General features: G+C 44.4%; 106 protein-coding genes, 2 tRNA genes and 1 pseudogene (1 of these 109 only partly in view). 96 read left to right on the plus strand and 13 right to left on the minus strand.

The window, feature by feature from the left end; translation table 11 throughout:
• Window positions 1-91 precede the first annotated feature (91 nt).
• The 14 genes from AC4G47_RS05335 to AC4G47_RS05400 all read left to right on the plus strand — a co-directional run bounded on the left by AC4G47_RS05335 (window position 92) and on the right by AC4G47_RS05400 (window position 8,905).
• Window positions 92-553, plus strand: coding sequence for a hypothetical protein (locus AC4G47_RS05335; protein WP_491105126.1), 462 nt, complete (start codon window positions 92-94; stop codon window positions 551-553).
• Window positions 554-701: 148 nt separating this feature from the next.
• A complete protein-coding gene (locus tag AC4G47_RS05340; RefSeq protein ID WP_491105127.1) occupies window positions 702-1,232 on the plus strand; it encodes an MltR family transcriptional regulator in 531 nt (176 codons plus the stop codon).
• 245 nt (window positions 1,233-1,477) lie between these two features.
• Window positions 1,478-2,203: a stalk domain-containing protein gene (locus tag AC4G47_RS05345; protein ID WP_491105129.1), complete on the plus strand. Its 726-nt coding sequence runs from the start codon at window positions 1,478-1,480 to the stop codon at window positions 2,201-2,203.
• Between the two features lie 294 nt (window positions 2,204-2,497).
• Window positions 2,498-2,959 carry a hypothetical protein gene (locus tag AC4G47_RS05350; RefSeq protein ID WP_491105131.1) on the plus strand — a complete coding sequence of 154 codons (462 nt, stop codon included), beginning with the start codon at window positions 2,498-2,500 and terminating at the stop codon, window positions 2,957-2,959.
• Window positions 2,960-3,071: 112 nt separating this feature from the next.
• Complete coding sequence (locus AC4G47_RS05355) at window positions 3,072-3,257, plus strand: hypothetical protein (RefSeq protein ID WP_491105133.1); 186 nt, start codon at window positions 3,072-3,074, stop codon at window positions 3,255-3,257.
• A 318-nt stretch (window positions 3,258-3,575) separates the two neighbouring features.
• Complete coding sequence (locus AC4G47_RS05360; protein ID WP_491105134.1) at window positions 3,576-3,968, plus strand: hypothetical protein; 393 nt, start codon at window positions 3,576-3,578, stop codon at window positions 3,966-3,968.
• A gap of 41 nt (window positions 3,969-4,009) precedes the next feature.
• A complete protein-coding gene (locus AC4G47_RS05365) occupies window positions 4,010-4,387 on the plus strand; it encodes a hypothetical protein (protein WP_491105136.1) in 378 nt (125 codons plus the stop codon).
• Window positions 4,388-4,411: 24 nt separating this feature from the next.
• On the plus strand, window positions 4,412-4,693 hold the full coding sequence (locus tag AC4G47_RS05370; protein WP_491105137.1) for a hypothetical protein: 282 nt from the start codon (window positions 4,412-4,414) through the stop codon (window positions 4,691-4,693).
• A 274-nt stretch (window positions 4,694-4,967) separates the two neighbouring features.
• On the plus strand, window positions 4,968-5,639 hold the full coding sequence (locus AC4G47_RS05375; RefSeq protein WP_491105138.1) for a DUF8453 domain-containing protein: 672 nt from the start codon (window positions 4,968-4,970) through the stop codon (window positions 5,637-5,639).
• Between the two features lie 45 nt (window positions 5,640-5,684).
• A complete protein-coding gene (locus tag AC4G47_RS05380) occupies window positions 5,685-5,945 on the plus strand; it encodes a hypothetical protein (protein WP_491105140.1) in 261 nt (86 codons plus the stop codon).
• A gap of 44 nt (window positions 5,946-5,989) precedes the next feature.
• The gene (locus tag AC4G47_RS05385) at window positions 5,990-6,352 is read left to right on the plus strand and encodes a cyclic-phosphate processing receiver domain-containing protein (protein ID WP_491105141.1); all 363 of its coding nucleotides are present in this window, start codon (window positions 5,990-5,992) and stop codon (window positions 6,350-6,352) included.
• 38 nt (window positions 6,353-6,390) lie between these two features.
• Window positions 6,391-7,032, plus strand: coding sequence for a hypothetical protein (locus tag AC4G47_RS05390; protein ID WP_433752305.1), 642 nt, complete (start codon window positions 6,391-6,393; stop codon window positions 7,030-7,032).
• Window positions 7,033-7,169: 137 nt separating this feature from the next.
• The gene (locus tag AC4G47_RS05395; protein WP_491105143.1) at window positions 7,170-7,589 is read left to right on the plus strand and encodes a hypothetical protein; all 420 of its coding nucleotides are present in this window, start codon (window positions 7,170-7,172) and stop codon (window positions 7,587-7,589) included.
• A 143-nt stretch (window positions 7,590-7,732) separates the two neighbouring features.
• Window positions 7,733-8,905, plus strand: coding sequence for a hypothetical protein (locus AC4G47_RS05400; RefSeq protein WP_491105145.1), 1,173 nt, complete (start codon window positions 7,733-7,735; stop codon window positions 8,903-8,905).
• A gap of 200 nt (window positions 8,906-9,105) precedes the next feature.
• On the opposite strand, the gene AC4G47_RS05405 is transcribed toward AC4G47_RS05400, so the two are convergent.
• The gene (locus AC4G47_RS05405) at window positions 9,106-9,291 is read right to left on the minus strand and encodes a hypothetical protein (RefSeq protein WP_491105146.1); all 186 of its coding nucleotides are present in this window, start codon (window positions 9,289-9,291) and stop codon (window positions 9,106-9,108) included.
• Window positions 9,292-10,000: 709 nt separating this feature from the next.
• Here AC4G47_RS05405 and AC4G47_RS05410 point away from each other — a divergent pair.
• Window positions 10,001-10,630: a recombinase family protein gene (locus tag AC4G47_RS05410; RefSeq protein ID WP_491105148.1), complete on the plus strand. Its 630-nt coding sequence runs from the start codon at window positions 10,001-10,003 to the stop codon at window positions 10,628-10,630.
• Window positions 10,631-10,696: 66 nt separating this feature from the next.
• Here the strand turns inward: AC4G47_RS05410 and AC4G47_RS05415 are convergent, their stop codons facing one another.
• From AC4G47_RS05415 to AC4G47_RS05425, 3 genes are all read right to left on the minus strand, one after another.
• Window positions 10,697-11,569 (minus strand): hypothetical protein, encoded by an 873-nt coding sequence (locus AC4G47_RS05415; RefSeq protein WP_491105149.1) that lies wholly within the window; start codon window positions 11,567-11,569, stop codon window positions 10,697-10,699.
• A gap of 416 nt (window positions 11,570-11,985) precedes the next feature.
• On the minus strand, window positions 11,986-13,977 hold the full coding sequence (locus AC4G47_RS05420) for a recombinase family protein (protein ID WP_491105151.1): 1,992 nt from the start codon (window positions 13,975-13,977) through the stop codon (window positions 11,986-11,988).
• A 6-nt stretch (window positions 13,978-13,983) separates the two neighbouring features.
• On the minus strand, window positions 13,984-14,154 hold the full coding sequence (locus AC4G47_RS05425) for a hypothetical protein (RefSeq protein WP_491105153.1): 171 nt from the start codon (window positions 14,152-14,154) through the stop codon (window positions 13,984-13,986).
• Window positions 14,155-14,447: 293 nt separating this feature from the next.
• Between AC4G47_RS05425 and AC4G47_RS05430 the strand changes: the two genes are divergently transcribed.
• Both AC4G47_RS05430 and AC4G47_RS05435 read left to right on the plus strand, forming a co-directional pair.
• Entirely contained in the window at window positions 14,448-15,128 is a 681-nt protein-coding gene (locus AC4G47_RS05430; RefSeq protein ID WP_491105154.1) for a hypothetical protein, read from the plus strand.
• Window positions 15,129-15,183: 55 nt separating this feature from the next.
• Window positions 15,184-15,501 (plus strand): helix-turn-helix domain-containing protein, encoded by a 318-nt coding sequence (locus tag AC4G47_RS05435; protein WP_491105155.1) that lies wholly within the window; start codon window positions 15,184-15,186, stop codon window positions 15,499-15,501.
• A 515-nt stretch (window positions 15,502-16,016) separates the two neighbouring features.
• Here AC4G47_RS05435 and AC4G47_RS05440 read toward each other — a convergent pair.
• Complete coding sequence (locus tag AC4G47_RS05440; protein WP_491106650.1) at window positions 16,017-17,546, minus strand: DEAD/DEAH box helicase family protein; 1,530 nt, start codon at window positions 17,544-17,546, stop codon at window positions 16,017-16,019.
• A 52-nt stretch (window positions 17,547-17,598) separates the two neighbouring features.
• On the opposite strand from AC4G47_RS05440, the gene AC4G47_RS05445 reads away from it, so the two are divergent.
• From AC4G47_RS05445 to AC4G47_RS05540, 20 genes and pseudogenes are all read left to right on the plus strand, one after another.
• Window positions 17,599-18,123: a hypothetical protein gene (locus AC4G47_RS05445; protein WP_491105157.1), complete on the plus strand. Its 525-nt coding sequence runs from the start codon at window positions 17,599-17,601 to the stop codon at window positions 18,121-18,123.
• Between the two features lie 370 nt (window positions 18,124-18,493).
• Window positions 18,494-18,742, plus strand: coding sequence for a hypothetical protein (locus tag AC4G47_RS05450; RefSeq protein ID WP_491105158.1), 249 nt, complete (start codon window positions 18,494-18,496; stop codon window positions 18,740-18,742).
• On the plus strand, window positions 18,739-19,743 hold the full coding sequence (locus AC4G47_RS05455) for a hypothetical protein (RefSeq protein WP_491105160.1): 1,005 nt from the start codon (window positions 18,739-18,741) through the stop codon (window positions 19,741-19,743). Before AC4G47_RS05450 ends, AC4G47_RS05455 begins: the two co-directional genes overlap by 4 nt.
• A 30-nt stretch (window positions 19,744-19,773) precedes the next feature.
• Window positions 19,774-20,112, plus strand: coding sequence for a hypothetical protein (locus AC4G47_RS05460; protein WP_491105161.1), 339 nt, complete (start codon window positions 19,774-19,776; stop codon window positions 20,110-20,112).
• Between the two features lie 80 nt (window positions 20,113-20,192).
• Window positions 20,193-20,960, plus strand: coding sequence for a stalk domain-containing protein (locus AC4G47_RS05465; protein WP_491105162.1), 768 nt, complete (start codon window positions 20,193-20,195; stop codon window positions 20,958-20,960).
• A gap of 327 nt (window positions 20,961-21,287) precedes the next feature.
• Window positions 21,288-22,043 carry a zeta toxin family protein gene (locus AC4G47_RS05470; protein ID WP_301245414.1) on the plus strand — a complete coding sequence of 252 codons (756 nt, stop codon included), beginning with the start codon at window positions 21,288-21,290 and terminating at the stop codon, window positions 22,041-22,043.
• Window positions 22,044-22,096: 53 nt separating this feature from the next.
• Window positions 22,097-22,240 (plus strand): hypothetical protein, encoded by a 144-nt coding sequence (locus AC4G47_RS05475; protein WP_301245416.1) that lies wholly within the window; start codon window positions 22,097-22,099, stop codon window positions 22,238-22,240.
• Window positions 22,241-22,618: 378 nt separating this feature from the next.
• Window positions 22,619-23,302 (plus strand): BRO-N domain-containing protein, encoded by a 684-nt coding sequence (locus AC4G47_RS05480; protein ID WP_491105163.1) that lies wholly within the window; start codon window positions 22,619-22,621, stop codon window positions 23,300-23,302.
• A gap of 363 nt (window positions 23,303-23,665) precedes the next feature.
• On the plus strand, window positions 23,666-23,875 hold the full coding sequence (locus AC4G47_RS05485; protein ID WP_491105164.1) for a hypothetical protein: 210 nt from the start codon (window positions 23,666-23,668) through the stop codon (window positions 23,873-23,875).
• 83 nt (window positions 23,876-23,958) lie between these two features.
• Window positions 23,959-24,489, plus strand: a complete 531-nt coding sequence (locus AC4G47_RS05490) for a type II toxin-antitoxin system PemK/MazF family toxin (RefSeq protein WP_491105165.1) — start codon at window positions 23,959-23,961, stop codon at window positions 24,487-24,489.
• A gap of 265 nt (window positions 24,490-24,754) precedes the next feature.
• Window positions 24,755-25,123, plus strand: a complete 369-nt coding sequence (locus AC4G47_RS05495; protein ID WP_491105166.1) for a type II toxin-antitoxin system PemK/MazF family toxin — start codon at window positions 24,755-24,757, stop codon at window positions 25,121-25,123.
• A gap of 142 nt (window positions 25,124-25,265) precedes the next feature.
• Entirely contained in the window at window positions 25,266-25,499 is a 234-nt protein-coding gene (locus tag AC4G47_RS05500; RefSeq protein WP_491105167.1) for a hypothetical protein, read from the plus strand.
• Between the two features lie 95 nt (window positions 25,500-25,594).
• Window positions 25,595-26,398 (plus strand): hypothetical protein, encoded by an 804-nt coding sequence (locus AC4G47_RS05505; RefSeq protein WP_491105168.1) that lies wholly within the window; start codon window positions 25,595-25,597, stop codon window positions 26,396-26,398.
• A 283-nt stretch (window positions 26,399-26,681) separates the two neighbouring features.
• Window positions 26,682-26,855, plus strand: a complete 174-nt coding sequence (locus AC4G47_RS05510) for a hypothetical protein (protein WP_491105169.1) — start codon at window positions 26,682-26,684, stop codon at window positions 26,853-26,855.
• A 13-nt stretch (window positions 26,856-26,868) separates the two neighbouring features.
• Complete coding sequence (locus tag AC4G47_RS05515) at window positions 26,869-28,416, plus strand: recombinase family protein (RefSeq protein ID WP_491105170.1); 1,548 nt, start codon at window positions 26,869-26,871, stop codon at window positions 28,414-28,416.
• A gap of 7 nt (window positions 28,417-28,423) precedes the next feature.
• Window positions 28,424-28,525: pseudogene (locus tag AC4G47_RS05520) on the plus strand (LuxR C-terminal-related transcriptional regulator); the annotation flags it as partial.
• A gap of 301 nt (window positions 28,526-28,826) precedes the next feature.
• Window positions 28,827-29,690, plus strand: coding sequence for a MurR/RpiR family transcriptional regulator (locus tag AC4G47_RS05525; RefSeq protein WP_491105171.1), 864 nt, complete (start codon window positions 28,827-28,829; stop codon window positions 29,688-29,690).
• A 3-nt stretch (window positions 29,691-29,693) separates the two neighbouring features.
• Complete coding sequence (gene nagB, locus AC4G47_RS05530; RefSeq protein ID WP_491105172.1) at window positions 29,694-30,422, plus strand: glucosamine-6-phosphate deaminase; 729 nt, start codon at window positions 29,694-29,696, stop codon at window positions 30,420-30,422.
• Window positions 30,419-31,636: an N-acetylglucosamine-6-phosphate deacetylase gene (gene nagA, locus AC4G47_RS05535; protein WP_491105173.1), complete on the plus strand. Its 1,218-nt coding sequence runs from the start codon at window positions 30,419-30,421 to the stop codon at window positions 31,634-31,636. The genes nagB and nagA overlap by 4 nt, the downstream gene beginning before the upstream one ends.
• Window positions 31,637-31,865: 229 nt before the next feature.
• Window positions 31,866-32,237, plus strand: a complete 372-nt coding sequence (locus tag AC4G47_RS05540; protein WP_458123883.1) for a hypothetical protein — start codon at window positions 31,866-31,868, stop codon at window positions 32,235-32,237.
• Window positions 32,238-32,869: 632 nt separating this feature from the next.
• Here the strand turns inward: AC4G47_RS05540 and AC4G47_RS05545 are convergent.
• Entirely contained in the window at window positions 32,870-34,225 is a 1,356-nt protein-coding gene (locus AC4G47_RS05545; protein WP_491105174.1) for a dipeptidase, read from the minus strand.
• Window positions 34,226-34,467: 242 nt separating this feature from the next.
• On the opposite strand from AC4G47_RS05545, the gene AC4G47_RS05550 reads away from it, so the two are divergent.
• The 21 genes from AC4G47_RS05550 to AC4G47_RS05650 all read left to right on the plus strand — a co-directional run bounded on the left by AC4G47_RS05550 (window position 34,468) and on the right by AC4G47_RS05650 (window position 62,294).
• Window positions 34,468-36,846 (plus strand): AraC family transcriptional regulator, encoded by a 2,379-nt coding sequence (locus AC4G47_RS05550; RefSeq protein WP_491105175.1) that lies wholly within the window; start codon window positions 34,468-34,470, stop codon window positions 36,844-36,846.
• A gap of 274 nt (window positions 36,847-37,120) precedes the next feature.
• Window positions 37,121-38,107, plus strand: coding sequence for an ABC transporter permease (locus AC4G47_RS05555; RefSeq protein ID WP_491105176.1), 987 nt, complete (start codon window positions 37,121-37,123; stop codon window positions 38,105-38,107).
• A 12-nt stretch (window positions 38,108-38,119) separates the two neighbouring features.
• On the plus strand, window positions 38,120-39,007 hold the full coding sequence (locus AC4G47_RS05560; RefSeq protein WP_491105177.1) for a carbohydrate ABC transporter permease: 888 nt from the start codon (window positions 38,120-38,122) through the stop codon (window positions 39,005-39,007).
• An 18-nt stretch (window positions 39,008-39,025) separates the two neighbouring features.
• Window positions 39,026-40,531, plus strand: coding sequence for an extracellular solute-binding protein (locus AC4G47_RS05565; RefSeq protein ID WP_491105179.1), 1,506 nt, complete (start codon window positions 39,026-39,028; stop codon window positions 40,529-40,531).
• Between the two features lie 238 nt (window positions 40,532-40,769).
• Entirely contained in the window at window positions 40,770-44,066 is a 3,297-nt protein-coding gene (locus AC4G47_RS05570) for a glycosyl hydrolase (protein ID WP_491105180.1), read from the plus strand.
• A gap of 12 nt (window positions 44,067-44,078) precedes the next feature.
• Window positions 44,079-45,695 (plus strand): glycoside hydrolase family 43 protein, encoded by a 1,617-nt coding sequence (locus AC4G47_RS05575; RefSeq protein ID WP_491105181.1) that lies wholly within the window; start codon window positions 44,079-44,081, stop codon window positions 45,693-45,695.
• 31 nt (window positions 45,696-45,726) lie between these two features.
• Complete coding sequence (locus AC4G47_RS05580; protein ID WP_491105182.1) at window positions 45,727-46,548, plus strand: polysaccharide deacetylase family protein; 822 nt, start codon at window positions 45,727-45,729, stop codon at window positions 46,546-46,548.
• A 57-nt stretch (window positions 46,549-46,605) separates the two neighbouring features.
• Entirely contained in the window at window positions 46,606-48,771 is a 2,166-nt protein-coding gene (locus tag AC4G47_RS05585; protein ID WP_491105183.1) for a glycoside hydrolase family 88/105 protein, read from the plus strand.
• Window positions 48,772-48,975: 204 nt separating this feature from the next.
• Window positions 48,976-49,194, plus strand: coding sequence for an RHS repeat domain-containing protein (locus AC4G47_RS05590; protein WP_491105184.1), 219 nt, complete (start codon window positions 48,976-48,978; stop codon window positions 49,192-49,194).
• A 107-nt stretch (window positions 49,195-49,301) separates the two neighbouring features.
• Complete coding sequence (locus AC4G47_RS05595) at window positions 49,302-54,167, plus strand: RHS repeat-associated core domain-containing protein (protein ID WP_491105185.1); 4,866 nt, start codon at window positions 49,302-49,304, stop codon at window positions 54,165-54,167.
• A 13-nt stretch (window positions 54,168-54,180) separates the two neighbouring features.
• The gene (locus tag AC4G47_RS05600) at window positions 54,181-54,423 is read left to right on the plus strand and encodes a DUF8617 domain-containing protein (RefSeq protein WP_491105186.1); all 243 of its coding nucleotides are present in this window, start codon (window positions 54,181-54,183) and stop codon (window positions 54,421-54,423) included.
• A gap of 125 nt (window positions 54,424-54,548) precedes the next feature.
• On the plus strand, window positions 54,549-55,598 hold the full coding sequence (locus AC4G47_RS05605; protein WP_491105187.1) for a hypothetical protein: 1,050 nt from the start codon (window positions 54,549-54,551) through the stop codon (window positions 55,596-55,598).
• A 225-nt stretch (window positions 55,599-55,823) separates the two neighbouring features.
• The gene (locus AC4G47_RS05610; protein WP_491106651.1) at window positions 55,824-56,054 is read left to right on the plus strand and encodes a DUF8617 domain-containing protein; all 231 of its coding nucleotides are present in this window, start codon (window positions 55,824-55,826) and stop codon (window positions 56,052-56,054) included.
• 135 nt (window positions 56,055-56,189) lie between these two features.
• The gene (locus tag AC4G47_RS05615; protein ID WP_491105188.1) at window positions 56,190-57,542 is read left to right on the plus strand and encodes an RHS repeat domain-containing protein; all 1,353 of its coding nucleotides are present in this window, start codon (window positions 56,190-56,192) and stop codon (window positions 57,540-57,542) included.
• Window positions 57,539-58,060, plus strand: coding sequence for a hypothetical protein (locus AC4G47_RS05620; RefSeq protein ID WP_491105189.1), 522 nt, complete (start codon window positions 57,539-57,541; stop codon window positions 58,058-58,060). The genes AC4G47_RS05615 and AC4G47_RS05620 overlap by 4 nt, the downstream gene beginning before the upstream one ends.
• A gap of 48 nt (window positions 58,061-58,108) precedes the next feature.
• On the plus strand, window positions 58,109-58,642 hold the full coding sequence (locus AC4G47_RS05625) for a hypothetical protein (protein ID WP_491105190.1): 534 nt from the start codon (window positions 58,109-58,111) through the stop codon (window positions 58,640-58,642).
• A gap of 138 nt (window positions 58,643-58,780) precedes the next feature.
• Window positions 58,781-59,122: an RHS repeat-associated core domain-containing protein gene (locus tag AC4G47_RS05630; RefSeq protein WP_491105192.1), complete on the plus strand. Its 342-nt coding sequence runs from the start codon at window positions 58,781-58,783 to the stop codon at window positions 59,120-59,122.
• Window positions 59,089-59,526: a hypothetical protein gene (locus AC4G47_RS05635; RefSeq protein WP_491105194.1), complete on the plus strand. Its 438-nt coding sequence runs from the start codon at window positions 59,089-59,091 to the stop codon at window positions 59,524-59,526. The genes AC4G47_RS05630 and AC4G47_RS05635 overlap by 34 nt, the downstream gene beginning before the upstream one ends.
• A complete protein-coding gene (locus tag AC4G47_RS05640; RefSeq protein WP_491105195.1) occupies window positions 59,501-59,884 on the plus strand; it encodes a hypothetical protein in 384 nt (127 codons plus the stop codon). The genes AC4G47_RS05635 and AC4G47_RS05640 overlap by 26 nt, the downstream gene beginning before the upstream one ends.
• A 239-nt stretch (window positions 59,885-60,123) precedes the next feature.
• On the plus strand, window positions 60,124-61,962 hold the full coding sequence (locus AC4G47_RS05645) for an RHS repeat-associated core domain-containing protein (protein ID WP_491105196.1): 1,839 nt from the start codon (window positions 60,124-60,126) through the stop codon (window positions 61,960-61,962).
• Between the two features lie 5 nt (window positions 61,963-61,967).
• Window positions 61,968-62,294: a hypothetical protein gene (locus AC4G47_RS05650; RefSeq protein ID WP_491105198.1), complete on the plus strand. Its 327-nt coding sequence runs from the start codon at window positions 61,968-61,970 to the stop codon at window positions 62,292-62,294.
• 160 nt (window positions 62,295-62,454) lie between these two features.
• On the opposite strand, the gene AC4G47_RS05655 is transcribed toward AC4G47_RS05650, so the two are convergent.
• On the minus strand, window positions 62,455-63,330 hold the full coding sequence (locus AC4G47_RS05655; protein ID WP_491105200.1) for a DUF72 domain-containing protein: 876 nt from the start codon (window positions 63,328-63,330) through the stop codon (window positions 62,455-62,457).
• A 225-nt stretch (window positions 63,331-63,555) separates the two neighbouring features.
• Here AC4G47_RS05655 and AC4G47_RS05660 point away from each other — a divergent pair, with 225 nt between their 5' ends.
• The 5 genes from AC4G47_RS05660 to AC4G47_RS05680 all read left to right on the plus strand — a co-directional run bounded on the left by AC4G47_RS05660 (window position 63,556) and on the right by AC4G47_RS05680 (window position 67,817).
• The gene (locus tag AC4G47_RS05660; protein ID WP_491105201.1) at window positions 63,556-64,296 is read left to right on the plus strand and encodes a class I SAM-dependent methyltransferase; all 741 of its coding nucleotides are present in this window, start codon (window positions 63,556-63,558) and stop codon (window positions 64,294-64,296) included.
• Window positions 64,297-64,321: 25 nt separating this feature from the next.
• On the plus strand, window positions 64,322-65,305 hold the full coding sequence (locus tag AC4G47_RS05665; RefSeq protein WP_491105203.1) for an MBL fold metallo-hydrolase: 984 nt from the start codon (window positions 64,322-64,324) through the stop codon (window positions 65,303-65,305).
• Between the two features lie 368 nt (window positions 65,306-65,673).
• A complete protein-coding gene (locus AC4G47_RS05670; RefSeq protein ID WP_491105204.1) occupies window positions 65,674-66,090 on the plus strand; it encodes a hypothetical protein in 417 nt (138 codons plus the stop codon).
• A complete protein-coding gene (locus tag AC4G47_RS05675) occupies window positions 66,087-67,127 on the plus strand; it encodes an FAD:protein FMN transferase (RefSeq protein ID WP_491105206.1) in 1,041 nt (346 codons plus the stop codon). Before AC4G47_RS05670 ends, AC4G47_RS05675 begins: the two co-directional genes overlap by 4 nt.
• Window positions 67,128-67,163: 36 nt before the next feature.
• Complete coding sequence (locus tag AC4G47_RS05680; RefSeq protein WP_491105208.1) at window positions 67,164-67,817, plus strand: ferric reductase-like transmembrane domain-containing protein; 654 nt, start codon at window positions 67,164-67,166, stop codon at window positions 67,815-67,817.
• A 160-nt stretch (window positions 67,818-67,977) separates the two neighbouring features.
• Here the strand turns inward: AC4G47_RS05680 and AC4G47_RS05685 are convergent, their stop codons facing one another.
• Window positions 67,978-68,544: a phosphatidylglycerophosphatase A family protein gene (locus tag AC4G47_RS05685; protein WP_458123868.1), complete on the minus strand. Its 567-nt coding sequence runs from the start codon at window positions 68,542-68,544 to the stop codon at window positions 67,978-67,980.
• A gap of 273 nt (window positions 68,545-68,817) precedes the next feature.
• Between AC4G47_RS05685 and AC4G47_RS05690 the strand changes: the two genes are divergently transcribed.
• The 8 genes from AC4G47_RS05690 to AC4G47_RS05725 all read left to right on the plus strand — a co-directional run bounded on the left by AC4G47_RS05690 (window position 68,818) and on the right by AC4G47_RS05725 (window position 76,879).
• Window positions 68,818-69,873, plus strand: a complete 1,056-nt coding sequence (locus AC4G47_RS05690) for a GerMN domain-containing protein (protein WP_491105209.1) — start codon at window positions 68,818-68,820, stop codon at window positions 69,871-69,873.
• Between the two features lie 118 nt (window positions 69,874-69,991).
• A complete protein-coding gene (gene rph / locus AC4G47_RS05695) occupies window positions 69,992-70,747 on the plus strand; it encodes a ribonuclease PH (RefSeq protein WP_491105211.1) in 756 nt (251 codons plus the stop codon).
• A 1-nt stretch (window position 70,748) separates the two neighbouring features.
• On the plus strand, window positions 70,749-71,372 hold the full coding sequence (locus tag AC4G47_RS05700) for an XTP/dITP diphosphatase (RefSeq protein WP_491105213.1): 624 nt from the start codon (window positions 70,749-70,751) through the stop codon (window positions 71,370-71,372).
• Window positions 71,373-71,721: 349 nt separating this feature from the next.
• Window positions 71,722-72,567, plus strand: coding sequence for an STM4015 family protein (locus AC4G47_RS05705; RefSeq protein ID WP_491105214.1), 846 nt, complete (start codon window positions 71,722-71,724; stop codon window positions 72,565-72,567).
• Between the two features lie 21 nt (window positions 72,568-72,588).
• Complete coding sequence (locus AC4G47_RS05710; protein ID WP_491105216.1) at window positions 72,589-73,836, plus strand: STM4014 family protein; 1,248 nt, start codon at window positions 72,589-72,591, stop codon at window positions 73,834-73,836.
• On the plus strand, window positions 73,829-74,614 hold the full coding sequence (locus AC4G47_RS05715) for an STM4013/SEN3800 family hydrolase (protein WP_491105217.1): 786 nt from the start codon (window positions 73,829-73,831) through the stop codon (window positions 74,612-74,614). The genes AC4G47_RS05710 and AC4G47_RS05715 overlap by 8 nt, the downstream gene beginning before the upstream one ends.
• Before the next feature lie 16 nt (window positions 74,615-74,630).
• The gene (locus AC4G47_RS05720) at window positions 74,631-76,019 is read left to right on the plus strand and encodes an STM4012 family radical SAM protein (protein ID WP_491105219.1); all 1,389 of its coding nucleotides are present in this window, start codon (window positions 74,631-74,633) and stop codon (window positions 76,017-76,019) included.
• Window positions 76,016-76,879 carry an STM4011 family radical SAM protein gene (locus tag AC4G47_RS05725; RefSeq protein ID WP_491105220.1) on the plus strand — a complete coding sequence of 288 codons (864 nt, stop codon included), beginning with the start codon at window positions 76,016-76,018 and terminating at the stop codon, window positions 76,877-76,879. The genes AC4G47_RS05720 and AC4G47_RS05725 overlap by 4 nt, the downstream gene beginning before the upstream one ends.
• Before the next feature lie 189 nt (window positions 76,880-77,068).
• Here the strand turns inward: AC4G47_RS05725 and asnB are convergent, their stop codons facing one another.
• The gene (gene asnB, locus AC4G47_RS05730) at window positions 77,069-78,913 is read right to left on the minus strand and encodes an asparagine synthase (glutamine-hydrolyzing) (RefSeq protein WP_458123860.1); all 1,845 of its coding nucleotides are present in this window, start codon (window positions 78,911-78,913) and stop codon (window positions 77,069-77,071) included.
• Between the two features lie 193 nt (window positions 78,914-79,106).
• Here asnB and AC4G47_RS05735 point away from each other — a divergent pair, with 193 nt between their 5' ends.
• Together AC4G47_RS05735 and AC4G47_RS05740 are read left to right on the plus strand one after the other, a co-directional pair.
• Complete coding sequence (locus tag AC4G47_RS05735) at window positions 79,107-79,406, plus strand: hypothetical protein (protein WP_491105221.1); 300 nt, start codon at window positions 79,107-79,109, stop codon at window positions 79,404-79,406.
• A gap of 30 nt (window positions 79,407-79,436) precedes the next feature.
• Complete coding sequence (locus AC4G47_RS05740) at window positions 79,437-79,793, plus strand: hypothetical protein (RefSeq protein WP_491105223.1); 357 nt, start codon at window positions 79,437-79,439, stop codon at window positions 79,791-79,793.
• A 163-nt stretch (window positions 79,794-79,956) separates the two neighbouring features.
• Here the strand turns inward: AC4G47_RS05740 and AC4G47_RS05745 are convergent, their stop codons facing one another.
• Entirely contained in the window at window positions 79,957-80,250 is a 294-nt protein-coding gene (locus tag AC4G47_RS05745) for a magnetosome magnetite crystal formation protein family (protein ID WP_062837822.1), read from the minus strand.
• A 281-nt stretch (window positions 80,251-80,531) separates the two neighbouring features.
• On the opposite strand from AC4G47_RS05745, the gene AC4G47_RS05750 reads away from it, so the two are divergent.
• Window positions 80,532-80,605: transfer RNA gene (locus AC4G47_RS05750), tRNA-Arg, on the plus strand.
• A 196-nt stretch (window positions 80,606-80,801) separates the two neighbouring features.
• On the opposite strand, the gene AC4G47_RS05755 is transcribed toward AC4G47_RS05750, so the two are convergent.
• Window positions 80,802-82,820 (minus strand): methyl-accepting chemotaxis protein, encoded by a 2,019-nt coding sequence (locus tag AC4G47_RS05755; protein ID WP_491105225.1) that lies wholly within the window; start codon window positions 82,818-82,820, stop codon window positions 80,802-80,804.
• 340 nt (window positions 82,821-83,160) lie between these two features.
• On the opposite strand from AC4G47_RS05755, the gene AC4G47_RS05760 reads away from it, so the two are divergent.
• The 3 genes from AC4G47_RS05760 to AC4G47_RS05770 all read left to right on the plus strand — a co-directional run bounded on the left by AC4G47_RS05760 (window position 83,161) and on the right by AC4G47_RS05770 (window position 89,960).
• A complete protein-coding gene (locus AC4G47_RS05760; RefSeq protein ID WP_491105226.1) occupies window positions 83,161-84,636 on the plus strand; it encodes a RidA family protein in 1,476 nt (491 codons plus the stop codon).
• Between the two features lie 157 nt (window positions 84,637-84,793).
• Window positions 84,794-85,567, plus strand: coding sequence for a class I SAM-dependent methyltransferase (locus AC4G47_RS05765; protein WP_491105228.1), 774 nt, complete (start codon window positions 84,794-84,796; stop codon window positions 85,565-85,567).
• Between the two features lie 379 nt (window positions 85,568-85,946).
• A complete protein-coding gene (locus AC4G47_RS05770) occupies window positions 85,947-89,960 on the plus strand; it encodes a S8 family serine peptidase (RefSeq protein WP_491105230.1) in 4,014 nt (1,337 codons plus the stop codon).
• Window positions 89,961-90,097: 137 nt separating this feature from the next.
• Here the strand turns inward: AC4G47_RS05770 and AC4G47_RS05775 are convergent, their stop codons facing one another.
• Together AC4G47_RS05775 and AC4G47_RS05780 are read right to left on the minus strand one after the other, a co-directional pair.
• The gene (locus AC4G47_RS05775; protein WP_458123853.1) at window positions 90,098-91,327 is read right to left on the minus strand and encodes a CynX/NimT family MFS transporter; all 1,230 of its coding nucleotides are present in this window, start codon (window positions 91,325-91,327) and stop codon (window positions 90,098-90,100) included.
• A 333-nt stretch (window positions 91,328-91,660) separates the two neighbouring features.
• Window positions 91,661-91,734: transfer RNA gene (locus AC4G47_RS05780), tRNA-Arg, on the minus strand.
• Window positions 91,735-91,921: 187 nt separating this feature from the next.
• Here AC4G47_RS05780 and AC4G47_RS05785 point away from each other — a divergent pair.
• From AC4G47_RS05785 to AC4G47_RS05875, 19 genes are all read left to right on the plus strand, one after another.
• Window positions 91,922-92,902, plus strand: coding sequence for a hypothetical protein (locus AC4G47_RS05785; RefSeq protein ID WP_458123852.1), 981 nt, complete (start codon window positions 91,922-91,924; stop codon window positions 92,900-92,902).
• 135 nt (window positions 92,903-93,037) lie between these two features.
• The gene (gene tig / locus AC4G47_RS05790) at window positions 93,038-94,378 is read left to right on the plus strand and encodes a trigger factor (protein ID WP_336765434.1); all 1,341 of its coding nucleotides are present in this window, start codon (window positions 93,038-93,040) and stop codon (window positions 94,376-94,378) included.
• 378 nt (window positions 94,379-94,756) lie between these two features.
• Window positions 94,757-95,347 carry an ATP-dependent Clp endopeptidase proteolytic subunit ClpP gene (gene clpP / locus AC4G47_RS05795; RefSeq protein WP_491105232.1) on the plus strand — a complete coding sequence of 197 codons (591 nt, stop codon included), beginning with the start codon at window positions 94,757-94,759 and terminating at the stop codon, window positions 95,345-95,347.
• Window positions 95,348-95,359: 12 nt separating this feature from the next.
• Window positions 95,360-96,613 carry an ATP-dependent protease ATP-binding subunit ClpX gene (gene clpX, locus AC4G47_RS05800; protein WP_458123850.1) on the plus strand — a complete coding sequence of 418 codons (1,254 nt, stop codon included), beginning with the start codon at window positions 95,360-95,362 and terminating at the stop codon, window positions 96,611-96,613.
• Window positions 96,614-96,733: 120 nt separating this feature from the next.
• On the plus strand, window positions 96,734-97,831 hold the full coding sequence (ispG, locus tag AC4G47_RS05805; protein ID WP_145325252.1) for a flavodoxin-dependent (E)-4-hydroxy-3-methylbut-2-enyl-diphosphate synthase: 1,098 nt from the start codon (window positions 96,734-96,736) through the stop codon (window positions 97,829-97,831).
• Between the two features lie 168 nt (window positions 97,832-97,999).
• Window positions 98,000-99,754, plus strand: a complete 1,755-nt coding sequence (lonB, locus tag AC4G47_RS05810; RefSeq protein ID WP_491105234.1) for an ATP-dependent protease LonB — start codon at window positions 98,000-98,002, stop codon at window positions 99,752-99,754.
• A gap of 86 nt (window positions 99,755-99,840) precedes the next feature.
• Window positions 99,841-102,180, plus strand: coding sequence for an endopeptidase La (gene lon / locus AC4G47_RS05815; protein ID WP_458123848.1), 2,340 nt, complete (start codon window positions 99,841-99,843; stop codon window positions 102,178-102,180).
• A gap of 156 nt (window positions 102,181-102,336) precedes the next feature.
• On the plus strand, window positions 102,337-102,990 hold the full coding sequence (gene yihA, locus AC4G47_RS05820; protein WP_458123847.1) for a ribosome biogenesis GTP-binding protein YihA/YsxC: 654 nt from the start codon (window positions 102,337-102,339) through the stop codon (window positions 102,988-102,990).
• 275 nt (window positions 102,991-103,265) lie between these two features.
• Window positions 103,266-103,853 (plus strand): non-ribosomal peptide synthetase module, encoded by a 588-nt coding sequence (locus AC4G47_RS05825; protein ID WP_458123846.1) that lies wholly within the window; start codon window positions 103,266-103,268, stop codon window positions 103,851-103,853.
• 314 nt (window positions 103,854-104,167) lie between these two features.
• On the plus strand, window positions 104,168-104,569 hold the full coding sequence (gene speD / locus AC4G47_RS05830; protein ID WP_458123845.1) for an adenosylmethionine decarboxylase: 402 nt from the start codon (window positions 104,168-104,170) through the stop codon (window positions 104,567-104,569).
• Between the two features lie 341 nt (window positions 104,570-104,910).
• Window positions 104,911-106,296, plus strand: coding sequence for a glutamyl-tRNA reductase (gene hemA / locus AC4G47_RS05835; protein ID WP_145325258.1), 1,386 nt, complete (start codon window positions 104,911-104,913; stop codon window positions 106,294-106,296).
• A gap of 14 nt (window positions 106,297-106,310) precedes the next feature.
• Window positions 106,311-107,138 carry a cytochrome c biogenesis protein CcsA gene (gene ccsA / locus AC4G47_RS05840; RefSeq protein ID WP_458123843.1) on the plus strand — a complete coding sequence of 276 codons (828 nt, stop codon included), beginning with the start codon at window positions 106,311-106,313 and terminating at the stop codon, window positions 107,136-107,138.
• A gap of 5 nt (window positions 107,139-107,143) precedes the next feature.
• The gene (locus AC4G47_RS05845; RefSeq protein ID WP_458123842.1) at window positions 107,144-107,794 is read left to right on the plus strand and encodes a precorrin-2 dehydrogenase/sirohydrochlorin ferrochelatase family protein; all 651 of its coding nucleotides are present in this window, start codon (window positions 107,144-107,146) and stop codon (window positions 107,792-107,794) included.
• A gap of 2 nt (window positions 107,795-107,796) precedes the next feature.
• Window positions 107,797-108,753 carry a hydroxymethylbilane synthase gene (gene hemC, locus AC4G47_RS05850; RefSeq protein ID WP_076216941.1) on the plus strand — a complete coding sequence of 319 codons (957 nt, stop codon included), beginning with the start codon at window positions 107,797-107,799 and terminating at the stop codon, window positions 108,751-108,753.
• Window positions 108,754-108,757: 4 nt separating this feature from the next.
• Entirely contained in the window at window positions 108,758-110,320 is a 1,563-nt protein-coding gene (gene cobA, locus AC4G47_RS05855; RefSeq protein ID WP_491105237.1) for a uroporphyrinogen-III C-methyltransferase, read from the plus strand.
• A 101-nt stretch (window positions 110,321-110,421) separates the two neighbouring features.
• A complete protein-coding gene (gene hemB, locus AC4G47_RS05860; protein WP_491105238.1) occupies window positions 110,422-111,423 on the plus strand; it encodes a porphobilinogen synthase in 1,002 nt (333 codons plus the stop codon).
• Window positions 111,424-111,449: 26 nt separating this feature from the next.
• Complete coding sequence (gene hemL, locus AC4G47_RS05865) at window positions 111,450-112,754, plus strand: glutamate-1-semialdehyde 2,1-aminomutase (protein ID WP_491105240.1); 1,305 nt, start codon at window positions 111,450-111,452, stop codon at window positions 112,752-112,754.
• Complete coding sequence (locus tag AC4G47_RS05870) at window positions 112,751-113,656, plus strand: RluA family pseudouridine synthase (protein ID WP_491105241.1); 906 nt, start codon at window positions 112,751-112,753, stop codon at window positions 113,654-113,656. The genes hemL and AC4G47_RS05870 overlap by 4 nt, the downstream gene beginning before the upstream one ends.
• Before the next feature lie 368 nt (window positions 113,657-114,024).
• Window positions 114,025-115,343, plus strand: partial view of a LysM peptidoglycan-binding domain-containing protein gene (locus AC4G47_RS05875; protein WP_491105243.1) — the 5' portion only. 268 nt of this gene lie beyond the right edge of the window; 1,319 of the gene's 1,587 nt are visible here — the first part of the coding sequence; its start codon is at window positions 114,025-114,027; the stop codon falls past the right edge of the window.

Here is a 115,343-nt window from a genome sequence, read left to right on the forward strand (position 1 = left end):
CTTCTAACACAGTTATTTCGACATAAAGAGAGGTGAACCCTTCCTGCATGTCGAATTATACTTGTTAAAACAATAGCTAGGAGTGAACAAGATGAGTGATAAATTATCTAGCATCATTGAAAAGATGGGAGTAGAAAAGGTTAACATCGAAAAATTAAAAAATGAACAAATTGGTGCCCTTAAACAATTGTATAGCAGTGTAAGAAGTTGGTTTGAAAACAACGAAAGTAAGAGCGTTAAAATTACTGAGGAAGAGACGTTTGATATTACAACAGGATATACTGAACTTGAAATTCAATTTACTGAAGTTCATCGAGTGACTATTCGACCTCATGTCAGTTATCCCGAAGGCAAGTTCTTTGTTCATGTGAATTACTATAAAGAATACACAGGACTGTCTGATCTTACAACTTCCCCAGCGAACACAACTAAGCTGATCTATTCTTCAGGAGAATGGGAAATACAACCGAGTGTTAGTTTTGGGCAACAGAATAATAAGTTTACTGAAGATTCTTTCATGGAGGATCTTGAACGGAAAATGTTTAGGAATTAAGCATCCTTATGGGTGCTTTTTTTATGTTGACAGTGTAGATTGAGTAGTAGTCGAACTGACCACCACTGAGCAGATTCTTCCTTGAAACAAAGGTATAATTATAAATGGCATTGTATAATCATGGCAATACTTTAAATGGAGGATAGATATGATGACTGATGAGGAGTTTGAACAAAAAGCAATTAAGCAGGCAGAAAAGATAATCCTATTTAGTATGGGGTTAAAAGAAGAGTCAGATAGAGGAAGTGTACTAATGTCTGCTGCTTTTTTGGATGAGTACTTGAGTAGTTTATTGAAAGCTAACTTTATTGATGATGAAAAAACATTTACCGATCTTTGCAATGGTACAGGTGGACTTGCTACTTTTTCAGCTAAAATTGAACTGTGTTACTTATTAGGTTTAATTTCACTTGAGACTCGAAGAGATTTAAATATTATAAGAAGAATACGAAATGAATTTGCACACTCAATGGAGACTATTTCATTTGAAACAGAGAGTGTAGCAAATAGATGTAGAAGCTTAAATGGAAATTACTTTCGAGATATTCCTGCTACTGCAAGAAACTATTTTTCATCAGCTTCCTTTGGAATTGCTCGTCTTCTTTCAAGAAAACAGTATTCGTCAAAAAAACCTGAAGTACTAAACGATTATAGTAATGGTAATCGATACAATCGATAGAAACACTAAAGGATTGCACTCATTATTCAAAAAATACTTCCCTTCCAATTTTATTGTTGTTACCAATTCCACGACTCGACTGTATTTATGATGATGAAAATGTGTATCGTAAATCAGTCATGCCGTTGAGAAAAATTATTCCACTTTGTAATCTCTTTAGATGGCGTACTGATGATATAATAATGCAGTCTACATAACTGAGTGAGAACCGTAACCGATACGGATATAAACAAGGGGATACGAGAATGAAGAAGAAGATTGTAACACTAGTAATGGCAAGTATGTTATTTGCAGGGGCTGTAAGCGCTGCTAGTGTATGGGGGACTTACAAGGGAAATCAGATTATTAGAATTACTTCTAATGGAGTGGCATTGAAAACTCCAGATGTACCCGCAATAATTTACAATGGTCGAACTATGATTCCGATCAATATGTTGGGACAACTTGGAGTAGGGTACTCTTGGGATGCTAAAAATCAAACGGTTGATGTTAAAACAGCTTCGACTGGCACCACAAGAACGAGTTTAGACGCAGTTAAAAGCAACATACGATATGCAGATTACTTCCATTCACTGGAGACATTTGGAGATATGATGGTCGGTTTATCATCTAGGTATTCCACAGCTTATAATTTTGCGAGTATAAACAGCCATCAAACGGCTAATGTCCTTTCTGATATTAATAAAACATTGAATGAATTGATAGAAACTTACAATCAATTAAATAGTTTTTCCACTGGATATATCAGTGATCCAAATGTTAAATCTATACTAGATGGTTATTACTCTGCGATTGAACAGTACAAAAAGACAGCAGACGCGTTAACAATATACAGTGTTACTAAAAGTAGTACTTCTTTTAAAGAATATACCAACAGTAGCAATAAAGCGTTCAGTTTATCAAGTGACGCTCGATATTTAGCGAGCATAACCTACACCGCTTATATAAACGCAGCTTTGAATTCTAAATAGTCTCACTTACAAGTATCAACAGCATCCTTCAGGGTGCTTTTTTATTATTTAGACAATATGAATAGCCAACATTGAAATTTCAAGGGTTGAATCAGTAGTAGTGAAACTGACCACCGCTTAACACAGTTACATTCAGAAAACATAGGTAGAGAGACACTTGTTGTTGTATAATTGTGGTAGCAAAGTTAAATGTACTGTGAGAGGCAAGTGTAGTATGTACAAATACGTCATTATTATAAATTGCGACAATATTCTTAGTGAAATAATACTTTTACATAGAAGGGAAAGAGGGCTATGGATTCTGCTTGGATAGCAGTTTTTGGTACACTTGGTGGCTCTGCGTTAGCTACAGTGGGAACGGTGGTATCCACAAAACTTAAGGAACGTAGCGACAATAAGATAAGGAATTGGAACCTTGAAGACATAGAATTGAAAAGCCTCCAAGTCAAGAAGGAGGAGGAGTTTAGAGTATATAATGAAGTCCTTAAAGCTGATGGTGAGCACATTATTACTTCAATAAATGATCATGGTTTAGGAGAATTAAATGGCGAAAACTATAAACAACATGTAAGGCCAATTTTATATCGAAACCTTCACATACTCCCTTCAAATTTGAGAAGTAAAACTAGAAAATTAGACTCACTGTTGGTTCCTGAAGAGTCTTATAACTACAACACTTTGCAAGAATGGCAAGATGAACAGTATGGAGCATATCAGAATATTATAAGCACCATAGAAGCAAGATATAGTGAATGAACAAAGTTATCATCAACACATTCTTTTAATAGAATTAGTACCAATATTCTTGAGAGATAATGGATTTTTTGCGATATTTTTTTAATTCTACTATTGGAAGGATGGAATAAAGATGAAAATCATATATACGGCAAGTGAACTTATGGAGCGCGGACTTTGGCATAAATACTGTTCTATCACAGATTACGATCATTATTTAGTGCTTAATGGTCTTTCCCCCGGCGATGAAGAAATCACCTTATCAGAGGAATTATTAGATTCACTTGGTCTTTACGTTTCCACCACAAAATCCGAATAGTTAACTTAATTGCAATAATTTTATGGGCGGGGTCGAGAAATGCCAATCTCCAAAAGAAAACCTTGATTTATTTGAAACAGAAAGCAGTATTTATTTCCGCAAAGGGGAAGTATTTCACGTAAATCATTATGTCCCGCCCTATCGACTAAGACTCAGACTAAAAATTAATGCGTTGTTGTGAAAATATTAATCGAGGTTCAGCAGATTGTTGGCAGTTTAGATAAATTAATCATTATTTTCGATGATCGAATAATTAGATGTACAGGATTTTTTTAGATATATCAGTTGATATGAGTCTTTCATAAGGAGTGGAAAATAATGTTGACCGAAAAAGCAAAAGGTCTCATACATATCATTGATGAATTGGTAAATACGAAAGCAGACATTCTTGTAAATGGCGAAGTTACTTACAACCTTTCTAAACAATTGGCATATGAAGATGTCTTGATCTTGCAATCAATTATGTACATTGGGCAACAAGAGCAAAAGCCAGATCCCCAAGATTTCAGTAATTATTATGCCTATGAAGAAGAATTAAAGAGGTATAGACCTGAAAGGTTGCTGGAAGACTACATGAAAAACCTAGGGGCTCATTATGAGGCGCCGTCAGTAAGGCTTTATAGTATGTTGTCAAAAAGACCGGTTAGAGAATATCTTCAAAAAGGTCTCAATATTTTAGGGATTCGACATGAAATAAAGCAGATAACATAAATTTAGCATTTTCATTAGGTAAACAGAAAGGGTAGATATAAATGTTTAATGGAGAATATCCTGAAATAGTTAGTATGTACTGTAGATCTTGTGGAATTGTATTCAACGAAGAATATAGCCCCACTGGATTTAAATGCTCTAATTGCGATAAAGATTTAGCGCTTCATGTAATGGCTGATGATGGATTGAAAGAGGGTCATATGGCTTTTGTTGTTCCATCACATGAAATTATGGACTACAGGGGTAAAACTGTTCTTTTTAATGGATCAATCAATCATCAGATAATTAATGTTAACAGTATTCAAGGTGAAAAGGTGAGGGTTGCAGTTAAAAATCATACAACAATAAACTGCGATAAAGACTCATTTTGGATTGTTATTCATGGAGGTTGGCACAAAGATTGGCCTGAGAACTTATAAATTTCTTTAAAGGAGTTATTTTAAATGGAAAATAACAACCAGGATGCACTTAAATTATTGATGGAAGAGGAAAGGATAAAATTTCAACAAGAAGAGAAGGAAGTCAAACCAATTCTTGATGAACTAAGCGGGATTTACATGGCGAAAATTACCTATAATCACATAACTGAGACGGACTATTGGTTTGATATATACCTTCCTGACTTTTTTACACCAATTCCTTTACGAGTTGATAAAAAGACTGGCGATCTGTATGAGGATGGTGATCAATTATATTGCAGATTAGAATGTTTTGGTGGAAAGTGAGTTTCATTCTTTTGAAGGAAGGTTGGATGGTAGATCGCTTAACAGACAGGAATGATAACGTTGTGGAAAATTTGTACCTTGAACTCTTATGTAAATGTCAATACATTTTGGCTACCCCACGACTAAATAACAGAAGTATGCTTGCTTAATATCGATATAGTTTTACTTAATAAGGAAGCAAGTTATCACCTGAAGACAATCTTAAAAAAGTTCATTAAGAATTACATGAAAACAATCAAATAAAAGCTTACTTGCTCAAGTAGAGGGGAGAAGTATGGATTTTAATCAGTGGTATAATCAAAACAGTACTCTGGTAAGCTTTATTAATATTGCAGCCACAGTCTTGTTAACTGCACTTAATGTATGGTTTGCAAGAAAATCGCAAAAGTATAGTGCGGAGACTGTGAGACATAACGAGGAAATAAGACTTGAGAATAATACACCTAACATAATAGGGTTTATAGATTTAAATAATGCAGGACTGTGTTTTTTCAACCTCTCTAATCATGGATCTCTCGCAGCCAAAAATATTAAAGTTGAATTGAATGGAGTGAACGGAAGTTTAGTTCCTGACCCTTTTATTAAAACACATATGTACAGAAATGTGATTTCTTTTTTAGCACCTAATCAATCCCTGAGAGCGGTTATGTCATATGACAACTTATTCTCTCGAGGAATTGATAATCTGCCTTCATATCAATTAATTTTGAATTATGAGGATATTGATAATAGACATTATACCAGAGAGTATGTTCTGGACTTAAATATGTATAACTATCAGTTTGAAGTAAGAAGAGACATGCATGATCTCAATAAGGAAATACAAAAAGTTGAGAAGCATTTAAAGAAAGTTGCTGACATAAAGACTGCTGAAATCAGGATGGAGCAAGCTCTTAAAATCAAATCTTCTGACCGAGTTCATCGTAGAATTAAAAGATTTAAATGAAAGGGGCTTTTTCTTTTAGAACATAAAGCGTTAAGGAGGCAGCATATGTGGGAATACTCGCCTATACCCGAAGAACACTCTTCTGAGTTTAAAAGTGAAGCAAGGTTTTATTATGTCGTTACATTCGATGTACCCTCAAAGGAATATGAAGGGGGGATCATGGTTCCCTCAGATGAAGAATTAACAGAAGACGAGATATTTAACAAATCACAAGTTTATCTTACCAAGCACTTTAAAGAGAAGTTTGGTAAATTTCAGGAACATGTTAATGTATCAATTTCTGAATTCTATGATGCAACTTTGTAGATTAAACTATGATAGATGTGTTTCACAAGGAAGGATGTGCGACCATGACAGATAAGATTAACCTCTACGTAGACGACCTCAGAGACTGTCCTGAAGGCTTTGTGGTCGCTCGTACATACTATGAAGCAATACATATCCTTGAGAGTAGAGAGGTGGCTATTCTTACATTAGACCATGATCTGGGTGAAGATGTAGATGGTGTAGAATTACCTAATGGATATGAATTGGTGAAGTACTTCTGCGAACATGGATTAAGGGCAGATAAGATATACATACACACCGATAACCCAGTTGGGAGACAGAACATGTATGAGACTCTGTTAGCAGCTCAACGAAGAGAGTTCATTAGTGAGGATATTGAGATATATCATTATCCTATAACGGTGAATAGGTATTCTGGTGATTGACGCAAGTTATCTTATAAAACTCTTTGGGAGTGATCGGAATGTTGATCATGGGATTGGCCGAAAATGGAGTAGATTCATTTAAGGCTGCTTTTCTCACAATGCAAAAGATCAAGATGCTAGAGGATGGAAAAGTACACAATTTAAAAGATGCTGTAATGTCGTTAAATCATGGAATAGAAATACTATTTAAGCTGTTTTTAAAGGATTACGATGAATATCTTATATTTACAGATCTCGATAAATATATGACGGCAAGAAAGATAATGTTATCAAAAGGACTATCTAATGTTTTCGAGGCAAACCCACTTCTCAAAACTATTACATTGAATGAGGGAATCAGAAGAGCCAAATACTTATGCGGCTATGATATATCAGAAGATTTTGAGACAGTTGTTCAGTATTTAAACAAAATAAGAAATCAATTTATGCATTACGAAATTAGTCTCACCAGTGAGGAAGTACAGGAACTTCTGTTAAAATTACAGATTGGTTATGAATTATCTTATGATTTTTTTGTTGAATACAATGAAGACCTCAGAGATATGTTTGAGGATGCAAGATATGAAATAACCATAGATGATTATTCCGACGAAATTGCTGAGATGCATCGTAGTTTGATTGAGGAAGATCTTGCTGAGCAGGCATACGATAGATACTTAGAAGAAAAGTATGGGATATAGATTTGTTAAAAGGCATGTTTTAGCAGAAGAGGTTAATATTCTACACTGATCATTTTAACTATTCTGTTATCAGCCGCTTTAGTAGTTATAAGTGGCGCTGTGTTTGCTTATTATTATGACGGATGGAGTGAATTAATTTGCTTCAAATCAGCTCGGGAAAATTTTTTTATGACAGTGATCTACATGTTACCAAGAGGACTATTGTACTTTATTCCAATTTAAAGCATAATTCAGCGATCGAAACTAAAGTGGGTAGACTAGAGCCTACTTTTATTGGGAGCGATGAACAAGTTGAAACGTATTTGTTTACATTTGAAAATAAAATGCCAAAGGGAGGCATTTTGGTTGCTACTGGTGAAGAGGAAATAATTGAACAATTTATTTACTATTGTAGTATTAAATTTAAATCCATTTTCTCAAGAGATCTGGACGTAATAAAAAAATATTGCAATAATTCACCGAAAGACGAGACTTTAAGCAATAGTCCTCTTTCACTTGTTTCTCATTTTTTTAACAAAAAAATTATACCACTGATACAACTGTTGAAGATTTTATAGTTTCAATTGAGAAATTAATTGGCTTGCCGCGTAAGGTCTATTTAGGTGTAATGGCATGTTACCGCAATACATATCATTCGTTGTTACATTTAAGTACAAATGTCGACCTTGCGTACTCACAACTTGTATATTGTTTAGAGTCATTGGCGCAAAACTTTGATGGCTTTGTTCCAACCTGGAATGACTATGATCAAAATATTAGGCCAAAGTTAGACGTTTTACTTTCTGCAATTGAAAACGAAGAGTTGTCTGAAGAAATTAGAACTATTTTGCTCAAATCGTCAAATTTAAAAAATCAGTCGCGGTTTATAAATTTTATTCTGCAAAATACCAATGATAGTTTCTTTCAAATTGAAGCTTTCGAATCGAAATTTGCTATAAAGAAGCTTGACTTAAGTGTCGCTCTAGGTAATACGTATGGTCAACGCTCCAGCTTTGTTCATGCCTTACAATCGATGAAAAAGGAAGCTAAAATGCCAACAGTGACAAATGGTGAGGTTTTTCTTGAAGAGGGGGCCCCATTCTTAACTTATAGGGGATTAATAAGATTAACTCTTCACGTTTTAACAAATGTTACTAACGCTCAACCATTCTTAGAAAAAGAGGATTATAATTGGCATGATGACTTACCAGGTGTGGTAAAAATGAACTTAGCTCCCCAGTATTGGCTAGGCAACACTACGAACTTTAAGCCTGAATATGCCACTAAAAAGCTAGAAGGATTCGTCATTGCTTTTACATCAATGCTACAAAACAAGGAAAAAGTTTTGAAGTTCGATTTGCGTCCACTACTGGAACTATATGAAAAGTTGCTTCCGAATTCGAAAGAATTTGACAAGCTAAACATGTATGCTCTTTATATATTCTACCATGAATTGGTTGCCGAGGAATTGAAGCTTCCCAATTACTTAGCAACGATTGACAAGTATAAGGATTTATTAGCTAAATGTTCTATTGAGGCAATGTTGCTAGAACTTTTCTTGGAGGATTTGAGTGGAAATTGGGACGCAAATACAAGAGAACTTACTTTTATGCAGTATAAAAAGCAGAGTTACAAAATCAAAAAATTATCGTTGCCGAATTCAATTGAAGTAACCATAATCCTTGCAATAGCAAATGAATTTCTGGAAGAAAATAATGAATATAAATTTAAAGAATTGATAAATGTTGCACTCAATCAACTTTCTGGATCGATAAAACTACAAGAAAAATTATCAGAATATTTAAACAAGGATTGTGAATTTATATCTTTGGATTTTATATTAATGCCAGAAAATAATGACACAGATTTAAACATCGTTAAACATCGAATATAATATTTAGCACAGAAGAAAGACAATTTTCAATAAAATGTAGATATCCATAAAAAGGGCACTCAGACGAATTAATCTGGATGCCTTTTTGTGACTCATTTTTTATTGGTTTTGAGGTACATCAAGAGAGTTTGAACTGAAATAGCAAACAGACAATTTAATCTGTAATCAATTCCTTGAACTTACGCTTTTAAAAGTACTCATTATGGAGAACTTTTTACAAAGAAGTTTTTCAGTGCTTCGTGCGATCTTTTATGATCTTCTGAATCACCTGAGAATTTGATGGTCATTTTGATTCCTCGTTTGTTTTTATCAATAGACAAGAGTTTAGAGCCGTCAGGATTCTCCTGGTAGTCGTAAATATCCCCTAAGAAAGAGACTTTTTCCATGTAAACTAAACCTCCTATGAATACTATTGTTATTTAATATATTCAAATTGCTTGGAGATTATACTAGTTATTTATAACTTTCAAATGGTATTGTGATTTAGTCATCCAGATATATAGTTATCAAAGTCCTTGATTTTAATCTTGAAAAAATCAAAATATTGCTTAAATAAGTCATCATTTTAAGTAATCCTGTTACTATACGATTGAACTTTTGGAAAAAGCCGAAATTCCTTGTCCTGCCTACGTATTTTGATATTCCAATCGTAAAATTACAAAATTTTCTAAATTGTTAAAATTGTTGCTACGACTAGCTTTATAGGGTGTTGATGTTCATTCTACGATTGCGTTTACGATATAGGATAAATTGACCTGACAAATAAGCTGAAACGTTGATTTAACTGCATATATGGTCAGTTGTTGTATCGTACACGATTGGAACCATGATCTATGAGAATTAATCTGTCGATTCAGTTACAGAGACGGATTTCTAAGACAGGCTCACATTGTCCCAAGGGACTTCGTAATTTTCCGATGTTGTTCCAGTACCATATTGGTACGTGCCTACGATTGAAAGGGTATGGCTAAAAGTATACTTTTTGAAACACTCTCTTGGGGTATGTCAAAAGTGGTTATGGTATGTTTCGAATAGTTTGTAAATATATATGAAACATTTCAAAAGTGTATGTATACATTTTGACATTGAATTGTTATGGGAGAGATTAGACATCATGGATACATAAGAGTTTCAACTAAGGATCAGAATGAAGCGAGACAATTAGAAGCAATGAAGAACTTAGGGATATCGGAGCGAGATTTCTACATAGATAAGCAGAGCGGAAAGAACTTCGACAGACCAAATTATCAAGCCATGAAGAATGCTATTCGTAAAGATGATATATTGTTTGTGAAGGAATTGGATCGTTTAGGACGTAACGCACAGGAGATTAAGAAGGAATGGGAAGATATTACCCAGAACATAGGTGCTCACATTGTTATATTGGATATGCAAATCCTAGATACTAGACAGTACAAGAATGGATTAGAGAAAGTCATATCAAGTATCGTTCTTGAGTTACTGTCATATATGGCTGAGCGTGAACGTGAGAAGATAAACGGAAGACAGGCTGAGGGAATAGCGGCTGCTAAGAATAACAATGTAGTGTTCGGTAGACCAAAGCAAGCGATTAACGAGGAGTTTAAGCAAGCATACACGGAATGGAAACAAGGTGATATCACAGCCGTTGAAGCTATGAGAAGGGCAGAGATGAAACCTAATTCTTGGTATCGTAGAGTAAAGGAATATGAACAACAAAAAGCCAAAGCACATGGCCTAAGGTAATAATTGTTCGGGAATAGATCCTAAGCATGATCAAGTTTATGAACGGTTAAACCAAAGAATAAGGACTCATTTCGAGTCCTTTTTTTGTTCATTTGCTTTCTTTAATTCCGAAAGCATATCTTTGCTAACTTCTAATAGTTCTTTAGTATCTGCTGCTTGATCCTGTTGCGATTCAATACTTATATTCTGATTCTGTTCCATTACTGCATTGTGTCGTTTTTGCTCTTCTAGATCTTGTTTGGATATTTCAACCAATTCATCAGTGGGATTCGGTATCAAAAGATATGGGCCATAAAGATGAAGTATCAATATAATGGCATAAAAAAATAACTTAATGCTAGACTCAGTAAGCCCACTCTTGCTAAAATCTAGCTTTGCCCCAACCTGAGACGACAAAACTTCTCCCATACTATCTAGTATAGGTTGAAATTTAGCTTGAGTGTCGGTATCATTTTCTAATTCCTGTTCAAAATCATTAATATCAGAATAGAAATCATCAGGGATGGAATCTATGAGTGACTGTAAAGATTGAGTACCCATACTTGAAAAGGCATTGCTCATTGCTTTATATGAAGGCGAATCATAGAATGTTTGCATTGCATCTAACTTAATACCTGATAAGGATCTTATCTCATCAATAGCACCAATGAATGATGGAGAAGAGGTAGACCCCAGCAATGATCGGGAGAGTTCTTTTATTGGCAAGTTGTTCCAGTTATTAGATATCTGCAACAGAGAGTTGGGAAAACCTCTAATTGAAGTCATAGATGCCGAATTGTTATAAAGCTTAGCGTCAAAACCTACCTGTTCAACTAAACTAAAAATTCGCGGCTTAGTCATAGACTTTGCCACTTTAGAGATTGCGCTAAATTGGTCTTCCTGTAATGCAGAAATGCTACCTCTTAGCATTAATGAAATTTCAGACTCCTTATCTGTCATATAACACCTTCCTTATCATATTCGTCGTATATTACAGTATACCACATACATTCCTAAAGAAATAAGCCTAACAGATACAATGTCCGGTATCAGATGTAAACAAGATTATGTACATAGGGGGTATATTTACACCCAGAAAGTAATAATTTCTGGAAAATAATCCGCTAGCACTTGTCAATTGATCACTAAGTTGTTGCATTGACGATACATGTGACACATGGGGGGATATTTTAAATTTAAAATAGTATCCATTTTACAGAATATGCCCCTAGCACATCTGCTTCGACACGAGAGTTGAATTTTAACGAGTGAAATTCTATTGAATAAACCGAAACCATAATGCCATCCCATCTACACCCTCCATAGAGGAGGGGGGAATACACTATTTATTCTAGAGGACACAGAGGGGTAATTTTTCAATTTATTATCTTGTTCATATTTTCTTCAAGTACCTGTCTACAATATGGTGGACTTAATTCATAATCTTTATAAATCTTTGTAAGGGACAACCCTTCAACATAGTGTAGATTATAAATCTTCTCAAAGTCACGAGCTCGTCTTTTCATGCCCCTTTCTTTTGTTGAAAGTAGCTCTGCCCCCTTAGCTTTGAACATTTGCTTAATCGACCACCAATCCGTTTCAGTAGCTTCAGCAATCTGTTTAAAGCTAAGTAAGTCTTCATTGTACATTTTCAACATGCGGGGATACATGTGTTCAATCTCCTTCCATTTAGGAGCTGATGATTCAAGTACCCACTTAAGCTTATCGAAGTTGATTGAATCATAAACGTCGTTATAACTCAGAATCAAATCACTTTCAGCGGTGAATTTGTAGAATATCTCAATACGTTTATTATCATGTAAGACTATTTTATCGACGAGGATGCTCATTAATTTTCTTGCATCTTTCATCTGTAATTCGTTATTAATGATATTTTGATATTTTTTTAGCAATGGCCCCCCTGGTGAAGTATTCTTATTTTGTCTTTTGTTCAGCTCTAAATTGTCTGTGATTAAGCTCAGCTCTATGTTTAGTTCGCTAATTTCAGTATCTGCTCGTTCCAATTTAATAGAAAGATCTTCTTTGGATTTAATGATACATTCAGCGTATAGGTCAATGTATCTTGCCTTAGAAGATTCCTTATCTTTAATCAATTTTCCAATGTCATCTCTGTTTCTCTCCAGTTCTTTTACTTTGGATACATCAGAAATTCTTTCTAGCATCTTATCTATTATCGTTTTAGGATTGTCTATCAACCTCAATACTTCACTCCAGATTAAAGAGTCTACCATATCTACTCGCCAATTTTCTCCCAAGCAAATCTTGTTTGGCTCTCCTGTTTCAACGCTGTAGGATTTTCTTGTTTTTCTTGTGCAACTATAATATTTCAACAATCCATTTTGTGTCCTAGATGTGATACCCGATGAAACTGCTGCTCCACATCTTCCGCATCTAGCAATCCCTTTTAACAGGTAATCTTCAGATGGACGACCACCATTTTTTATATTACCGTCTAAGCACTTCTGTAAGCGTCCAAATGTAATCTCATCAATATAAGCAGGTATAGTTATCTTTTGCCATTGATCTCTAGGACGTGGTACTTGTCTTCTTTTCCCGTTCTGTTGTTCTACCTCAGTTTTACCATAGTAGTACGTTCCCATATAAGACTCATTTCTGAGTATTCTACTGATGGTCGCTTGATACCACTTGTCTCCCTTTGGTGCAGGATGTTTCTTTTTAGCCAAGTATGAAGCAACCTCAGAGCCAGTTGAACCTTCTAGTATCATATTAACCATTGTCAGATATCGCTCTTTTTCATATTCATTCTCAACAAGGGTGTTCAGGTCTTTATCATAAGTATATCCATAAATGCGATTCATTCCGGGTATCTTATTGTTAAATACCATGGTACTTCTTCCACGCTTAGTGTTCGCGAGAATCTTTGCCTTATTGTATTGAGCAATGGAGCCTTGGATATTGTAATTTAGCATTGACTCCGCATTGCCTTTTTGTAAGTCAAACTCAACAAAATGTAAATCGCATCCAAGTTCCCAAATTTGATGGGTAATTTGTTGTTGTAGGTGGAGATGTCTACTCAATCTATCTGGATGTAGGAAGATAACTTTAGTTCCCAGCCCTTTTTGTAGTAAAAAGAGGATATAGTTCAGCATTGGACGATTGGGGTTATCTCCCGATTCGGCCTCTTCTCGTAGAACAATAATCTCCTCCTCACTAATATCAAACTTATCTTTTGCATCTTTTACACATATGTCAATTTGAGACTCTAGTGAATAGTTATCAATTTGAATGTCAGATGATACACGAGTATAAACAATAGCCCTGATCTTACCGATCAAGGCTGTAATTTCACTTCTATCTAACTGTTCATGATCTTTGAGTACTCTCATCGAAAATCAATCCTCCGAATTTTGTTTATTTTCTATCTTTTTTTCACCGGAATAATTCAGAAGAGCAAATTCCATCCAATTGAGTAGTTGCTCTTCAATGAGCTTTTCTGGAACTGCACCTTCTTCGTCTGGGTAACGAGAAATAATCTTATATTCATACCATTTCTTATATCTCATAATGACCACCTCATAAGAATCAATTACTACTTGATTTTATTATCACCCAATTATTACATTCTATTCTTTTGAAGGAATTGAAAGAGTGAGGGAAGTAGAAGCTTGAGCATAAATAATATGATGGAAATCAGAGTCTGACGAATATTATTTCGCATTATTAGGGCGATGTAGATGATCATGTACTAGAAAATCTGTAGATTCTTAGAGGTGCGGTTATTTCATACGAATAACCTGTCATCTATACTACCCTTATTCTTCATACTATAATGTGGATATACCAAAGAGTAGGGGATATGATGAATGTAATAGTAGATGAGCAGCAACAACTTAAAGCACTTATTAGACAGTACATAGAGGACGAGAGCAAAGTGGAAAAGCTGGTGGATTACTTATCCAGGCATGAGGTAGTTGGATTAGAAGTGTTTGCATATTTGGGATTCGATAAAATGAATAAGTATTTGTTTCAACCAGTAAATAAGGAAGTATTTATTCGGAGAATTCCGTTCTATTTTCACAAGTCACAGAAAAGAAGCTTAGATAATCTTGGTACAGTTTATGACTTTGTTAGTCGTGTGCTTGAGTATTCTCGTAACAATTATGAAGAAGAACTAGAGCGTTTTTACACTACATTAGAAAAGCTATATTATGACTACAAGCTTGATACAGTTACTATCTTTAACTACACCATTAGGCAAACTGGATATGTGGGGGAGTTCGAATCTATTTACACTTGGCTACATTATCTTGAATTGGCTCAGAAACTTGGTGTGGAAGAGAAAACGCCAAAGCATCTTATCGTGGACTATAACATAGTCAGAGAAAAGGCTGGATTGAAACCGGTTATTTATCAGATTAATGATATGTACATTGGAGATTACATTGAAAGACACGGTAACATATTAAAAATGTCGGGGATATTTCCATGTGATCGCAATAATCAACCGATACTTAAATGGATTGGTGTGAGACATTAAGAATGCCAAGAGGATATGGGTAGATGTTAATGATCGACAAAAAGGATTCCTATATGTGGAGATTACACCTACAACAAAGGTGTGGGGACTTAATGTATATGGGGAAGAAGATGGGTCAGATATTTGGTATGACCTTTACACTGGCCCATTGCTGATGGAGTTTGATTACGCAGTGATCAGAAACAAAAGAGCAGAAAATGGAATGACACAGAAACAAGTTGCTGAAGCAATAGGTGCATCATCTAGAACATATCAGAAGTGGGAACGCGGAGAAACGACACCTGATGGTCACTTTCTGCTCAGGCTGATGAATATATTGGACATTAAGGAATTGAGTGAAGTTACGAAGATATATGATGTGGATGATGAATAATTAAGTGAAACTCAAATGACAGACACAACGGTTTATGTTGTGGATGAAGGTGAAGCGACAGCCATGGAGTGAAACGGAATGGATCTCGCCACCCATTATTAAGTGTGAGATGAGAAATTTATCACTTCAACTTCCTATAGTATTAACATTAACCTTGTAGGAAGTTAAAGTGACAAATTTAAAATTTGACTATTGTTATCTGTACTGTAGAAGTAGTAATCAGGAACGATACCATCCTAATTAAATCACTTCGCTACGCTCGTAAACGAATTAATTAGCCTATCGCGTTCCTCTTGGCTACGCCAATTCACCTTCCGATTCAGTTTGTTACATTCAAATTTATCCAAGTAATATATGCAGTTGAAATTGAAAACCTTAACGTATCAACGTTTTTTCACTGTTTTTAGTACTATGATATATCTTATATATATAAGTATTATTCCAGCCTATTTATGCAACAACAGCCGAAAACACTTGATAACGCTGACATTTTTGTGTTTTTCTCGAATTTAATTTTATTTATTGTGATCATACTTAGCCAGTACCCAATAAGTCTTGGTATAGTTTGGATTTGGTTCATTGTTTTCAAGTTTTCGTTTGTTGTCTTTCAATTTATCTTTGACGCTGTAATGAAGTTCATTTTCTGTGAAATATTCATTAAATTGTCTGCATCCACGTTGCAATCTATTTCTTCCATCTCTCAAATTGATCATTTTAATAAATTCCTCTTGCTTGTCTTTGTATAAGCGTTTCCCAATAATACTATCCAGGTAATCTGAGAGGGTAGCTTTTTCATGTGTTTCATCTAACATAGTGTAACTCTCCTTTTGAAGTTTATTTTTTATGTATTCGACATATCCATTTGTGGTTTCTTGTAGGAGTTTGAGATTCTTTATGTCGGCGCATTCTTTAAACAGTCTTAATTCATTCACAAAGAACTCTGGATTAGTCCGATCCTTGTTTGGTTCAACGTAGATTATGGGATTGTTATGATTCCGTTTATATTTGTCCATATAAGCAATTGATCCATTTTCAAGTAAATAAGTTGCTGGATTTATGATTCTGTTCTTATTTCTAATTCTTTGTCCAATTTCTTTATCAGTTATATTTCTTATAATCACTGTAACTTTGTCTGTATTATCTATAATCCTCTTTCTACCTAAACACTGTATGAGAACGTCCATATCTTGAATGTCACAGACTATGTACTTGATCTTCTTGTTTAGAAGATTGATACCATTGTCTAATGTTGATGTCGTAAATAGAAACATTTCTTCAAACGTTTCCTTTTCAAGCATTTGTTTAACTCGATCCTTGTTGACATACTTCTTGTAGTCAGAATTTCCTTCTGCACAAACAAACATAGAGTCCTCAAATCTTTTATGTAATTCATATGCTTTTGTTGCTTGAGTGAAGAATGCGATTACTTTTTGACCTTTCCTAACCTTACTAAGATACTTCTCCAATACTTTCTCATTCCTATAGAATAACAATTCTTTGATGTGGCTGTAGTCATGGGGAACGCTGTAGCTAATGAAATCTATCTGCTTAAATTTGAAAAAGTCGATAGTGATATCTGCTGTAGCAGACATAAATATTCTTGTCTTATCGGAATGTGCCATGATTAGCTTAAAAGAATTTTCTGTATTGGAATTGTACAATGACTCAGTTAAAAAATAATGAAACTCATCACAGACAATATATTCATACTCATCTTTAAATGTAGCATTCTTTTCTCTTCCCAATTTGCTCTCAATCTTCTGATACAGAAAGATTTCAATTGTGTCACCTTTATTGTCCTGTTCAATTTCACGTTGGAACTGATCCTTTAACCTAGTGCGATTAACTAAGAACAATATCTTAGTTCCTTCACGTTTAGCCTTCTCATACAATGTGTTCTTGACGAAGAATGACTTACCTACACCTGTACCAGCCTCAATTGTAATAATCTCACCTTGCTGCCATTGTTCAGCTTCATTGCCTATGATGTCTGTTACTGTTAGCTTCTTTTTGCGAGTGATATTGTGTGTCCTCCTTTTGATGATATTTAATTACACTAAAATAATATTTATTTAATATTATCACGCAGTGTTGGTTATGTCTAGTGTAATTTTGATAACCTCCCGGAAAATTTTCCGGAAGCAAATAGTAGAGGTTCCAGTTGAAATCATTGATGTAGATGAATGGCAAGCTGAATACATGTTGATTGCTGAGAATACAGAGCGTAGGGGAGAAGCTGAAAGTGATCCGGTTAAGAAAGGAAGACAGGCAGTATTCTTGAAGGAGTATTGGAAGGCAGGACATGGGGGAAATCGATCAACGGGACAATACGGCCTGTTGAAAAATGTTGCTGATGCTATAGGAGAATCAGAAAGGACGACTAAAAGACTGATTAAACTTAATGACCTGATTCCTGAAATTCAATCACTAGTATCTGATGGTTCAATAGGAGTGAGAGCAGCAGAGCAACTTGCCTATCTAACAGTACAGGAACAATCTATTCTATTTCAACAAAAAGGACACTCGCTTGGAGATATGATTAATTACAATGGAAATGAGCACTCACCTTTATGGGGGTCACTTTATACCAACGAGGACGGTTGTGTTCAAATTCCCTATTAATTAATCAAGGATATGAGGAAGAGAATCGATTATGAGGTGTCACCATAGTAGAAGAGAAAAGAATTTCTTAATTACACAAAAATAATACTTTACAAAATTAATTATTTGGCATTATATTAAGTACACAAGGTTAACGAATTCCAAGACAAACCCTTGGAACCTGTGAACACATATGAACGGGGGGATGAGATACGAGGAAGGTCAGATACGCATGGTATAGGTTAATGTGTTGGCTGGGTTTGGCTGGAAAGTGATTCAAGGTGACTAGCAAGGGCAATATGGATGAAGAAGAGTAGTAAACGAGTTTGATTAGTTTAACTAGGAGAATATTCATAGACGAAAATAATACATAGTGAATGGGGAATTGAATATGAGCAAGTTTGATGTTGTTGTTAAGTTAAAAGATGGTTTTGAATTTCGATTAGATGGATTGGATGGGAAGATTCTGAAGATTGAGGAAGCGAAACCTGTCTTGAACCAAATTTGTGCTAATTTTATCACTGGACTAACAAACAATAATCCAATTACTGTGAATGATGAAGATGGTAATACACGTCAATACAAGTATGATGATTTGGCATCCATCACAATAACTTTGTTGGGGAGGGAGAGTAAATGAGTGTTTGTAATATTGTGTTTATTAATGGTGGAGAAAAAGCATATATCTCTGCTGATTCTAGGGTATGTGTTATACGTGGATCAGACCCGGAGCGCTATCAATTACATGATGACGCTCAAAAATTACAGTTTTACTCTGGCGGCTTTGCGGCTTACATTAGTGGGAGCATGGATATCGCTGATACAGTAAGTAGAATTCTTCAAGAAACAGGAGAAAATGATATTGAAAAGATTGTAAATTTAACGAAAGATGTTTACGGTACATTTTTAGAAAATAGACCCTACCTTAAAGATTCTAAGTACAACATTCAGGTTGTAATTCCGGGCATTCGTGAAGACGGTACGTGGGGGATAGTTTACTTTGATGAGGTTGATAATTTTAATCCTGTAGATATTTCTGCTCATCCTGGTGAAGATTTGGTTATTGGATATGGAAAGGGACATTGGATTACTGACCCTGTAATTGAACGTTATCTGGGGAAAGAGGATATTGGGAGAGTATTGCTAAAAGCATATGCTGCTGCGGCAAATGAGCAATGTGGAGGTACTCTTACATATTTTGAGTTGGATAAAGAAAACACACAAATGTACACTGCGAAGATTCCAGATACAAAAAAATTGAAACGATATAAAGACTACTTCCCTGATGCTATTAAACATGGCGAAGGTGATGGAATGACTGCAACAAGCGGTAAGTATCAGGAAGTAAAATATAACGGAGGTCTATCTCAAACATACTATCAAAGCAATACAGGTCGAGAGAGAAGTGTACTTCTTGATGATTCAGGGATCATAACAACAGCGGATCAAGGAAAATATACTGCTAGAAGTAAAGAATTTCAATTCATTGCCACTGAGAACGGTACATATAGATTGAGTCTTTCTAATGGTTCAACTTTTGAATTAACAACTTCAGGTCTTGGGATCGACATTCAAGGTGATATCAATATTAAGGCCACAGGAAACATTAAAATGAACGGTAGTCGTATCGATCTGAACTAATCAATTAAACTTTTAGAGGAGAATATACATATGAATAAACGATTTGAGCTAGAGAAGAAACTGATGGAAGAACTACAAGAAACGAGAGACATGTACGAAACAACTATGGATGAGTACGATATTTTGATGAATTTTGTTATGCAACACAATCTTACAAAGATTCTGGATTCATACGTTCATCAACAATTAAAGGAGTGTAAAGATGAATACCTTATTAATCGCTATCTAAGGTTGGTTACAAATCCTCTAGAGGAGAATATCGAGAAAGAAACAAGCGTAAGTTTGGAAGCGTCAGGCACTCAGCCATTCTTTTTTATTAATGGGCAGGCCGTTGATGTCTCTAAAATTTTCGTAGAGAATTCTAAGTGATAGCATCAATGTAACCGATAATCCTATGGTATAGTCCTCCATACGGGCTATACCATATCACTCTATCGGAGGTAAATAATATGAAAAAAATACTGTCTAAGCTGCCAACTTTCATGTTGGGAGCAATTGTTGGCATTACAGTTACAGCAGGAACAGCAGTAGGAGCAGCTACATACCTCAAAGCAACACAAAGTAACGTGAAAATTGTGGTTGACGGTACTCAAGCAAAATTATCTGACACCCCACTTAATGTAAATGGAAAGCTATATCTTCCAGTCAGAGATACAGCAAATGCCATGGGTTACTCTGTTGAGTCTGTAACTAGTACTCAAGTGTCATTGAAAGAAGGAGTATCGGCAAGCAACACAACAACAAACAATGGTTCAACTGGAAATAGCGTTAACAATCCAAGCAATTCGAACAATATTACAACCACTAATAATACAGGAGGACAATACGTGCAAGGACTTCATGAAAAGTATTCCACTGATGGGAAACTTGATGCAGCAAAAGTTAAAGAAGCAATTACAACTAAAAAGATTACTGTGAACACACAAGATAAAGATACAGGAAACAGTCTGATGCATTATGTTGTATTGGAAAATAATTACTCGTTGTTTCTAACAATTAAACGTAATGCATTGGATGTCAATTTACTAAACAACCAGAAACAAACGCCGTTACATCTAGCGGTAATTAATAAAAACTCATTCTACTATGGGGAACTTGAACAATTAAATGCAAATCCCAAAATTGAGGATAAAAATGGTCTATTGCCTATCGACTATGCTGAAAAAAATTCCGTGTTTGATATTGGATTAGATGCTTACATGCGTTTTTATAAGTAATGATTAACTTACTTTAAAAACATTCAAACTCCAACAGAAAAAGGACAAAATAAAAACCAACTACTGCAAAGTCAACAACATCCCGCTAATACGCATTCCCTACTGGGACTTCAAAAACATCGACTCAATACTCACCGAGCGATTGACTGAATTGGGTGTCCTCTCCCCTGCTTTGGTTGAGGTTTAGGTTACAAAAGTTTAAATAATAACTAACGAATAGCGTTCACTCTCTATTAAATGAAGAAAATATTGTGGTCAAACTTGCTACTTTGGTATAATCTAGTAATAGGTACAAATTTACCTCAATTATCTTCGGGAGTGAGTACAATGACACAAACAACTCGTGAAATGCATACTCGTAATGGTGAATACGATGATCACAGGATCAAAGAGCATGACGGTATTATTGAAAAACTGCTTTGTGGTGCAGAGGGTAACGAAACGCCAAACTCTATCTTGCTTGGTGGAGGTTCAGCTTCTGGGAAAAGTCGCTCGTCTCGTATCTTGCTGAGACTTGATTCTATTGACAACGATGAACAAGAGCTAACGGTTGTCGACTGCGATTCAATTAAACTGATGATACCGGAATATTCTTATTACGAAGAAAACTTTAAGGATGACTGGGCCTTTTATCTGCATGATGAAAGTAGTGACATTGCCGACAAAGCTATTCAGCGCTGCATCGAAACAAGAAGAGACTTTATTTTTGATGGGACAATGAAGAACATTGAGAAGTATGAAACATTGATTCGTCAACTTCATACGGAGAGATACAAAGTAAATGCAATGGTCTTTGATGTTCCGATCCAAACGGCAATCGAAAGAAATAAAAAGCGTCAACTTCTTGAGGGAAGACTCGTGCCAGAGGATATTCTAATCCAAACCCACGTAGATGTTTCAAAAGCATTTTTACGGCTTAAAGATTTAGTAGACACCTATGTTCTATACGACAACAGTCTTGAATATCCTGATATTATCTCAATTCGGATTGATGGAGAAGAGAAAATATTAAACAAAAAAAGACTGGAGATATTCCTTGAGAAAAGTAGTGTCATTCTCAAAGAAACCGGAACATTTTTGTAACATCTTCAAACATGAATCCAATTTGTGTTATACTGTATTTGGAGGCGATTAATATGTTGGATTTCAAACAATTGATCGGTGAATTCGAAAAGAAGAAAAAAGAGCTTTACATAAGTGAAAATGAGCGTGAACAAAAGATTATTGAAGAAAAGAAAAAAGAATTAAAAAACAAAGAACTTCGTTTGGTCACTAAATAATTCACTTAACACCATGTTCAAGCTACTGATGGAGTAAACCCACTGTAGTCGTATGCAAGTATTGAGCATATAAATTAGATGTGTTCTGGTTGCTACACTGGTTTCCATCAAAATGAAGTCACCTTCTTATGAGGGTGGCTTTTTATTATATGTTCATGTTTTCTTTTCCATCAGTCTTAACGATTTGCCCCCTCTTGAATTATACTGTATATGAGAGGAGGAATTGAATATCAATAGTAAGACATAGCCTACACTATACATAACCAGATGAGTTGAGCTAGTTGAGTTGATGTAAGGATGGAATACTGCCTGTTAACAGGTTGAAAGTGGACTGTCGCTTGCGCATAAAATATAAACTAGAAGAGGATGATTTGATTAGTGATTAATAGTTCCTTGTTCAAATTTAATGAGAAAGATGTAAGAGTGATCTTTGTAGAAAGTGAACCATGGTTTGTATTAAGAGATGTATGTGGTGTACTTGGGGATCTGGCTCCACGTGCAGCAAAACAGCGTCTTTCAAAGGATGTATGTTCAACATACCCCCTTCAAACATCTGGTGGAATTCAAAATAGCACTATTATAAATGAGGATGGTCTATATGATGTAATCTTCGACAGTAAAAAGCCAGAAGCAAAGCTGTTCCGTAAATGGGTGACGGGCGAAGTACTGCCTACTATTCGTAGAGATGGAATGTACATATCAGATGAGGCTACACATGAGCAAGTTAAGTTTAATGTTTCAAACTTCATGGCTAATTTGGATGATTACAATATCACTAAGCTATATAGTCTTATCGAAGAGTTCTTAGCATTTCACAGACAGCATAAATCACGCTTACCATATAAACGGAAGAATTCTAGGCACCACGGAAACAAGAAATTGAAAGACCATATTGAAAGTATGGAAGATATTCGTAACGAGTTGGTAAGTTTTCTAGATATCAAGATACAACAGTTTAACGATTACCATCAAGCAGGTCTAGCTCAAGAATACGTAAGGATCAAAGGTATGGTCGAATGGAAAGTTGAGAATATGCGTTATAGAACAGCAGCTTGTAAATAATACATAGAATATCATAGTAAGGGGCTGCCTCATGTTAGAGGTGGCTTTTTATATACCATGAAAGCATACTTTTACCTAGTAGCGCATGGAATTCAACATTGTATGTGTTGTTGGACACACAATTTGTATGAGATCTCAAACACATTATATGTGAGTTCAATCGCACATTCTGTTGCATATACATTGTATATGTTATATGAAAATGGTATCATTTATGTTACCAGTACTTTATTCAGCTTTAGCAATTTGATTATATCCACTATTCTGTTGGGCGATGTGTATATTCTAAAATTTAGGGTATATACTTTAACAACTAAGGATTACGTGGAGGAGTGTAAAATGTGTGAGCCAAAGGAGGATGAGATGGAAATGAGTAACTTAGTTCATTTTCCCGCCAATCCAATCAATAAAAAAATTAAAAGTAAGAATTTAGATATTTTCTCTGACTTGTCAGATATCTTAGGGATAGATATGAAAAAAGTAATGGTTGATAAAGATACAAGCGAAATTAAAAGTATGCAGAAGAAACTACAAAAAGAAACATTAAGAATTCGATCAGAATTTGACAAATAATCTCGCATTATCTCCCTTCTCACATAAAAATGTGATACTATTAGACTAAAATTGGTCTAATTTTCCTAGAGAGAGGGATAAGCTTGTCAAATACTTTTATCAAGGGTCAAGTGTACACTGTCTATTTTCCGAAGCCTAAGTATGATCCAGAGGTTGAGAATCACGTCAATTTAATGCCAAAACCTCACACAGTCATATATGGGAAACATAAAGCAATTGTGCTTGCAAACCCTGATTCGACTGGTAAGGTTCTATCTGCAAACCATGTGCATGTGGTTGCAATTTCATCTGCTAGGTCTGCTGTGGAAAATGGGAATTTACTTGCCACCCACGTCCCATTGAAAAAAGAACTACATTCTTTTTTAGATCATGATAGTTTTGCTCTAGCATTTCAAATAATCACTGTCCCTTCTCACTGGTTGACCAATGATAACTATGTTGGTGAGATTGAATCTAAGACAATGAGTGCCATCACCATTGCAACACTATTGTCTACTGGAAGTTGGGAATATGTTCAAGCGATGGTTGACAAACTTAGTGAGCAGAAGTTTGCCCAGTTCCTTGAAGAGTATGAAGATGCAAGCACTTTTGACGATGCATCGGCAGACGAGTAAGGGTGCTTTAGTTAACAATTTGATATCGTTACATATTTAATAAATTGGATTGGGCAAAAAGCCCGATCCTTTCTTTATGAAATACCAAATTTACATAGAAATCAACTTTGAAGAAGCCTTAGAAGTAGGGTTTCTTTTTTTATTTTATGAAGAATGGATATTAAGAGTCTATTTTTTACGCCAATTACACTAAAATAATACTTGTTTAATAATAAAATAGGATATATAATACAACTATAAAGAAAACGACAAACGGAGTGATGAAATGTTGACTGCTGAAAAGACGGAATATAAACGGTACGAGCTTTGGTTTGCAAATTTACCAGCCGCAAGTGGTAGCATTCAGAGGGGAAAGCGACCTGTGTTGATTGTATCCAATGATATGGGAAATCGTCACAGCCCGACTGTACAGGTAGCTAGTGTGACATCTGTTAATAAGAAGGATATGCCTACACATGTTAAACTGAACGCTTCTGAATGCGGATTACGAAATGACTCAACTGTGCTGTTCGAACAGATGAGTACCATTCAAAAAGATCAATTGTTATGGAGAATTGGTAGTGCCAATACGTACGTACCTCAACTGGATCGTGCTCTCTTGGTTCAGGTTGGTTGTATCAATGCATGGGAGTAACCTACATACGATTTAAGCTGTGTATTATATAGATAGACACCATTGGATGTACATGTACAATAGAGGTGGTGATGCAAATTGACTTGATTAATGTTACCTGTCAATGTGTCTATCAAATATAAAAACATGGAGGAAAGTGTATATGCAGCCTGAATTGAGAGAAGTAAGTGAGAATGAAGAATTTGATTTTATTGAATTGATAAGCGGGGAAACGAAGGATCTTACAGTTGGAAAACAGTATAAAATTTTGGTCGATGACGGTTCAATTTTCACTGAAGATGAAAAATATGTGATCGATGATACATATACAGCCAACACAGAATTCTTCTATAATCCCAAACTACAACTGAAATATTTCAAGAAAGTTAGCGAGTAGCAATTATACAGATACGGGGGTCGGCTACATATCCGACTTCTGATTTTATTAAAAAGACTAAAATAACACTTTATTATAGAAAGGTTGGGTTATCGTTGTCAGATAAAAAGAGGGGTAGACCATACAAGGTGCACCCATCAGAGATAAACAGTTGGATTGAAAAATATGGAGACAATACATACTTACCAAGAGGAATTCTATGCACACAGACTTTAATTGAGAACGAGATAATTGATGAAGAGCACGAATTTGCCTGTTATCTACTATTCAAATCAATAGAATCGCGTATCCATAGTTGTCGCTATGAACAAGGTGTCTATAAGGGAGTTTATTGTGCTTGGAGTGATCCAATTAGTGGAGTAATGGAAATTATCAAATACAAATCAGACATGTGGTTACAGTGGATTGAGCAGACAAAAATTTTCCTAGAGAAAGATCAACAGCAATCTTACCGTCCCACAGTTGACCGTACTGAGACTAATCCAGATGTAGGATACAGGTTATCTAATATTGCCATGCTACCGTTCGGTAAAAATTCTTATAAGGCACAGGCCAAGCCAGTTTATGCATTTGAGATGGGGAACAATCAATCCAATAGCTTAGCTACATTTAAAAGGTATGAAACAATTACAGATGCAAAAAAAGATATGGGCTTACCTAATTTAGAAAGCGACACTGGAGTTTTTACAAGTACACCTGATGGAAAAACGTTTATTTTGCAGTCAAGCGCCACAACGGTAGGAGAGCAATCAGTTGAATTAGATAGTAATGAGAGTGAACAGAAAGTATATACGGGTTACATACCGATAGGCCAGATTATGATTGATGGACAGCTATATACCATTAATCAACCATTCACCTTTGAACAGATGCAAATAAAACTGAAAAATCAACCCTAAATACATAACAGAAGACCAATCAAACTGTCTAGAATACCATTCTGAGTCTACTAGCCGTTACACCCTTGTAAGTTGTAAGTAAGTGAAACATACGGGAAAATGCTTAGAGTTGATTCTGGACAGCCTAGTATGGTCTCTTGGGGTGACAACAGGTGTCACCTTGGACAGACAGGTAGGGAGGTGAGTAAATATTCAAAGTACAGCGAAGACATTGTCTGTCATTCGTCCAAGCAGTATCCGCATAAAGTATCCGTATGACACTAATACGGGTGGTGTGCAACGAATGAAGGAGACAAATAAGAGAAAACAATCATTCAACTTTATTTTTATAGATGATAACCGTAGCGTAGAAGAAGAAAGAGAAGCAATTCAATTTGTAGTTGATACGATAGTACATAAAGCAATCAAAAATTTCCCTGCTTCAGAATATGACATCCATATTAAAACGGCAGAATAAAGGGGAAAGTTACATGAGATATGATGATGCAGCGATATACGTTAGGGTATCCACGACAAAGGAGTCCCAAAAATTTAGTCCAGAACATCAAAGGATGGATTGTGAAGAGAAAGCAAGGCAGTTAAGTTTAAAGGTTCGTGAAGAGTACATATATGTGGACAGGGATAGCGGAACTTCTATTGTTGGGAGACCATCCATCCAGACGTTGATTGAGGATGCGACTAAGGGTTGCTTTAAGACCATCCTCTTTTCTTCTTTATCCAGATTTTCTCGTGATACCTACGATTCACTTGGATTGAAGAGAATTCTAGTAGATAAACTTGGGTTGAGAGTTGTGTCATTGGACGAGAACTATGATTCAGAAGTTGATAAAGAAGAGTTTAAATTTCAAATATTCTCAGCAGTGAACCAAAAGTTGAGTGAGCAAATTAGCATCTCATCACGAAGAGGAATTAGACAATCTGGAATGAAGGGCAATTTTTTGGGCACGATTGCTCCACTGGGCTACGATAAAATCAAAATTGATGATAGGAAAACCATTATACCTAATGAACGTGCCAGCCTTGTACAACTCATATTTGATTTGTATGTCAACCAGAAGATGGGTGAAAAGGCCATAACTAAGTATCTGAATAAAGAGGAGATACCTTCTTACAGGGGTGGAAAATGGGGGATTACCTCAGTTGAACGAATATTGACAAATGAAATATACACTGGTAGGAATGTGTTCAATAAATTCACAGTGGTGAAAGTATATAACGATATTAACAACATGTCTGATCGATCTAAGAAATTAGTTAAGCGTGATAAGGAGTTATGGGAAGAGAGTGGTAAGCAGACTCATGAGGCAATTATTAGTGAGGAGCTATTCCAAAAAGCACAGGAGGTTCGCTTAAAGCGTGGAGGTGGGAAGCGTGGAGGGGTAAGAAATAAGGTTAATGTATTCGCTGGCATAATCAAATGCAAGCATTGCGAATCATCATTGAACATTGTGACCTCCAATGGAAAGAAGAACACCTATCGTTACTTAGTGTGTAGTAAGAGGAGAAGGCAGGGTGAAACTGGATGTGGCAATCATAACAGAATTCCGTATGATGACTTCAAAGATGCTCTTATTCAAAGTCTAAGTGAGAAACTAAGAGCCAAGATTAAATCAGGTAAAGCGATAACCATCACGAAAAAAGCAAGGGAAGACACCGGGAAATTAATTGTAAAATTAGAAAAGCAGATACAAAATGCACGTAAATTGCTTTTTGAAATACGAAAGCAAAAGTTAAACGATGAGATGGATGATGAGCAATATGAATTTGAGAAGGAGCAGTATGAGCAAGAGATCAAAAAGAAGCAAGAACAGTTATCCAAGATGAAAACTGATTTAGAAAGAGATATGAATGACAATGAACAATATAATGAAATAATCATTTCACTTGATGAACTATCGAATCTGAGTCAATTTACTGAAGTGGATCAAGTAAACCTGATTCTGCGAAAGTTAGTTTCAAATATCACTGTTGATAAAGCAAACAATGTTGAGATCCATTCCGTATTGGGTAGGCTATAGTTTTTTTTGTGTTTCAAACCATATTTCGAATGTGATGCAGAAACTCAATGTTAAGGGTCGTTCGCAGGCAGTTGTCGAGCTGATTAAGCTTGGAGAACTGAAGATCTGATGCGAATTACAGTTAGGATTAAGTAGCAGCATGAAAGCCTTTCTCTATTCTTTGTCATGAAGAATGGGGCAAGGCTTTTTTGCTGTTGATATATAGTTAATTAACCTCTGATTATGCGTTGTTCCGGGATTGAGTCACCAAACCATGTGGCCAGGGATCATTTTACACCGTTCCTTCACTTGAAAGTTGTGTGAAAATCCTCTTGATTTGCAGGATCGTCTTGATTAAAATGAAGTTATAAAAATGATTTTCTTATTTAATTGAAAATAAATAAAAATAATTTTCATGAAGTGAGGTCCTCATGGCAGCCATATTACGTGCGTTGCAGCAAGAACTGAATAACCTTCCGTCTCAGGAGCGACGTATTGCCGAAGTCATTATGCAATCTCCATCGGATATTCCCGGCTGGACGATTAGCCATCTGGCAGAGCAGAGTGGAACAAGTGCGGCGACAGTAACCCGCTTTTGCAAGTCGTTTCATTTCAAAGGTTTTCCCGATTTCAAAATGAAGCTCGCCGCAGAGTTATCACACGCTTCGGATGAAACGGCATATCAGGATATCGTCGCTGGCAACCCGCTCTCCAAAATTGTTGAAGCCATTGAAGCCAATCACCTTGCATCTATTGCAGATACTACTCGTTTACTGGATTTGGGCAGATTGGAGCATGCGGTTCAATTATTGTGCCAGGCTCGCCGCATCGATCTGTACGGTGTGGCTACCTCGTCGATTGTTACGCAGGATTTCTATCAGAAACTGGTGCGGATCGGAAAAAGCTGTACGGCTTTCTCCGACTCACACATGCAGATTACATCCGCATCTTCGCTCGCTGAGGGAGATGTGGCGATGGCCGTATCCTATTCAGGCGAAACACCAGAGACTATCGATGCCCTGCATTGTGCCAAAGAGGCTGGAGCTTCTACGATTTCACTGACTTCTTACGGCACGAACACACTTGCAGCTGTATCCGATATTCCACTATTCACGTCCTCTCTGGAAGAAGGCATGAGGCGTGGAGATATGGCTTCACGTATTGCACTTCTGCATGTGGTCGATATTTTGTTCACAGGCATGGTAAGTGCCGACTTTGACCGTTTTATCCCCAGACTGGAACAATCCTATCACAATGTGCAGTCTTATCGAGTACAACACAACGGAGGTGCTTGACAGATGAATATTCGCATTTTTGAAAATGAAGAAGATTTGAACGCCACGGGTGCTGGCCTCATTGCCAGTTTGTTGCAGACCAAACCACGGGCTGTATTGGGACTTGCGACAGGAAGTTCTCCTGTAGGCATATATAAACAGCTTATCACGTTGTATCAGAAGGGGCTTGTCAGCTTCTCACAGGCTTCTTCTTTTAATCTCGATGAGTATGTCGGACTTCCAACAGAGCATCGTGAAAGTTATCGCAGTTTTATGAATGAACAATTATTCAATCATATCGATATAGATCTGGCTAGAACCCATGTGCCTGATGGTCAGGCTGCCGATCTGGAACAGGTATGTAATTCCTATGAACAGCGCCTGGAAGAGCGTGGACCGGTAGACCTGCAATTGCTCGGCATCGGACATAATGGTCATATTGGCTTCAATGAACCGGGAACGGTGCTGACTGGGCGGACACATGTTGTGGATCTGAAAGAAGAGACCAGAAAGGCAAACGCACGCTTCTTTGCCAGCATTGATGAAGTTCCGGCTCAGGCGATTACGATGGGTGTCGGTACCATTTTGAAAGCCAAACAGATCCTGCTCATTGCCCGTGGAGAGGGAAAAGCGGAGATTATCCGCGAAGCGTTCATGGGCCCAATTACAACGGCTTGTCCTGCATCGCTTTTACAATGTCATCCGAATGTGGTGGTATTACTGGATCGTGCCGCAGGGAGGCTGGTAAGATGATTGCATCCAGTAACCATGTTGACGGAAGTGATCGAGAAAAAAACATATCGCTTCTTCGAGGCCAGCTGCTCCTTGCAGATGAAATGTTGGAAGACGGTGTACTAGCCTGGAGGGATGGGAAAATCCTCTATGCAGGGATAGCGGAAGGTCTGTCTGAACAGATTAGGAAAGAGGCCTTGCCTATACCTGTACCCGAACGTGGTCTCATTGTGCCTGGATTCATTGATATCCATGTGCATGGTGGGAACGGAGAAGACTTTATGGACGCAAGCCCGGAGGTATTGGACAAGATCACTTCTTTCCATAGTACACAGGGAACAACAGCAATGCTTGCGACTTCCATGACGGCTCCAAAAGAGCAACTGGAAAGCGTACTTGCGGAAGTCAACCGCTACCGCCGTTCTGGTTCAATGCCATATGCGCAGCTTGAGGGCGTACATCTGGAAGGTCCGTTTTTCAGTCCAAAATGGCCTGGTGCGCAAAATCCGGAACATATCATTCTGCCTGATGTATCTTGGCTCGAAGCATGGGAAAAGCAATATCCCGGTCTGATCCGTCAAGTAACGTTGGCACCGGAACGTGAAGGCGCACTGGAGGTTATCTCATGGCTGCGAGAACAGCGGATTACAGCGGCAATCGGGCACACGGATGCGACCTATGAAGAGGTGGAGCGGGCAGTCGAGGCAGGACTGCATCATGCAGTACACACGTTCAATGCCATGACACCGTTGCATCACCGTCTACCTGGGGCTGCGGGAGCCGTGCTGAGTGATCCACGCATCAGTGCCGAGGTAATTGCTGATGGCATTCACGTGCACCCTGCAGCGATATCAATCCTGGCTCAATTGAAGCAACATAACGATCAACTCGTGTTGATCACAGATGCCATGTCTGCTGCGGGTTTGGATGACGGAGAATACAAAATTGGCGACCTGCCCGTGATCGTGAAGCATGGAGAGGCCAGACTGAAGGACGGCGGCGCGCTGGCTGGAAGCACACTGACGATGATTCGCGGTTTCCGTTATCTGGTGCAGGGAGTGGGCTTGAGTCTGAAGGCAGCTTCACGGGCAGCAAGTCTAACCCCTGCACGTCTGCTCGGCATTGATCACCGGACAGGTTCCTTGGCTCAAGGAAAACAGGCAGATATCGTTTTGCTAAATGCGGAGCTGGGTATTGAGGGTGTGTGGGTGAAGGGCAGACGGATTGGTGAGTAAGATAATTTGTAGGGAGATGTGAGGAATGAGGACAGCGTAGTTGAAATCCATCTTCTTTGTTCGAGCTTAGCTTCTACAATACGAATGGTACTGAACGGTAACAACCTGAATATTGAAAGAGTAAGTCGAACTAGCAAGGACTGCCAAAGAGGAAATGGTATGGATAATATGCTAAAATAGATCTCAAAAAGACGGGATCTGCGGATCACGCATAACGGAGGCGTGAAACATGGAACGTAACGCTATGCTCGAACATGATCCGTTCATCACAGTGCTGGCGAAGAAGTTGCACATACACGGATACTATGCCTTTTATGGCGAGCATTACAATGAGACCGATATGGAGCAGTATCGCAGGCATCTGTTCACATCATTCAGCAACATCGTATGGGTAGAGCTGGATGCACGCAAAAAGTATATGATTGTGGATCATCGTGGACGTAACACGGTCATGAAACTGATCGAAGGTATGCTGAACACGCGCAGAACGCTGCGAGCGAACCAGGCTATGGCGGGCACGGATACCTCAGGAGTCCAGCAGGAGATTGCACACTTATCCCGGCTTGTGCACATGCTGAAGTTCACAACATTCCGCACATAATTGGAGGGAATGAGGGGAGTAGAATCTGGAGGATGTCCCGAAAGTGGGTTTCTCCTTCTAGTCACAGGGCTAATGAACGTCAGCCACGTTATTCCGGTAGAAAATTGATGAATGACATGCAAAACGAGGAAATAAAGCGTCTACGATTCGTTATTTCGTCAAAACTGCGGATTTTCGTCGAATAGCAAGTGCCCGGTTCGTTTAAAGTAAATAAACGAATATATCTAGATCTACCAATTACAAAAGGGGTGTACCGTCATGAAGTTGGACGGCACACCCCTTTTATATACTTATATACCTACACTACCCTTCATTTGTAAAGTAGGCTCAATCTTAAAATCAGTCATATGAGAAGCTGCATCGTAGTGAAGGGGACGAAATCGATTCAAACAAAAACGATGACCTGTAGGCCAGCGTTTTTGTAATATCTATCTGCCCCTACTCTATGAAGTTGAATAAATAATTTACACGTTAACGGAGTGGGGAGAAAAAAGCTGAGGAAGCAAAGCGTTCGCCTTTATCACCCGAATTTCTCCCTTTAGAAAAGGGAATCAAAGAAATCGGGGGATAACAGCGATCGGAAGCTTATTCTCCCCGCGTAGTGACCTCCGTGTAAGAGTATTTTTCAACTTTTACAAACTCTTCAAAAACTGAACAATCGTCAACAACCCTTTATCAAAGTTCTCCAGGTTGAAGTGCTCGTTCGGTGCATGCAGATTCTCATCCGGCAAGCCGAAGCCCATCATGACAGCAGGGATTTCGAGAACGCGTGAGAGCTTCTCAACAATCGGAATGGAGCCGCCATCTTTGGTAAAGAGGGCACGAACGCCATATACGTGCTCATATGCATCTGCCGCTTTTTGCAGAATTGGATTGGAAGGATCAGTATTGAAAGCAAAAGCTTTCTCGATCTGTTTCACATGCAGCGTTGCACCCGGTTGAACGTGAGCGCGCAGATGTGCTTCGATACGATCCAATACATGTTGTGGATTTTGGTCCGCAACGAGGCGGCATGTAATTTTGGCATGAGCTTCCTTCGGAATAACCGTTTTGCTGCCTTCACCCTGGAAACCACCCCATACGCCGTTCAGTTCCAATGTTGGACGAGCGCCAACACGTTCCACGAATGAGTAACCTTCTTCGCCGTACAATTGCTCCAGCCCGAGGTCTTGACGAAGCTGTTCCTCATTGAATCCCTGTTTCACAAATTCTTCTCTCATCTCAGGAGACAGTGGCAGAACGCCATCGTAGAAACCGTCTACGCTCACACGGCCCTGCTCATCATGCAACGAAGCGAGTAGGGACACGAGTGCATGCAGTGCGTTGGGTACACCGCCACCAAATGAACCGGAGTGCAAGTCGGTATTGGCTGTGTTCAGATCTACGTGAAGCGAACAGAGGCCACGCAGGCCAGTGGAGATCGCCGGTTTTCCTTTTTCAAGCAGGGACGTATCCGAGATCAGTATCATGTCTGCACGCAGCTTGTCCGTATGCTCATTCAGATAGATGGGCAAGTTCGGGCTGGAGATTTCCTCTTCGCCTTCGATGCAGAACTTGACGTTAACCGGCAGTTCTTTGTTTTCGGCCAGAATGGCTTCTACTGCCTTGATATGTAGGAAAATCTGTCCTTTGTCATCCGTCGCACCACGGGCAAACAGCTTGCCATCACGAACGGTAGGTTCGAAAGGAGGCGTCTCCCACAGGTGAAGCGGATCAACAGGTTGTACATCATAGTGTCCATAGATCAGAGCTGTCGGTTTGCCGGGTGCATGCAGGTGATCTGCATAGACAATCGGATGTCCAGCCGTTTGAATGATCTCTACGTTTTCCATACCTGCACGTGTGAGTGCATCTGCTGCCCATTGTGCTGCACGATTAACATCCTCTTTATGCTCGGAAATGGCGGAAATACTCGGAATGGATAACCATTCATTCAGTTCTGCCAGGTGTTTTTCTCTATTTTGTTCAAAATAAATCTGTTCTTTCATTAAAAAGGCCTCCTTCATGTTTGCTTTATCTCATTGTAATCCATTTTGTCAGGTTAATAAAACATTGGTTAAAAAAATGATCGGTTACATATCGTTTCATTGACCTGATGATTATGCGTATAATACAAGAAAAGGATTTCATCCATATATTCTCAGGGGAGTTGAGGAAGTTTCCATGACAGTCAGACCCGATGCGAGCAGGCAGGTGAGTACCGATGGAACCGACTAGGAGCGATCGAATATTGGGCAGGTTCAAACGGTTATCCGGATTAAAGGCAGGAAGACACAAAGGGCGATTTTATCGAAACAGCCTCATGCTTATTTTACTCATTGCCAGTATTCCCGGGCTAATCACAGGTATCGTCATGTATCAACAGGTTGTTGGCCGGATGGAGACCGAATTCAATCAGATGCATCAGAACCAGATTGAGAACCGGGCACGTAATGTGGATGACCAGCTGGCTTATCTGGAGATGAACTTATCTCATTGGGCTTTTGAGCCGAGGTTTGGCAATGCACTGCGAACGCTGGATTTTGTGTATTATTTTAATGAAACGCAGGAGATTGTGACTACCTTATATGTATTACAAGGTTCCCACCCACTGATCAAGTCAGCACAGCTGTATTTGCAGGAACCGAAGCCAATCTTGTTTAATCGGGATTATACCGAATTGAAAGATGAAGCCAAGATACAGGCATATGATCGTTACCTCTCCATGGGTAACCATGTGTACTGGACAGACTGGGTTTCCAACAACAACAGAGATACCGCACTTTTGACAAACGATAGTCTACTGCATACAGATGCAGGCAATGCACTGGTTCTTGTACATAAGATCCCGGGGGAGAGCATTAATCCATTTGGTGCACTGATTATTACGTTGGATAACGAGAAAGTCGCCAGTTTGTTGAAAACGCTTACTCCCTATGACGAAGGGTTAACGTTCCTTATGGATCAGGAAGGGAACACACTGGTTACCGGTAATCCGGGAACGGCGGGAGAGGATTCTGCTTTTGAGCAGCAGCTAAAAGAAGAAGTGGCCCTGCATGCAGACAGCCGCTCATTTCTGTTCCGATATGAGGATCAGACCTATTCCGTCTCGTATGGGTCATTGAGTCGGATCGATTCGGACTGGACTTATGTCTCCGCGGCACCTTTGACATCAGTCACTTCGCCGGTCAAGCTGGTATCCAAAATCATCGTTATTGCCAGTGCAGGCAGTCTAATCCTTGGGTTACTGTTATCCTGGTTTGCTTCACGCCGAATCTATTCGCCCGTAGCTCGGATGCTGCATCTGCTTACGCCTGGTAGAAACGAAACAACACCAACGGATGCAAAGCTGGACGAGTTTGAGCTGCTGGAGCAACAGTGGAACGAACTGACCTCCCGCAGTGTCACGGCACATCGCCAATTGCAGGAGCAGCTTCCCCATCTGCGTGACAGTTTTGTCTTACAACTTGTACAGGGGCATCTATATGCCTATAACGAGCAGGATCTCCAGCAGCGGATGCATAATCTCGGATTTGAACTGGAGAGCCAGCAGTATTTGCTGGTGCAGATGTATTTTACGGGATATGAGCAGTTGGAAGGCCGATTTGGAAGCCAGGACACAGGACTGGTTACTTTTGCGGCTGTGAATATCACCCAAGAAGTCGCCAAAAATTATTTCAGGCAGATCAGTGTCATGAACTTCCACGACCTGTCTTCGGCCATGCTTGTGATCGCTCCTCAGGACGAACCTGTGAAGTCACAGGCGCTCTCATGGGGACAGGAACTGGTGGAGGTCATTGGGCGAACGCTCAAAATGAAGGTGACTCTGATGGTCAGCCGTCCAGCGGCTTCATTACAGGAACTGCCCGGACGATTCGTCGAGATGGAACAGGCCGTGGCTTATCGCAGTGTGGAGGAAGGAAGCCAGATTCTCGATCTCGATGATGAGGAGTGTTTCCGCAGAAACGAAGCAGCTTCCTATCCATTGGGGCTGGAACGTGAGTTGATCCAGGCGATCAGGCTGGGCAAGCAAGCCGAAGCGGAACGTGTGCTGGAGCAATTCATGAGTGAGATTACGCAGACGGACAGTACCGAATTCCAGGTGCAACAGATGATGCTTCAATTACTGGGGAGTGTTCAACACATGATGCTGCAAACGGGGGTAACACCTTATAAGCTGTTTGGAGGTCGCAACATGTATGAGCAATTATCCGGTATTCGTGAAGCTACGCAGATGAGACACTGGATGGCTAATGAGGTATTCATGCCGTATGTACAAGAGATCGAGGAACGGTCCCAGGAACCGCTGAAGCTGGTGGTGGAACGTACGATGTTGTATATCGATAAGCATTACCAGAATGATATTTCGCTGGAGAACTGTGCGGATACAGAGCAGATGACACCCTATGCCCTAAGTAAGGCATTCAAACAGGTATCGGGCATTAATTTTATTGATTATTTGACACGTGTGAGAATGGATGCGGCGAAGCAATTGCTACGTGAGACAACGATGAAGATTAATGATGTTGCGGCGGCTGTGGGATATCAGCACAGTTATTTTAATCGGATTTTCAAGAAACAGGAGGGAGTTACGCCGAGTCAGTATCGCGATCAATGGTTCGGACAATAACCGTTTGTACGGCTGTCTTTTCTGACCGGAATCCGGAATTAGCGGATACCGGTTTTTTCTTTTTTACCGTGATACAAAGAAAGATAAACCTGCAAAAATGTACAATTATCCCTGCTACGATATATTCAATAACATGTGAAAATGGCGTTATAGCGGGCTTCTTGGTCATAGTACCAGAGGTATGCAAAAAATGAAGGTTGCCGGAAAAAGATCGGCTGTATAGTCTGAGTATCAGGTTAATTGATAACGCTTACATCGTTGAGGGAGGGGAGACATGATGAACGGGAAGACGGACTGGAATACCAATGCCACTGCAACTGTTCAAGCGGATCTGGCTACAAGACCCTTAAAACAGGAGTCCAATTGGAAAAGGCAGATCAAACGAAACAAATGGTTATATGTGCTTGTGCTTCCCGGTTTTTTGTACTTTGTGATCTTTAAATACTTGCCTATGTGGGGGATCGTCATTGCCTTTCAGGACTATCAGCCTTTCTTGGGTATCCGTGAGAGTAATTGGGTGGGGCTGGAGAACTTTACGAACTTCTTCTCCAATCCGGACTTCTTCCGACTGTTACGTAATACGCTGGTCCTTGCCCTTTATGATCTCATCTTCTTTTTCCCGGCACCGATCATTATCGCCTTATTATTAAATGAAATTCGGGTCGCTTTCTTCAAAAGAACGATTCAAACGCTGGTCTATGTACCCCATTTTGTATCCATGGTTATTATCGCCAGTATCACGTATGTGTTCCTGACCCCGCAAGGCGGGGTGTTATACGACCTGATCGCCTGGATTACAGGCAAGCCTATTGATGTGCTCTCCAGTCCGGGTTCGTTCCGTCCGCTCATTATTGTCCAGATGATGTGGAAAGAGATGGGTTGGGGAACAATCATTTTCCTGGCAGCCCTTGCGGGTGTAGATACGGAGCAGTATGAAGCTTCCATTGTGGATGGCGCAGGACGATTACGGCGGATGTGGCATATCACACTTCCCGCGATTCGCACGACCATAGTCATTTTGCTCATTCTCCGATTGGGGAACTTCCTCGATACCGGGTTTGAACAGATCTATCTGATGACCAACTCCCTCAACCGGGATGTCGCAGATGTGTTTGATACGTATGTGTACACGGTGGGGATCACGCAAGGTGCATTCAGTTACAGTACCGCTGTTGGACTATTCAAGTCTGTGGTAGGGATTATCCTGGTGCTTGGCAGTAATAAACTTGCGAAAAAATTCGGTCATCCCGGAATTTATTAAGGAGGAGCGCCCATGAACAGCCGTCTATACAACAGCCCTGCCGGCAAGGTATTTGATATCTTCAATTACGTCATGCTGGGGATTCTGGGCATATTAACCGTCCTTCCTTTCCTGTATATTATAGGGAATTCTTTCGCAACGGAAGCCGAGATCACCGAACGCAGTTTTTTCCTCATTCCGAAGGTGTTTTCCTTCAGTGCATATGAGTATATTTTTTCCTCGTCCACGATCTTTCGCAGCATTGGTGTTTCCATTTTCATCACGGTGGCAGGTACACTGGTCAATCTGTTCTTCACACTAACGATGGCTTATCCACTATCCAGAAGTGACTTCTGGGGGCGTAATGTCATGATGAACATGGTGATCTTCTCGATGTTATTCGGCGGTGGCATGATCCCGACGTATCTCGTCATTCGTGGACTGGGACTGCTTGATACTTACTGGGCCCTTATGCTTCCTGGCGCGATCAGCGCTTTTAACTTAATTGTTGTCAAAAACTTTTTTCAGCAAATGCCGCCCGGGCTGGAGGAAGCGGCCCGCATCGACGGCTGTTCGGATCTCGGGGTGCTGTGGCGAATCGTTCTGCCTTTATCGAAGCCGGTCATTGCCACGTTTGCCTTGTTCTACGCCGTAGGACACTGGAATAACTTTTTCTCGGCACTGCTGTACATTTCGGACAGTGACAAATGGCCGCTGCAAGTCATGTTGAGACAGATCGTATTACTCTCGCAGGCCAGTGTCGGAGATATGGCGAACATGGACCCCAATTTTGTACAGCCACCAGAGCAGTCGATCAAAATGGCGGTGATCGTTGTGGGTACCATTCCGATTTTGCTGGTGTATCCGTTTTTGCAGAAGCATTTTGCCAAAGGTGTCATGTTAGGTTCAATCAAAGGCTAAAGCCAAGGGGGAGAACGTATGGGACAAAAAACAGGATTCAAAAAAGGTGCACTGCTACTCTCTGCGTCACTGGTATTAAGTACAATCCTGGGAGCATGCTCCACCGACAAAGAAGGTTCAGGAACCGCTACGGGTGGCACCGATCAGATTACAATTATGCTGCCGAACTTTGAAGCCGAGAATCCGCCGGAGAATAGCCCAGTCATCCAGAAGCTTGAAGAATTGACCAAGGTGGATGTGAACCTGCAATGGGTGCCGAGCAGCTCGTACGAAGACAAATTCAACATTACACTGGCCTCGGGAAAACTGCCTCAGATTATGGTGGTGTTAGGGAAGTCCCCAAGTTTCATTAATGCGGCACGAACCGGAGCATTCTGGGAGCTTGGTCCATATCTGAAAGACTATCCGAATCTGAGCCAGATGAATGAAATCATCACCAACAATGCGTCAATCGATGGCAAAACCTATGGGATCTACCGGGCACGCGCCCTAGGACGTAATGGGGTCACAATCCGCAAAGATTGGCTGGAGAATCTGGGTCTGGAAGAGCCGAAGACGATTGACGAATTTTACAATGTATTGAAAGCGTTCACGAAGGATGATCCGGACGGTAACGGCAAGGCTGATACGTACGGTCTGGTTGCAAGCAAATTCACGGGCCCGTGGGATAACATGCAGGTATGGTTCGGTGCACCCAACAAATGGGGAGATGATGGTAGCGGAGGCCTGATCCCGGCGCATGAGACACCAGAATACATGGAAGCCCTGAAATTTTTCCGTCAAATCTATAGCGAAGGTCTGGTAAACAAGGATTTTGCCGTGATGGATGCGACGAAACTGCCAGATCCATTTGTAAACGGTCAAGCAGGTGTCATGGTGGATGTAGCAGATAATGCGCAGCGCATGGATCAGAAAATACTCGATAAAGACCCAAATGCGACAGGACGCGTAGATGTGCTGCAAGCGATGGAAGGTCCAAAGGGATTGCGCGATATGCCAACGTCCGGCTACTCCGGCCTGATTGCCATTTCCAAAAGCAGTGTCAAAACGGAAGAAGACTTGAAGAAGGTACTGAGCTTTCTGGATCAGCTGAATGAACCGGAACTGCAGGCATTGTTGTACAACGGATTGGAAGGTAAGCAATACGAGAAAAAAGAAGACTACATCGTACCGAGCACTGACAAGCTTGCACTCCGCGACCTGCAGGGCTTAAATCAGATTTTGATGTTTGTGCCGGAAGACAGAACGCTTCGTGTACAACAGACACCTGTCCGTGAAAAGGTTGCACAGGTGCAGAAAGCCAACGAAGAGATTGTCATCGCCAATCCTGGCGAACCGCTGATCTCTGATGTATACGCTCAGAAAGGACCGCAGCTGGATAATATCATTAACGATGCACGGATCAAATATATCGTAGGTCAGATTGATGAGAAAGGATTCGAAGATGCTGTTGCCCTGTGGAAGAACAACGGCGGAGACGATTATGTGAAAGAAGTCAATGAACTGTACGCTGCACTGAAGTAGTCGTATAAGCCAAAGCCTGGCAGCCGTGCTTTCAGCGTAACGGAGACAGCCGGGCTTTTTCTTATTGCTGTAGTGGCTTGATAAGTGAACAAAAATTTCATCCAACTTTCTGGAAATTATGACTTCCTGAATATGGTTTTTGATGTATAATCAAAGCGAAACAAACCTATTTGAACTTAAATGAACGCTATTGGTAAAGATTAACGACCACTCTTGAACATGCAGGGAGGAAGGCAACATGTGGAACAGGGATGCATTTGAAAATCCCGAGGCGCAGTACAGGGTCCATCCCTTTTGGTTCTGGAACGGGGATATGGAAGAAGAGCAGATTAAGCGGCAGGTGGCTGAGATGGCCACGCAAGGTGTAGGCGGATTCTTCATCTGTCCGCGTCAGGGACTACAGATTCCCTATCTCTCTGAAGCATGGTTCGATAAGGTGCGGGTTGCAGTGCAGGCAGCAGCCGACCATGGCATGCAGGTATGGTTATATGACGAATATCCATATCCAAGCGGGATGGCTGGCGGAGAAGTGACCCTTGATTTTCCTGAAGCGAAGCAGCGACAGCTCGTGCATCATCAGCTGGTGGTTCAGGGCGGAGAAGCTGTGGATCTGGAGTTGCCATGGGGACGAGTATTAGTTGCCAAGGCGGTTCCCAAGGATGCACAGGGCAAACGGGTATGGCATAAGTCCATCGATCTGCGCAGCAAAATTGGGAATATCCAGACTGATCAGGTCTATCAGGAGACCGGACTCACCTCGTATAATCGCAAGCGGTTTTTCACCTACCGAACAGCGTTCCGTCTATTGTGGGATGTTCCCGCGGGTGATTGGGAGCTTGTTGTTTTTCAGGAAAAGGAGATGGATGATTTCAAATATTACGGCAACTTCGTTGATCCTTGCCACAAGGAAGCGATGAGTCGATTTATTGAACTGACACATGAGCGTTATAAGTCAGCGGTTGGAGAACAATTTGAAAGCGTAATCAAAGGCATGTTCTCAGATGAGATCGCACCGCTGGGCCGTATCCCCTGGTCACCACAGCTTCCCCGTTATTTCAGTGAGCGTTGTGGTTATAGTCTGATCGATTCGCTACCGGCCCTGCTATATGGTGATGTTCCGGACGCGCATCGAATTCGGTATGACTATTACCAGTCACTCCACCTGCTTCTCAGGGAGTCCTATCACAAACAGGTGCATGATTGGTGTGAAGAAGCAGGAATCCAATATGCGGCTGAAGTGCCTGGCGTACGGATGACGACCCAGTTGTTCAGCCATATGCCAGGTGGTGATTCGGCACATGAGAAAATCGGACGGTCCTTATCGTGGATTCTGGAACGATACGGCCAAAAGATGCGTGACAATCCCAAGATGGTCAGTTCGCTTGCCCGGCAGCTTGGACGAAGCCGCAATCTGATTGAATGTTTTCACAGTGTAGGCTGGTCCATGACACTGCAGGATGCCAAGTGGATGATTGATCGAATGGCCGCCATGGGCACCAATTTTTATAACTTTCACGCCTTTTTCTATACGATTGGCGGGCTTGCGAAGCACGATGCACCACCATCTCAATTTTTGCAGAATCCCTACTGGAAGTATTTCCGGCAGTTGGGGGATTACACCGGACGTTTGAGCTATCTCATGAGCACCGGAGCAGCAGACATTCGTATTGCTGTGCTTGACCCAACGACGACATTCTGGAGTCTGATGGGTAATCCGCTGCATGGATTTGAGTATAGCGGCGAAGACGAAGCAGAACGGGTACAACTGGATCGTCTGACGAAGGACTGGATGAGGATCACGACACATCTGCTCGAAAACAGGCGGGATTATGATCACCTTGATCCCGAATTGTTGGCTGAAGCTGACTTGACAGATGGCATCATTCAGATCGGTATAGCGCGTTATGAGGTGTTGATCCTGCCACCGATGCTGAATCTGGAGGCCGCGGCATGGGAACAGGTGAAGAGATTCGTTCAGCAGGGAGGGACCGTCATTTCTGTTGGTATGCCTCCGCATATTGCGATCCAGCCGGGAAGTCCGGAGGGAGATGAAGCTGCCCAGTTCTTTGGTGCGGGCGAGCAGCCGCAAGAGGTGTACTGGGGCCGTGGCGGGATAACAGATCATGATAACCGTGAAATCATGTGGCATCAGGGTGAGGGGAATGCCTATTTTCTACCCGCAGGAACGGGGCAGGGAGATGACTTTTCGCTGGAGCTAATCTCTCTCCTGCTCGATCAGGTATTGCCGGAACCCATCTGCTGGATCATGGAGGAAGAAAGTGCATCCCTGCTGATGCACACCCGTCAATTGTCCGATGGGGAGCATATGGTTTTTTTGACCAATCAGGAGGGTCAGGATCTGAAGGGCCAATTAAAGCTGGTCGCCAGACAGCTGTGGGATGGGACGGAGCTCACAGAGAACACTTGTCTCGTGGCAGAACGACTCGATCTGGAGACAGGGCAGCTTAAGGCATTACCGTATACGAGCAGTGGCGGGGAATGGTGCATTTCACTAACGCTGGCGCCTTATGAAGCGCATGCTGTTCGTCTTACTTTACAAGCTGCGGGGGCAGAGGTATTAACAACAGGAGTGCAACAAGCCAGTAAGATCAGAATTCCTGCGGAAGGGCCATGGCGACTCGAAACGGTACAGCCTAACATCTTGCGAATGGGACAATTCCATCTTCAGGCTTCCAATGCTAACGGTGTAATTCTGGAAAGCCGGCATGTAGCTGTGAAACCATTTATTGATCAGGCGGCAGAATTATCGGAGCAGCAGCATCTGCCAGTCCAGTTTAATCAGGTATTTGGCACACCGAAGAAAGTATCCTTAGCCTATCCCATCGAATGCCGATATACGACCACATTCGAGCTGAGAACGGCATTGCCTGCATGTCTGTTATTCATGGACAGAGCGGCGATCTCGGGAACTTGGTCCATGGAGATTAATGGTCAACCGCTTGGGAAGGAACAATTCAATCCAATCGAAATAACCGACCACAATAACATCGCTTGTGATATCACGGCGTTGCTGCGCAGTGGTCTCAATGAAATGACAGTGATTGTTGAGGTAACGAAAGATGAGGATGGCATCGTGGATCCCTTGTATCTACAGGGAAGATTCGGCGTGGAGTTCCATCATGGAGGCATGGCTTCGCTCGTGCGGGAGTCGGACACGGCCCTTCGCATCGGACCTGAACCTCAGCCGCTGTATCCCTATTTTGCCGGGGAAATGAGTTATAAACGCACGTTCTGGCTGGATGAACCAGAAGAAGCCACCATCTTCGAACTGGAATTTAGCGATTGGCGTGTGCAGGATGTGGTGGAAGTGCGGGTGAACGGACACAGTCTTGGTGTACGATGCTGGTCTCCGTATTGCTGGAAGGGGGATATCTCATGGTTGCGTCCGGGAGACAACGACATTGAAGTGCGTGTTACCAACACGTTGATTGGCCTGTTGGAAGGCACTTATTTTGATTCGGAACATCATCGATTGCAGGATGCAGGTCATGTGCCTGCTGAAGAATTCAGATGAAGGAGTGGAAGTATGAATACAACCCAATTTGACCAACAAAGACTGGGCTCGGTCTGGGTCGCAGATCAGGGTGACGGTACATACCGCAATCCGATTCTGCATGCGGATTATTCGGACCCGGATGTGATTCGTGTAGGAGATGACTTTTATATGACGGCCTCCAGTTTCTCCCATACTCCGGGGCTACCGATTTTACATTCGAAAGACCTGGTGAACTGGAAGCTTGTAAGATATGCCATTGAACGGCTGGATCTGCCAGGATATGATGTGCCTCTTCATGGCAAAGGCGTATGGGCACCCAGCATTCGGTATCATGACGGGAAGTACTGGATTTTCTTCAGCACACCGGATGAGGGCATCTTCATGACCACAGCGGATCACCCTGAAGGCGAGTGGTCGCCGCTGCATCTGGTTCATGAAGTGAAGGGCTGGATCGACCCTTGTCCTTTATGGGATGAGGACGGGCAAGCATACCTTGTACATGCTTTTGCCCATAGTCGCAGTGGAATCAAGAGCAAAATCAAAGTGTGCCGGATGGCTACGAATGGCAGGAAGCTTCTGGACGAAGGCATGATCGTCTTTGATGGGACCGAACATCATCCGACCATTGAAGGGCCCAAGTTCTACAAGCGCGATGGGTATTATTATATCTTTGCTCCGGCTGGTGGTGTGAAGCCGGGGTGGCAGACCGTTTTGCGCTCTCAACAGGTATTTGGGCCATATGAGGACCGGATTGTGATGCATCAGGGATCTTCCTCTGTGAATGGGCCTCATCAGGGAGGATATGTGGAGCTGGAATCGGGGCAGTCCTGGTTTATTCATTTTCAGGATCGGGATGCATATGGCCGCATTGTTCATCTACAGCCGATGACGTGGATGGAAGACGGCTGGCCTGTCATTGGAATTGACCGCGAAGGAAATGGAACGGGTGAACCAGTGGATGTGCACATCAAACCAGATGTAGGAGCCTCCTATCCGATCACTGTACCTGAGGTATCCGATAATTTTCAGGCTGATCGTCTGGGGCTGCAGTGGCAATGGCAGGCGAACTCCCGTCCTGATTGGGCTGAGGCAGGTACAGAAAGAGGGATCGTATTGCCTGCTCATCCATATCCGGAGGGTGTTCAGTCTTTGTTTGGTACACCTCATCTTCTCTTGCAGAAGCTGCCTGCCTCTGAATTTGAAGCGACAACCCGGCTCATGTTCCTGCCTGGACAGGAAGGGGACCAGTCAGGTCTCATTATGTTTGGTGATTCGTATGCAAGCCTGTGCCTGTTACAGACAGAAGACGGAACCATTCGGTTATCCTTGATTCGCGGAGCCAAACGCGCAGACAGCCATCTGCATGCAGAAGAATGGGAGGAAACGGGATTAAACTGGGAGGGCCAGGGTTCTCAGGCAACCGGCTGGACCATTCATCTTCGGCTTACTCTGACAGAACCTGCTTTGTGCCAGTTTAGCTGGAGTGAGGACGGAGCGGAGTTTCAGCCGATCGGTACACCGTTTAACGCCACAACAGCACTCTGGGTAGGCGCGAAGATGGGCATCTATGCCGTAAACACACGGTTCGCGAATCGTGGAGGTCAGGGTGTTTTTCGCTATTTTAACGTGAAGGAAATTCAGAAATAGGGAGCAGGAAAAGAAGCAGAGGAGGAACAAGATGGGACATCGTATTCAGTTTGACCGCTATCCAGGTGGCGTGATGAAAGCGTTAACGCTCAGCTATGATGATGGAGTGGTGCATGATCGCAGACTGGTGGATATCTGTAATCGGTATGGACTGCGGGGAACATTTAATCTGAACTCTGGTACCTTGGGCAATCCAGGGCGCATCGAGCCGGGGGAAGTCGCGGAACTGTACGCCGGACATGAAGTAGCTGTTCACACCGTTACTCACCCTACGCTGCCTTATGTTCCGAATGAACTATTGACCGAAGAGATTATTGAGGACCGAAAAGCGCTGGAGAAGCTTGTCGGTTATCCGGTACGAGGTATGGCCTATCCCAACGGAGGTTATGACCGTGCGTTAAGTACGAAGCTGGAGTGGCTCGGCATCGATTATGCCCGTACCGTTGAATCACATGGCAGATACACGTTGCCAGACCGCCCCCTTGAATGGCATCCGACCTGTCATCATAACCATGATCTGGCGGCACATGCCGAACGTTTTATCCAACATTCCAAAACAGGTACACCCCTATTGCTGTACGTCTGGGGTCACAGTTATGAGTTCAATGACAATAACAACTGGGAGATTATTGAGCAGTTTGGTCAGCAGATTGGCGGTAGGGACGACATCTGGTATGCCACGAACATCGAAGTGATCGCCTATTGGAAAGCGGTGCAACGACTGGAGTGTTCGGCCGATCGCTCCATCATCCATAATCCGTCTGCCATTCCGGTTTGGTTAACGGCAGATCAGCAGGTTGTTGAAGTGCAGGGCGGAGAGACATTACGGCTAAGCGAACGAATCAAGGTATAAGGAAGGGAGCTGACGATCATTCGTTATTTTCATGAGAACGAGGCGATTGCGGGCAAGGTGTACGATTCAATTCCGGATATATTGACAACGGTGGCTCAGCGTTATATTGGCGATCATCCGAAACATTCATTTTTGTTCAGAGCCTATCATCAGGGAGGTTTTCGTAGACTTGGCGATTATCGCTATGACCTGAATCTGAATGAAAAATGCGTAGAGGCGCATGCAGGGCAGTACGTGTATGTATGGGGCAAGTTATGGAGCGAGCAGAATGCAACGTTAAGTACGGGCCTGAACTGTTATAGTCCGGTGACGATCCATGTGAACGGCGAAGAGGTATTCAAGTCTGAGTTGTTGCAGGAATTATTTCCCGAGCGAAGAACCCAGATTCCGATTTCCGTGAACTATGGCTGGAATGATGTGTTGCTGTGTTTTGTCAAAACAGAAGTGGGATTCGGCGGTATTTACGGAACAGCCTCTTTCAAAAATTTCCCGCTGCACTTCCTCACACCTGGGACAGATCGTCAAGGACAGGAGGGCTGGTTATATTCGGAACCCGTCGATGAACCTGTATTATCTCTTCCTCGTGACGGCATGACGGAAGAAGAAACGGGCCTTTCCTGGTATCCACGCAAGGCGTGGACAGACGAGGAGCGGAGCATAGGTTCTTTTGCCCGAATCTTTGGTACAGAACAGCCGGCTGTGGCCTACGCATGGTCCAAACTGGATGTAACCTTGCCAGGATCAACGCCAGTTATTTTAAAAGGCCGTCATGATGGTGCGTTGACCTTGTATGTGGATGGCACAGAAATATACTCTGCTGGAAGTAGCAATGACTTCCATGTTGAGCTCCCACGCCGCTACGGTTCCTCGGATTTGGTCGCAAAAGGTGAAGTTCGAGCACCTGGTGGCTCCTGGGGATTCACATTGGCAGATGCAGAGCGTTCGGGTTCCACAGGCTGGAGACTGAAAGCTCCTCATCCGGTTGCGGGATGCTCTGACCCCTGGCTGTACACAGGTGTGTTTGCTCCCGGAGCTGAGCCATCCCACGCCGACATCGTGCGAACAGATACCGTATTTGATGATGGCGCACAAGGTGTGTATTGGCGAGTAGATCTTCCCGATACGCATGTTCGTCCCTATCTGGAGAACACACATTACGGAAAGTGGAATTATCCGCTCGGCGTCACCCTGCTTGGACTGCTCCAGACGGGACAGGAATTGGGACGAGACGATTACATTCAGTACGTGCGGGAACATATTGAACTGAGTACTTCATTTGATCGCTATGGTCTATGGGATCGGGAAGGGTACGGTGCGGCAGGAATCAATAATCAGCTGTCTGCCATCGACAGTCTGGATGATTGCGGTTCGTTCGGATCTACGTTGCTTGCTGCGATGGAATTCGGCGATATTCGTGGGGGAAGAGATACCGCGGATCGGATTGCAGACTATATTACGGATGAGCAGGAACGTCTGGAGGATGGAGCCTTTTACCGGGTACGAGGCAGTGGGGAGATGCGTCAGGAGACGATGTGGTGTGATGACTTATATATGAGTACGCCTTTTCTTATGCGTTATGGTCAGTTGACAGAAGATGCAACGTACTGGGACGATGCGGTCAATCAGTTCCTGATGTTCCGTAAGTATCTCTACCTTCCCGAACAACAGATCATGTCCCATGTGTATGATTTTGTGCGTGGGCGCGCGACAGGCATTCCGTGGGGACGCGGGAACGGCTGGGTGCTCTTCTCCTTAACCGAACTGTTATCCATCCTGCCGCGTGATCATGTGAAACGGCCGGAACTGCTAACTTTCTACCGTGATTTAAGTCAGGGTTATCTGGCGCTGCAAGGGGAAAATGGACTTTGGCATCAGGTGTTAAACCGCCCGGATTCGTATGAAGAGACCTCCTGTACATCGATGTTCATCTACGCCTATGCCCGTGGAATTCGGGAAGGGTGGCTGGAACAACCGGAGCCTTATCTGGAGGCCGTACGTAAAGGATGGGAAGGCATGACGCGCTTGTCGATTGACTATAAAGGCAATATATACGGGGTATGTCGCGGTTCCGGGTACTCGTTTACCGCCTTGTATTATCGCGATGATCTGGGGTGGAATCTGAACGATACCCATGGGATCGGCATTGTGCTCTTGGCTGGCATTGAAGCACATAAGATGAATCAGCAGCTCCGTCAGAGGCATAAATGTGAAGTGCATAATTAATTCGAAGCAGAAGGCTTGATGAAGTCCTTTGAAGTAAAAGAAGACGATTTAGGCAATAAGGTGGCCTAAATCGTCTTCTTTTTGTTCTATTGCCACAATTATTATGGATATTTTGGATCAAACGACATATTTTGATAGAAAGTTACAAAATGATTTTATTATAATGGGGAAGATCCAATTATTCTGTAATGAGGAGGAATTGAATTGCAAAACAAAGGGAAATGGAAAAGGTGGACTGGAGCATGTGTACTAGGTCTAGGGATATTATGCATGGCTTCGTCCGTAGAGGCGGCAGGCAAAACGACCTATGTATATGATGCCAACAATCGATTAATATCTGTGACGACCGCCAATGGAAAGGTATATACATATCAGTATGATACCAACGGAAATCTATTAAAAATCGTTCAGCGTGCATCTTAGCGATAGGGAAGCTTGAAACTTTAAATTATCGTAGGGGAAATTACGCAAGAATGGTTCGCGTTCGTCCAACCTGGAAGTACAATTCCATACGAGGAGAGATTGATCATATGAAAAGAAGGCTATCCATTCTGCTCATTATCACTTTTTTGGCATCCATGTTATTCCCGCCAGAACTGGGGATACAACGTGCCGCAGCTTCTCCATCCTATGACACACCCTATACCGTGAGTGTGACAGAAGATGTATACGGCGATGATTCAATGAACCCAGCGTTGGGAGGCGCTGTGGATTCGAATGATCTTATCACCATTACGACCGTATCTGAGCGTTTTCAAGTGGAACGGGATTGGGTCATTTTTGAACTGGGAAAGGGCTACGCGTTAAATGAAATCTATCAGGCGTTGCTTACTCAGGAACAAGGGGGTTCATATGAGGCATACATACAAGAGAGATATCCAGACGCCTTAAATCAGTCATTTACGGCTAGTCCTGAATCGATTACCTTTGAAAATGAACCTGGTTCATTGGGACGGGTGGATGAGCCTTCGGTGACAGAGGCTACATACAACGATGAATATGTGTCCTCTTCTGTGACAGACGAGGTGTATTCATCGCCTCATTCATTCGCTCTCGCTGCCAACGGTTATGATGACATCGCCTTACAGCGTCAATCGATCAAGTTTGATAAGGCCCCTTATGGAGTTGGATCAGTGAATGATAGTATCTCCACGAGTGATGGCTCGCTAAATATAAGTGTGGTGGATCTGGTCATGCCCGGATCGAATGGTCTTGATTTTACCTTGCGACGCAAGTATGACAGTTCAATGGGAAAAGACCGGATTGATGCGAGAGTAAATCCCGATTTTAGAAATATAACTGAATCGACAACAGAGGAACAAAAATTTCCAATTGGTAAAGGCTGGACCTGGGATCTGCCTTATGTGAAACATGAAGGCGGTGGGACGTATGTTCATATCCCGGGAGTCGGTACATTTGCCGATTCTGAAAGAGGCGGGTTAGCGGGATATCCATGGGAGAATCTGGACTTTGGGCTTGTGCACTCCGATCTCTATGTTTCAGGAGAAAAAGCTCACTATGTTTTAAAAGATTACAATACCGGTATTGTTCAATATTTTGATCAGGCGGGCAACATTCTGCAAATTCGTAATCAGTATAATAACACCATTGAATTTTATTACACCACCAACGTAAATTACGGCACCGTTCTGAGTTTTGTTATGACTCGGGCTGGCAAGGGACAGCCAGTGCAGACGATGGATTTTTCATACAGCGCGAATGAGGTCAAAGCTTCCTTTAATGATCGGGTGGTCACCTATAAAACACGAAATGTGACGAGCAACAATCGTACTCAGCGCTTACTCGATCACGTCATTGATACAGAAGGAAGAGTAACGAAGTATGGGTATCTTCGATGGAATGGCTTACTTTTCAACCTGATTGATTTCTATAAGGATTACACGGGAGAAAATCAGCAGGTCTATTGGGGATGGAATGACTGGCTCGTTTTGGCCTCCATTGAGCATCCGACTAAAGCGATGACGCAATATACTTTTGGTGGAACCGTACTGCGAAAACTGGGACCGACTGGCGCGGAGACCCAGCCTCGATATGGTCAGCGCAGAGTGTACTACAGCACAGCAGGACAGGAAGTATCCAACCAAATCAATGTGAGTTATAGCGGCGATATTGGTGCAGTTTACGGACAAAACAATACCTTTACGACCACGGTAGAGGATGGGCTAACCCGAACCGAGTACAGTTTCAAGAAACAATTTGTTGCACATAACAAACCGGATGTGGTCTATAATACGCAAATCAGTAACGGGGCAATTCAAGGGAATCAGCGGCGGGTTACAGCCTATTCTTACAATGAGGCTGCTTATCGCAATGTTCCGACCCGGATTGAAGAACGTTCGTATGATACAGGTGGAGCTTCCAGTGCAGCGGTCACGACCCTGCAGTACAACAATTGGGGGCAGGTGATTGCCCAGACGAATCCACTGGGTGCAACGATCAAGCCCACATATGAGATGAAGTTTTTCAGCGGATACGACTTGTCACCAGTGATAGCCCTTACCCAAAGCACGGAAACGGGCGGTAGTAGCCAACAGGCAACCACCAGTTACAGCTATGATTCGGTTACCGGATCATTAACACAGTCAGTCATACGGGACAGTCAAGGCAATCTTCTCGGTCAGACCAATTATCAATATGATGGATACGGAAACCCGATTGTGCTCCAACTGAAGGGAGAGACGGCAGATACCATCGTTCGTCAGCAGTTTGGTTACAAGTCCATGCGGCCTACCCGGCAGGAAGTCAATGTAACGGATGCAGCAGGGAAGAGTTCCGCGGTCATCCTTCAAGCAGGGTATAACGCCACCGGAGAGATGAACAGCTATACGGACGGTAATCAGAATATAACAACGACGACCTATGACAAGCTTGGGCGTGTTATTTCCGAGAAGAATCCGGACGGAAGTATTACTACTCTGGCCTATGATGACGTGAATAATACGTTGACGGTAACGACACCTGATCTGAGCCAAACGGTATACCGTTTTGACCCGTTAGGCAGGTTGTCCAGTGAAACGAATGTGCGGGGCAGCAAGACGTATACGTATGATGCGTATGATCGAATGACCGCTCAGACGGATGCGACAGGACAAACAATCACCTACAGCTATGATGCGTTCAACCGGGTCCTTCGCCAGCAGGATGGAACGTCCACCACCCAAATGGCATATGATGATGCGGCGCGTACCCTGACGATCACCGATGGGGAAAACAACCGTATTCGGGAGACCTACAATGTCATGGGCCAAGTGACCAAAAAGGAAGAACTCAAGGCCAGCGGCAACGTGGTTTTGGCCACCTACACGTATGACAGCGTGGGCAACGTCATCTCCGTCACCGACGGAAACGGCAACCTAACCTCGAATAGCTATGATGCCTTGTCTCGTCTCACCTCGGTGACCGATGCCGAGAATAAAAAGACAAGTTATACGTACAATCTCGGTGGTGACCTAACCAAAGTAACCTATGCAGACGGAAAAACCGTCCAGAAACGTTATGATGAGATTGGACGTTTACTCGTCCAGACTGATCCCCTGGGACAAGTCACGACATATACGTATGATGCGAATGACAATGTGACAAAAGTGCTGGATCGCAAAGGGCAGGAACGCACCTACGTATACAACAGCCGCAACTTCCTGCTGGAAAACCGGGCCAGTGATGGCACGATCTCATACACCTATGATGCTATGGGCCGGAGAACCAGTATGGGCGATCCTACTGGGAGCACCCAATATGCCTATACACCCGTTGGTGAGCTGGAGAGCATCACCTACCCGGATGGGGCTACATTAACGCTGGGTTACGATGCCCGAGGTGCACGTACTCGTCAGACCTTCCAGCAAGGCAGTTACACGCTCAACCTGGGCATGACGTACAAGGGAGCTTCTGTACTTCCAGCATCGCTGAACTTAACCAATGGGAGTGGAACGACGCTCGGCAGCTTCGCCTACACCTACCGTGCCAACAATAGTCTGGCACAACAAAGTGCAGGGTCCGAATGGAAAGAAACCTACACCTACGATGGCCTAAACCTGAACGGGCTCACGCATACGTTTAATGGTACAAACGGTCCGAGTTACAGCTATGCTTATGATAACAACCGGAACATCACGAGCAAAACGGATCAAGGAACAGCCTACCAATTCACATATGACAAGCTGAACCGAATCCAAACGTCCAGCCAGTATCAGGAAACCTATACCTACGATGTACGGGATAACCGGAGCAGTCTGGAGAGTGACAGGGAGTGGAGCCCGCCCGTCGCAGCATCCTATACCTATGATGCCCGCAACCAACTGACAGGTGCCACGGTAAAAGACCAGACGGTGAGATACCGTTACAATGGTGACGGGCTGATGACTGAACGAAGCACGGGAGGTCAAACGACTCGGTACTATTATGATGACCGTGGACTACTGGTGGCCGAAGGCACGGTAAGCAGCACGGGAACGGTGCAAATCACAGTAGGCTATGTACACGATGCCCCCGGAAAACTGACCGCCCGACAGATGGTCGGAGAAAGTCAACTCCAGTCCTATGTGACGAACGGACACGGGGATGTAACGGAAATCCGGGATGCATCAGGTAACGTATTGAACCGATACACGTACGACATCTGGGGCAATCCGGAAAGGACAGAGGAGACCGTCCCGAACGTCCTGCGCTATGCCGGAGAGTATTGGGATGAAGTGACGGGACTACAGTATCTAAGAGCTCGCTGGTACGATCCGTCCACGGCTCGTTTTATCAACGAGGATACGGTGGAAGGGGAACTCACGAATCCATTGAGTTTGAACCTGTATACGTATGTGGAAAACAATCCATTGATCTATGTCGACTCCAGCGGAGAGTCCAAAAGACCGGCAAAGAACTCTTTAGAGGGGTTGGGGGCAGGGAGTGGAAGTGCCAGTGCTGGCGCAGGTAGATCATCTGGAGGAAGTTTCGGTGGGGGCGGAAGTAGAGGAGGTTCCTCTGGTAGTAAGCCGTCAACTTCCGGTAAGGTTAGTGGTTCCTTGAATGGTTTAACCAATGCAGAAAAGAAAGTTGTAAATGATTTGATTAGCAAAGGCAAAAATGTTGAAATTATTCCGAAAGATCCATATTCAAAAGTTAAAACACCTGATTTTAAAGTGAATGGAGTTAAAACAGAACTTAAGACATTAGAAAATGCTAACATTAACACTGGCATAACAAGGATACAAAAAGGATTGAAACAAGGAGCAGAAACAGTGATAATTGACGCTAGGGCCGCAGGATTAACTGTCGACCAAGCAAAGGAGATTATTAAGCGAGCTACTGGAACATACTCTAACAAAACAATTCCTGGCAAGGTTGAAATTTGGACAATCGAGGGGAACATAATCTATCCGTGAGAGGAGTGCTTTTATGGCAAGGTTACAATGCAAATGTGGTGCAACATTATCTAACTCGAAAGCACCTAATGACGTTGAATTAAGAGTATATACCGACAAAGAGTGGGATAATATTATTAATTTAGGGAACGCAATTGACCCAGTAACAATACCATTTCCTCGATATGATGTATGGAGATGTTTAAACTGTGAGAGAATTTATGTTTTTGATGAGGATACTGTAATAAAGACATATTTGTTGGAGAGCAACGATTAGAATAGTCGGGATACCTCTTTACTGAATAAGATATATACCTTAACGACCATCTGCTCAAAGCAGGTGGTCGTTTAATTAATGTAACCTTTGCAGATGGAATAACTGTCCAGAAGCGTTATGATGAGATGGGACGATTGCTCGTCCAGACTGATCCCTTGGGACAAGTCACGACATATACGTATGATGCGAATGACAATGTGACAAAAGTGCTGGATCGCAAAGGGCAAGAACGCAGCTACGTATACAACAGCCGCAACTTTCTGCTGGAAAACCAGGCCAGTGATGGGACGATTACGTTCACTTATGATGCCATGGGCCGGAGAACCGGCATGGTCGACTCCACTGGTAGCACCCAATATGGGTATACACCAGTCGATGAGCTGGAGAGTATCGCTTATCCCGATGGGGCAACGCTAACGCTGGGTTACGATGCCCGTGGCGTGCGGACCCGTCAGACCTTCCAGCAGGGTAGTTATACGCTTAACCTGGGCATGTCGTACAAGGGAGCTTCGGCCCTTCCAGAATCCCTGAGCTTGACGAGTGGTAGCGGAACGGCCCTGGGCAGCTTCGCGTACACCTACCGTGCCAACAATAGTCTGGCACAACAAAGTGCAGGGTCCGAATGGAAAGAAACCTACACCTACGATGGCCTAAACCTGAACGGGCTCACGCATACGTTTAATGGTACAAACGGTCCGAGTTACAGCTATGCTTATGATAACAACCGGAACATCACGAGCAAAACGGATCAAGGAACAGCCTACCAATTCACATATGACAAGCTGAACCGAATCCAAACGTCCAGCCAGTATCAGGAAACCTATACCTACGATGTACGGGATAACCGGAGCAGTCTGGAGAGTGACAGGGAGTGGAGCCCGCCCGTCGCAGCATCCTATACCTATGATGCTCGCAACCAACTGACAGGTGCCACGGTAAACGCCCAGGCGGTGAGCTACCGTTACAATGGAGACGGTCTGATGACCGAGCGAAGTACGGGAGGTCAAACGACTCGTTACTATTATGATGATCGTGGGTTGCTGATGGCCGAAGGCACGGTAAGCAGCACGGGAACAGTGCAGATTACGGTAGGTTACGTCTACGATGCCACTGGCAAACTGACCGCCCGGCAGATGGCCGGAGAGAGTCAACTCCAGTCCTATGTGACGCGGTAAATTCTTAGAATGTATAGGGATAGGGAATAACATACTAGATTTAAGCCGAATTGGTGTCAGGTACAATAAAGAGGATTATGTATATATACTCCCGGATTATCCTGGTATTTGTTTTGAGCTTGAGGATATTGACGAATGGAATGAACTCACTGCGCCAATAGAGTTTATTTCAATATTTAATGCTTAGTAAAGAATGATATTGATATTTTAAGATACAAAGCATATATAGGTAAATGTGGTGCAACATTATCTAACTCAAAAGCACCTAATGACGTTGAATTAAGAGTATATACCGATAAAGAGTGGGATGATATTATAAATTTAGGGAACGCAATTGACCCAGTAACAATACCATTTCCTCGATATGACGTATGGAGATGTTTAAATTGTGAGAGAATTTATGTTTTTGATGAGGATACTGTAATAAAGACATATTTGTTGGAGAGCAACGATTAGAATAGTGGGAATTCCTCTGTACTGAATAACATATACACCTTAAACGACCATCTGCTCAAAGCAGGTGGTCGTTTAACTAAAGTAACCTATGCAGACGGAAAAACCGTCCAAAAGCGTTACGATGAGTTGGGCCGTTTGCTCGTCCAGACTGATCCCTTGGGACAAGTCACGAAATATACGTATGATGCGAATGGTAATGTGACGAAGGCGCTGGATCGCAAAGGGCAGGAACGCACCTACGTATACAACAGCCGCAACTTCCTGCTGGAAAACCGGGCCAGTGACGGCACGATCTCATACACCTATGATGCTATGGGCCGGAGAACCGTTATGGGCGACGCTACCGGGAGCACCCAATATGCCTATACACCCGTTGGTGAACCGGAGAGCATCACGTATCCAGACGGAGCCACATTAACGCTGGGCTACGATGCCCGAGGAACACTTACTCGTCAGACCTTCCAGCAAGGCAGTTACGCGCTCAATCTGGGTATGTCGTACAAGGGAGCTTCTGTACTTCCAGCATCGCTGAACTTAACCAATGGGAGTGGAACGACGCTCGGCAGCTTCGCCTACACCTATCGGGGCAACAACAGTCTGGCTGAGCAAAGTGCCGGGTCTGGCTGGAAAGAGACCTACACGTACAACGGACTGAACCTGTCCGGGCTCACCCATACGTTCCAGGGAACAAACGGCCCGAGCTACAGCTATGCCTATGATAACAATCGAAATATTACGAGCAAAACAGATCAGGGAATCGCTTCCCAATACACCTATGACAAGCTAAATCGAATTAAAACGTCCAGCCCGTATCAGGAGACGTATACGTACGATGTGCGGGATAATCGGAGTAGTCTGGAAAGTGACCGGGAGTGGAACCCGCCTGTGCCAGCTTCTTACTCCTACGATGCTCGCAATCAACTAACAGGTGCTACGGTTAACGAACAGAATGTGAGCTACCGTTACAATGGGGACGGTCTAATGACCGAGAGAAGAACAGGAGGTCAGACGACTCGTTACTACTATGATGATCGTGGACTACTGGTGGCCGAAGGCACGGTAAGTAGCACGGGAGCAGTGCAGATCACGGTAGGTTACGTCTACGATGCCACCGGCAAACTGACCGCCCGGCAGATCGCTGGAGAAAATCAGCTCCAGTCCTATGTGACGAACGGACATGGGGATGTAACGGAAATCCGGGATGCATCAGGCAACGTATTGAACCGATACACGTATGACATCTGGGGCAACCCGGAAACAACAGAGGAGACCGTTCCGAACGTTCTGCGTTATGCCGGAGAGTACTGGGATGAAGTGACAGGGCTTCAGTATCTGAGAACACGTTGGTATGATCCGTCCACGGCACGGTTTATTAGTCAAGATACGTACGAGGGTGAACTGGCAAACCCGCTGAGCCTGAACCTGTACACGTATGTGGAAAATAACCCATTGAAGATCCTAGCGGAGAAGCCAAAAGAGGTGAAATGAACGCCTTAGAGGGATTAGGGCAAGGCAGTGGAAGTGCCAGTGGCAGTGCCGGTATGGGCAGATCGTCTGGTGGAGGCTTTGGCGGAGGTGGCGGTGGAGTAAAGGATGGAAGCTCTGGTAGTAAGCCGCCTACTTCCACAAGTAACGCAGGATGGTTGTCAGGAAAAAATGGAGTTGTAAACTGGAAAAGTAAGCCAAACCTTGGTCATACCTTCGATACTCATGGTGCAGGTAAAAAGAATCTAGAATCACTAAAGGGAAGAGCTAGAACAGTAAATGAGTCCGGAAAGATGTCAGAACAAGGCCAATGGCTCGATAATGAAAAGGCTGCAAAGTTCTTGAATTCATATGGCAAAGTCGATAAACCCACGATAGTAGATATACCAGAGGGTTTAGGTCAAATAATAAAACCTTCTTGGGATATAGTCTCAGCTAAAAGAGCTGTTATAATTCCCAATTTGAAAATAGGCACAATAAGAACGGCTTACCCAGTAAGTGATGCATTTGTACTAAAATGATTTTTGTTCAAATAATAACTAGTTGATAGATAAGAAGGAGGATTTAAATTGTTCAAGATGTATTTAGAGAATACAATCGATATTAAGAAAGTTGAGATTAATGATTTAAAATACGATGATGAGTTAGATAATCAAACTAGTGTTATCTTTGATATATGTAGTTGTTTTCAAAAAACTAATAGTGTAAATTTTGTAGTTGAAGGTTTTGGGAGCGGGAGGTGGCCTGTTGACTGTGAGTTTGATCTCCCTTCTATTATTGAAGAAATACCTGGAATTATAGAAAAATTTAACGAAAAAGATTATAACCATACTTTAGGGTTTTATGAGCAAGGTGTAATGAGAGAATTAATTATCAGGGAGACAGAGGATGGAAAGTTAATGTTAGAATGCAAAAGTTTAATAGAGGGATGGTCACCTTTGCCATCGAATATTGTAATAGAAAAGCTGAGTTGTATGCGAATATTTGAAGAAATGTATAAGAAGTTTATATCTCTCGGTGAAATTGTATGCCCAGAGTTATTGAGAGAGAAGATTTTTATAGATTGGATAAATAATTATAATATTTCGTATATATTAAAATAGTTTACTTTTTTAGAAACCCTGATTGTTAAACGACAGTCAGGGTTTCCTTTTTATGTTTTTAGCGATCTATACTTATGGATTAAATTTTAATTTGCTTAATTATAGAAAAAAATGTTTAATTCATAAATTATTGGAACTATGTGGGGAAATCCACGAGTGATGGAAGAGCAGACACCGAATGTGCTCCGCTATGCAGGAGAATATTGGGACGAGGAAACCGGGCTGCAATATCTACGATCCCGCTGGTATGACCCGAATCTGGAACGTTTTATCAACGAAGATATCTATGAAGGGGATAAAGCAGAACGGAACAGCCTGAACCTGTACACGTATGTGGAAAATAACCCATTGATCTACACCGATCCTAGCGGAGAAGCCAAACGAGGAGAGAAGAAGGCCTTGGAGGGCTTGGCTCAGGAAGCGGTAGCGCCAGTGGTGGTGCCGGTATGGGCAGATCCTCTGGCGGAGGCGGTGGAGTAAAGGGTGGAAGCTCTGGTAGTAAGCCGTCGACTAAAGGGACGGGTAAAGCTAATGTTCCAAGTACAAATACTAAAGTTAATGCAACCCCGGAAGTTAAAGCAACAACAACTATTAAATCTAGTGATGTTACAAAACGTTGGGAAGAATACCTTGGGAAGAACACCACGAATATTAACCCCAGAACTGGAAAAGTTGACTTTGACAGAATTTTTTCCGCAGATGGTACACGAAGTGTTCGATTTAGTGAGCATGAAATGACTAGTTCGGGGACGCCGAAGTATCATTATCATGAGGAAACATGGACTTATAATTCTGTCAATGACATAATGACAGTAACTAATATCTGCAACGGATTAGATGATTGGAGGAATTTCAGAATTGAAAATCAGAGTGGAAAAAGTTGATTTTAACGGAATTAACCAAAAGATTAACTTTTCAACAGAATACGGGCGTGCTGTGGCTAGTTGGGATGGAGATTTGCCAGAAGAAGGCAAGGAGTACTTTGTTGAAATAGAGATTAGCGAGTCATTGACACTTGGACGTAACTTGAAGATATGTGAAGAAGATAAGTTCGCTATTGGAATGGAGCAGGGCTCAATATTTTTAATTGGTTCTCTAGGGTCAATTGAAGAAGATGGTTATGCAGAATTAAGGATTGGAGAATCCATCGTCTCCTTAGTGCTTGCAGGGTCAGTTCCTACTAAAGGTACTTTTGTAAAGGTTGTACCAGATAAGCTCACCTTGTTCGATGCAAATTATTAATTAACAATTACTGGGATAGACCTTGATTGGCTTCGTGCCTTTCAAGGTTTTCTTCTTTGGTGTAGGCTACCCAGTGACAAATGAACTCATCATACAACCAAAACACAAATAACTCTTGTAATACCCGTATGAAGATTTCACCATTTTGATTGTAAGCACATTAATGCTTTAAGTTTATACCTTAAGAGGGTACAACCGCCAGACGGCAATGAGCTTGGACTCTCGTACAGACAGCCCCCTTGGGGCAACTCACGACCTATACGTATGATGCGAATGACAATGTGACGAAAGTGCTGGATCGCAAAGGGCAGGAACGCACCTACGTATACAACAGCCGCAACTTCCTGCTGGAAAACCGGGCCAGTGACGGCACGATCTCATACACCTATGATGCTATGGGCCGGAGAACCAGTATGGGCGATCCTACTGGGAGCACCCAATATGCCTATACACCCGTTGGTGAGCTGGAGAGCATCACCTACCCGGATGGGGCTACATTAACATTTGTTTACGACGCAAGAGGGGCACGTACTCGTCAGACCTTCCAGAAAGGAAGTTACACGCTCAATCTGGGCATGACGTACAAGGGAGCCTCCGCACTTCCTGCATCCCTGAGCTTGACCAATGGTAGCGGAACGACCCTAGATAGCTTCAGTTATACGTATCGCGGCAACAACAGTCTGGCCCAACAAAGTGCCGGGTCTGGCTGGAAAGAGACCTACACGTACAACGGACTGAATCTGACCGGGCTCTCCCATACGTTCCAGGGAACAAACGGCCCGAGCTACAGCTATGCCTATGATAACAACCGAAATATCACGAGCAAAACAGATCAGGGAATCGCTTCCCAATACACTTACGACAAGCTAAATCGAATTAAAACGTCCAGCCCGTATCAGGAGACGTATACCTACGATGTGCGAGATAACCGGAGCGGTCTGGAAAGTGACCGGGAGTGGAACCCGCCTGTGCCAGCTTCTTACACTTACGATGCTCGCAATCAACTAACAATTGCTGCGGTTAACGAGCAGAATGTGAGCTACCGTTACAATGGAGACGGTCTAATGACCGAACGAAGTACGGGAGGTCAAACAACTCGTTACTACTACGATGACCGTGGACTACTGGTGGCCGAAGGCACGGTAAGTAGCACGGGAGCAGTGCAGATCACGGTAGGTTACGTCTACGATGCCACCGGCAAACTGACCGCCCGGCAGATCGCTGGAGAAAATCAGCTCCAGTCCTATGTGACCAATGGTCACGGGGATGTAACGGAAATCCGGGATGCATCAGGCAACGTATTGAACCAATACACCTATGACATCTGGGGTAACGCGGAAACAACAGAGGAGACCGTCCCGAATGTCTTGCGTTATGCCGGAGAGTATTGGGATGAGGTCACGGGACTACAGTATTTAAGAGCTCGCTGGTATGACCCGTCCACGGCCCGTTTCATTAATGAAGATACGTATGAGGGACAACTCACGAATCCATTGAGTTTGAATTTATATACGTATGTGGAAAATAATCCATTGATCTATGTAGACTCCAGCGGAGAGTCCAAAAGACCGGCAAAGAACTCTTTAGAGGGATTGGGGGCAGGGAGTGGAAGTGCCAGTGCTGGCGCAGGTAGATCATCTGGAGGAAGTTTTGGTGGGGGCGGAAGTAAAGGTGGATCCTCTGGTAGTAAGCCGTCTACTTCGAGTAATGGTCAGTCTTCTGCTAAGGGGACGGGAAATGGTGGTCAGTCTACGAAACCTACTAATAATGGTCTAGTCAAAGATACTGGTAGTATTTCTAAGAACACTGCAAACCTGAGAAAATGGGCGCAAGCAAAAGGTTGGGTACAACAAAATACTTCAGGAGGCGTCGAACAATGGGGAATAAAAGGTAAGGATGGAGTATTTAGTTGGAGGCTGAAAATTAAATCTGAAGCAAGTACAAGAGAAGGCTTACAAGCAGGAAGTAATCAACCTCGTTTTGATGCAAGATTAGATGATAAGGGATCATATATCAATCCTTTTACTGGTGAAATGGGTGGTCGAAGCATAGGTACACATATTCCCCTTGGGAGCTGATAAGTATGAATAAAAAGATTCTAATGGAAATCTTGTTAGATCCTAAAACAAGTGATGCAGAGAAAGATGATGCAGTAATTGATTTGGGAATTAATTTTCAAGATGATGAGACAATTGATTTTCTAATTAATGTTTCAAACGATAATTGCTATGATGAAATGGTAGTGGCAAGTTGTGGTGAGTCTTTAGCACACATTTGGATTAAGAACGAACAAATTAATTATAAAAAATTATTAGAGCTAAAAGGTGTTGCATTAGCTGAAGCAATCTCATTAATTCAAGCACAACGTCCTGATTGGTATAGAATTTATTTAGATATGGATCAAATTTAGGTATGTGAAGCCCTGAAGGTTCACCTTTAGGGCTTTTTTGAACGTAGTCAATTTATTTGTGTTTTTTATATATCTTTTACTATTGAGAGTAGAGAAACTAAAGTAATTTGTAAGCGCTGATGTTTGTGATACCACGCTAATAAACGTTGTACATAAGGTGTTAAAATAGCTCTAGCTGCTTCGGTCCTTCTTCCTTCTCCGGTTCAGTACGGTCAGGAAAAGGCTTTACTGGCTGGTCCAGCAGTTCCATCATCATCTGGGCATTCGCCGCTGCATCGCCACCGGAGTTGTTGTTGAAAATAACATAGACATCCTTGCTCTGCTCCTGCAATTGCTCCAGATACCCTTTCCACTCCAACAGCTCTTCCTTGTTGTAACGATACAAATAACGGGTCTCGCGCCAATTGGGCGCACCATTCTGATGCCAGCCGGACACGTTGCGCCCATGCATGCGAACCAGCGTCATCTCCGAATCCGTGGCCTGCGGCACGATGGGAATGGAACCTGGACCCGCCTGGGGTTCGTCACAGACACTGTGAATCCAGCCTTGTTCCTTCATAAACGCAAGCGTCCGCTCGCGCATGCCATCTTCATACCAGCTGCGATGGCGGAATTCGAGGGCGCATGGAATACCCTCCATTCTAAGCTTCACTTCTCGAAGCTCTTTCACGTTATCCTTATTACACTCAAACCAAGGTGGATATTGAAACAAGGCTGTCTGCATCTTGCCAGCTTCAATGACGGGTTCCAGTGATTCTCGAAAAGCCTTATACATCTCCGACGTGCTCGTGAAGTAGGGTTTGCCTCGCAGATGTCCGGTCATTCCCTGATAGGCTTTGATGATAAAAGCAAAGGATTCGGGCGTCTCTGCAGCCCACCGTGCCATTCGATCCCGCGGTTGAACGGCGTAGAAGGAACTATCCACCTCCACAGTGGAGAAGTATTGACCGTATAGGCTGAGCTTGTCTTTGGCTTTGGTACGGTTCGGATAGAGATCTTCCTGATCCCCCCATCCGGTAAGTCCGATGCGAATCATAAGAACACCTCCTGTTGCTTATAGTTAACCGATTCGCAGGGGTATGCGCATGTTAAACATTATATCGTGTACATTTTTGGTCTTCAATGCGGCTGATTTACTGGAATTTTTTGAGTTTGCAGAATAAAGACGTTACAATAACTTAAAGCTTAGGGGAAATGATCAGGCCTGTACAACAGCGTACTATAGACAGAGGGCCAGTGACCATGTGGAGGGCGAGAATTAATGGAATGGTATGAAAAGAGTTTTGGAGAAGATTATCTGCTCGTATACAAGCACCGGGATGTACAGGGTGCCTATCAGGAAGTACATAAAATGATCAAGTGGTTGAAGCTTGAGCCGAGCTCTGAAGTATTGGATCTATGCTGCGGTATGGGACGGCACTCATTGGCACTTGCGGACGCAGGATTGCGAGTGACCGGGGTCGATCTTTCCGATGTGCTTTTGCGTGAAGCCCGCCTAATGGATGACGAACATCGAGTAACGTGGTGCCATGCAGACATGCGTGAACTCCCCCTGAAAGGCGGCTTCGATGCCGTAGTCAATCTGTTCACATCGTTTGGTTATTTCCTTGAGGACGGAGAACAACTGAAAGTATTACGCGCCATTCACCGTATGCTTCGGCCGGGTGGCAGCTATATTATTGATTTTATGAATACGGCTTATGTGACTCGTCATCTGGTTCCGCACTCGGTTCGAGAGGATGAAGGGCAGCGGATTGAGGAGTTCCGCAAGATTCATGATGGATTTGTGCAAAAGGAAATACGCATTACGGATACCGCATCCGGACATGAACCGCGGGTATATCAGGAACGTGTGAAGCTGTATACCCGGGAGCAACTGAGTGAGCTGTTAAGTGAAGCTGGACTTCAGGTAGATCAGGTCCATGGCGGCTATGATGAAGAGAAATATGACGAGCAGGATTCTCCGCGTATGATTTTTGTGGGTCATCGTCCTGTGGAGTGAACAGACGTCTGGAAGGGGAAAACGTATGAAGCGAACAGAAGAGATGTCCATGACAGAGGGCATACATCGGGTCAAGATTACCATGTCTTTTCCTCTGCGATGGGTGAACAGTTATGTGTTGTCTGAACCGGATGGAACGGTCACTATCATAGATCCGGGACCACGTAATTCGGAGACGGAACAGGAGTGGCATGAAGCGCTGGCAGATCTCGGCCGGACCTTTAGCGATATTCATCAAATTGTGCTGACCCACCATCACCCGGATCATCTTGGGTTGTCGGGATGGATACAACAGATGACGGGTGCACCCGTTCGAATGTCCACACGCTCCCGCCAAGAGGCCGATTATATGTGGGGATCTGACTCACGCATTAATACAATCTTACCTGATTTTTATGGTCGTCACGGTATGCCCGAAGACAAGACAGAGCAGATACATGAACATATGAAGGCATTTACTTCGCAGATCACACCACTTCCGAATGTGACTCCCATTGAAGACGGTGAGTGGCTCGATATGGGCGGGAAACGTTGGGTTGCTGTGGAGACGGGTGGACATGCCCCAGGCCATTTATCCTTTTATTCACCGGAGTCGATGGAGATTCTGTGCGGAGATGCAGTATTGCCACAGATTTCACCGAATATCAGTCTGCAACCGGGCAGTGACCCTCAGCCTTTATTTTCTTATATGGAAGGATTGCATCGTCTCGGAGCTCTGAATGTCAAGCAGGCGTACCCGGGACATCGAAATCCTTTTGCCCAGTTCAGCGAACGAACAGCTCACTTGCTTGCTCATCACGAAGAGCGCCTTCAGAAGTTGACGGAGCGAATTCAGGAGTCACCGGCCAATGCGTATGATATCTGTGAATACATGTTTGGTAATCGGCTCGGTACCCATCAACTGCGGTTTGCCATGAGCGAGACGATGGCCCATTTGCAGGAGTTGATTCGACGGGGGATGGCGAGACAAGAGCAGCAACCGGATGGCACGTTCTATTTTCGAATCTAACGAAATAATGATATTAATATGAAATGATAATACGCTCCTATATAAAGGCTTTGTACAGGCAATTCACCTGTTCAGGGTCTTTTTTTGTTTGAAACGACTCCCGTGAAATAAAGCTTTAGCCTCTCTTAACCGTTCATTCATCTATTTTTAAGCCAGCGCGCCTAAGATACACCTATGAACTTCGCTAGGGCGTGTCTTAGAACTCCGAAGGAAGCAGATTTTGCCGAGTTTTCGTTCCAAGCAAGGAAGTTTTTCGCAGGCGTGCCGGGGCACGGCAAGGGAAAGTGACGCGGCAGGGGGCGAAAAGACGGTAAAAGATGCACTTCAGCGAGTTTTGAGACACACCCTAAAGAAAGCAGGGAAGAGCGATGACCAGAAGAAAACGGAATCAATGGAGAAAATGGCAAGCTTCAGCGGCAGCAACGTTGACCGTGGCTGCACTCTTTCAATATGTAAGAACCTCGGATGCCTTTGATGTGGCCTATGCAGCAGCGAATGGCACAGATACAAGCGTTACTGCTTCAAGCCAAGTGAATACACGTGATGATGTGATGGATGAATGGATCAGCAGTACAACGGACAGCAACAACTGGAACACGCAGGGCAATGACAATAACGATAATCAAGATAATGGAACATCCGATAGCTCACAAGCCGCTGTGCTGAATCAGAGCATGAGTAACAAGGGAAGTTATTCAGATGCTCAGCGTTTTGGGCAAAATAACCAGGATACAGACTCCGGATACAGCAGTGGCAACTATCAGTCACGCACAGGTGCATCATGAGCCGCACGGAGCAAGTCGCTCGTCCGCTCAAATTTCAATTCCGTGCAATGAACACGGATGTTGAAGTACAATTGTCCGCTGGGCGGGAAGAAGCCGAACATGCAGCAACCTTGGTAAAGAATTGGTTTGAGACACAGGAGCAACGATTCAGCCGATTTGTGGCAGAGAGTGAATTGAATTGTCTGAATAATTCTACCGGATGGATGCCTGTCTCGGCTGCGATGGATGAAGTTTTGAGTCTGGCGTACGGTTATATTGGCCTGACCGAAGGGATTTTTCAACCGGGCATCTCGCAGGCTCTTCAGGCTTCGGGATACGATCTGTCCTTCGAGAAGGTGCAACAACGACAACAGCAACGTCCATTGTTTGAACGCATATTGCGAACGAGGACACCTGCATCATCAGGTATGGAAGATCGATGTGATCACAGTCGTCCGAGCTGGATTCAGCGGGAAGGTAGCCGGATGGTTCACCTGGACCCCGGAGCTGAACTGGACCTGGGAGGCATTGTTAAGGGCTGGGCAGTGGAACGCATTGCAGACTGGTTGCAGCGAACATTGCATATTCCGGCGGGTTTGATTAACGCGAGTGGAGATATTCAAGTATGGGGTACACCAGACCATCCCCAGTGGACCTTGGAAGTAGCAGATCCTTTGGAGGATCAGGGGAATGTGTCAGGTACGGTTCGCTTACAGCGAGGAGCTGTTGCCACTTCAGGTATTTCCCGCAGACAATGGCAGAATACGGACGGAAACCTTGCACATCACCTCATTGACCCCCGGACGATGGAGCCGGCGGATACGGACGTATTGCAGTGTACCGTTATGGGACAGCATGCTTCGCAATGCGAGATCATTGCCAAGACGGTCTGCATTTTGGGGAGTGCCGAGGCGGTAGGTTGGTTAAACCGACATTATGATCGGCATGACGTCCTGTGGATGACACGGGATGGGATTACTTATTTTAGAGGAAATACGGATACGCTCGCTGAGCACTGGCCCGGTTTTGATCCGGATCATCGCTTCAGTCTGATCTAAATCAGGACAAGTCTAACAGATGTGGGGGAGCCGGTTATGGCGCAATGGATTGTAGATTACCTGCCGACGTGGAATATCATTCGAATTAGTGGGATTGCTGCTTATGTGCTGCTCTTTGCTGGTGTGTTTCTGGGCATTGCTCAAGGGATGCCTATGGCTAAAGGCAAACCGAAAGCAGTTATGTTCAAATGGCATACCCGAACGACCTGGCTCGCCTTCGGATTTGGACTCGTACATGCGTTAACGTTATATATTGACCACTATAGCCCGTTTACCTGGGGAGAACTTCTAATTCCTTTTACCGCCTCCGTGCATCCGATCGGCAGTGGTCTGGGAACGTTAGCCTTCTATGGATTAGTGATCGTTCTGTTATCCAGTGACCTGAGGAACAAGCTGGGCCGCAAATGGTGGTTCATGTTCCACATGCTGTCCTACCCGGTGTTCATTGGTCTGCTGGTTCATGGCATGGTGACGGGAACAGATTCTGGCAATATCATCATGCGGATGATGTATGTATTCACTGGACTCAGCATCCTCGGCATCACTGTGCTGCGTGGCATGTTGCGAGAGCGCAAAGGCCCGGAAATCACGATTGGACCAAAATGGACACCATCTGAGACAGCTGCCGAAAAGAAGTGGGTTGAAGGTTATGGTTTGGCGGGAACGGTACGACCTAAACATCTGAAATAATAACGTGTAAATCATCAAAAAAGTATCGTACACATGCAAAAGAAGCGGCCATCAGGCCGCTTTTTTCATGAAAAGTTATTTCATCGAACAGTTATTTCACCAAGCATCCACACACATGTCCAATGTCCCACACGACTTCAGCTATGGAACGAGTTAAGTGTTATACAACATCATCGCTTACAGGTTTTTCTCCAAGTGCTTCTTCAAGCTCAGACTGTTTGCGATGGGCGATCCGACTGCTCGCTGCCGAGGCAATCGCGCCGACAATATCGTCGAGGAACGTGTGGATAGGACCCAGGTTCTTGTCATTCAGTCGTCCAAGCACCCCTGGCTTCAGCTTGTCCACATATCCGTAATTCGTGAATCCAATGCTGCCATATACATTGACGATGGAGAATGCCAAGATCTCATCCACGCCATAGAGTCCTTCATCGTTCTCAATCATTTCCTGCAAAGGAGATAACAGTTGACCCTGTTCTGCCAGGATATCGAGCTGAATACCGGTCAGAACAGCGTTCTGTACCTCGCGTTTGCGGAGAACCTTCTCCACATTATCGATACATTCTTCCATTGTAAGATCAGGGTAGTACTTTTTCTGCAACAACATGACCAGTTCAGCGATTTCAGGGACCTCGACGCCCCGTTTATGCAGCCATTCTCTTGTTGCCTCCTCGACTTTACGACTATTTAGGCTGTAGGGAATTTTTTCTTGCTCAGGATGTTCCATGGGTGATTCCTCCTCTGATGTTAGCAATGTCCTTACTCTTGCTTCCTAATACGTTATTAACCTGTTTACGTTTCTTTAAGATTATAGAATTTATACGTTTTCAGCGAAGCTGAACAATTCGATTATCGCAAGAAAAATTCCAGCTAAACGCGGTCTGTCTTCTGTGAAAGTGCGTCGATAGATGTTTTTCTTATGATCTTTTAGTTATTTTTTGGACAAAGGCTCGTATACATGGTAGTACAAACTGTAAAAATGATGAGGGGGAACGTGATCATGAGAAAGACCCATTCTTTGCGTACGGTATCGGCAGCAGCGCTGCTGAGCATTCCTATGGTATTGTCAGGCTGTGGCATGTTTGGAGCACAGTCTTCCGAAGCTGTTGACCCACCGCCGCCCATCCAGGAAGCAGCCATGATTCAGGCAGCCGAAGGGAATGGTGCACTCGCAACGCTCCCATTAACGACGGTATATCTGCAAGACCAGCAGGGGCTGCTCGCTCCGGTATCCCTGACACTTCCTTCCGGAACCGATGCCAGCAGTCCGAAGACAGCACTGGATACACTTGTCACAGGCGGGGCCTATGCGGGCATGTTGCCTGAAGGATTTCAGGGCGTTCTCCCACAGGGAACGGTTGTTCAGAATGTAACGATTCACGCGGATGACAAGCTGGCGGTCGTGGAGTTCTCGGGTAATTTTGCCAAGTATGATGCGAAGGAAGAACGGAAAATGCTAGAAGCTGTCACGTGGACATTAACGGGAACACCTGATGTGGAGAATGTGCAGATCTGGGTGGATGGTAAAAAGTTAACGCAAATGCCGGTGAACAGCACGCCGTTGCCTGAATCGCTGAATCGGGCTGTGGGAATCAATTTGGATCTGGGCGATGCGTTTGTGACCAATAGCAGTCCGGTAACGGTCTATTTCTCCGCTGCTTCGCCAGCAGGCATCCAATATTATGTTCCGGTTACACGCCTGGTTACCCCTGGTGAAGATCGGGTACAGGCGGCTTTAAATGAGCTGATCAAGGGACCTGACAAAGGCGGGGAATTGGAAGAGGTCATGACAGGTGGAACAGAGCTGCAATCGGTCAAAACGGGCGAGGATGGCACGGTAACGGTTGCGCTGAAAGACGATATGTTTGCTGAAGGGGATATCGTGCCAAGCGAGCTATTACAGTCCGTCGTATTAACTACTGCAGAGAATACAGCCAGCAAGGATGCCAAAGTGCAGATCGAATGGAACGGCCAAAAAACGGTCATGGGTGACGACAACAGGGATTACAGTGCGCCGGTTTCCAAGCCTGAATATATCAACGAAATTCCGATTTAATGAGCAAGGAATGCTTAAGGATGCTTTTAACCGAACTCTTTGGTAAAATATAAGGGATTAGTAAAAGTGTGAACAAGCTCAACATTACAGGATGCTTAAGTCGTAGGAGGCAGAAAAAATGAGATCAAACGGACGAACCAGCGAACAGCTGCGCCCGCTGAATTTAACAGTAAACACGAATAAATACGCCGAGGGCTCTGTACTGATTGAAGTTGGAGATACAAAGGTTATCTGTACAGCTACAGTAGAAGAACGTGTTCCTCCCTTTATGAAAGGGCAGGGTAAAGGCTGGGTAACAGCTGAATATTCCATGTTGCCACGTGCAACACATACCCGGAATCAACGTGAAGCCAATCGCGGCAAATTAACTGGACGCACCATGGAAATCCAGCGTCTGATTGGTCGGGCACTGCGCTCGGTAGTGAATCTGCAGGCTCTTGGTGAGCGTACCATTACCTTGGACTGTGATGTCATTCAAGCCGACGGAGGCACACGCACAACGTCCATAACCGGTGCGTTTGTTGCACTGGCGCTTGCCGTGAACAAGATTTCCCAACAGCACAAACTGCAAGTATTCCCGATTACGGATTTCATTGCAGCGGTAAGCGTGGGTGTTGTGGGTGAACAGCCTGTACTGGATCTGAACTATGATGAAGATTCCAAAGCCAAGGTGGACATGAACCTGGTGATGACAGGTGGCGGTAAATACGTCGAGTTGCAGGGAACAGGCGAGGAAGCACCATTTGATCGCCGTGAGCTGAACGCAATGTTGGAACTGGGCGAGCAGGGAATTCTGGAAATGATCGAGCGTCAAAAAGAAGTACTCGGACCGATTGCGATCAAGATCGGCGCACGTGGATTAGGGGAAGCCTAAGATGAGCTTGGACAGCCCAATCCTCATTGTCGCAACCCGCAATGCGGGTAAAGTCCGTGAATTCGCTCATGCTTTCGCACCACTGGGCAAAGAGGTCAAGAGCATGTTTGACTATCCAGAGCTGCCGGATGTAGTAGAAGATGGCGTAACTTTTGCGGAGAATGCCTGGAAGAAAGCCAAGGCGGTTGGTGATGCGCTTGGATTGCCCGTTCTGGCAGATGACTCAGGACTTTGCGTAGATCTGTTGGACGGGGAGCCGGGAGTGTATTCAGCGAGATATGCAGGCGAAGGAGCAACGGATGCACAGAATAATGCGAAGTTGCTGGAGACGCTGGAATCATTGAAATCCGGTGAGGACACCGAGCAGCCACTATTGAGTCCCGCTCGTTTCGTCTGTGCGCTGGTACTGTACGATCCGACAACAGGTGATAAGTATGAAGCAGAAGGCGCTGCGGAAGGCTGGATCACAGCTGAAGCTGCAGGTGCTGGTGGTTTTGGATATGACCCGCTCTTCTATGTCCCTGAATACGAGATGACAATGGCAGAGTTGACGCTGGAGCAAAAGCAGGCGATTAGCCACCGTGGTCATGCGCTGAGAGCGCTCGTATCCAGACTTGAAGGTTGAGACTAAACGGAACATCTTGATTTAACTTCATGATATGTGAACATCAAAGCGTTAATGGAAGGACAGAAGCATTCCGATGGGATGGTTCACCCGCCATTAACGCTTTTTGTATGAAATGAAGTATTTGATCGGGTTTGGCGAGGTCCATCCATATACCTAAATGAAGATGGCTATTTCTGCGACTATATAGTAGAACGTATGTTCTTATACCTATATGAGAAATGGTTTACATTGCACGATTGGGAATCTACTTGGGACTGGAGTTGGAAGAAGTTGCAAGCCTTGTGTGGTATGGGTTAACATCTAAATTAACGAATCATATATGAACCTTAGACGGAGGGATTTGCTCATGCAAGAAGTGAAGCTGGTTGTATCCTACGATGATTATGAGGACGGCATTCGTATGGAGAAATTAATTAAGGAACTGGCAGCTAAACCAGAGGCCAGCTCACTGGAAAGTCTGATCATCGGAGATTGGGGACAGGCTTATGAAAACTCGCCTGACGGGTTCATGGGTACACTCATTGAGGAGTCGGCTCCAAGCTTTCCGTCATTGAAAAAACTGTTCATTGGAGATATGGGATTCGAGGAATGTGAAGTATCGTGGATTATTCAGACGAATCTCACCCCGCTGTTGGGTGCTTTTCCAGAATTAAAATCATTCTCTGTAATGGGGAGTAGCGGCCTTAGTCTGGAACCGCTTCAGCATGCCAAGCTCGAAGAACTGATTATTATTTGTGGTGGTCTGCCGAAAGATGTGTTATCTTCAATCACCCATGCCAAGTTGCCTGAATTGCGTAAACTGGAATTATATCTGGGCGTCGATAATTATGGTTTCGATGGTTCACTTGAAGATGTGCTTCCCCTTCTGGAACAAGGATTATTTCCAAAGCTGGTTTACTTGGGGCTGAAAGACAGTGAAATTCAGGATGAGATTGCGAAAGCAGCAGCTGAAGCGCCTATTCTGGATCAACTTGAAGTACTCGATTTGTCACAGGGCACATTGTCTGATGAAGGGGCTGAGGCCCTGCTTGCCAGTGACAGGATCAAGAAACTGAAACACCTCGATCTAAGTTACCACTACATGACCAATGAAATGATCAGTCGCTGGAACAGCTCTGGCATATCCGTAGATGTCAGTGACCAGCAACAGAGCGATGAGGATGACTGGCGCTACCCGTCGTTAACGGAATAGTTGATGTCAGGCGTAACGGAAATGAAGGAAAGCCTGCATCAACCCATAGATGTGCGCGATTCAACGGAAGATCAGCCCTTATTGTTGATTGGAAACCCAAATAATCGCCGAACCCAAGGGTTGCAAGAGGCCCGAAATAGATTGGGTTTGAAACCTGCGGTTGTACTGCCATATGCTCAATTGCTTCAGAACTGGAGACACGGCGGAACGATCGCTGATACAGTGCATTCCAACCTGCCTGTACCCCTGATTCGGATTGATGCTCCTGGTGAGGATTGGGAAGTAGAGCGTGAATTGCTATTCCTTGGCGCTATGAACAATACGCCACTCTTATTGGATGGAAGGGGTGCAGAAGCCTTCTCCGCAGAACAGGTACTTGGACTGGAACAGGAGTGGGGAAGAATCTACGCTCCTGCCCAGTGGTTCCGTGGCTGGAAAGCATGTCTGGATCGAATGGGCCGTGAGGCTCGTGAAATATGGCCTGAAGTCCGATTTATGAATGATCCTGGTGACATCCAACTGATGTTTGACAAGAGAGCATGTCAGCAGCATCTATCTTCTCATGGGGTTCAGGTACCGCCTACGCTCCAGTCTTCACAGCCGATCCGAAGTTACACCGACTTGCGTACAGCTATGCAATATGCCGGTATGAACCGTGTATTTGTAAAGCTCGCAAGTGGCTCCGGAGCTTCAGGCGTTGTGGCGTACCAAGTTAACCCGCGTACGGGTGACGAAATCGCTGTAACGACGATGGGAATGGAACAGGCACAAGGCAAGACGATTTTCTTCAATGAGGGACGTATACGCAAGTATACCCGCAGTGAAGAGATTGCTACGTTGATGAACTGGCTATGTGCAGAAGGTGCACAGGTTGAACGGTGGATGCCCAAGGCCACGCTTGATCAACGCGCCTATGATATTCGTCAACTGGTTGCAGGCGGACAGGCAGGTCATGCGATTATGCGGCTGAGCCGTACGCCGATTACCAATCTTCATCTGCGCAATGAGCGTATGCTGCCTGCTGAAGCAGGTCTGGATGAACAGCGGATGTCGCTAGTCCGGGCGGAAGCGCAAGCAGCCATGTCTGCATTTCCCAACTCGTGGTCAGCGGGGATTGATGTACTGCTTACTAGTGGCGCGAACCCACTTGCTTATGTGCTGGATGTGAATCCATTCGGAGATTTACTGTACAGAGTCCAACATCATGGACTTGGAACCTACGAATGGGAAATGGAACTTTTACGAAAGGAGCCTATTCAACATGACTGATATGAACACCATTGTGGGCTCCCATGATCTGTTAATGATTACCTTGGATACTTTGCGATATGACGTAGCCAAGCTTGAAGAGGAGAATTGTCCTAATCTGTGTGGTTCGGGTCCATGGGAGAAGCGTCATACCCCGGGCAGTTTTACATATGCGGCGCATCATGCTTTTTTTGGTGGTTTTATGCCCACTCCTGCCAATACGGACAAGGCATCTCACATAAGGCTGTTTCATTCCCGGAATACCGGACTCAAGACACATCCGCACACCTGGCTGTTTGATACACCGGATATCGTATCTGGATTCGCGGCTGAAGGTTACCGTACCATCTGTATTGGCGGTGTCATCTTTTTTACGAAAAAGAATCCGCTTGCGAAAGTATTACCCGGCTATTTCCAACAGAGCTACTGGCGAATGAACTTTGGGGTAACCAATCCCAAATCGACAGAGCATCAGGTACAGCATGCATTAAAGTTGCTTGAAAAGACCGCGCCGGATGAAAAGGTATTTATGTTTTTGAACGTGTCTGCTATTCATGGCCCCAATCGTTATTATGTAGAAGGAGCCAAGGAGGACTCGGTGGAGACTCAGCGTGCTGCACTTCAATATGTAGACGAGGCTCTTGGACCATTGTTCGAGGCGATGAGGAAACGTGACCGCCCTGCATTTTGCCTCGCTTTTTCCGATCATGGTACGGCTTACGGTGAAGATGGATATCAAGGGCACCGGCTTGCACATGATGTGGTCTGGACCGTACCTTATCGCGAATTTTTATTATAGAGACAGGAGGAAACCAATGGACAAACAATCACATCATACGACAACAGGCCATTCCACACCGTCTGGATCCAACATCGCTACAGGTCTCAGTGAAGTACTGGCATTCCCGTATCGTTCTTACTTATATTCATACCCGCACAAGACCGCATATCGGGAGCTTGACCCACCGCTGCCGCTGGGGCCACTATGGGAAAAAGAGAATACCGATACATATTTTTTATATATGCACATTCCCTTTTGCGCTGCTCGTTGCGGTTTCTGTAATCTGTTCACACTGCCGGATCGACGGGATGATACCCATGAACGCTATGTGGATGCGCTGGAACGTCAAGCGAAGCAGTGGGCACCCATTACATCTCGCAGACCGTATTCGAGGTTCGCGATTGGTGGGGGGACTCCTACATTATTGAATGAGGTTCAGTTGAATCGTTTGTTTGATATTGCCGAACATGTGATGGGAATGGACCCTGCTCATGCATCGATTTCGGTGGAAACGTCGCCGGATACGGTTACGGAAGCCAAGCTTGCCATTATGAAGGAACGAAGTGTGGATCGTGTCAGTATGGGGATTCAGAGTTTTATTGAAGCTGAAGCATCCGCCATCTATCGTCCGCAAAAACCGCAGGAGGTCGAACGAGCGCTTGAGAAGCTTAAGCGTTATGATTTCCCATTGTTGAATCTGGATCTGATCTATGGTCTGCCAGGGCAAACGGTTGAATCATGGATCTATTCACTGGAGAGAGTGTTAGCCTACGAGCCGGGTGAAATCTTCATCTATCCCTTGTATACACGGGAAAATACGATCGTGAAGCCTGATGATATTCGCCGTCAGGGACCTGATATTCGGATGGAGCTATACAAAGCTGCGCGTGAGACATTAAAAAGCAAAGGTTATGTGCAGTATTCGATGCGCAGATTTGCCAGGGAACAATCGTCCTCCAAAGCACTTCTGCCATACAGCTGTCAGGAGGAAGGCATGGTTGGTCTGGGATGCGGGGCACGTTCCTATACCAGTGAAGTACACTATGCTTCCAAGTATGGCGTGAGTTACAAGGCCACGCAAAGCATCATTGCCGATTATGTGGCTACTGAGCGCTACGATGTGGCGGACTATGGTATCGTGTTAAGCCGTGAGGAACAGAGACGGCGTTTCATTCTGAAAGCATTGCTGCATCGGGAGGGATTGACGTTGTCTGACTACCATGAGCGCTTCGGTACCGATGTGATGTCCGACTATGTCTGGTTGGCTGAACTGTTGACAGAGGGTATGGCCGAGCTGGAGAATGATGAGGGCAAGCAGGTACTGCGTCTGACTGAAGAGGGACTGGGTTACTCCGATGCGATTGGAGATTGGCTTATATCTGCCGAAATTCGTGAACAGATGGAAGGGTTTGTTTTCTCATGAGAGCGACTTTGTATTATCGGGGGAAGTTGTCTTCCTGTAATTACGACTGTCCATACTGCCCTTTTAGCAAAACGGTGGATTCCAAAGAGACGTTGGAAGTGGATGAACAACAATTGCGTCAATTTGTGAATTGGGTGAGGGAGCAGGAAGTTGAAGGGCATCAATTTTCGATTTTCTTCAATCCCTATGGTGAAGCTTTGGTACGGCGCTGGTATCGTGAAGCCATGGTTGAGCTGTCACATATGCCACATGTGGAAAAAGTTGCGATCCAAACCAACCTGTCCGTCAAGCTGGATTGGGCGAGGGAGTTAGATGCGAATAAAGCAGCCTTTTGGGCGACGTATCATCCTCGTGAGACAAAAGAAGCTTCTTTTGTAAAACAATGTCTGACCTTGCGTCAGATGGGGCTTGCTTTTAGTGTTGGTACAGTGGGAATCCGCAGTGCATTCCCCGCCATCGAATCCATGAGACAGGCTTTACCGGATGATGTGTACATGTGGGTTAATGCATTTAAAGATCGTCCGAAGTATTATACGCCGGAAGAGATTCAGTTTTTACGTGGACTTGATCCGCTTTTTGAAGGCAATCTGCAGGACTATGAGAGCTTGGGCAAACGATGTGCTGCCGGTTCGGAAGTGTTTTATGTACAAGGTTCAGGGCATGTGAAGAGGTGTTACAAGGATCGCCGGATCATTGGGCATCTGTATCGTGATGGTTTGCAGGCTTTGTCCGCGGATCGGCCATGTCGCATGAAAAAGTGTGGCTGTTACATTGGTTATATCCATATGGAGGATTCTCCGTTCAGGGATACGTTTGGCAGTGGGCTGCTTGAACGAAATCCGGTATTCATTAAGCAATAAGCACGGCAAGGGAGAACGAAATAAACATTAAAGTAGGTTCACTAAAAGTGTAACGATGGACGGGTTTCAATGTCCATTTCAGCACATATGAATTGATTTGTGTATAACAATAAGATGTCCGTCCGGTGAGCAACAGTTATGCTGTTCACCGGACGTCTTTTTTTTGTGAATGGAAATCAGAAGGCAATTCTATCGAATAGCGACTTTATACGTTCTCAACCAGGTATTGATCTGAGTCAGATATGCAAATAACTGCGGACCTGACATTAACTGTCCGAACCAGGGGAGATTGGAAGCTGCATCGGGCGAAGATGCAAGATTACGGATCTGAGCTTTATCGATCAAAGGCAAAATAGGAGATGTGGGATCATCCAGGATATCAAGTACCTGTTGTTTGACCGCAGCCAGGTATTGTGGATTATGTGTTTTCGGGTATGGACTCTTTTTGCGGTATAACACATCGTCAGGCAGGACACCTTCGAGTGCTTTACGCAGAATGCCTTTTTCCCTTCCACCCGTTATTTTCATTTCCCATGGGATGTTAAACACGTATTGGATCAGACGATGGTCACAGTAAGGTACACGTACTTCCAATCCTGCCCCCATACTCATCCGGTCTTTGCGATCCAGAAGAGTAGGCATGAAACGTGTGATATTCAGGTAAGACATCACCCGCATTTGTGCAGCTTTGCCCGTTTCCCCATCCAAAAGAGGTACTTCAGCCACGGCATCAGAATAGCGGTCTGCCAGATAGTCTAGTGGCCGAATCCATTCCCGAATGTCCGGGGATAATAAGGCTGCTCTCATATCAGGCGCTACAGACCACGGAAACGTACCGGAGTTCAGCATATCTTCCCGATGGAACCAAGGGTAGCCGCCAAACACTTCGTCCGCCGCTTCGCCTGAAATGGCAACCGTGGCTCCTTTTTTGATTTCCTTACAGAATAGATAGAGCGAGGAGTCCACATCCGCCATGCCGGGCAGATCCCGCACAAGCATGGCCTGTGTCAGTGCATGAACCAGTTCTCCGTTCTCGATCTCAATCCAATGATGATCGGTCTTGAGTTCATCTACCATTCGCTTAATCCACGGTCCATCTGCTCCCGGCTGGAAGGAATGGGCCTGGAAATGCTTGGCGTTATCCACATAATCGACAGAATACGTACGGACTTGGCCTTGCCCCGTCCGGTTGTAATAATCCACGGCTAATGCAGACAAGGCACTGGAGTCCAGTCCTCCTGATAAAAGCGAGCAGACAGGGACGTCTGATGCCAACTGGCGCTCCAGTGTATCTTGCAAGAGGGTTCGCACTTCGGCGGCCGTCTCTTCCAGGTTATGTTCGTGATTGTGGCTTTCCAGTTTCCAGTAGGCATAGGTACGAATTCCGTTTCGGTTGTAGATTAGCGCATGCGCAGGCTTGAGTTCGCTCAGTGAAGAATACACACCGTGTCCAGGTGTCCGGGCAGGTCCTACAATGAAGACTTCGGCTAATCCTTCTGGGCCAACAGCAGCTTCCACATCCGGGTGAATGAGCAGTGCTTTGGGCTCCGAGCCGAATACGAGGGTGTCTTTTGCATTACTGTAGAACAGAGGTTTCACGCCAAGGCGATCCCGTGCGATAAAAACCTGTTCACGTCCACCATCCCAGATGGCAAAAGCGAAAATACCGTTAAACCGGTCAACGCATGCCGGTCCCCACTCGATATAAGAGGCGAGCAACACTTCCGTATCACATTGCGTACGGAACTGATGCCCCCGCTGGAGCAATTCCTTTTTCAACTCGGGTGCATTGTATAGTTCTCCGTTATACACGACGGTATAGGAGGTATCTCCTTGTAACGCATGCATGGGCTGTGCCCCGTTCTCGGGGTCCATCACACTAAGACGCCGATGTCCAAAGGCACAAGGATTGGAGATCCATGTACCTGAAGCGTCGGGCCCCCGGTTCGACAAGCTGTCCGTCATCCGGACCAGCAGCTCTGATTCCTGGGTCAAATCCCGATTCCACTGTATGAAGCCGGTAATACCGCACATGGTTGTTCATCCTTTCTTGGTCGAGTCATTCATCCGTATGGCTGTTTGAGGCAATGACAGCCAGCAAATGTTGTCTTTTTCGTCAGAAGTCGTAACAAATATATGCCGAAAGCAGGCATAAAATGTCTGTCCTCTTCGGAAACTAGTTCTAGGGACAACGGCCTCAACATGCCTGTGAAGGAGAGAACATGCAATGGACAGTATGAAGTATTATGTGTCTGTCATGGGCCGCTCCGTTATTCCGGATCCGTCTGTAACATCGTATGAATGGATCATTCAGGCAACACCACAGGAAGCGGAGCAATTACTGGGACTGCTCAATCTCATGCAGGAAAAGGAGGAAGAGTCCTTTCCTGGCATGGTATTCCCATGGCCGGATACACCGGAGGAGTCTGTAAATCGGGCGTATGAAACGGTATTACAACAGGTGTATCGGGAGATTTATCGATTGGGTACACCAGAGACGCGATACCAGATTGAACAAAGTACATGATAAGCACAAAGGAAAAGGAGCGCGATACGAATGTATGCCATTCAAGATGCGAAAATACGCAGATTAACTGAGGTAGATGGATTGTCCTGTGCAGAGGTTGAAGTGCAGCCTGCAAATGCTGGAGACCCGTCATTACTTGTATACGTGGCCTCCACTCAGCCCGGAAATTCGCTGGAAGTTGTTCGAATTGTACGTAATCACTCCGATTCGGCGATCGACTGGTATAACAATAATATGCATACCGCATTTGAAGAGGCGACGGAAACAGCCTTTGAGAACAGTGAGGGCATTACTGCCGAAGAAGATAAAGCTCGGTTTCAAAGTGAACTGTTTGCCTTTGGTTTGCTTGGTCCAACACTTCAGCGCTATCTGATTGGGCAGGCTTAACAGGGAAGACTCCGGCAACACATGTAGTGATTCCGGATAGGAATTGGACGATGGACTGTTCAGCGTACACATTGACCTTCCTAATGCACCTGTAACTAGCAAACCCCGCCGTTGTTGAACGGCGGGGTTTGTTATGCGAGGTCAGATCCAGGTGGAGAGGTAATCAAGCATACTCACGAAGCACTTGAATCCCTTTGACCACGTTGTATACAAAGCTTAACCCGTAGATCACAAAGAATAGAATGACAAACCCGACGGCAGAACCCAGGCTATGCGCTGTCACGAAGAAATAAAATAGCGGAATGGCAGCGAGAAACGGGAATACATGTGAGAATAAGGCGCGTTTGGCATGTCCCTCAATGTAAGCATCCTTGGCAACAATCCATATAATGATCGGAAACAGGAACGGGGCAAAGAAAATGCTGAAATAGGATAGGGCTGATAAAAGTTGTCTCATGACGATTCTCTCCTTCAATGGAACATTGAAATGTATGTATGCAAAAGATTACCCAGCAATCCTGACATTGAAAATGTCTTAAGTAAATCCTAATCAAGTAGTACCCATCTCCTCAATATAGCCCGGTTCAAGCTATCATATTCCGAATGGTACTGGAGTATGAAAAATAACACAGAAAAGTACATTTATAAGTGTGATTATTAATTTTTTTATAAAACTATTGAAAAATATAGAAAACAGAGTATAATAAGAACCGCGCCGAAAATTTATTATACATATTTGTCTCAGTAGCTCAGCTGGATAGAGCAACGCCCTTCTAAGGCGTCGGTCGGGGGTTCGAATCCCTCCTGGGACGTAAAAAGAAAACTTCCTTCTGGGAAGTTTTTTTGCGTTCAGGGGAAGAGAACCCCAACGGTTCGTCGGAGTATTAACTTCGGTAGCACTACTTCGCAGTCTTGACTGTAGATTTATAATGTCCTCCAAAACGTAAAAAGCTCCTCAAGAACTCAAGAGGAGCTTTCGTTATTTCAAAAAAAGTTTAACTTAGAGCATTATACCTTGAATTTACCAATGACTTCCTGAAGCTGTTGAGCCATTTGGCTCAGACTGTCTGCGGATGCAGATACCTCTACCATGGATGCACTTTGTTGTTCTGTCGATGCCGCAACATTTTGCGTGTTACCTGCGGATTGTTCTGCAATGACTGCAACACTTTCAGCCATATTGACCATATTTTGCGCACTGGCGTGTACCTGTTCCACGATGGAAGACACATCGATGGATTCAGAAGCGACACGATCAATGGACTGCACAATATCATTGAAAGCCTCCCCAGTTAAAGAAACCAGAGATATTCCTTCCTGTACTACAGCTGTTCCTTCATTCATGGACGTTACCGCATTAGCGGTTTCTTCACGGACTTCATACACCAATTTGCGAATTTTCTCGGCGGATACCGTTGATTGTTCAGCCAATTTTCTCACCTCATCAGCGACTACAGCGAATCCGCGACCATGTTCTCCGGCACGAGCTGCCTCAATTGCAGCGTTCAGCGCAAGCAGATTCGTCTGACTTGAAATTTCGGTAATCAAGCCGATAATATTTCCAATCTCGTCCGTTTTCTGTCCCAATGCATGAACGACGTTTGAGGTATGGTTAACTTTTGCGGAAATAACATTCATTTGCGTTACCGCATGATTGACGACTTCTGCACCCTCTTTTGCTTTCTCGTTGGCGCTGGTTGTTAATTGAGTGACATGCTGAATTGATGTTGCAGCCTGATTCATACCTTTGGATATTTCCTCAGTGGACTGTGTAAAGGCAGTTGAATTGTTTACAAGCTTTTCGGAGCCGTCAGCAATATGCTGCACAGCCTCTGAGATAAAGTCGGCCGTTGTCCGGGTTTGTTCAGCGCTGGCTGATAATTCCTCTGATGTGGCAGCGACCTGTTCTGAATTAAATCCAACCTGTGAAACTAATTGTCTTAGATTACCGGACATCTGATTCACCGCTGCGGATAGTTCACCCAGTTCATCTTTTGAGGTAATCTTGACTTCGTTCGTCAAATCACCTGCTGCAATATTATTGGTAGCAACCATCAATCTTTTCAACGGTATGTCGATGGAGCGGATGACCCAGAATGCAAGTAGGGTGCCACCAACAATAGAAATGCCAATAATAATCAACGTTGTAATCAAAATTCCACGGCTTGCAGCTGAAATTTCTTCTACATCAATGATGCCAACAATTTTCCATCCTGTAAGCTCATTCGTTTGATATACAGCGATCTTATCGTTTCCATCGGATTCGAATTCTACATCGCCGGAAGGCTGAACATTCATTTGTTCAATATAAGTCTCCTTGTCTTCCGTACCAATTTCCATGGTTGGATGAGTTATGTATTTATAATCTTTATCCAAAATGGAGACAGTTCCTGTCTCGCCAACCTTGATCTTGTTTACCTGTTCAGCAAAATTAGTAAGACTCAGAACGATACTTACGACACCAGAACCATCAGCAGTTGCCATGGAAGGAACTACGATGACTTTGCCATCTTGGCTAATGATTGGGCTATTTACAAGTGCCTGACCTTTCTTATCCATCGCCATGGAGTACCATGCCCGTTCTCGTGGATCGAAGTCTTCAGCAAATGTTTGCTGTGGTGAATTCAAAAGCTTACCTTCTGTTGTGGCAAATTGAACATGATCATATTCTGATTTAACTGCTTTAATGGGATCGAGAATTTGTCTTAGTTCAGGGCTTTCATCACCTGCGATCATTCCATTGTTAACCGTTTGAGACAAATAATCCAGATCCTCTAAGCTGGTATTGATTAACGTGTCAATCTGAGTATTCACGCTTTCTACAGACTGACGGGTATTTTTCATAAATTGTTCGGTAATATCATCTTTGGCTGTGAGGTAGGATAACCATCCCAGACCTGCAGTTGGTAGGACAAGTATAACTAGAAAAGCGATACTCAGACGTGTTCTGATCGTTATATTTTTGCCCAATATAAGCTTGTCTAGTTGAAAACGGTTGTTGGAGGATGATGCTGTTGGCTTCTTCATTTCTCATATCCTTTCTTTTGCAATCGTATTTAAACATATAATCGTTCCGCATATGAAATGGGACAGTTCTTTATGTCGGTATGAAAACTTGAAAAGTTTAGGTATTTAGTCATAAAATTTATGAAAGCGTTAAGATTCGACGAATAAAATAGAATTATTTCACATAATTTAAGTATTTTTTAATAAATTATAATATTTTATAGTCTTAAAGACGTGTTTATTTGTGCATATAATCCAGAAAAATAGTCTTTAGTGCCTATTTGAAAATTGACAGAATGTGTACTTGTGATATAGTTAGCGAGAATATTTTAATATGCATACATAGGAAAGGTTGTTGGAGATGACAAGTAAGCAGACAGGAAAAACGATACGGCGATTGACGGCTGGGGTGCTTGCGTTGCAGTTGGGTTTTGCCGCAATCAGCGCTCCCGCATTCGCTTCTAAAGTTACCGTGGTTTCGCCCCATGGCGTAGAGACCTTATCCCCCAAAGGTGCCATCCAGTCGACAGGCACCTGGGATGTAGGAACTCGTGCAGGAGATTATATTTATGTGGCAGGTATGCGTGGGATTGATCCCAGCACGAACAAGCTAGTGGACGATGAAGAAGGACGGATTCGTCAGGCGTTTCTCAATATGAAACTGATTGCTGAATCCGAAGGGGCTTCGCTTCAAGATGCGACGCGTCTTGTCGTTTATGTAACAGACATGTATCGGTACCGTCCTATCGTCAATCAAATTCAGGAAGAACTATGGGGGGCAGGTCCTTACCCACCACGTACGATCATAGAAGTGGATCGTCTGAACCAAGACGATATTGTAGAGGTGGAAGGTACGTTCTATGCACCGAAAGTAGCATCTAAATCGGGGATTTCTCAAGGTAACTCCGTCAGTAATGGGAAAACGACAATAAACACCAATGTATCGCCAAATGGAGTAAAAACGCTTTCCCCTAAAGGGGCTATCCAGTCTACTGGAACATGGAACCTGGGTTCTAGAGCTGGAGATACCATTTTTGTTGCAGGCATGCGTGGTATCGATCCAAGCACAAATAAACTTGTGAGCGATGAAGAGGATCGAATTCGTCAGGCATTCCTCAACATGAAGCTGATTGCTGAATCCGAAGGGGCTACGCTTCAGGATGCGACACGTCTCATTGTATATGTGACGGACATGTACCGTTATCGCCCCATCGTCAATCAAATTCAGGAAGAACTGTGGGGGGCAGGACCATATCCGCCACGTACAATTGTAGAAGTGGATCGTCTGAACCAGGATGACATCGTAGAGGTAGAAGGTACGTTCTACGCACCGCAAGCAACAATGAATTCGGGGAATTCCAAGGGGAACTCCAACAGTAGTGGTAACGTGGCAAACGTTGTAACTTCGAATACCAAACCGTCAACCAGCATCACCGTATCCCCAAATGGAGTAAAAACACTTTTACCTAAAGGGGCTATCCAGTCCACAGGGACTTGGAATCTGGGGACTCGTGCAGGAGACAACATATATGTGGCGGGTATGCGCGGGATTGATCCAAGCACCAATAAACTTGTTGCTGATGAAGAGGGTCGAATTCGCCAGGCTTTTCAGAACATGAAGTTAATTGCTGAATCTGAAGGAGCCAAACTGCGGGATGCGACACGAATCATCGTATATGTCACAGATATGTATCGTTATCGTCCCATAGTTAACCAAATCCAAAAAGAACTTTGGGGTTCAGGACCTTATCCACCCCGCACGATTATTGAAGTGGATCGTCTGAATCAGGATGATATTGTCGAAGTCGAAGGTACATTCTACGCACCTGAACAATAAATGAAGATAAACCAGAAGGGGCCTGCATAACGTGGGCCCTATTCTAGCTGGATTTAATATAGGTATAACCTATCAAATAAATAGAATTTATATATTTAAACAATAAATTGTTTTGTGCCACAATGAGGATACCAATAACGAAAGCGACGGTGGTTCCATGAAATCATTAAATCAGTGGCAGGCAGAAGAATATGATAACAAACTGGCTTTTGTGTCCGGATACGGCAAAAATCTGATCTCTTGGCTTCAACCCCAAAAAGGGGAATACATCCTTGATCTGGGTTGCGGGACGGGGGATTTGACGTATGAAATTTCTCTGGCCGAAGCTGAGGTTAGTGGCATGGATGCATCGCCGGATATGATTCGCCGTGCGAGAGAGAAGTTCCCTGAACTTGAGTTCGTGGAAGGAGACGGTCATCAGTTTGAGATGAATAGACCGTATGATGCCGTCTTCTCCAATGCAGCTCTGCACTGGATGCGAAGTCCACGACTAGTAGTGGACAGCATATGGAAATCTTTGAAGCCCGGAGGGCGTTTTGTCGCAGAATTCGGCGGTAAAGGGAACGTGCAGATCATTGTGAATGCTATAGAGGAGGTATTGGAACGCAACACGGGGATTCGTGCATCAGAACGCAATCCGTGGTATTTTCCTTCGATCGGAGAATACAGCAATATCTTGGAACAAAATGGATTTTTGGTGCGACAGGCCTATCACTACGACCGTCCTACCAGACTGGAAGATGGAGAGCAAGGTATAGTAGGCTGGTTGGCTCATTTTGGAGACGACTATTTTGCAGGTTTCAGTTCTAATGAGATACAACAATTGTGTCAGGAAACCAGTCAGATTGTGATGCCTCACCTCTGGAAAGATGATGCGGTATATGCTGATTACAAACGTTTGCGTATTGAAGCTGTTAAGCCAGAAAATTAAAATTTGATATTATTCAATCTCTGTTAAAAGAATTATATTGGTCTTTTGTACAATATCTATCCTTCAAATTAAGACCAGGAATCTCTTGCTGATAAAGAGAATCTTGGTCTTTTTAATACATTATTATAAAAATGGAATATTCAAACGACAAATAATTACAAATGGATATTTTTATCATACTCAAGACCCATATAAGTAATTTCTATATCATATTTGTAATTATTTAGAAGGGAAATGTGGTATTTTGATAGAATAATTTACCAAGGGTCAATCCTCTTGCAGATAGGCGGTGGAATTGGAGTAAGTATTGCAGTACTTGCGAACAGCAGGAACCCATCATTTGGTGAGGTACTCACATTCAAAAAGGAGGGGCATAGCCTTGAGTAAACGATTGATATCCACGTTATTAAGTGTTTTGATGGTCTTTTCTATTATCCTCCCAGCGGCTGGAGCCGCTCCCGCAGATTCAGCTATTCAGCTTGAGAACATACCAAGTACAGCCGAAGCGAAACAATGGAGAGAGATTCTTGCAGGGCGAGAAGCAAAACTTGCCGCAGATCCATTTTTGGATAAAAGCTTGGAAGGCCTGGGTGGAGAAAACACCCGAGTTATCGTTGAACTTTCCAATAAACCTGTTGCAGTAGCGCAAGGCGAATCAACCCTCTCAGGAAAATCTTTTACCTCCTCTATGGAAACAAAGGCTGTGACTCAAGTTGAGCAACAACAACAGTCATTTGTACATAGCCTCACTCAGAAGAAAATCAAACATGAAGTATTGGAAGAGTATGCATATGCCCTGAACGGTGTAGCGATTGAGCTTAAAGGAAACCAAGTGGGACAATTGCTACAGATACCAGGCGTTGTCAGCGTATATCCTGACCTTGAAGTTACTATAGCTCCCGAGACAGATGAAGTGAACCCATACATGAAAGACACAGCACCTTTTATTGGTGCACCTGAAGTATGGGATCTGGGTTACAAAGGAAATGGCATCAAAGTAGGTGTTATTGATACAGGGATTGACTACGAACATCCTAATTTGCTAGAAGCCTACAAAGGCGGATGGGACTTTGTTGGAAACGACAGTGATCCGTATGAAGCAACATATCAAGAATGGAAAAGTTCAGGGGAACCTGAGTTTAACGCTAATGGAAGCGCCTATTACACATCCCACGGTACACACGTAGCAGGTACCATTGCTGCTCGCGAAGCGGGGGACTACGGCATTGTTGGCGTTGCTCCTGAAGCAGATATTTATGCTTACCGTGTACTTGGGCCGTATGGTAGTGGTCAAACGTCATGGGTACTCGGCGGAATCGATCGTTCGGTTGAAGATGGCATGGATATAATCAATCTCTCGTTGGGTAACGCCGCTAACGATCCGAGTTATGTTACTTCCGTTGCTCTTAACAATGCGATGTTGTCTGGTGTGACAGCGGTTGTAGCAAGTGGTAACAGTGGACCTAACCGTTATACACTCGGTTCTCCGGGTGCGTCTGCAATGGCCATTACGGTAGGTAACTCCACAGGTCCTAGCCAGCTTATTACAGCGGATACTCACTTCTTGATTGGTGAAGAAGGCGAGGAGACGTTGCCTGAACAACAACTGGTCCCAGAGGTTGAACAATCTCCTGAACTGGGGACAGCACCTGGAACGGAAGCACCAGAAGTTTCAGAGCAAGGTGTACCCGCAACTGCTACTGAGGAAAGTGCAGCAGGTGTGGAGGACGCAGTTTCTGATGAAACTTCAGTTGTTGGATCAGAACAAGAGGGAATTACAGCTGAAACGCCTGTCGACGCTGAAGTTCCGAATGTAGAAGAAGCTACAGCGGAAGAAAATACGCCATCTGCATCACCTTCTGCACCAGTTGAAGATTCTCCTGAAGCTGCCCCTGTGGAAGAAGAGTCTGTAATTGCTCCGACTGAAGCTCCGCTGGCTATTACAGAGTCGGTTTACCGCCTGGATCTGATGGGCTGGAGCCTGTCGGCAGACCCTGAAACTGTTTTGACAGAGAAATATGAGCTTGAATATGCAGCACTGGGTAAGCCAACTGATTTTGAAGGCAAGGATTTTACGGGTAAAGTCGCATTCGTACAGCGTGGTGAACTCGCATTTGTAGAGAAAATCGCCAATGCCAAAGCGGCTGGAGCCGTGGCTGTTATTGTATATAACAATATTCCGGGTCCGATCGGTGTAAGTCTGGGCGATAACTTTGAACTCATTCCGACCCTGAGCATGTCCAAGGAAGATGGAGATGTGATCAAGGCTGAGCTGGACGCAGGACAAGCCGTTGAAGTGAGCTTTAGTGATTTTGAACGTGCTCAAACTCCGGGCGATGAAATGAATTCATCCAGTTCACGTGGACCTGCAAAGGTAACGCTGGATATCAAACCGGATATTGTAGCTCCAGGTACGAGCATTTTGTCTACGATTCCTGCCTACGGCAAGGATGAGCCAGATGCAGATTACGCACAAGCATATGATCGCAAAACAGGTACAAGTATGGCTACACCTCATGTAGCAGGTTTGATTGCGCTGTTGATTGAAAAGCATCCGGACTGGACGCCATTTGATATCAAAGTTGCGCTCATGAACAATAGTAAAGTGCTGGATACGACGAAGTTTGATGTATTTGATCAAGGTGCAGGCCGTATTCAGGCTGTGAACACCATCGATCCTGCTGCTTTTGTCAAAGTGCTTGATGTTACTCAATACACGGAGAGTGGCGCAGTTGTTGAAAAGGAAAATATCACTGGAAGCATCAACTACGGTAATTTCCTGAGCACAGATGAAAAGACGATTACCAAAACGATCAAAGTTGAAGCGCTGAATGCTAGTGGTGGGGACTACACTGTAAATGTGAATCCGACTCGTAATGTCGCTGGCGTTTCCGTTGCCGTAGACAAGAGTTCGTTCACACTGAATGGTGAGGAAGAACTTGCAGTGACAATCACCGTTCCACGTGGGGTTACTGCCGCTACAGAAGCCCAAGGATACATTGAGTTGTCGAACGGAACCAATACCTTTACGGTGCCATATGTTGCTCATTTCAACGTTACGTTGACTGGAGTTAAATATATTGAGACGGTAAAAGGTACTGAAAAAAATCCATTCCACTATCCATTGAAGGCTGATGGTACATTGGATACGCTGAATGTTGCGATGGAATTCTATAATCCGATGACTTTCGCCCTGATTGAGATTTATGATGGTCTTAACCCTGAAGGTGGATACTATCAGGATGGATACATTGGCTCCATTTATGGTAACTATTTTAACTTCAACGCAAATGCAAGATATAACCTTGCTTGGGACGGCACATATGCAGATTACACGACCGATGAAGTGACTGAGATTCCGGATGGTTTATACACAGTTGACATCACTACCATTGGTACGGACGGCAAAACCTATAAGGAAGATACTTCTCCATTTTTGGTGAAAAAGACAGCTCCGGCTGTAACTGCACCAGAAGTGTTGGAATTCAAAGCCGATCAATCTGCTATCATTAATGGTAGCGTGGAAGATTTGTATTTCCGAGTTGCTCCTGCGCTTGCCAGTGGATGGGACATAACGTTTGATCCTGCAGCTTCTCTGGAAGCAACGTATGTTGTGAAAAACGAGGATGGTTCGGTTCAAAACGTGGGTGCTTTTGGAGTACAAGCGGATGGCAGCTTTAGCCTTCCATTGGTAGGGATCGAAGCGGGTGAGTATACCGTTGAACTTACGGTGAAAGACCAACAGGGACTTTCGGGTACAGCTAATACGGTACTGAAATTGGAAGCCGTGGAGACCGAACCTGAAACTCCGGCTACCAAGGCCCCAGGCACGCCTGTACTTTCTCACAATAACTGGGTGGGCAACGGCCTACCCGAAGGCTCGTATATCGTTACCATGAACCTGTGGTGGGGCGAGAACGCAACCAGCTACAAATTATATGAAGACGGGGTTTTGGTTGATACGCAGAAGTTGACTTATAACGCGCCTTCGGCGCAGTCTGCTCAGACGAAAATCACGGGCAAAACTAACGGTACGTATACGTACGTAGCGGAGCTAACTAACGACAAGGGAACAACGCGGAGTCAGACGTTGACTGTTAGGGTTACCAACGCAACGCCAGGCAAAGGGGTTCTCTCTCAGGATAACTGGGATGGCGACGGCAATTATAAGGTGACCATGAACCTGTGGTGGGGGACGAATGCTTCTGAGTATCGTCTCTATGAAAATGATAAGTTGATCGACACGCAAGAACTCCGTGCGGTTACACCTCTTGCGCAAAATGCAGTGACGACACTGTCCGGGAAGGTTTCGGGCACGTATACGTATCGAGCTGAGTTAATTAACGCAGCCGGGGTTACCAGCACAGACACGATTACGGTAAAAGTGAAATAAGCTTGTCCACCCAATAAGCTGATCGTTGATTAGATTATTGAAGGAACTGTTTTTCGCACAAACGGCCTCCATCCTGATTTAGCAGGATGGAGGCCGTTTCATTTTGTTTCTTTTCTGCCACATAAATGAGAGTGTGATTAACTAACTACGCGATCTTTGCTGGCCTGGGTCCCAGCAATAAGTAACGCAATGGCAAGAATAACCTGTATAAGCAAGGGAAGAGTCCATCCTTTTGTCCAGTCATGAAGCATACCGAATAGCAGGGGTCCCAATGCCGCGAGCATATATCCGTATGACTGGGCCATACCGGACAGACTTGCAGCTTGTCTGGCATCTCTTGTGCGAAGGACAAAGAACATCGTTACCAGTCCAAACGAAGAGCCAGCGCCTATTCCTGCCAGCATGACGCCGATGGTTACCAGTGAAGAGATGCCACTCAACAATAAAGCATACCCAATAATTAAAGACGAGCATGTGATCGTGGTCAAGGCACGTTGATCTCGTGTTCTGCCGGCCAGGATCGGAACGATAAAGGTAGCTGGCACACTGACCATTTGCATCAGGGAGAGCATCCAGCCTGCAGACGTTGCGCTGAAACCTTGCTCGGCTAGAATCTCTGGAAGCCAGGTGATTGTTGTATAAAATATTAGAGATTGCAATCCCATAAACAAAGTGATAAACCAAGCCAGGGAAGAGGTCCGTAGACGTACAGGTGTCCCTTCGCTCTGTGAGGCTACAAATAACATTCGTTGTCTTCCTGCGGCGATCTGGGGGAGCCACAAGAGAAGCGCCAGTATGGATAACAGGGCCCACATGCCCAGCGAAGTACGCCAACCCATAGATGTTGCTCCTGCTACGGGCACACTAACACCTGAGGCGATGGCGCCAAATATGTTCATGGATACAGAGTATAATCCGGTTACGATACCCACCCGCAATGGAAAATCACGTTTGATCAAACTTGGCAGGAGCACGTTGCTTAATGCAATGCCGCATCCCAAAATTGCGGTTCCTGCATATAAAGCCAAGACAGAAGGGGATAAACGTAAGGCCACCCCTAGGGTTACGATGATAATTGCGATCAGCAAGGCTGATTCGAGTCCTAAACGTTTGGCGAGACGTGGTGCAAAAGGAGAGACTGCTGCAAAGGCGAGCAAAGGAAGCGAGGTCAGAAGCCCTGCCATCGTATGGCCAATGCCCGTATCCGAGCGGATCATCTCCACGACAGGTCCGGTTGCCGTGATCGGTGATCTCATGGTAGCGGCAATGACAATAATGCCTGCTAATAACAAGCCGAATCTTTTGGATGTCGAAGAATGTTCTCCCCCGGCAAGAATAGATGATTGTTGCTGTATTGAAGATGACATGATAAAATCTCCCGTTTTCTAATAAGTTGATATGTATGGATTGTTACATTATCCACTCCACAAGCATAACATTCTGTGTCAACATCGAGCAATGAAATGGATAAGCAGCCACTGGAACGCAAGTGCTCTGACGAACCGTTGTGATTATTCTCATATCCAGAACGCAAAAAAACTTCCTTCGGGAAGTTTTCTTTTAATACGTCCCAGGATGGATACTCTCCTTGCAGTCGAGACTGCGAAGTAGGCGCTAACGAAGCGAATGCTCCGACGAACCGTTGGGGTTCTCATCCCCAGAACGCAAAAAAAGCTCCCCGAGGGAAGCTTTTTTTAATACGTCCCAGGAGGGATTCGAACCCCCGACCGACGCCTTAGAAGGGCGTTGCTCTATCCAGCTGAGCTACTGAGACATGAATTTTTTCAAGCAAAATTGATTTTATCATATGCAAACAGGAATATCAAGCATTTTATTTTAATATGTTTTTCATATATGATATTTGGCGTCAGTAACGTTTTTTTCATTATATTTAAGGTTATGTTAGAATATCAGGAGAACTCAGAAAATAGATCGACAATCGTTAATATATACATCTATTTATGTTGATTCCAACTGGAGATTCAGGATATAGAGGAGGTGCTCCCATTAAGGAATCCACGACCCCGGAAACCGAGCACAACAACAATATTGTGCTGTTTCCTAAGACGCTGGACTATTACCAGATTCAATTGACAGTGATGCTTGAAAATGAACGGTATGGTGAAGCGATGAAATTGCTTCACTTTTTGCTGCAATGTCAGGGACAGGAAGAACGCCACTATGATGAATGGCGCGCCCTTCTCGAATGGCTTCAGGCTGCGTTCCCTCATTATGAAGAGACCTCGCCTTCCGTAGATGAAGAACGGGAAGAGGAAGAGATCAGTGAGGAAGACATGGCACGGCAGCACGCCCGTTTGAAGCTTGAACAGGATGATGGTTATGCAGATAAGATGCTTCGCACAGTCATGGAAGAACCGTTGTCTGAACAGACAATGCTGGCTTTGGAGCAGCTGGCCTATCTTGATCTGCCGAAGATTGATGAGGCACTTACGAGTTGGTTAAAAGAGAAGTCGCTTCACCCTTTGCTTCAATTTCGGGTGCTGCAAACCTTGCGTCGCCGAGGCGTTCAAGGTATGATCCTGTTTACGAGAGGCGAAGAGCAGGTTGAAGTCGAGATTGATACCGTGCCTCTTAAACCAGAGGAATTCCCGCTCCAGATCGTTCAGATTCTGGAACGAGTGGCAGACCAGACGGAGGTTCATGAACCTACGCTCTTTTATTTTGCCCAGGAGTTATGGATACAATATGTCATGGCAGTGTATGGAACTCGTGATTATGTATCAATGCTGGAAGAAAATGATTCCATGACAGATATATGGGCAGCAGCTTTACATATGACCGTTGCAGACAGTCTGGGTGGCTCGCATGATGAGGAAAATACTCGCTCAATGTATGCTGTGACAGGGGCAATGCGCTTTCGGCTGGAGCAGGCTTATCGTTCCATGAAGCAGTTTGTATCTGCCGGATTGGATGGTCAATAGAGGCCGGAAACGTTTTCCTCAAACCGTATCAAGGGATTCCCCTTGAAAAAGAATCTAATCTTGTTTATACTAAAATGGTTATTTTGTACGTGATTGCCTACGTGAACATGTGAATTTTGGAGGGGAAAGTATACAATGAAAGCAACTTGGGAAAAGATAGAGAAGAACCTTGGGGTTCTTGAGGTTGAAGTGGATGCAGATCGTGTAACTGCAGCACTCGACAAAGCTTTTAATAAAGTGGTAAAACAAGCAAACGTACCTGGATTCCGTAAAGGTAAAGTACCACGTTCAATCTTCGAAGCTCGTTTTGGTGTAGAGAGCCTTTATCAAGAAGCAATCGACATTTTGCTTCCTGAAGCCTATACAGAAGCAATCGACCAAACGGATATTTTCCCGGTTGATCGTCCTGACGTAGATGTTGAACAGTTCGCTAAAGGACAAACTTTCAAGTTCAAAGCGAAAGTAACTGTGAAACCTGAAGTTACCCTGGGTGACTACAAAGGAATCGAAGTTGCTGTAGCAAAAGGTGAAGTAACTGACGTAGAAGTGACTGAAGAACTTGAGCGTCTTCAACAACGTCACGCAGAACTCGTTGTAATCGACGAAGGTTCCGCTGCAAACGGCGACGTTGCAGTAATCGACTTCGATGGTTCCGTTGATGGTGTACCTTTTGAAGGTGGACAAGCTGAGCGTTATTCCCTGGAACTGGGTTCTAACACATTCATTCCTGGTTTTGAAGAGCAAGTTGTGGGTCTGTCCACAGGCGACTTCAAAGACGTAGAAGTGACTTTCCCAGAGAGCTACCACGCAGCAGAACTTGCTGGCAAACAAGCGGTATTCAAAGTGAAAATTCACGAAATCAAACGCAAACAACTTCCTGCATTGGATGATGAGTTTGCTAAAGATGTTAGCGAATTTGACACACTGGAAGAGTATAAAGCTGATCTGAAAACACAATTGGAATCCCGTAAAGCTGACGAAGCCAAAGCTGCTCAAGAAAATGCAGTGGTAGAAAAAGTGGCTGAGAACGCTGAAGTGGACATTCCTTCTGCAATGGTAGAAAGCGAAGTACAAAACATGATGCGTGATTTCGACAACCGTCTGCGCAACCAAGGTATGAACCTTGAAATGTTCCTGAGCTTCTCCGGCCAGACTCAAGCTGACCTGAGAGGACAAATGCAAGAAGATGCTTCCAAACGTGTTCGCAACAACCTGGTTCTTGAAGCTGTAGGTAAAGCGGAAAACATTGAAGTATCTGACGAAGAAGTGAATCAAGAACTCGAAAAAATGGCTGAATCTTACAAGCGTCCTGCTGATGAGATCCGTGGCATCCTCGAGGGTAATGGTTCCCTGGACAGCCTTCGCGATGAAGTTAAACTGCGTAAAACGATTGACGTTCTTGTTGAGAACAGCACAGTTGTTGAGCCAGTTGAAGCTCCAGCTGAAGAAGTTGTTGCAGAAGCTGACGGAAAATAAGACAAGCTGTCTTGAATTAGACAGTTGAATAAATGATAAGGCACGTGAGTTATTGCGTGCCTTATTTTTAAATTATGACATCCATTTTATAGAAAATGAAGTAATGATATGGGTTATTACTAATTCTATTGGTCGGTGTACACTTTTTACATACCTATGTACTTCATGCAAATAAAAAATGACAAGACGGCATAGGATGGTTCCAATTTGCACATACATAGAAAACATGGTTAAATATGATCAGGCTGAAAAGTAAACTAACTGATGTCTGACGCCTCTTGTGAAAAATGACATTGTCACAGGAAAGTGTTAGAATGAGTTTGGGTTTGCTTTACAGGTGGCCTATGTCTAATTACATGTAGAAAAGAGGTTGGTCTCATGAGTCTGGTGCCAATGGTTATAGAACAAACCAATCGAGGCGAGCGGTCTTACGATATATATTCGCGTTTGCTGAAGGATCGCATTATCTTTCTAACCAGTGCGATTGATGACGATGTAGCCAATCTTGTCATAGCACAGCTTCTGTTTTTGGCAGCCGACGATCCTGAGAAGGATATCAGCTTGTACATTAATTCACCTGGTGGTTCTGTCACCGCAGGGATGGGTATATACGATACGATGCAATTTATCAAGCCGGATGTATCTACCATTTGCGTAGGGATGGCAGCAAGCATGGGTTCTTTATTGCTGACAGCCGGTGCACCTGGCAAGAGATATGCGCTGACGAACAGCGAAGTGATGATTCATCAGCCGCTTGGCGGCATTCAAGGACAGGCTGCGGATATTAAAATACACGCAGAATGGATTATAAAAACACGTCAGAAACTGAATCAAATATACGTCAATCGTACGGGTCAGTCTCTTGAGAAAATTGAGCGGGATACAGACCGTGACTTCTTCATGAGTGCTGACGAAGCTAAGACGTACGGTATTATTGACCAGGTGCTCAGTAGACCGATCAATTCCTAAAGGGGTGGTTTCATGTTTAAATTTAACGATGAGAAAGGGCAACTGAAATGCTCTTTTTGCGGTAAATCTCAGGAACAGGTACGTAAGCTGGTCGCTGGACCAGGCGTGTACATTTGTGATGAATGTATCGAACTTTGCACCGAAATCGTTGAGGAAGAACTCGGTCATGATGAAGAAGTAGACCTCAAAGATATTCCAAAACCGAAAGAAATTCGTAATATCCTGGATCAGTATGTCATTGGACAGGAGCAAGCGAAGAAGTCATTGTCTGTTGCGGTGTATAATCACTACAAGCGGATCAACACACAAAGCAAGATTGAAGATGTTGAACTGTCGAAGAGTAACATTTTGCTGTTAGGACCTACGGGTTCTGGTAAAACGTTGCTTGCGCAAACGATGGCCAAAATTCTGAATGTACCTTTTGCTATTGCTGATGCTACTTCATTAACGGAAGCGGGTTATGTGGGTGAGGATGTAGAGAACATTCTGCTCAAGCTGATCCAGGCTGCTGATTATGATGTGGAAAAAGCAGAGCGTGGCATTATTTATATCGATGAGATTGATAAAGTAGCACGTAAATCCGAGAACCCATCCATTACTCGTGATGTATCGGGTGAAGGTGTTCAACAAGCACTCTTGAAAATTCTTGAAGGAACCGTGGCTTCTGTACCACCACAAGGTGGTCGTAAACACCCTCATCAAGAATTTATTCAGATCGATACAACGAATATCTTGTTCATTTGTGGCGGTGCATTTGATGGTCTGGAGCAAATGATCAAACGCCGGATCGGTAAAAAAGTCATTGGCTTTAATACCGTTACTGAGCAAAAAGATCTGAAACCAGGTGAATACCTGGGCATGGTATTGCCGGAAGACTTGCTGAAATTCGGTCTGATTCCGGAATTTGTAGGCCGTCTGCCAGTCATCTCCACTTTGGAGCCGCTGGATGAAGATACGTTGGTACGGATTCTTTCCGAACCGAAAAACGCGCTTACCAAACAGTACCAAAAACTGCTTGAGCTGGACAATGTCAGTCTGGTATTTGAACCAGCTGCACTGCTCGCGATTGCAAAAGAAGCAATCAAACGTAACACAGGTGCACGTGGATTGCGTGCCATCATTGAAGGCATCATGCTTGAAATCATGTATGAAGTGCCTTCACGTGAAGATGTTACGAACTGTGTCATTACCGAAGAAGTCGTTGAGAAAAGAGTCGTGCCTGAACTAAGCCAAACGAAGGACGATAAGCAGGAAGAAAGCGCCTAATGAAGGCTTGAATCCCGTTGAACTCTGAAATATAGACTTGTCAGTTCTCCACTTTGGCAGAAGGCGAATTCATGTCTCTGTCAGGGTGGAGCTTTGACGTTGTGGGGAGAGAAATCACTCATGTATTTAAGACAAGATACACGTCCCGTAAAAGTCGGGAATGTAACGATTGGTGGCAGCAACGAAGTCATTATCCAGAGTATGTGTACGACCAAAACGGCAGATGTTGAGGCGACGGTTGCAGAGATTCTGCGACTGGAAGAAGCCGGTTGTCAGGTGGTACGTGTAACGGTAAATAATGAGGAAGCCGCAGCAGCCATTAAGGAAATCAAGAAACGTATTAACATACCGCTCGTAGCGGACATTCATTTCAACTATAAGCTGGCTTTGCTTGCGATTGAGAATGGTATTGATAAAGTACGGATTAATCCGGGTAATATCGGTAAACGTTCCAAAGTGGAAGAAGTGGTAAAAGCATGTAAAGAGCGTGGTATTCCAATTCGTATCGGGGTAAATGCCGGTTCCCTGGAGAACCATCTTCTTGATAAGTATGGGTACCCTACGGCGGATGCTATGGTCGAAAGTGCATTGTACCACATTGGTATTCTGGAAGAGCTTGATTTCCATGATATCATCGTGTCTCTCAAAGCATCGGATGTGCCGATGGCGATTGAAGCTTATACCAAAGCAGCTCAAATCATTCCGTATCCGTTGCATCTCGGGATTACCGAAGCAGGCACACTGTTCTCCGGTACAATCAAAAGCTCCGCAGGAATGGGAGCCTTACTGTCGATGGGAATTGGTTCAACGATGCGGATCTCGCTTAGTGCGGACCCGGTGGAAGAAATCAAGGTTGCTCGTGATCTGCTCAAAACCTTTGGTCTCATTACGAATGCAGCTACATTGATCTCCTGCCCAACGTGTGGGCGTTTGGATATCGATCTGTTCTCCATTGCCAACGAAGTAGAAGAGTATATCTCCAAACTGAAGGTGCCGATTAAAGTATCGGTGCTGGGTTGTGCAGTTAATGGTCCAGGTGAGGCCAAAGAAGCGGATATCGGGATTGCCGGTGCTCGTGGAGAAGGTCTCTTGTTCCGTCACGGTAAGATGATTCGTAAAGTGCCTGAGGAAATCATGGTTGAAGAATTGAAAAAAGAGATCGACAAAATCGTCGAAACCTATGAAGAGACAGGTGTTATTCCTGGTCGTTCGCACTGATTGATTCATATCTTGTTTCTGTAACAGCCCGCCAGCAATGGTGGGCTTTTTATTTTCTCGCATACAAATTCCGCATCGCCCGTTTACGTCGCGTTGAAAAGGCTATACTACCAAGTATTAGCATGATCTCATATGAGAATAGTGACAAAAATAGGAGGATGTGAAGACATGGAATTTGGTATGGTCATCATGTTGATTCAGTTATTTTTTGGAGTGGTGATTGGTTTGTATTTCTGGAACCTGCTGCGTGGCCAGAAAACGAACCGCAGTGCCGTTGAGCGAGAATCTCGCAAGGAACTGGAGAAGCTGCGTAAGCTGCGTTCAATCTCACTCACCAAGCCGTTGTCGGAGAAGACGCGTCCAGCTACCATTAACGATATCGTTGGGCAAAAAGATGGGCTGCGTGCCCTTAAGGCTGCATTATGCAGTGCGAATCCGCAACATGTTATCATTTATGGCCCCCCGGGAGTCGGGAAAACAGCGGCCGCACGGGTCGTGTTGGAAGAGGCTAAAAAGAATCCAACATCTCCTTTCAAGCCAGACGCCAAATTCACAGAGCTGGATGCAACAACAGCTCGTTTTGATGAACGTGGTATTGCAGATCCCTTAATTGGTTCGGTTCATGATCCGATATATCAGGGAGCGGGGGCCATGGGCGTTGCAGGTATTCCCCAACCCAAACCGGGTGCGGTGACGAAAGCGCATGGGGGGATGCTCTTTATCGATGAAATCGGTGAATTGCATTCCATTCAGATGAATAAGTTGTTGAAAGTGCTTGAGGATCGCAAGGTGTTTTTGGAGAGTGCGTACTATAACTCGGAAGACACGCATACTCCTGCTTATATCCACGATATTTTTCAAAATGGCCTGCCGGCTGACTTCCGCCTTGTTGGAGCAACGACACGCTCGCCTCATGAGCTGCCGCCAGCTTTACGTTCACGGTGCATGGAAGTCTATTTCCGTCCTTTATTACCTGAGGAGATCGGGCGAATTGCCGAAGACGCTGTTCAGAAAATAGGGTTCAGTCCATGTCCGGATGCCGTCGATGTGGTCAAGCGATATGCAACCAATGGACGTGAAGCGGTCAATATCATCCAACTGGCTGCGGGACTTGCGCTGACAGAGAAACGTGAGACGCTGCTGGCGTCTGATGTGGAGTGGGTGGCAGGTAGTAGCCAGATTCAGCCACGGTCTGATCGTAAGGTCCCTTCGCAACCACAGGTGGGGTTTGTTAACGGCTTGGCGGTATATGGACCGAACATGGGAACCATTTTGGAGATCGAAGTATCTGCTGTTCCGGCTCTCAAAGATCAAGGCCGAATCAACATTACAGGGGTTGTGGATGAAGAAGAGATTGGAGGCGGTTCGCGTACACTCCGGCGAAAAAGTATGGCTAAAGGCTCGGTTGAAAATGTGTTAACCGTATTAAAAGCCATGGGTATTCGTCCGAATGATTACGATTTACACGTGAATTTCCCAGGTGGGACGCCTATTGATGGCCCATCGGCAGGAATTGCCATGGCGACTGCCATTACATCAGCCATTCAGAGACGCCCTGTGGATCACGAGACAGCGATGACTGGCGAGATCAGCATCCATGGTCGGGTCAAGCCAATTGGCGGCGTACTGGCCAAGGTGGAGGCTGCTTTTCAGGCAGGAGCGAAGACCGTTATTATTCCTGCGGAGAACTGGCAGTCCATCTTTGAGAATCTGGAGGGCTTGCGCGTGATTCCGGTAGATACGGTGCAGGACGTATTCCGTGAAGTATTCGCTTGGGTTCCAGAGTCGCAAAAGGTGGAACAAACGAAGCTTGCAGAGGAGACAATTGCACCTGCACCGGAGATTTTCCCACCGGCATCTGCTTCCTATTTGCGTGCTGACGTGCCTCGCCCAGGACAGGTTACAGATTCGGGAAGCTGCTAAGTGCTTCCCTTCATTGGTTTTTTATGTGAACATTTGATAGAATAATGAATGACTACAACCTGAGAGCCATTGGAGGTGCGAAAGCGATGGGACCGAGCAAAGCGAAAGGTCGTCGTTTTCCTTTACTGCCTTTAAGAGGACTTCTCGTCTACCCGAGTATGGTACTGCATCTCGATGTGGGCCGGGAGAAATCGGTCAAGGCTTTAGAAAAAGCGATGGTAGAAGAACATTTGATTCTCCTATGTTCCCAAGCCGAAGTAAATATTGAAGAACCAACACAAGAGGACATTTTCAGAATCGGAACCGTGGCCAAGGTCAGACAGATGCTGAAGCTTCCAAATGGTACGATTCGTGTACTCGTGGAAGGCTTGGAACGGGCTGAAATTATTGAATATACGGACAACGAGGAATATTACGAAGTACTGGCAAAAGAACTGCCTGAAGAGGAGAATACTCATCCGGAGACGGATGCCCTCATGCGTACGGTTCTGAACCAGTTCGAGAATTATATTAATCTGTCCAAAAAAGTCACACCAGAGACACTTGCGGCTGTGTCTGATATTGAAGAACCGGGACGCCTGGCTGATGTCATCACGAGTCATCTTTCCCTGAAGATCAAGGATAAACAGGAAATTCTGGAGACCATTGATGTTCGGGAGCGTCTGGAGAAATTGCTGGATATTCTGAATAACGAACGCGAAGTGCTGGAGCTTGAACGCAAGATCAGCCAACGTGTGAAGAAACAGATGGAGAAAACGCAAAAGGAATATTATCTGCGCGAGCAGATGAAAGCGATCCAGAAAGAACTGGGTGAAAAAGAAGGCCGTGCAGGTGAGGTTGAGGAACTTCGTAATCAGATGGAAGAACTCGGCTTGCCGGACAAGGTGAAGGAGAAGGTCGAAAAAGAAATTGATCGACTGGAGAAAATGCCTGCAAGTTCAGCTGAAGGTGGAGTCATTCGCAACTACGTGGATTGGCTGCTCGCCCTTCCTTGGAGCCAGATGACAGCAGATGATCTGGATATTCAAAAAGCCGAGGATGTACTCAATGCAGATCACTATGGGCTCGAAAAGCCCAAAGAGCGTGTGCTTGAATATCTGGCTGTTCAGAAGCTCGTCAAGAAGCTCAAAGGGCCGATTCTCTGTCTGGTTGGACCCCCAGGGGTTGGTAAAACATCACTTGCCCGTTCGATCGCGAGATCGCTGGGCCGGGAGTTTGTAAGAATCTCTCTTGGCGGCGTGCGTGATGAAGCCGAGATTCGTGGGCACCGACGCACCTATGTGGGAGCCATGCCTGGTCGTATCATCCAGGGGATGAAAACCGCAGGTTCACTCAACCCGGTATTCCTGCTGGACGAGATTGATAAGATGGCTTCAGACTTCCGCGGAGATCCTTCCGCAGCGCTACTTGAAGTGCTGGATCCTGAACAAAATAATACGTTTAGTGATCACTTTGTCGAATTGCCGTTTGACTTATCCAACGTTATGTTTGTAACCACTGCCAATACAGTGCACAACATTCCGCGTCCATTGCTGGATCGGATGGAAATGCTCAACATCCCAGGTTACACGGAGCTGGAGAAGCTGCAAATTGCGAAAAATTATTTGCTGCCCAAGCAGAAGCAGGACCATGGTCTGGAAGAAGAGCAACTGGAAATTCCGGATGATGCGCTCTTGCGTGTCATTCGTGAATATACACGGGAGTCAGGTGTGCGTAACTTGGAACAGCAGATGGCTTCGTTGTGCCGGAAAGCAGCCAAGAACATTGTATCGGGTGTGGAAGGTCAGATCAACATCACATCAGATGAGGTCAAAGACTACCTTGGACCTGGTAAATTCCGTTATGGCATGGCCGAACTGGAAGATCAAATTGGTACCGTAACGGGTCTTGCGTGGACTGAAGTGGGGGGAGATACCCTTGTCATTGAAGTGACTGTTGTACCAGGAACAGGGAAGTTGACCCTGACAGGTAAACTGGGTGATGTCATGAAGGAATCGGCTCAAGCCGCATTCAGCTACACCCGTTCCAAAGCTACACAACTCGGGATTTCGCCTGACTTCCATGAGAAGAACGACATTCACATCCACGTTCCGGAAGGAGCCATTCCGAAGGATGGTCCATCCGCCGGGATTACGATGGCAACAGCGTTAATCTCAGCACTGACGAACAAACATGTGTCCAAGGATATCGCCATGACCGGTGAAATAACGCTGCGTGGACGTGTACTGCCGATTGGTGGTCTGAAAGAGAAATCACTGGCAGCCCATCGTGCCGGCTATAAAAAAATATTATTGCCTAAGGATAACGAACGTGACCTGCGTGACATTCCAGACAGCATCAAGGAAGATGTGGAATTTGTCCCTGTAGCCCATATGGATCAGGTATTGCAGCATGCACTTGTTGAGCAGGCAGGCATTAACCTGTAATCCACGTATCCGAAAGGTTCGTATGAAGAGTAGACCGTTCTGCGGAGGCTTCGGCGCCCGCTGGAACGGTTTTTTTGGTATGATAGAACAATCCATGGCATAATACCATCAACAGGTTATGCATAGCACAAGCGTTCAAGAGAGGAAAGATACAATATGAAAGTAAATCAATCTGAATTTATTATCAGTGCCGTTCGGCCTGAACAATACCCCGAGGATGGTCTGCCAGAGATTGCCTTGGCAGGACGCTCCAATGTCGGAAAATCATCCCTGATCAACCGTTTGATTAATCGTAAAAATCTGGCTCGGACAAGTTCAACACCGGGTAAGACACAGCAATTGAATTACTATAAGATTAATCAGGACCTCTACTTTGTCGATTTCCCGGGATATGGCTACGCCAAAGTTTCTAAAGAGCAGCGCTTTGCCTGGGGCAAAATGATGGAGAAATACTTGTTGGGACGCGAGGAATTGAAACTGGTCATGCAGATGGTGGATATGAGACATGAGCCGTCCAAGGAAGACAAGATGATGAATGAATGGCTTCGTCATAACGGATTGCCTTTGGTTGTTGTTGCCACCAAGATGGACAAGATACCAAAAACACGCAGAGCAAAACATATCAAAGTCATTAAGGAATCACTGGGTCTTCGTTCAGGGGATCTGTTTGTACCCTTTTCATCGGAAGAAGGATTGGGCAAGGAAGAGTTATGGGACATCATTACCCGTCATGCACGCATAGATAAGTATGCACCAGAAGTACTGGAAGCAGAGGGCGCAGCGGATGAGGGAGAAAATAACGAAAATTAACGGATGACCGAGATAGTATACCGTTTTAGTGCGGGAAAGTGAGCATGTTAAGTGAATCTTTAATGAGATCAAGGATTAGTCCGGTTTTTTATGGAATTTTGTGAGAATTCATCATGTGGGCTCGGAGCAAAATAGCGTTATGGTAGTGTACAATGAGCATAGGCGCATGTTGCCAACAGTACCAAAATACCGGCGTTGCCGGCCTGAAGAATTTTGAGATGACTGCTACATGTGCAGGAACGCAAAACAATCGGGAAAGAATCGAGGAGATTTGTATGGCTCAGCGGTTAGCCACAGAGTATGTGAAGGCCACTATGAAATTGTCAGAACCCCAGATGCATCAGTTTTTGCGCATGACAGAAGACGGCAGGCTTCATCATCGGGTTAAGGTGTTGGACAATGGCTGTCAGGAGGTTGTGCTGGGGGATGTGAGTGGAGAAGAAGTTCATTTCCCTTTTGACCGCATAGAAGGGTTTTATATCTGTGAGTTATCTTGCCGCCTGGTGAATCTGCATCTGACTAACGTTGTCCGGAAGCTCTTTATGACTTTTAAGGGTGACGGGGTCGTTCATCGGATCTATGAAGGGTTCATCATGACGTATGTTTATGCTCAAGGCACTGTCCGTAAAATTGTGGAGAAGACCGGGGAGAACACCCGTGTGATCTATGAATACAAAAATACGTTGCTTGAATTGCAACATCTGTTCCAGGCCCGGGATGTAGAACGTGAAATCAACCGTGTGTATGCCGAGATTGATTCATTGCTGGACACTAGAAATGGTGCGACTGCTGATCAGCTGCATCAGATTGATGAGACACTTGCTCGTTATCAAAAACGGTTGTTTGAGCTTGAAGCTTATTAACCTGAAAGTGTATGTTTATACACGTATATGAATGTAATGAATTCCCTTGTTTCTTCCGGGCACTGGCACTTGCCTATGCGGAGGTTGCAGGGGATTTTTTGATGCGAGATATTTATTTTACAATCTTCTGGAAAAGGGTTGCTTTCACTCTGATTCAATGTTATTTTTAATCTCGTTGAAAAGAATATTAGGAACCAGGATTCACTCAGGACATTATATGTTGCGAGAGGTTTTTCCCTCGGGAAGTGAATGACGTAGGTCCTAGCGGATGAAATTTTTCAAACATTTTATTCCTAGGAAGGGGGAACCGAAGGATGGAATATTCAACTTTCGGAAGACACGTTGCTGTTGACACTTGGGGTGTCGACTTTGATCTACTGAACAATGCGGAGTATTTGCAAGCCCAAATGGTTGAAGCAGCGGAGGCATGTGGTGCGACAGTGATGTCCGTACAGTCCAAGCAGTTTGATCCACAGGGAGCGACAGTGCTCGTACTATTGTCTGAGAGCCATCTCTCCATTCATACGTATCCTGAGAGAGGTTTTGCAGCGATTGATTGTTACACTTGTGGGGAGACCGTAGACCCGCAGCTCGCCATTGACTACCTGGTATCCGTATTAAAACCTGAAAAAACGTATGCAAAGAAGTTGGTACGTGGATTGGGCGAATTGCAAGTTGAAACACCAGAGATGAACAACCAGATTGAACTGGTGTAAAAAGAAGCACATCACATGAACAATGTTCACATATCGGGATGGACGCATAACCTCCCAAATCCTAATAGCCATGGAATAATTCCATGGCTATTTGTTTTAATATCCGGATCGTTATGAATATTCATGATCAGCACATTTTAACGCATAACGGTGAACTTTGGTGAGACACTACAATAAATGACAGTGCAGATGATGATGAACATGGTGATTTCATAAACATTTCATAAAAATGACCCGGTCACGGCTATGATGTGTGATATAATTAACCATGTCAATCATAAATGGATAGACATATGCAGTAAGCACTTTGATTGGAAATTTATTAGGCAGGTGAACTTGCAATGCACATCGTTGTCGTTGGTTTGAATTATCGCACGGCGCCTGTAGAGGTTAGGGAACGATTCACATTTGCAGAAAAGGACTTGTCTGAAGCGCTGCAGCAGCTCAAGCTGACCAAGAGTGTATTGGAAGGTGTAATCGTAGCCACATGTAACCGTACCGAGTTGTATGTTGTGGTGGACCGTCTTCACATGTGTGGTTATTTTATTCGAACATTCATGGAACAATGGTTCAATGTACCACGGGAAGAATTTACGCAACACTTATATATATATGAAGATGACCAAGCCATGCGCCATTTGTTCCGTGTCATCTGCGGACTAGACTCCATGGTCATTGGTGAGACTCAGATTCTTGGACAGGTGAAACAGGCTTTTCTGAAAGCTCAGGAAGAGAAATCAACAGGTACCTGGTTTAATAAGTTATTTAAACAGGCCGTTACGCTGGGCAAACGGGCACATTCGGAGACTTCCATCGGGGAGAGCGCCGTATCTGTCAGTTATGCTGCTGTTGAGCTCGGTAAGAGGATCTTTGGCATGTTCACAGACAAGAAGGTACTGATTCTGGGTGCCGGCAAGATGAGTGAACTGACCGTGAAACATCTCTATGCCAACGGAGCATCGGAAGTCATTGTGGCGAATCGTACGCTCGCAAGAGCCGAGGAACTGGCAGCCAAGTTCCGGGGAACCCCTTGTACCATGGAACAGGCAATCGCAAGGCTGAATGAAGTCGACATTGTGATTAGTTCCACTGGGGCCGAACGTTATGTTTTGGATGCTGGTGTAGTTCGGGAGAGCATGAAGCGTCGGCAATCGCGTCCACTGTTCCTGATTGATATTGCGGTTCCACGTGATATTGATCCGGCAATTGGTGAATTATCCAACGTATTTCTCTATGATATTGATGACCTGGAAGGAATCGTGGAGAGTAACCTGGAGATGCGTAAGGTGGAAGCTGCCAAGATTGAAAGAATGATTGAGCTTGAGATGGAGGACTATTACCATTGGCTCAAAACGTTGGGCGTTCGTCCTGTCATTCGTGCTTTGCAGGAAAAAGGTGTCTCCATTCATGAAGAAACGATGGATAGCCTGTTCAATAAACTGCCTGAGCTCGATGAACACCAACGTAAAGTCATTCGTCGTTTGACCAAGAGTATTGTGAATCAAATGACGACAGATCCGATTAACCGGATCAAAGAAATGGCAGGTACGAAGCAAGGTGATGAAGCTCTGCGTATGTTTACTCAGATTTTTGCTTTGGAAGATGCAGTAGACATGGCTGCTGAAAAAGTAAATCAGAGTGATGCCACGGCTCTGGGCAAACCAGCCGCTCACCTTAACGAAAACCGGCAAGACCCCGTGCCGGCTTATGCTCCGGCAGGCGTATAAGGCGGGTGGGCAGCTTGACCCTTGCTGAACAAGTCTATGAAGCTCTAATCTATATGTATGCCCTGAGCCTACTGTTCTATTTCTCGGACTGCATTCGACGCAATGCGGGGGCGAAGCGGACAGGCACAGGGTTTCTTGTTGTTGTTTGGGGGCTACAGGTAACGCATGTTATTTTGCGGATGTGGACCGAAGGACATTTCCCGATCTACACCACCTTTGACTTTTTGTTTATATTTTCATTCAGTATTGTGTTGATGTCGCTCGCCATGACACGAATCCAGCGTTCTGAGTTTGTCATTCTGTTGCTGAATGTTGTTGGTTTTTCCGTTACCGTATTGAACCGACTCTGGTTCACGGCTGGTGAGATATCACTGCACAACTGGCAAACCGTTCATGGATTACTTATTATGCATATTACCTTGGCGAATCTCGGTTTTGCAGCGTTAACCGTTGGTACGGTATTTGCCTTGTTATATCTGTTCTTGCATCACAAGCTGAAGAAAAAAAAGTGGAATGATACGATGCGACGGTTGCCAAGCCTGGAAGTGATCGGGAAGTACATGGATGGTGCTACTTTGATCGGGACACCGCTCCTTGGTGTTTCTGTGATGCTTGCCGTATTATCCATTGTGGCGGAAACACGCTGGAATCTGCTTTTGGATCTCAAAGTTATATCGACAGGTCTTGCCATAGCCATTTATGTCGGTTACTTTGTATCCAAAAGAAGGAAACAGTTCTCTACGATTATTATGGCAAGATGGACACTGATCGGATATGGATTTGTCATTATGAGTTTTTTATCCAATGCATATTCAGCGTTTCATCGTTGGACAGGAGAGTGAAGGGTATGGACCGTTACACGCCGATATTTGTGAATACTTCAGGCAAGAATTGCTGCGTGGTCGGTGGTGGACGTGTTGCCGAGCGTAAAATAAAGGGATTGCTGCATGCCGAGGCACAGATAACGGTCATTAGTCCGGAGCTTACTCCCGTGTTACAACAACTGCATCATGAATCCCGAATTCAATGGATAGCCCGGTCCTACCGCAATGGAGATTTGCGGGGGGCCTTTCTCGTATATGCAGCGACTGACCGTTCAGAGGTCAATACAACGGTGGTTCAGGATGCGGAGACCGCAGGCATACTGGTGAATGACGCGATGTCTTCCGAGCACAGCAGCTTTATCACGCCAAGCGTGGTCAGGCGAGGGAGATTAAGTATTGCCATCTCGACAGCTGGTGCAGGTCCGGCAGCTGCAGCGGAGATTCGTGCCACACTTGAACGACAGTTCGGGGATGAGTATGAGACGTACCTTGAATTTTTGCACCAGATGAGGACTGAGGTGAAGTCACGTGTAACTTCTCCGAGTCTCAGAAGCACGTTGCTCCGGCAGTTAACTGAAATGCACATATTAGAAGATATTCGTACAGGCCATTTCCGGTGGTGGACCGAAGAAGAAATCGGGGACTGGATATCCTGTAATCAGGAGGAATTGTAGATATGCGTACAATTAAAGTGGGAAGTAGACAGAGCGCGCTTGCGCTAACCCAGACAGGTCATGTCATTCAGGATTTACGCGACATTTGTGAGCGCGAAGGATTAGCTTTTGACTTTGAAGTACATAAGATTGTTACCAAGGGAGATCTCATTCTGGATGTAACGTTGTCAAAAGTGGGAGGCAAAGGATTGTTTGTCAAAGAGATTGAACAGGCGATGATTGATCGTACGATTGATATGGCTGTTCATAGTATGAAGGATATGCCTTCCGAGTTACCCGAAGGTTTAACGAATGGTGCTATTCCCCGTCGTGCAGATCCACGGGATGCACTGATCTCCAATGGTGGACTTACTCTGGATCAACTGCCAGAAGGAGCTAGAGTCGGAACAAGCAGTCTGCGCCGGTCCAGTCAATTGAAGGCCTATCGTCCAGATTTGCAGTTGGAATCGATTCGCGGCAATATTGATTCCCGTCTGCGGAAGCTGGAGACCGAAGGATTCGATGCGATTATTCTGGCAGCTGCAGGATTGTACCGTATGGGCTGGGAAGACCGGATCACAGAGTACCTGACGGAAACAGCATGCCTTCCGGCGGTGGGTCAAGGCGCGCTTGGTATCGAATGTCGTGAAGACGATGAGGAACTGTTGCACTTGCTGCAGCTGTATAACGATCCGGAGACAGCATTTCCTGTACAGGCGGAACGCCGTTTTCTCAGTGTATTGAATGGGGGTTGCCAGGTTCCGATCGGTGCTCATGCGGTATGGGTACCTCAGCAAGATGCAGATTCCCTGAATGGTGAAAACACGTTACAATTAACAGGTATGGTCGGCACGCCGGATGGTGGACTGATTCTTAAGGAAGCTCTGATCGGCAAGGACCCGGTTCGTCTGGGTGAAGAAGTGGCTTGGAGATTGATTGAACGGGGAGCAGAGCAGATACTGGCAGAAGTTAGGGGATGAAGACATGGTGGGGAAGGTCTTTTTGGTAGGGGCAGGTCCTGGGGATGCGAAGCTGATTACGGTAAAAGGGTGGGAATCCATCGGTAAAGCCGATGCTGTAGTCTACGATCGTTTGGCAAGTCCGAGATTGTTGAAACAAATGAAACCCGGTGCGGTCAAGATATACGTGGGCAAGCGCCCGGATCGGCATACGATGAAGCAGGAAGAGATCAATCAACTGTTGGTTGATCTGGCTCTGGAAGGTAAGGTTGTAGTTCGACTTAAGGGTGGCGACCCGACGATCTTTGGACGTGTGGGCGAAGAGGCGGATTTGCTGCACAAAAACGGAATTCCGTTTGAGATTGTACCTGGAGTAACCGCTGCGATAAGTGTACCTGCTTATGCTGGAATTCCTGTGACTCACCGTGACTATGCATCTTCCATCTCTATTATTACGGGGCATGAGAGTCCGGACAAGCTTGATCGCAGTATCCATTGGGATAAAGTGACGAATGCAACGGGGACACTTGTATTTATGATGGGGGTTGCCAAAATTGGATATATCAGCGAACAATTGATTCGTCATGGTCGTCCAGCGCAAACACCTGTGGCTCTGATTCGTTGGGGAACACGAGCGGAACAGGATACCATTACAGGTACCCTTGAAGATATAGAAGCGAAAGTGATCGCAGCCAATTTCCAACCGCCTGCAGTTATTGTGGTGGGGGATGTCGTCAATCAGCGGGAACAGTTGAAATGGGCAGAAGCGCTGCCGCTATTTGGCAAACGAATTCTGGTGACCCGTGCTCGCAGTCAGGCGAGTGAACTGGTGAATCGTATCGAGGAACTCGGCGGGGAACCGTACGAGTTTCCGGTCATTGAGACGGTTATGCCGTCCAGTGAATCTGCCAGGCAAAGTGTTAAAGACGCCTTCAGTGCTTTAAATACCTTTGACTGGGTATTTTTCACAAGTGTGAACGGCGTTGAGTTTTTCTTCCGCCATCTGGAACAGGAAGGCAAGGACATTCGCTCGATTCATCAAGCGAGAATTGCTGCCGTAGGACCTTCCACAGCAGATGCTTTGCGCAAACATGGCATCGTTGCTGAAGTTGTCAAAGGCCCTTTCCAGGCCGAAGGCATGCTTGAGGCTTTTGAAAGCGAACTGAAAGAAGGTCAGAGAGTACTGCTTCCACACGGTGATCTGGCCCGTACATGGTTGCGTGATCAGATGAGAGAACGAGGACTTCATGTCACCGAAGCCATCATCTACGATACGATCCTCGCTGGTGAGGATGACGATGAACTGCTTAAGTTGCTTGAAGAAGGTGGCATTCATGCGGTGACCTTTACAAGTTCATCGACGGTTACCAACTTCATGAGTATGTTGAAACGTATGGGATTGCAAGATCCATTGCCTTTATTGAAAGATGTGGAGGTTGCATGTATCGGACCTGTTACAGCGAAGACGGCAGAGGCCGCTGGGCTAAAGGTTACACTGATGGCAGAGGAAGCAACGATGGATAGCTTGATCACAGTTCTATGCGACTGGAAACGGACAGGCACCAAAGAAGGCGCTCTTCGAAATTAATACACATGTAATCATGTCAACATATGAAGCGTGCTGAATTCGATAGGATACCAGCGCGCTTCCCTTTTTGCTCTATTTAATTTCCAAGGAGGTCTACACGTATGAGTTTTCCAATTGTACGGCATCGCCGTTTACGTCAATCCACAGGTATTCGCAATATGGTCAGAGAGACCCATCTAACCGTGGATGACTTTATTCAACCAATCTATGTGACATATGGACATAATGTAAAATCCGAAATCAAATCCATGCCTGGCGTGTTCCGCTTCTCGCTGGATCGTCTTCAGGAAGAAGTAACGGAAATTGCCGAGTTGGGGATTCCAGCCGTGCTAATATTCGGTATCCCGGAGACCAAGGACAGTGTAGGTTCATCTGGTTTTGCTGAAGATGGCATTGTGCAGGAAGCGACGAGATTGATCAAATCGTGGTATCCAGAACTGCTGGTTGTTGCGGATACTTGTCTGTGTGAATTCACGGATCACGGTCACTGCGGTATGGTACACACCGTGGAGATTGACGGCCACATCTGCGGAGATGTGTTAAATGACGAATCACTGGATCTACTCGTGCAAACAGCAGTGTCCCAAGCCAAAGCAGGAGCGGACATTATTGCACCATCCAACATGATGGATGGATTTGTACAAGCGATCCGTGCCGGGCTGGATGAGAATGGCTTCAGTCACATTCCGATCATGTCCTACTCTGTAAAATACGCGTCGGCATTCTATGGTCCATTCCGTGAAGCTGCGGATTCCACACCACAATTCGGAGACCGCAAGTCGTATCAGATGGACCCGGCGAACGCGCGTGAAGCCCTGCGTGAAGCGGAGACGGATGTGCTCGAAGGAGCGGATATGTTAATGGTTAAACCTTCCCTATCCTATCTTGATGTCATGCGCACGATTAAGGATCAATTTGATCTGCCGCTTGTGGCCTATAATGTCAGTGGCGAGTATGCCATGGTGAAGGCAGCGGCGATGCAAGGCTGGATTGATGAGAAAAAAGTCGCCATGGAAATCCTGCTCAGCATGAAACGCGCAGGCGCAGATATGATTATTACGTACTACGGAAAAGACGCTTCACGCTGGCTGGCTGAGAAATAAAATAAATTATATTAAGGAGGATATTCATGACTGCACAACAAAGCAATCGTCGCAATGATGAGCGCTCACGCAGCGCATTTGAAGAAGCAAAGCAGTACATACCCGGGGGTGTGAACAGCCCTGTTCGCGCATTCAAATCGGTGGGGCTTACCCCGATCTATGCAGAGCGTGGAGAAGGGTCCAAAATTTACGATATTGATGGCAATGTTTTTATTGACTATGTGGGATCGTGGGGACCACTCATCATGGGACATGCTCATCCTGCCGTAGTAGAAGCTTTGCGTGAGACAGCTTTGAAAGGAACAAGCTTTGGTGCACCGACTTTGCTGGAGACCGAGATGGCGAAACTGGTATGTGAGCGTGTACCTTCCATCGATATCGTTCGGATGGTCAATTCCGGTACGGAAGCAACGATGAGTGCCATTCGACTGGCACGCGGGGTAACCGGACGCAGTAAAATTCTGAAGTTTGAAGGATCATATCATGGACATGCTGACAGCTTGCTGATTAAGGCTGGATCGGGTGTTGCAACGCTGGGTCTGCCAGATAGTCCGGGAGTACCTGAAGGGGTAGCTGTAAATACGATTACAGTACCTTATAACGATCTGGAGTCCGTGACGCTTGCTTTTGAACGTTATGGGGAAGAACTGGCCGCTGTCATTGTAGAACCTGTGGCGGGTAACATGGGCGTTGTACCTCCGGCTTCCGGTTTCCTTGAAGGCTTGCGCAATTTGACGACGCAGTATGGCAGCTTGCTTATTTTTGACGAAGTCATGACCGGTTTCCGCGTAGGGCTGAACTGTGCCCAGGGACGCTTTGGGGTTACACCTGACCTGACTTGTCTGGGCAAAGTAATCGGTGGCGGACTTCCAGTTGGCGCTTATGGTGGTCGTCGAGATCTGATGGAACAGATTGCACCTACAGGACCGATTTATCAGGCGGGTACACTAAGCGGGAATCCGCTGGCTATGGCAGCAGGGTATACCACGCTCAAATTGTTAACACCAGAGGTCTATGACCGTCTGGAGACATTGTCAGCACGTCTTCAAGCCGGATTCGAGAAAAATGCAGCTGAGACGGGTGTAGCGATAACCATTAACCGTGTTGGTTCGATGGTTTGTCCGTTCTTCAGTGCCGTTCCGGTAACCAACTATGACATTGCCAAAGAAAGTAACCTGGATCAATTCCGTCGTTATTTTGCGGCCATGATTGATCAAGGTGTGAGTGTTGCCCCTTCGCAATACGAAGGCATGTTTGTCTCTGGTGTGCACACGGAGCAGGATATTGATGATACGATCGAGGCGAATCGTAAGGCTCTTCAATCGCTATGACCATCAAAAGTTGGAAACGCCGCGGGGAATGGCTTGAGCTGATGCCAGGGAAAGCCGTAACAGACAGTTCAGACAAACAGATGGCTGCAGAACAGTGGCTATTGTCTGAGCTTCAGTTTCCGGAGAAAATGCTTCGTCAGCTGAAAGCAAACCAAGGCATACAACTTGCAGGGGACCGGCTTCGGCTGGCCCTTTTTGCGTCCCAGACGATTGATGTTGAGCCACGCTGGGCTGAGGTGGATGTATTGTATGAGGATGATTTCTGTCTGGTTGTGCACAAAACGGCAGGCATGAAACTGCATCCAGATGGAAGCCGTGTTGATCAGGCCATTACGCTGGATCATGCGGTTGCTTCCTATTATGAAATGAATGGAATTCAGGCGAACGTACGCCATGTTCATCGACTGGATGAGGATACAACCGGACCTGTCTTATATGCCAAAAATGCTTTTGCTCTCGCAAAACTGGATGAAGCGATGCGGCGCAAAGAGATTGGCCGCCATTATGTAGCCATTGCAGGTGGACAAATCCCCCTTGAACTCCACAAAATTGATGCTCCGATTGGCAAGGACAGACATCACAAGCAGCGCAGACGTGTCTCAGAAGGTGGACAAGAAGCTGTTACTCATGTAGAGATCGTCAAAGTATGGGAACGAACAACTCTTGTTCGTTTAAAGCTGGATACAGGACGCACTCACCAAATTCGTGTTCACCTAAGTTATGCTGGACACCCGCTTATTGGTGATGCGTTGTATGGAGGTAGAGCGGATGCCATTGGACGGCAAGCACTTCACGGAGAGATGCTTAAGTTTAGTCATCCTTTAACCGGAGCGATGATTGAAGTGAATGACCCTTGGCCATCCGATTTCACACAACTGGCGGAGCGTGAAAAGGTGTATTAATAAATGATATAAAGCGAACTTTAATAGTTAAACGAGAACGAAGAGGACAGAAATAACGTGAAGAAGCGGAGCGTTCGCCTAAAAGCTTTCTGAAAGAAAGCTGCTTCGGAAGCATAAGCTATCCCCGGATTTTCCCTTTGAAGAAGGGAATCAAAAAAATCTGGGGATAACAGTGATCGGAAGGTTATTCTGTCATCGAAGTGGCTAGGTGCAACATTCTCTATTTCGCTTTATATATCAAGGTTTTTCAAAAGGTGGCATGCCCATCCCATTTAAGGCATATAGATGTGATAACGAAGGATTTGGACCATGGATCAGTCCCATGAGAAGGATCATGGTGAACATATGCCGAAAGGAGGACGCCACCTTTGTTGAATCAACCTTATGGTTTGCGGTTCGATATTTATGAGCGCGTTCATTTGTCTGAGGGAGTCCCTGCAATTGAGGAATTGGAGGAAATTGAACTATACCCGCGCATTCAAGTCATAGGGCAGGATGATCATGCCACGTTAAGAGGGCATCTGTTACTTACAGGTGCGTACAGAGGAGAAAACGAGTCTTCAGAGGAGCTCAAACACTTCATTCCTGTGGAGATCACGGTGCCTCTGAACCGGGTCAGATCGATTGAGGATATTTCCATCGAAATTGAAAATTTTGACGTGGATCTGTTATCCAATCGTAGTCTGAACATTACAGGCGTGTTGTCGCTGCGAGGCATCGAGGGTTTTCCAGTTGAGGAGCCACAAGTGTGGTCAGCAGATGAGTTTACTGTTGTTCACTCACCTGACTCTCAGCAACTCAACCGTTCCAATGAAGCAGAACAGTCAGGCAGCGATCCCAATGCATTTGCACAAGAGTATCTACTCCAGCGGAGTGAGGAAGAGAGACTTGCGAATGCAGCAGAACTCGCATATGGCGCCCCGGAATTCGCTGATCTGTCCACAAGAGAAGAGACCTTAAGAAATAACGAAGAATGGCAGCAGGAATATGCGCTTCCGTCTTCGACCGAGTCAATTCAGTCGGAAGAGCAAAGCGCAGAGAATGCTAACGATCCCAGACAACCTGATGCAAACGAAGATCTCGCATCTCTGACAACGGATGGAGATGAATTGGCATCCCATGAGCAACAATACAGCGAACCTACTCCCATCTCGTCATTTATGGCTGAGACCGCTGATCGGCTAGCTTCTTACCCTGAATCAGAACCGTTGCTACCTCTCGAGGAAGAGTCTCCTGTGTTGTCCGAGCCTTCCGTAGATGCATTGCCTGCGAACCCTAGAAGTTCAGATCAACAAACCTCTGAGCTGGCTGCACAATCATCTGATGAGTTGGCACCACCGAGTGCACCGGATGCACCTGACGTATGGCACTTCGAATCAGCGAGATCTGTACCCCAGCAGGAGAATCCGGCCGTTGCCGATGTTCCGGTGGAATCACAGGCGGAGAACTGGCAGGGTGTATTTGCTTCGTCCGAACCAGACAAAGCGGAGGAGGATCGACCGACCTTTGAAGCGAATGGGGCAGACGAGTTCGTGCAGAACGAAGCATTTGTTCCTGAACCTGTGGGGGAGACGGAAGACAAGCCAGAGTTGAAGGTTGCTTTTGGCAGCAAGAAAGAATCCGCACCAAGGCAAGAGGAGGGCGTAGGCATCTCTTCCTTGTTATCCTCTGGTAGAGCAACGCGCGA

The sequence above is a fragment of the Paenibacillus sp. Negev47 genome (assembly GCF_058313655.1).

Excerpts from the sequence above, each read along its gene's own strand:
- AC4G47_RS05335 (WP_491105126.1), top strand. The coding sequence starts at position 92 with ATGAGTGATAAATTATCTAGCATCATTGAAAAGATGGGAGTAGAAAAG.
- AC4G47_RS05340 (WP_491105127.1), top strand. The coding sequence starts at position 702 with ATGATGACTGATGAGGAGTTTGAACAAAAAGCAATTAAGCAGGCAGAA.
- AC4G47_RS05345 (WP_491105129.1), top strand. The coding sequence starts at position 1,478 with ATGAAGAAGAAGATTGTAACACTAGTAATGGCAAGTATGTTATTTGCA.
- AC4G47_RS05350 (WP_491105131.1), top strand. The coding sequence starts at position 2,498 with ATGGATTCTGCTTGGATAGCAGTTTTTGGTACACTTGGTGGCTCTGCG.
- AC4G47_RS05355 (WP_491105133.1), top strand. The coding sequence starts at position 3,072 with ATGAAAATCATATATACGGCAAGTGAACTTATGGAGCGCGGACTTTGG.
- AC4G47_RS05360 (WP_491105134.1), top strand. The coding sequence starts at position 3,576 with ATGTTGACCGAAAAAGCAAAAGGTCTCATACATATCATTGATGAATTG.
- AC4G47_RS05365 (WP_491105136.1), top strand. The coding sequence starts at position 4,010 with ATGTTTAATGGAGAATATCCTGAAATAGTTAGTATGTACTGTAGATCT.
- AC4G47_RS05370 (WP_491105137.1), top strand. The coding sequence starts at position 4,412 with ATGGAAAATAACAACCAGGATGCACTTAAATTATTGATGGAAGAGGAA.
- AC4G47_RS05375 (WP_491105138.1), top strand. The coding sequence starts at position 4,968 with ATGGATTTTAATCAGTGGTATAATCAAAACAGTACTCTGGTAAGCTTT.
- AC4G47_RS05380 (WP_491105140.1), top strand. The coding sequence starts at position 5,685 with ATGTGGGAATACTCGCCTATACCCGAAGAACACTCTTCTGAGTTTAAA.
- AC4G47_RS05385 (WP_491105141.1), top strand. The coding sequence starts at position 5,990 with ATGACAGATAAGATTAACCTCTACGTAGACGACCTCAGAGACTGTCCT.
- AC4G47_RS05390 (WP_433752305.1), top strand. The coding sequence starts at position 6,391 with ATGTTGATCATGGGATTGGCCGAAAATGGAGTAGATTCATTTAAGGCT.
- AC4G47_RS05405 (WP_491105146.1), bottom strand. The coding sequence starts at position 9,291 with ATGGAAAAAGTCTCTTTCTTAGGGGATATTTACGACTACCAGGAGAAT.
- AC4G47_RS05410 (WP_491105148.1), top strand. The coding sequence starts at position 10,001 with ATGGGAGAGATTAGACATCATGGATACATAAGAGTTTCAACTAAGGAT.
- AC4G47_RS05415 (WP_491105149.1), bottom strand. The coding sequence starts at position 11,569 with ATGACAGATAAGGAGTCTGAAATTTCATTAATGCTAAGAGGTAGCATT.
- AC4G47_RS05420 (WP_491105151.1), bottom strand. The coding sequence starts at position 13,977 with ATGAGAGTACTCAAAGATCATGAACAGTTAGATAGAAGTGAAATTACA.
- AC4G47_RS05425 (WP_491105153.1), bottom strand. The coding sequence starts at position 14,154 with ATGAGATATAAGAAATGGTATGAATATAAGATTATTTCTCGTTACCCA.
- AC4G47_RS05430 (WP_491105154.1), top strand. The coding sequence starts at position 14,448 with ATGATGAATGTAATAGTAGATGAGCAGCAACAACTTAAAGCACTTATT.
- AC4G47_RS05445 (WP_491105157.1), top strand. The coding sequence starts at position 17,599 with ATGTCTAGTGTAATTTTGATAACCTCCCGGAAAATTTTCCGGAAGCAA.
- AC4G47_RS05450 (WP_491105158.1), top strand. The coding sequence starts at position 18,494 with ATGAGCAAGTTTGATGTTGTTGTTAAGTTAAAAGATGGTTTTGAATTT.
- AC4G47_RS05455 (WP_491105160.1), top strand. The coding sequence starts at position 18,739 with ATGAGTGTTTGTAATATTGTGTTTATTAATGGTGGAGAAAAAGCATAT.
- AC4G47_RS05460 (WP_491105161.1), top strand. The coding sequence starts at position 19,774 with ATGAATAAACGATTTGAGCTAGAGAAGAAACTGATGGAAGAACTACAA.
- AC4G47_RS05465 (WP_491105162.1), top strand. The coding sequence starts at position 20,193 with ATGAAAAAAATACTGTCTAAGCTGCCAACTTTCATGTTGGGAGCAATT.
- AC4G47_RS05470 (WP_301245414.1), top strand. The coding sequence starts at position 21,288 with ATGACACAAACAACTCGTGAAATGCATACTCGTAATGGTGAATACGAT.
- AC4G47_RS05475 (WP_301245416.1), top strand. The coding sequence starts at position 22,097 with ATGTTGGATTTCAAACAATTGATCGGTGAATTCGAAAAGAAGAAAAAA.
- AC4G47_RS05485 (WP_491105164.1), top strand. The coding sequence starts at position 23,666 with ATGGAAATGAGTAACTTAGTTCATTTTCCCGCCAATCCAATCAATAAA.
- AC4G47_RS05495 (WP_491105166.1), top strand. The coding sequence starts at position 24,755 with ATGTTGACTGCTGAAAAGACGGAATATAAACGGTACGAGCTTTGGTTT.
- AC4G47_RS05500 (WP_491105167.1), top strand. The coding sequence starts at position 25,266 with ATGCAGCCTGAATTGAGAGAAGTAAGTGAGAATGAAGAATTTGATTTT.
- AC4G47_RS05510 (WP_491105169.1), top strand. The coding sequence starts at position 26,682 with ATGAAGGAGACAAATAAGAGAAAACAATCATTCAACTTTATTTTTATA.
- AC4G47_RS05515 (WP_491105170.1), top strand. The coding sequence starts at position 26,869 with ATGAGATATGATGATGCAGCGATATACGTTAGGGTATCCACGACAAAG.
- AC4G47_RS05525 (WP_491105171.1), top strand. The coding sequence starts at position 28,827 with ATGGCAGCCATATTACGTGCGTTGCAGCAAGAACTGAATAACCTTCCG.
- nagB (WP_491105172.1), top strand. The coding sequence starts at position 29,694 with ATGAATATTCGCATTTTTGAAAATGAAGAAGATTTGAACGCCACGGGT.
- nagA (WP_491105173.1), top strand. The coding sequence starts at position 30,419 with ATGATTGCATCCAGTAACCATGTTGACGGAAGTGATCGAGAAAAAAAC.
- AC4G47_RS05540 (WP_458123883.1), top strand. The coding sequence starts at position 31,866 with ATGGAACGTAACGCTATGCTCGAACATGATCCGTTCATCACAGTGCTG.
- AC4G47_RS05545 (WP_491105174.1), bottom strand. The coding sequence starts at position 34,225 with ATGAAAGAACAGATTTATTTTGAACAAAATAGAGAAAAACACCTGGCA.
- AC4G47_RS05555 (WP_491105176.1), top strand. The coding sequence starts at position 37,121 with ATGATGAACGGGAAGACGGACTGGAATACCAATGCCACTGCAACTGTT.
- AC4G47_RS05560 (WP_491105177.1), top strand. The coding sequence starts at position 38,120 with ATGAACAGCCGTCTATACAACAGCCCTGCCGGCAAGGTATTTGATATC.
- AC4G47_RS05565 (WP_491105179.1), top strand. The coding sequence starts at position 39,026 with ATGGGACAAAAAACAGGATTCAAAAAAGGTGCACTGCTACTCTCTGCG.
- AC4G47_RS05570 (WP_491105180.1), top strand. The coding sequence starts at position 40,770 with ATGTGGAACAGGGATGCATTTGAAAATCCCGAGGCGCAGTACAGGGTC.
- AC4G47_RS05575 (WP_491105181.1), top strand. The coding sequence starts at position 44,079 with ATGAATACAACCCAATTTGACCAACAAAGACTGGGCTCGGTCTGGGTC.
- AC4G47_RS05580 (WP_491105182.1), top strand. The coding sequence starts at position 45,727 with ATGGGACATCGTATTCAGTTTGACCGCTATCCAGGTGGCGTGATGAAA.
- AC4G47_RS05595 (WP_491105185.1), top strand. The coding sequence starts at position 49,302 with ATGAAAAGAAGGCTATCCATTCTGCTCATTATCACTTTTTTGGCATCC.
- AC4G47_RS05600 (WP_491105186.1), top strand. The coding sequence starts at position 54,181 with ATGGCAAGGTTACAATGCAAATGTGGTGCAACATTATCTAACTCGAAA.
- AC4G47_RS05605 (WP_491105187.1), top strand. The coding sequence starts at position 54,549 with ATGGGACGATTGCTCGTCCAGACTGATCCCTTGGGACAAGTCACGACA.
- AC4G47_RS05620 (WP_491105189.1), top strand. The coding sequence starts at position 57,539 with ATGAACGCCTTAGAGGGATTAGGGCAAGGCAGTGGAAGTGCCAGTGGC.
- AC4G47_RS05630 (WP_491105192.1), top strand. The coding sequence starts at position 58,781 with ATGTGGGGAAATCCACGAGTGATGGAAGAGCAGACACCGAATGTGCTC.
- AC4G47_RS05635 (WP_491105194.1), top strand. The coding sequence starts at position 59,089 with ATGGGCAGATCCTCTGGCGGAGGCGGTGGAGTAAAGGGTGGAAGCTCT.
- AC4G47_RS05650 (WP_491105198.1), top strand. The coding sequence starts at position 61,968 with ATGAATAAAAAGATTCTAATGGAAATCTTGTTAGATCCTAAAACAAGT.
- AC4G47_RS05655 (WP_491105200.1), bottom strand. The coding sequence starts at position 63,330 with ATGATTCGCATCGGACTTACCGGATGGGGGGATCAGGAAGATCTCTAT.
- AC4G47_RS05660 (WP_491105201.1), top strand. The coding sequence starts at position 63,556 with ATGGAATGGTATGAAAAGAGTTTTGGAGAAGATTATCTGCTCGTATAC.
- AC4G47_RS05665 (WP_491105203.1), top strand. The coding sequence starts at position 64,322 with ATGAAGCGAACAGAAGAGATGTCCATGACAGAGGGCATACATCGGGTC.
- AC4G47_RS05670 (WP_491105204.1), top strand. The coding sequence starts at position 65,674 with ATGACCAGAAGAAAACGGAATCAATGGAGAAAATGGCAAGCTTCAGCG.
- AC4G47_RS05675 (WP_491105206.1), top strand. The coding sequence starts at position 66,087 with ATGAGCCGCACGGAGCAAGTCGCTCGTCCGCTCAAATTTCAATTCCGT.
- AC4G47_RS05680 (WP_491105208.1), top strand. The coding sequence starts at position 67,164 with ATGGCGCAATGGATTGTAGATTACCTGCCGACGTGGAATATCATTCGA.
- AC4G47_RS05685 (WP_458123868.1), bottom strand. The coding sequence starts at position 68,544 with ATGGAACATCCTGAGCAAGAAAAAATTCCCTACAGCCTAAATAGTCGT.
- AC4G47_RS05690 (WP_491105209.1), top strand. The coding sequence starts at position 68,818 with ATGAGAAAGACCCATTCTTTGCGTACGGTATCGGCAGCAGCGCTGCTG.
- rph (WP_491105211.1), top strand. The coding sequence starts at position 69,992 with ATGAGATCAAACGGACGAACCAGCGAACAGCTGCGCCCGCTGAATTTA.
- AC4G47_RS05700 (WP_491105213.1), top strand. The coding sequence starts at position 70,749 with ATGAGCTTGGACAGCCCAATCCTCATTGTCGCAACCCGCAATGCGGGT.
- AC4G47_RS05705 (WP_491105214.1), top strand. The coding sequence starts at position 71,722 with ATGCAAGAAGTGAAGCTGGTTGTATCCTACGATGATTATGAGGACGGC.
- AC4G47_RS05710 (WP_491105216.1), top strand. The coding sequence starts at position 72,589 with ATGAAGGAAAGCCTGCATCAACCCATAGATGTGCGCGATTCAACGGAA.
- AC4G47_RS05715 (WP_491105217.1), top strand. The coding sequence starts at position 73,829 with ATGACTGATATGAACACCATTGTGGGCTCCCATGATCTGTTAATGATT.
- AC4G47_RS05720 (WP_491105219.1), top strand. The coding sequence starts at position 74,631 with ATGGACAAACAATCACATCATACGACAACAGGCCATTCCACACCGTCT.
- AC4G47_RS05725 (WP_491105220.1), top strand. The coding sequence starts at position 76,016 with ATGAGAGCGACTTTGTATTATCGGGGGAAGTTGTCTTCCTGTAATTAC.
- asnB (WP_458123860.1), bottom strand. The coding sequence starts at position 78,913 with ATGTGCGGTATTACCGGCTTCATACAGTGGAATCGGGATTTGACCCAG.
- AC4G47_RS05735 (WP_491105221.1), top strand. The coding sequence starts at position 79,107 with ATGGACAGTATGAAGTATTATGTGTCTGTCATGGGCCGCTCCGTTATT.
- AC4G47_RS05740 (WP_491105223.1), top strand. The coding sequence starts at position 79,437 with ATGTATGCCATTCAAGATGCGAAAATACGCAGATTAACTGAGGTAGAT.
- AC4G47_RS05745 (WP_062837822.1), bottom strand. The coding sequence starts at position 80,250 with ATGAGACAACTTTTATCAGCCCTATCCTATTTCAGCATTTTCTTTGCC.
- AC4G47_RS05755 (WP_491105225.1), bottom strand. The coding sequence starts at position 82,820 with ATGAAGAAGCCAACAGCATCATCCTCCAACAACCGTTTTCAACTAGAC.
- AC4G47_RS05760 (WP_491105226.1), top strand. The coding sequence starts at position 83,161 with ATGACAAGTAAGCAGACAGGAAAAACGATACGGCGATTGACGGCTGGG.
- AC4G47_RS05765 (WP_491105228.1), top strand. The coding sequence starts at position 84,794 with ATGAAATCATTAAATCAGTGGCAGGCAGAAGAATATGATAACAAACTG.
- AC4G47_RS05775 (WP_458123853.1), bottom strand. The coding sequence starts at position 91,327 with ATGTCATCTTCAATACAGCAACAATCATCTATTCTTGCCGGGGGAGAA.
- AC4G47_RS05785 (WP_458123852.1), top strand. The coding sequence starts at position 91,922 with ATGTTGATTCCAACTGGAGATTCAGGATATAGAGGAGGTGCTCCCATT.
- tig (WP_336765434.1), top strand. The coding sequence starts at position 93,038 with ATGAAAGCAACTTGGGAAAAGATAGAGAAGAACCTTGGGGTTCTTGAG.
- clpP (WP_491105232.1), top strand. The coding sequence starts at position 94,757 with ATGAGTCTGGTGCCAATGGTTATAGAACAAACCAATCGAGGCGAGCGG.
- clpX (WP_458123850.1), top strand. The coding sequence starts at position 95,360 with ATGTTTAAATTTAACGATGAGAAAGGGCAACTGAAATGCTCTTTTTGC.
- ispG (WP_145325252.1), top strand. The coding sequence starts at position 96,734 with ATGTATTTAAGACAAGATACACGTCCCGTAAAAGTCGGGAATGTAACG.
- lonB (WP_491105234.1), top strand. The coding sequence starts at position 98,000 with ATGGAATTTGGTATGGTCATCATGTTGATTCAGTTATTTTTTGGAGTG.
- lon (WP_458123848.1), top strand. The coding sequence starts at position 99,841 with ATGGGACCGAGCAAAGCGAAAGGTCGTCGTTTTCCTTTACTGCCTTTA.
- yihA (WP_458123847.1), top strand. The coding sequence starts at position 102,337 with ATGAAAGTAAATCAATCTGAATTTATTATCAGTGCCGTTCGGCCTGAA.
- AC4G47_RS05825 (WP_458123846.1), top strand. The coding sequence starts at position 103,266 with ATGGCTCAGCGGTTAGCCACAGAGTATGTGAAGGCCACTATGAAATTG.
- speD (WP_458123845.1), top strand. The coding sequence starts at position 104,168 with ATGGAATATTCAACTTTCGGAAGACACGTTGCTGTTGACACTTGGGGT.
- hemA (WP_145325258.1), top strand. The coding sequence starts at position 104,911 with ATGCACATCGTTGTCGTTGGTTTGAATTATCGCACGGCGCCTGTAGAG.
- AC4G47_RS05845 (WP_458123842.1), top strand. The coding sequence starts at position 107,144 with ATGGACCGTTACACGCCGATATTTGTGAATACTTCAGGCAAGAATTGC.
- hemC (WP_076216941.1), top strand. The coding sequence starts at position 107,797 with ATGCGTACAATTAAAGTGGGAAGTAGACAGAGCGCGCTTGCGCTAACC.
- cobA (WP_491105237.1), top strand. The coding sequence starts at position 108,758 with ATGGTGGGGAAGGTCTTTTTGGTAGGGGCAGGTCCTGGGGATGCGAAG.
- hemB (WP_491105238.1), top strand. The coding sequence starts at position 110,422 with ATGAGTTTTCCAATTGTACGGCATCGCCGTTTACGTCAATCCACAGGT.
- hemL (WP_491105240.1), top strand. The coding sequence starts at position 111,450 with ATGACTGCACAACAAAGCAATCGTCGCAATGATGAGCGCTCACGCAGC.
- AC4G47_RS05870 (WP_491105241.1), top strand. The coding sequence starts at position 112,751 with ATGACCATCAAAAGTTGGAAACGCCGCGGGGAATGGCTTGAGCTGATG.